At 50.0% G+C, this 115,343-nt stretch carries 105 protein-coding genes and 1 tRNA gene (1 of these 106 running past the window's edge); 44 read left to right on the top strand and 62 right to left on the bottom strand.

Annotated elements, in window-relative coordinates:
• A protein-coding gene (locus tag K355_RS23230; RefSeq protein ID WP_022731209.1) for a methyltransferase domain-containing protein crosses the window boundary here: on the bottom strand, nucleotides 1-666 show its 5' portion. 174 nt of this gene lie to the left of the window's left edge; only the first 666 of its 840 coding nucleotides appear in the window; the start codon lies at nucleotides 664-666; the stop codon falls past the left edge of the window.
• Between the two features lie 157 nt (nucleotides 667-823).
• On the opposite strand from K355_RS23230, the gene gloB reads away from it, so the two are divergent.
• Nucleotides 824-1,594 carry a hydroxyacylglutathione hydrolase gene (gene gloB, locus K355_RS0105980; RefSeq protein ID WP_022731208.1) on the top strand — a complete coding sequence of 257 codons (771 nt, stop codon included), beginning with the start codon at nucleotides 824-826 and terminating at the stop codon, nucleotides 1,592-1,594.
• A gap of 12 nt (nucleotides 1,595-1,606) precedes the next feature.
• Here the strand turns inward: gloB and K355_RS0105975 are convergent, their stop codons facing one another.
• On the bottom strand, nucleotides 1,607-2,854 hold the full coding sequence (locus K355_RS0105975; RefSeq protein WP_022731207.1) for an ROK family transcriptional regulator: 1,248 nt from the start codon (nucleotides 2,852-2,854) through the stop codon (nucleotides 1,607-1,609).
• A gap of 227 nt (nucleotides 2,855-3,081) precedes the next feature.
• On the opposite strand from K355_RS0105975, the gene K355_RS0105970 reads away from it, so the two are divergent.
• From K355_RS0105970 to K355_RS0105955, 4 genes are all read left to right on the top strand, one after another.
• Nucleotides 3,082-4,110, top strand: a complete 1,029-nt coding sequence (locus K355_RS0105970) for a sugar ABC transporter substrate-binding protein (RefSeq protein WP_022731206.1) — start codon at nucleotides 3,082-3,084, stop codon at nucleotides 4,108-4,110.
• Between the two features lie 175 nt (nucleotides 4,111-4,285).
• Entirely contained in the window at nucleotides 4,286-5,368 is a 1,083-nt protein-coding gene (locus K355_RS0105965; protein WP_022731205.1) for an ABC transporter permease, read from the top strand.
• A complete protein-coding gene (locus tag K355_RS0105960; protein ID WP_022731204.1) occupies nucleotides 5,365-6,153 on the top strand; it encodes an ATP-binding cassette domain-containing protein in 789 nt (262 codons plus the stop codon). Before K355_RS0105965 ends, K355_RS0105960 begins: the two co-directional genes overlap by 4 nt.
• 51 nt (nucleotides 6,154-6,204) lie before the next feature.
• Nucleotides 6,205-6,834, top strand: coding sequence for a nucleoside triphosphate hydrolase (locus tag K355_RS0105955; RefSeq protein ID WP_028791375.1), 630 nt, complete (start codon nucleotides 6,205-6,207; stop codon nucleotides 6,832-6,834).
• Between the two features lie 25 nt (nucleotides 6,835-6,859).
• On the opposite strand, the gene K355_RS0105950 is transcribed toward K355_RS0105955, so the two are convergent.
• Nucleotides 6,860-7,753 (bottom strand): GntR family transcriptional regulator, encoded by an 894-nt coding sequence (locus K355_RS0105950; RefSeq protein ID WP_022731202.1) that lies wholly within the window; start codon nucleotides 7,751-7,753, stop codon nucleotides 6,860-6,862.
• Nucleotides 7,754-8,042: 289 nt separating this feature from the next.
• Here K355_RS0105950 and K355_RS0105945 point away from each other — a divergent pair, with 289 nt between their 5' ends.
• From K355_RS0105945 to K355_RS23225, 5 genes are all read left to right on the top strand, one after another.
• Nucleotides 8,043-9,101: an ABC transporter permease gene (locus tag K355_RS0105945; RefSeq protein ID WP_022731201.1), complete on the top strand. Its 1,059-nt coding sequence runs from the start codon at nucleotides 8,043-8,045 to the stop codon at nucleotides 9,099-9,101.
• A gap of 52 nt (nucleotides 9,102-9,153) precedes the next feature.
• Nucleotides 9,154-10,101 (top strand): ABC transporter substrate-binding protein, encoded by a 948-nt coding sequence (locus K355_RS0105940; protein WP_028791373.1) that lies wholly within the window; start codon nucleotides 9,154-9,156, stop codon nucleotides 10,099-10,101.
• A 73-nt stretch (nucleotides 10,102-10,174) separates the two neighbouring features.
• Nucleotides 10,175-10,951 carry an ATP-binding cassette domain-containing protein gene (locus K355_RS0105935; protein ID WP_022731199.1) on the top strand — a complete coding sequence of 259 codons (777 nt, stop codon included), beginning with the start codon at nucleotides 10,175-10,177 and terminating at the stop codon, nucleotides 10,949-10,951.
• A 51-nt stretch (nucleotides 10,952-11,002) separates the two neighbouring features.
• Nucleotides 11,003-12,010 carry a zinc-binding alcohol dehydrogenase family protein gene (locus tag K355_RS0105930; protein ID WP_022731198.1) on the top strand — a complete coding sequence of 336 codons (1,008 nt, stop codon included), beginning with the start codon at nucleotides 11,003-11,005 and terminating at the stop codon, nucleotides 12,008-12,010.
• Nucleotide 12,011: 1 nt separating this feature from the next.
• Nucleotides 12,012-13,136 carry a mannitol dehydrogenase family protein gene (locus tag K355_RS23225; RefSeq protein WP_022731197.1) on the top strand — a complete coding sequence of 375 codons (1,125 nt, stop codon included), beginning with the start codon at nucleotides 12,012-12,014 and terminating at the stop codon, nucleotides 13,134-13,136.
• Between the two features lie 41 nt (nucleotides 13,137-13,177).
• Here the strand turns inward: K355_RS23225 and K355_RS0105920 are convergent, their stop codons facing one another.
• Complete coding sequence (locus K355_RS0105920; RefSeq protein WP_022731196.1) at nucleotides 13,178-14,053, bottom strand: LysR family transcriptional regulator; 876 nt, start codon at nucleotides 14,051-14,053, stop codon at nucleotides 13,178-13,180.
• 120 nt (nucleotides 14,054-14,173) lie between these two features.
• Between K355_RS0105920 and K355_RS0105915 the strand changes: the two genes are divergently transcribed.
• The gene (locus K355_RS0105915; RefSeq protein ID WP_028791370.1) at nucleotides 14,174-14,767 is read left to right on the top strand and encodes a cysteine hydrolase family protein; all 594 of its coding nucleotides are present in this window, start codon (nucleotides 14,174-14,176) and stop codon (nucleotides 14,765-14,767) included.
• Between the two features lie 103 nt (nucleotides 14,768-14,870).
• Here the strand turns inward: K355_RS0105915 and K355_RS0105910 are convergent, their stop codons facing one another.
• The 4 genes from K355_RS0105910 to K355_RS0105895 all read right to left on the bottom strand — a co-directional run bounded on the left by K355_RS0105910 (nucleotide 14,871) and on the right by K355_RS0105895 (nucleotide 19,640).
• Nucleotides 14,871-15,830, bottom strand: coding sequence for a GDP-L-fucose synthase family protein (locus K355_RS0105910; RefSeq protein WP_022731194.1), 960 nt, complete (start codon nucleotides 15,828-15,830; stop codon nucleotides 14,871-14,873).
• The gene (locus tag K355_RS0105905) at nucleotides 15,831-17,270 is read right to left on the bottom strand and encodes a mannose-1-phosphate guanylyltransferase/mannose-6-phosphate isomerase (protein WP_022731193.1); all 1,440 of its coding nucleotides are present in this window, start codon (nucleotides 17,268-17,270) and stop codon (nucleotides 15,831-15,833) included.
• Between the two features lie 225 nt (nucleotides 17,271-17,495).
• Complete coding sequence (phbB, locus tag K355_RS0105900; RefSeq protein ID WP_022731192.1) at nucleotides 17,496-18,218, bottom strand: acetoacetyl-CoA reductase; 723 nt, start codon at nucleotides 18,216-18,218, stop codon at nucleotides 17,496-17,498.
• A gap of 249 nt (nucleotides 18,219-18,467) precedes the next feature.
• A complete protein-coding gene (locus K355_RS0105895; RefSeq protein ID WP_022731191.1) occupies nucleotides 18,468-19,640 on the bottom strand; it encodes an acetyl-CoA C-acetyltransferase in 1,173 nt (390 codons plus the stop codon).
• A 631-nt stretch (nucleotides 19,641-20,271) separates the two neighbouring features.
• On the opposite strand from K355_RS0105895, the gene K355_RS0105890 reads away from it, so the two are divergent.
• The 4 genes from K355_RS0105890 (at nucleotide 20,272) to K355_RS0105875 (ending at nucleotide 25,431) form a co-directional block, all read left to right on the top strand.
• The gene (locus K355_RS0105890) at nucleotides 20,272-21,423 is read left to right on the top strand and encodes an EAL domain-containing response regulator (protein WP_022731190.1); all 1,152 of its coding nucleotides are present in this window, start codon (nucleotides 20,272-20,274) and stop codon (nucleotides 21,421-21,423) included.
• A gap of 126 nt (nucleotides 21,424-21,549) precedes the next feature.
• Nucleotides 21,550-22,764: a response regulator gene (locus K355_RS0105885; protein WP_022731189.1), complete on the top strand. Its 1,215-nt coding sequence runs from the start codon at nucleotides 21,550-21,552 to the stop codon at nucleotides 22,762-22,764.
• Nucleotides 22,765-22,791: 27 nt separating this feature from the next.
• A complete protein-coding gene (locus K355_RS0105880) occupies nucleotides 22,792-23,970 on the top strand; it encodes an HD domain-containing phosphohydrolase (protein ID WP_022731188.1) in 1,179 nt (392 codons plus the stop codon).
• Between the two features lie 33 nt (nucleotides 23,971-24,003).
• Complete coding sequence (locus K355_RS0105875; RefSeq protein ID WP_022731187.1) at nucleotides 24,004-25,431, top strand: two-component system sensor histidine kinase NtrB; 1,428 nt, start codon at nucleotides 24,004-24,006, stop codon at nucleotides 25,429-25,431.
• 15 nt (nucleotides 25,432-25,446) lie between these two features.
• On the opposite strand, the gene K355_RS0105870 is transcribed toward K355_RS0105875, so the two are convergent.
• Nucleotides 25,447-25,908: an Lrp/AsnC family transcriptional regulator gene (locus tag K355_RS0105870; protein WP_022731186.1), complete on the bottom strand. Its 462-nt coding sequence runs from the start codon at nucleotides 25,906-25,908 to the stop codon at nucleotides 25,447-25,449.
• 383 nt (nucleotides 25,909-26,291) lie between these two features.
• Between K355_RS0105870 and galE the strand changes: the two genes are divergently transcribed.
• Both galE and pseC read left to right on the top strand, forming a co-directional pair.
• Nucleotides 26,292-27,278 carry a UDP-glucose 4-epimerase GalE gene (galE, locus tag K355_RS0105865; RefSeq protein ID WP_022731185.1) on the top strand — a complete coding sequence of 329 codons (987 nt, stop codon included), beginning with the start codon at nucleotides 26,292-26,294 and terminating at the stop codon, nucleotides 27,276-27,278.
• Entirely contained in the window at nucleotides 27,275-28,474 is a 1,200-nt protein-coding gene (gene pseC / locus K355_RS0105860; protein ID WP_022731184.1) for a UDP-4-amino-4,6-dideoxy-N-acetyl-beta-L-altrosamine transaminase, read from the top strand. Before galE ends, pseC begins: the two co-directional genes overlap by 4 nt.
• Before the next feature lie 36 nt (nucleotides 28,475-28,510).
• Here pseC and K355_RS23220 read toward each other — a convergent pair whose 3' ends face one another.
• Both K355_RS23220 and K355_RS25015 read right to left on the bottom strand, forming a co-directional pair.
• Complete coding sequence (locus tag K355_RS23220) at nucleotides 28,511-29,362, bottom strand: glycosyltransferase family 2 protein (RefSeq protein ID WP_022731183.1); 852 nt, start codon at nucleotides 29,360-29,362, stop codon at nucleotides 28,511-28,513.
• A 3-nt stretch (nucleotides 29,363-29,365) separates the two neighbouring features.
• On the bottom strand, nucleotides 29,366-30,136 hold the full coding sequence (locus tag K355_RS25015; RefSeq protein WP_051145942.1) for a class I SAM-dependent methyltransferase: 771 nt from the start codon (nucleotides 30,134-30,136) through the stop codon (nucleotides 29,366-29,368).
• A 331-nt stretch (nucleotides 30,137-30,467) separates the two neighbouring features.
• On the opposite strand from K355_RS25015, the gene K355_RS0105845 reads away from it, so the two are divergent.
• Nucleotides 30,468-31,670, top strand: a complete 1,203-nt coding sequence (locus tag K355_RS0105845; RefSeq protein WP_147250354.1) for a glycosyltransferase — start codon at nucleotides 30,468-30,470, stop codon at nucleotides 31,668-31,670.
• Entirely contained in the window at nucleotides 31,663-32,835 is a 1,173-nt protein-coding gene (gene wecB, locus K355_RS23210; protein ID WP_022731180.1) for a non-hydrolyzing UDP-N-acetylglucosamine 2-epimerase, read from the top strand. Before K355_RS0105845 ends, wecB begins: the two co-directional genes overlap by 8 nt.
• Here wecB and K355_RS0105835 read toward each other — a convergent pair.
• The 7 genes from K355_RS0105835 to K355_RS0105805 form a co-directional block, all read right to left on the bottom strand.
• Nucleotides 32,768-34,249 (bottom strand): lipopolysaccharide biosynthesis protein, encoded by a 1,482-nt coding sequence (locus K355_RS0105835; RefSeq protein WP_022731179.1) that lies wholly within the window; start codon nucleotides 34,247-34,249, stop codon nucleotides 32,768-32,770. The two genes, wecB and K355_RS0105835, sit on opposite strands and share 68 nt — an antisense overlap.
• Nucleotides 34,250-34,999 (bottom strand): class I SAM-dependent methyltransferase, encoded by a 750-nt coding sequence (locus K355_RS0105830; RefSeq protein ID WP_022731178.1) that lies wholly within the window; start codon nucleotides 34,997-34,999, stop codon nucleotides 34,250-34,252.
• Nucleotides 34,996-35,775: a GNAT family N-acetyltransferase gene (locus tag K355_RS25340; RefSeq protein ID WP_162142283.1), complete on the bottom strand. Its 780-nt coding sequence runs from the start codon at nucleotides 35,773-35,775 to the stop codon at nucleotides 34,996-34,998. The genes K355_RS0105830 and K355_RS25340 overlap by 4 nt, the downstream gene beginning before the upstream one ends.
• A gap of 290 nt (nucleotides 35,776-36,065) precedes the next feature.
• A complete protein-coding gene (locus K355_RS0105820) occupies nucleotides 36,066-37,400 on the bottom strand; it encodes an O-antigen ligase family protein (protein ID WP_022731176.1) in 1,335 nt (444 codons plus the stop codon).
• Nucleotides 37,378-38,595: a glycosyltransferase gene (locus tag K355_RS25525; protein ID WP_162142282.1), complete on the bottom strand. Its 1,218-nt coding sequence runs from the start codon at nucleotides 38,593-38,595 to the stop codon at nucleotides 37,378-37,380. Before K355_RS25525 ends, K355_RS0105820 begins: the two co-directional genes overlap by 23 nt.
• Before the next feature lie 23 nt (nucleotides 38,596-38,618).
• Entirely contained in the window at nucleotides 38,619-39,425 is an 807-nt protein-coding gene (locus tag K355_RS0105810; RefSeq protein ID WP_162142281.1) for a polysaccharide deacetylase family protein, read from the bottom strand.
• Nucleotides 39,426-39,554: 129 nt separating this feature from the next.
• Nucleotides 39,555-40,733, bottom strand: coding sequence for a glycosyltransferase (locus K355_RS0105805; protein ID WP_022731173.1), 1,179 nt, complete (start codon nucleotides 40,731-40,733; stop codon nucleotides 39,555-39,557).
• 419 nt (nucleotides 40,734-41,152) lie between these two features.
• Here K355_RS0105805 and K355_RS0105800 point away from each other — a divergent pair, with 419 nt between their 5' ends.
• A complete protein-coding gene (locus K355_RS0105800) occupies nucleotides 41,153-42,007 on the top strand; it encodes a class I SAM-dependent methyltransferase (RefSeq protein WP_162142280.1) in 855 nt (284 codons plus the stop codon).
• A 12-nt stretch (nucleotides 42,008-42,019) separates the two neighbouring features.
• Complete coding sequence (locus K355_RS25010; RefSeq protein WP_022731171.1) at nucleotides 42,020-42,796, top strand: class I SAM-dependent methyltransferase; 777 nt, start codon at nucleotides 42,020-42,022, stop codon at nucleotides 42,794-42,796.
• Between the two features lie 7 nt (nucleotides 42,797-42,803).
• Here the strand turns inward: K355_RS25010 and K355_RS26160 are convergent, their stop codons facing one another.
• From K355_RS26160 to K355_RS0105780, 3 genes are all read right to left on the bottom strand, one after another.
• Nucleotides 42,804-43,133: an AsnC family protein gene (locus tag K355_RS26160; protein ID WP_022731170.1), complete on the bottom strand. Its 330-nt coding sequence runs from the start codon at nucleotides 43,131-43,133 to the stop codon at nucleotides 42,804-42,806.
• A gap of 136 nt (nucleotides 43,134-43,269) precedes the next feature.
• Nucleotides 43,270-44,337 (bottom strand): FAD-binding oxidoreductase, encoded by a 1,068-nt coding sequence (locus tag K355_RS0105785; protein WP_022731169.1) that lies wholly within the window; start codon nucleotides 44,335-44,337, stop codon nucleotides 43,270-43,272.
• Nucleotides 44,338-44,341: 4 nt separating this feature from the next.
• Entirely contained in the window at nucleotides 44,342-45,523 is a 1,182-nt protein-coding gene (locus tag K355_RS0105780) for an aromatic ring-hydroxylating oxygenase subunit alpha (protein WP_245562915.1), read from the bottom strand.
• 217 nt (nucleotides 45,524-45,740) lie between these two features.
• Here K355_RS0105780 and K355_RS0105775 point away from each other — a divergent pair, with 217 nt between their 5' ends.
• On the top strand, nucleotides 45,741-46,619 hold the full coding sequence (locus tag K355_RS0105775; protein ID WP_022731167.1) for a LysR substrate-binding domain-containing protein: 879 nt from the start codon (nucleotides 45,741-45,743) through the stop codon (nucleotides 46,617-46,619).
• 340 nt (nucleotides 46,620-46,959) lie between these two features.
• Nucleotides 46,960-47,940, top strand: coding sequence for a nucleoside recognition domain-containing protein (locus K355_RS0105770; protein WP_022731166.1), 981 nt, complete (start codon nucleotides 46,960-46,962; stop codon nucleotides 47,938-47,940).
• 12 nt (nucleotides 47,941-47,952) lie between these two features.
• Here K355_RS0105770 and K355_RS0105765 read toward each other — a convergent pair whose 3' ends face one another.
• Together K355_RS0105765 and K355_RS25005 are read right to left on the bottom strand one after the other, a co-directional pair.
• On the bottom strand, nucleotides 47,953-49,128 hold the full coding sequence (locus tag K355_RS0105765; RefSeq protein WP_245562914.1) for an alpha/beta fold hydrolase: 1,176 nt from the start codon (nucleotides 49,126-49,128) through the stop codon (nucleotides 47,953-47,955).
• Nucleotides 49,019-49,957 carry a hypothetical protein gene (locus K355_RS25005; protein ID WP_022731164.1) on the bottom strand — a complete coding sequence of 313 codons (939 nt, stop codon included), beginning with the start codon at nucleotides 49,955-49,957 and terminating at the stop codon, nucleotides 49,019-49,021. Before K355_RS25005 ends, K355_RS0105765 begins: the two co-directional genes overlap by 110 nt.
• Before the next feature lie 306 nt (nucleotides 49,958-50,263).
• On the opposite strand from K355_RS25005, the gene phaR reads away from it, so the two are divergent.
• The 4 genes from phaR to K355_RS0105740 all read left to right on the top strand — a co-directional run bounded on the left by phaR (nucleotide 50,264) and on the right by K355_RS0105740 (nucleotide 53,824).
• A complete protein-coding gene (phaR, locus tag K355_RS0105755) occupies nucleotides 50,264-50,893 on the top strand; it encodes a polyhydroxyalkanoate synthesis repressor PhaR (protein ID WP_022731163.1) in 630 nt (209 codons plus the stop codon).
• A 401-nt stretch (nucleotides 50,894-51,294) separates the two neighbouring features.
• A complete protein-coding gene (locus tag K355_RS0105750; protein WP_022731162.1) occupies nucleotides 51,295-51,651 on the top strand; it encodes a hypothetical protein in 357 nt (118 codons plus the stop codon).
• A 167-nt stretch (nucleotides 51,652-51,818) separates the two neighbouring features.
• The gene (locus K355_RS0105745; protein ID WP_022731161.1) at nucleotides 51,819-52,214 is read left to right on the top strand and encodes a helix-turn-helix domain-containing protein; all 396 of its coding nucleotides are present in this window, start codon (nucleotides 51,819-51,821) and stop codon (nucleotides 52,212-52,214) included.
• A gap of 227 nt (nucleotides 52,215-52,441) precedes the next feature.
• Complete coding sequence (locus tag K355_RS0105740; RefSeq protein ID WP_022731160.1) at nucleotides 52,442-53,824, top strand: NAD(P)/FAD-dependent oxidoreductase; 1,383 nt, start codon at nucleotides 52,442-52,444, stop codon at nucleotides 53,822-53,824.
• A 240-nt stretch (nucleotides 53,825-54,064) separates the two neighbouring features.
• Here K355_RS0105740 and proB read toward each other — a convergent pair whose 3' ends face one another.
• From proB to rplU, 4 genes are all read right to left on the bottom strand, one after another.
• Nucleotides 54,065-55,186 carry a glutamate 5-kinase gene (proB, locus tag K355_RS0105730; RefSeq protein WP_022731158.1) on the bottom strand — a complete coding sequence of 374 codons (1,122 nt, stop codon included), beginning with the start codon at nucleotides 55,184-55,186 and terminating at the stop codon, nucleotides 54,065-54,067.
• Nucleotides 55,187-55,202: 16 nt separating this feature from the next.
• Entirely contained in the window at nucleotides 55,203-56,240 is a 1,038-nt protein-coding gene (gene obgE, locus K355_RS0105725) for a GTPase ObgE (RefSeq protein ID WP_028791363.1), read from the bottom strand.
• 157 nt (nucleotides 56,241-56,397) lie between these two features.
• Entirely contained in the window at nucleotides 56,398-56,658 is a 261-nt protein-coding gene (gene rpmA / locus K355_RS0105720) for a 50S ribosomal protein L27 (RefSeq protein ID WP_022731156.1), read from the bottom strand.
• Nucleotides 56,659-56,693: 35 nt separating this feature from the next.
• On the bottom strand, nucleotides 56,694-57,005 hold the full coding sequence (gene rplU, locus K355_RS0105715; protein ID WP_022731155.1) for a 50S ribosomal protein L21: 312 nt from the start codon (nucleotides 57,003-57,005) through the stop codon (nucleotides 56,694-56,696).
• A 407-nt stretch (nucleotides 57,006-57,412) separates the two neighbouring features.
• Here rplU and K355_RS0105710 point away from each other — a divergent pair.
• Nucleotides 57,413-57,502: transfer RNA gene (locus K355_RS0105710), tRNA-Ser, on the top strand.
• A 118-nt stretch (nucleotides 57,503-57,620) separates the two neighbouring features.
• Here K355_RS0105710 and pseI read toward each other — a convergent pair.
• The 13 genes from pseI to K355_RS24995 are packed head-to-tail and all read right to left on the bottom strand — an operon-like array spanning nucleotide 57,621 to nucleotide 71,650.
• On the bottom strand, nucleotides 57,621-58,634 hold the full coding sequence (pseI, locus tag K355_RS0105705) for a pseudaminic acid synthase (protein ID WP_022731154.1): 1,014 nt from the start codon (nucleotides 58,632-58,634) through the stop codon (nucleotides 57,621-57,623).
• Nucleotides 58,635-58,664: 30 nt separating this feature from the next.
• Nucleotides 58,665-59,681: a GNAT family N-acetyltransferase gene (locus K355_RS25000; RefSeq protein ID WP_022731153.1), complete on the bottom strand. Its 1,017-nt coding sequence runs from the start codon at nucleotides 59,679-59,681 to the stop codon at nucleotides 58,665-58,667.
• Nucleotides 59,674-60,363: a formyl transferase gene (locus tag K355_RS0105695; protein WP_022731152.1), complete on the bottom strand. Its 690-nt coding sequence runs from the start codon at nucleotides 60,361-60,363 to the stop codon at nucleotides 59,674-59,676. The genes K355_RS25000 and K355_RS0105695 overlap by 8 nt, the downstream gene beginning before the upstream one ends.
• Nucleotides 60,360-61,043 (bottom strand): PIG-L deacetylase family protein, encoded by a 684-nt coding sequence (locus K355_RS0105690; protein ID WP_022731151.1) that lies wholly within the window; start codon nucleotides 61,041-61,043, stop codon nucleotides 60,360-60,362. The genes K355_RS0105695 and K355_RS0105690 overlap by 4 nt, the downstream gene beginning before the upstream one ends.
• A 57-nt stretch (nucleotides 61,044-61,100) precedes the next feature.
• Nucleotides 61,101-62,105, bottom strand: a complete 1,005-nt coding sequence (locus tag K355_RS0105685; RefSeq protein WP_022731150.1) for a glycosyltransferase family 9 protein — start codon at nucleotides 62,103-62,105, stop codon at nucleotides 61,101-61,103.
• On the bottom strand, nucleotides 62,105-63,277 hold the full coding sequence (locus K355_RS0105680) for a glycosyltransferase family 4 protein (RefSeq protein WP_147250356.1): 1,173 nt from the start codon (nucleotides 63,275-63,277) through the stop codon (nucleotides 62,105-62,107). Before K355_RS0105680 ends, K355_RS0105685 begins: the two co-directional genes overlap by 1 nt.
• 10 nt (nucleotides 63,278-63,287) lie before the next feature.
• The gene (locus K355_RS0105675) at nucleotides 63,288-64,250 is read right to left on the bottom strand and encodes an NAD-dependent epimerase/dehydratase family protein (protein ID WP_022731148.1); all 963 of its coding nucleotides are present in this window, start codon (nucleotides 64,248-64,250) and stop codon (nucleotides 63,288-63,290) included.
• Nucleotides 64,251-64,259: 9 nt separating this feature from the next.
• Nucleotides 64,260-65,666: a hypothetical protein gene (locus K355_RS0105670; RefSeq protein WP_022731147.1), complete on the bottom strand. Its 1,407-nt coding sequence runs from the start codon at nucleotides 65,664-65,666 to the stop codon at nucleotides 64,260-64,262.
• Between the two features lie 32 nt (nucleotides 65,667-65,698).
• Nucleotides 65,699-66,853 carry an NAD-dependent epimerase/dehydratase family protein gene (locus K355_RS0105665; RefSeq protein ID WP_022731146.1) on the bottom strand — a complete coding sequence of 385 codons (1,155 nt, stop codon included), beginning with the start codon at nucleotides 66,851-66,853 and terminating at the stop codon, nucleotides 65,699-65,701.
• A gap of 47 nt (nucleotides 66,854-66,900) precedes the next feature.
• The gene (locus K355_RS0105660; RefSeq protein ID WP_022731145.1) at nucleotides 66,901-67,599 is read right to left on the bottom strand and encodes an acylneuraminate cytidylyltransferase family protein; all 699 of its coding nucleotides are present in this window, start codon (nucleotides 67,597-67,599) and stop codon (nucleotides 66,901-66,903) included.
• Nucleotides 67,600-67,614: 15 nt separating this feature from the next.
• Nucleotides 67,615-68,766, bottom strand: coding sequence for a UDP-N-acetylglucosamine 2-epimerase (gene neuC / locus K355_RS23195; RefSeq protein ID WP_051145940.1), 1,152 nt, complete (start codon nucleotides 68,764-68,766; stop codon nucleotides 67,615-67,617).
• Nucleotides 68,767-68,775: 9 nt separating this feature from the next.
• Nucleotides 68,776-69,792, bottom strand: coding sequence for an N-acetylneuraminate synthase family protein (locus K355_RS0105650; RefSeq protein WP_022731143.1), 1,017 nt, complete (start codon nucleotides 69,790-69,792; stop codon nucleotides 68,776-68,778).
• A 19-nt stretch (nucleotides 69,793-69,811) separates the two neighbouring features.
• The gene (locus tag K355_RS24995) at nucleotides 69,812-71,650 is read right to left on the bottom strand and encodes an ABC transporter ATP-binding protein (protein ID WP_022731142.1); all 1,839 of its coding nucleotides are present in this window, start codon (nucleotides 71,648-71,650) and stop codon (nucleotides 69,812-69,814) included.
• A 265-nt stretch (nucleotides 71,651-71,915) separates the two neighbouring features.
• Between K355_RS24995 and K355_RS0105640 the strand changes: the two genes are divergently transcribed.
• Entirely contained in the window at nucleotides 71,916-73,985 is a 2,070-nt protein-coding gene (locus tag K355_RS0105640; RefSeq protein ID WP_022731141.1) for a B12-binding domain-containing radical SAM protein, read from the top strand.
• 39 nt (nucleotides 73,986-74,024) lie between these two features.
• Nucleotides 74,025-75,401 (top strand): SGNH/GDSL hydrolase family protein, encoded by a 1,377-nt coding sequence (locus K355_RS0105635; protein WP_022731140.1) that lies wholly within the window; start codon nucleotides 74,025-74,027, stop codon nucleotides 75,399-75,401.
• Between the two features lie 16 nt (nucleotides 75,402-75,417).
• Here K355_RS0105635 and K355_RS0105630 read toward each other — a convergent pair whose 3' ends face one another.
• The 7 genes from K355_RS0105630 to K355_RS0105600 form a co-directional block, all read right to left on the bottom strand.
• The gene (locus tag K355_RS0105630; protein WP_162142278.1) at nucleotides 75,418-76,245 is read right to left on the bottom strand and encodes a methyltransferase domain-containing protein; all 828 of its coding nucleotides are present in this window, start codon (nucleotides 76,243-76,245) and stop codon (nucleotides 75,418-75,420) included.
• Nucleotides 76,246-76,342: 97 nt separating this feature from the next.
• Entirely contained in the window at nucleotides 76,343-77,260 is a 918-nt protein-coding gene (locus K355_RS0105625; protein ID WP_022731138.1) for a hypothetical protein, read from the bottom strand.
• Nucleotides 77,261-77,340: 80 nt separating this feature from the next.
• Nucleotides 77,341-78,369 carry a UDP-N-acetylglucosamine 4,6-dehydratase (inverting) gene (gene pseB, locus K355_RS0105620; protein ID WP_022731137.1) on the bottom strand — a complete coding sequence of 343 codons (1,029 nt, stop codon included), beginning with the start codon at nucleotides 78,367-78,369 and terminating at the stop codon, nucleotides 77,341-77,343.
• A 95-nt stretch (nucleotides 78,370-78,464) separates the two neighbouring features.
• The gene (locus K355_RS0105615; protein WP_022731136.1) at nucleotides 78,465-79,466 is read right to left on the bottom strand and encodes a hypothetical protein; all 1,002 of its coding nucleotides are present in this window, start codon (nucleotides 79,464-79,466) and stop codon (nucleotides 78,465-78,467) included.
• Complete coding sequence (locus tag K355_RS0105610) at nucleotides 79,447-80,754, bottom strand: DegT/DnrJ/EryC1/StrS family aminotransferase (protein WP_022731135.1); 1,308 nt, start codon at nucleotides 80,752-80,754, stop codon at nucleotides 79,447-79,449. The genes K355_RS0105615 and K355_RS0105610 overlap by 20 nt, the downstream gene beginning before the upstream one ends.
• Nucleotides 80,755-81,789 (bottom strand): Gfo/Idh/MocA family protein, encoded by a 1,035-nt coding sequence (locus tag K355_RS0105605; protein WP_081649462.1) that lies wholly within the window; start codon nucleotides 81,787-81,789, stop codon nucleotides 80,755-80,757.
• Nucleotides 81,774-82,514, bottom strand: coding sequence for a cytidylyltransferase domain-containing protein (locus tag K355_RS0105600; protein ID WP_022731133.1), 741 nt, complete (start codon nucleotides 82,512-82,514; stop codon nucleotides 81,774-81,776). Before K355_RS0105600 ends, K355_RS0105605 begins: the two co-directional genes overlap by 16 nt.
• 107 nt (nucleotides 82,515-82,621) lie before the next feature.
• On the opposite strand from K355_RS0105600, the gene K355_RS0105595 reads away from it, so the two are divergent.
• Together K355_RS0105595 and K355_RS0105590 are read left to right on the top strand one after the other, a co-directional pair.
• On the top strand, nucleotides 82,622-83,101 hold the full coding sequence (locus K355_RS0105595; RefSeq protein ID WP_022731132.1) for a GNAT family N-acetyltransferase: 480 nt from the start codon (nucleotides 82,622-82,624) through the stop codon (nucleotides 83,099-83,101).
• A 26-nt stretch (nucleotides 83,102-83,127) separates the two neighbouring features.
• Nucleotides 83,128-84,777, top strand: coding sequence for a hypothetical protein (locus K355_RS0105590; RefSeq protein WP_022731131.1), 1,650 nt, complete (start codon nucleotides 83,128-83,130; stop codon nucleotides 84,775-84,777).
• A 183-nt stretch (nucleotides 84,778-84,960) separates the two neighbouring features.
• On the opposite strand, the gene K355_RS23185 is transcribed toward K355_RS0105590, so the two are convergent.
• From K355_RS23185 to gmd, 5 genes are read right to left on the bottom strand one after another with little or no spacing between them, the layout of a single operon-like run.
• A complete protein-coding gene (locus K355_RS23185) occupies nucleotides 84,961-86,097 on the bottom strand; it encodes an N-acetyl sugar amidotransferase (protein ID WP_240626313.1) in 1,137 nt (378 codons plus the stop codon).
• A gap of 17 nt (nucleotides 86,098-86,114) precedes the next feature.
• Nucleotides 86,115-87,455 (bottom strand): N-acetyl sugar amidotransferase, encoded by a 1,341-nt coding sequence (locus K355_RS23180; protein ID WP_022731129.1) that lies wholly within the window; start codon nucleotides 87,453-87,455, stop codon nucleotides 86,115-86,117.
• Nucleotides 87,452-88,309, bottom strand: coding sequence for a HisA/HisF-related TIM barrel protein (locus K355_RS0105575; protein WP_022731128.1), 858 nt, complete (start codon nucleotides 88,307-88,309; stop codon nucleotides 87,452-87,454). The genes K355_RS23180 and K355_RS0105575 overlap by 4 nt, the downstream gene beginning before the upstream one ends.
• Nucleotides 88,300-88,962 (bottom strand): imidazole glycerol phosphate synthase subunit HisH, encoded by a 663-nt coding sequence (gene hisH, locus K355_RS0105570; protein ID WP_022731127.1) that lies wholly within the window; start codon nucleotides 88,960-88,962, stop codon nucleotides 88,300-88,302. The genes K355_RS0105575 and hisH overlap by 10 nt, the downstream gene beginning before the upstream one ends.
• A 5-nt stretch (nucleotides 88,963-88,967) precedes the next feature.
• A complete protein-coding gene (gene gmd / locus K355_RS0105565) occupies nucleotides 88,968-90,011 on the bottom strand; it encodes a GDP-mannose 4,6-dehydratase (protein WP_022731126.1) in 1,044 nt (347 codons plus the stop codon).
• A gap of 458 nt (nucleotides 90,012-90,469) precedes the next feature.
• On the opposite strand from gmd, the gene K355_RS0105560 reads away from it, so the two are divergent.
• Genes K355_RS0105560 through K355_RS0105550 form a run of 3 tightly spaced genes read left to right on the top strand, consistent with a single transcriptional unit; the run spans nucleotide 90,470 to nucleotide 93,186 of the window.
• Nucleotides 90,470-91,033: a class I SAM-dependent methyltransferase gene (locus K355_RS0105560; RefSeq protein ID WP_162142277.1), complete on the top strand. Its 564-nt coding sequence runs from the start codon at nucleotides 90,470-90,472 to the stop codon at nucleotides 91,031-91,033.
• A 15-nt stretch (nucleotides 91,034-91,048) separates the two neighbouring features.
• Nucleotides 91,049-92,089 (top strand): glycosyltransferase family protein, encoded by a 1,041-nt coding sequence (locus K355_RS0105555; RefSeq protein ID WP_033368555.1) that lies wholly within the window; start codon nucleotides 91,049-91,051, stop codon nucleotides 92,087-92,089.
• Nucleotides 92,089-93,186 (top strand): glycosyltransferase family 4 protein, encoded by a 1,098-nt coding sequence (locus tag K355_RS0105550; RefSeq protein ID WP_022731123.1) that lies wholly within the window; start codon nucleotides 92,089-92,091, stop codon nucleotides 93,184-93,186. The genes K355_RS0105555 and K355_RS0105550 overlap by 1 nt, the downstream gene beginning before the upstream one ends.
• Before the next feature lie 45 nt (nucleotides 93,187-93,231).
• Here the strand turns inward: K355_RS0105550 and mntR are convergent, their stop codons facing one another.
• Nucleotides 93,232-93,660 carry a manganese-binding transcriptional regulator MntR gene (gene mntR, locus K355_RS0105545; protein ID WP_022731122.1) on the bottom strand — a complete coding sequence of 143 codons (429 nt, stop codon included), beginning with the start codon at nucleotides 93,658-93,660 and terminating at the stop codon, nucleotides 93,232-93,234.
• A 141-nt stretch (nucleotides 93,661-93,801) separates the two neighbouring features.
• Between mntR and K355_RS0105540 the strand changes: the two genes are divergently transcribed.
• The 5 genes from K355_RS0105540 to K355_RS0105520 all read left to right on the top strand — a co-directional run bounded on the left by K355_RS0105540 (nucleotide 93,802) and on the right by K355_RS0105520 (nucleotide 98,880).
• A complete protein-coding gene (locus tag K355_RS0105540; RefSeq protein WP_022731121.1) occupies nucleotides 93,802-94,785 on the top strand; it encodes a metal ABC transporter solute-binding protein, Zn/Mn family in 984 nt (327 codons plus the stop codon).
• Nucleotides 94,786-94,882: 97 nt separating this feature from the next.
• Complete coding sequence (locus tag K355_RS0105535) at nucleotides 94,883-95,683, top strand: metal ABC transporter ATP-binding protein (RefSeq protein ID WP_022731120.1); 801 nt, start codon at nucleotides 94,883-94,885, stop codon at nucleotides 95,681-95,683.
• Between the two features lie 48 nt (nucleotides 95,684-95,731).
• Nucleotides 95,732-96,952: a metal ABC transporter permease gene (locus tag K355_RS0105530; RefSeq protein ID WP_022731119.1), complete on the top strand. Its 1,221-nt coding sequence runs from the start codon at nucleotides 95,732-95,734 to the stop codon at nucleotides 96,950-96,952.
• On the top strand, nucleotides 96,949-97,899 hold the full coding sequence (locus tag K355_RS0105525) for a metal ABC transporter permease (RefSeq protein WP_022731118.1): 951 nt from the start codon (nucleotides 96,949-96,951) through the stop codon (nucleotides 97,897-97,899). Before K355_RS0105530 ends, K355_RS0105525 begins: the two co-directional genes overlap by 4 nt.
• A 93-nt stretch (nucleotides 97,900-97,992) precedes the next feature.
• The gene (locus K355_RS0105520; protein ID WP_147250358.1) at nucleotides 97,993-98,880 is read left to right on the top strand and encodes a hypothetical protein; all 888 of its coding nucleotides are present in this window, start codon (nucleotides 97,993-97,995) and stop codon (nucleotides 98,878-98,880) included.
• Nucleotides 98,881-98,887: 7 nt separating this feature from the next.
• Here the strand turns inward: K355_RS0105520 and K355_RS0105515 are convergent, their stop codons facing one another.
• Complete coding sequence (locus tag K355_RS0105515) at nucleotides 98,888-99,958, bottom strand: siderophore-interacting protein (RefSeq protein ID WP_022731116.1); 1,071 nt, start codon at nucleotides 99,956-99,958, stop codon at nucleotides 98,888-98,890.
• A gap of 189 nt (nucleotides 99,959-100,147) precedes the next feature.
• Between K355_RS0105515 and K355_RS0105510 the strand changes: the two genes are divergently transcribed.
• The 4 genes from K355_RS0105510 to K355_RS24990 all read left to right on the top strand — a co-directional run bounded on the left by K355_RS0105510 (nucleotide 100,148) and on the right by K355_RS24990 (nucleotide 104,668).
• On the top strand, nucleotides 100,148-100,999 hold the full coding sequence (locus K355_RS0105510) for a GNAT family N-acetyltransferase (protein WP_022731115.1): 852 nt from the start codon (nucleotides 100,148-100,150) through the stop codon (nucleotides 100,997-100,999).
• A 360-nt stretch (nucleotides 101,000-101,359) separates the two neighbouring features.
• Nucleotides 101,360-102,130, top strand: coding sequence for a MotA/TolQ/ExbB proton channel family protein (locus tag K355_RS0105505; protein ID WP_022731114.1), 771 nt, complete (start codon nucleotides 101,360-101,362; stop codon nucleotides 102,128-102,130).
• Between the two features lie 39 nt (nucleotides 102,131-102,169).
• Nucleotides 102,170-103,102 carry an OmpA family protein gene (locus K355_RS0105500; protein WP_022731113.1) on the top strand — a complete coding sequence of 311 codons (933 nt, stop codon included), beginning with the start codon at nucleotides 102,170-102,172 and terminating at the stop codon, nucleotides 103,100-103,102.
• A gap of 93 nt (nucleotides 103,103-103,195) precedes the next feature.
• Nucleotides 103,196-104,668 carry a pentapeptide repeat-containing protein gene (locus K355_RS24990; protein ID WP_022731112.1) on the top strand — a complete coding sequence of 491 codons (1,473 nt, stop codon included), beginning with the start codon at nucleotides 103,196-103,198 and terminating at the stop codon, nucleotides 104,666-104,668.
• A 4-nt stretch (nucleotides 104,669-104,672) separates the two neighbouring features.
• Here K355_RS24990 and K355_RS23170 read toward each other — a convergent pair whose 3' ends face one another.
• The 8 genes from K355_RS23170 to K355_RS0105455 all read right to left on the bottom strand — a co-directional run bounded on the left by K355_RS23170 (nucleotide 104,673) and on the right by K355_RS0105455 (nucleotide 115,309).
• Nucleotides 104,673-105,188: a GNAT family N-acetyltransferase gene (locus K355_RS23170; RefSeq protein WP_022731111.1), complete on the bottom strand. Its 516-nt coding sequence runs from the start codon at nucleotides 105,186-105,188 to the stop codon at nucleotides 104,673-104,675.
• Between the two features lie 12 nt (nucleotides 105,189-105,200).
• Nucleotides 105,201-107,123: a DNA mismatch repair endonuclease MutL gene (mutL, locus tag K355_RS0105485; RefSeq protein WP_022731110.1), complete on the bottom strand. Its 1,923-nt coding sequence runs from the start codon at nucleotides 107,121-107,123 to the stop codon at nucleotides 105,201-105,203.
• A gap of 131 nt (nucleotides 107,124-107,254) precedes the next feature.
• Entirely contained in the window at nucleotides 107,255-108,586 is a 1,332-nt protein-coding gene (locus K355_RS0105480; protein ID WP_022731109.1) for a M16 family metallopeptidase, read from the bottom strand.
• 1 nt (nucleotide 108,587) lies between these two features.
• Complete coding sequence (locus tag K355_RS0105475; protein ID WP_028791358.1) at nucleotides 108,588-110,012, bottom strand: M16 family metallopeptidase; 1,425 nt, start codon at nucleotides 110,010-110,012, stop codon at nucleotides 108,588-108,590.
• Nucleotides 110,013-110,202: 190 nt separating this feature from the next.
• Nucleotides 110,203-110,784: a DUF3035 domain-containing protein gene (locus K355_RS0105470; protein ID WP_022731107.1), complete on the bottom strand. Its 582-nt coding sequence runs from the start codon at nucleotides 110,782-110,784 to the stop codon at nucleotides 110,203-110,205.
• Nucleotides 110,785-110,834: 50 nt separating this feature from the next.
• Entirely contained in the window at nucleotides 110,835-111,308 is a 474-nt protein-coding gene (lspA, locus tag K355_RS0105465) for a signal peptidase II (protein ID WP_022731106.1), read from the bottom strand.
• Between the two features lie 100 nt (nucleotides 111,309-111,408).
• Nucleotides 111,409-114,249 carry an isoleucine--tRNA ligase gene (gene ileS, locus K355_RS0105460; RefSeq protein ID WP_022731105.1) on the bottom strand — a complete coding sequence of 947 codons (2,841 nt, stop codon included), beginning with the start codon at nucleotides 114,247-114,249 and terminating at the stop codon, nucleotides 111,409-111,411.
• A gap of 103 nt (nucleotides 114,250-114,352) precedes the next feature.
• Nucleotides 114,353-115,309 carry a bifunctional riboflavin kinase/FAD synthetase gene (locus tag K355_RS0105455; RefSeq protein WP_022731104.1) on the bottom strand — a complete coding sequence of 319 codons (957 nt, stop codon included), beginning with the start codon at nucleotides 115,307-115,309 and terminating at the stop codon, nucleotides 114,353-114,355.
• Nucleotides 115,310-115,343 lie beyond the last annotated feature (34 nt).

Genomic DNA, 115,343 nt, shown 5'->3' with positions numbered 1-115,343 from the left:
GGTGCCGGTGCTGGCGTACAACTGTTTCCCGGCTTCGACGATGGAAACCCCGGCGAAGGCCTTGAACAGTCGCGATCCGATGTTTTCAAACGCCTGCGACCAGCGCAGCAAAAAGCGCCGCCGGGTCGGGGGGATGAAAAGGGCGCGGCTGTGCTGAACCGGCAGGAACATGTTTTCGCGCATCAGGTTTTGCAATTGCGTCACACTGTGCGGATGCCCAAAGCCAAACGGGGTGCTTTCCGACCAACTCCAGAGCGAGCTTCGGTTGGGTGTCACCACAATAATCCGGCCATTGGGGGTTAAAACCCGCCAGCATTCGCGCATCAGGCGACGCATGGAATCGGTATGTTCGACCAGATGCACCACCAAAATACGATCCACCGAACTGTCGGGCAGTGGCAACATGGTTTCTTCGGTCAGGGCAACATGGTTGTCTTCGCCCGCGGGCCAATGCACACAGCCCTGCTGGGCGGGCATGAAGGCCATGACGCGTTCGGCCTCGCCAATGAACGGGCGCAAATAGGGTGTCGGATAGCCAAAGCCAAGCACGCGCAATCCACGCACATCCGACCACATCAGGCGCAGACGCCTGCGGATCAGACGCCGGGCGGCCTGCCCGAGAGTGCTGGCATAAAAACGGTGAAGATCAACGACATCCTGACGCATGGCTGGACTTTAGCACCCTATCGGTCCTCACGGAAACAGCTTTGAAACGACCCTGTTCATAGAATGTCAGAAAGTTTGATCGTTGGGTGATTGTTTCAAGACAGTTGATGCTGATACTGTGGAGCACATCACATCATCATCAGGTCGAGGTCCCCTTATGGCTGCGGGCGAAGTTATCGTTATTCCGTGTCTTTCAGACAATTACACCTATCTCGTGCGCTGCCACCGCAGCGAAATGACCGCGATCATTGATCCGGGCGAAGCAGCCCCTGTGATCAAGGAACTTCAAGACCGCGACTGGCAACTTGATCTGGTGATCAACACGCACCACCACCACGACCATATTGGCGGCAATGCGGAATTGATGGAGAAATACGGTGCGAAGCTTCTCGGCCCAACGGCGGAAAAAGCCCGCATCCCGAACATGGATGAAATGGTTGCCGAGGGCGATCAGGTTTTAATCGGGGAGCTTGAAGGTCGGGTGTTTGACGTGCCGGGCCATACATCCGGGCATATCGCGTTTTACTTCCCGGCGATTACTGCCCTGTTTTCGGGCGATAGCCTGTTTGCGCTGGGCTGCGGGCGGTTGTTTGAAGGAACGCCCGAACAGATGTGGCAGTCATTGCAAAAGTTCCGCAATCTGCCCAACAGCACGCAGGTTTACTGCGGGCATGAATACACCCAATCCAATGCCAAATTTGCCAAAACGATTGAGCCCGATAACGCGATCCTTGCCGCGCGCTGTCAGGATATTGACGGATTGCGCGCACGCAATATCCCGACCGTTCCATCGCGGATTGATGTTGAGCTTGCGACCAATCCGTTCCTGCGCGCAGATCACCCGGATGTTGCCAGGGCACTGGGCATGGAGAATGCCAGCCCAACGGAAATCTTTACCGAAATCCGCAAGCGCAAAGACAATTTCTAGAACGTTCTTTGGTTATTGCATCTGTTTGAACAGCACATTCTGATCAAGCAGATAGCGCGAAAACAACGGCAGACTTGCCGCCCCGATGGCGCGCGCGGCACTGCCGACCTGCCCCTGTTCGATGTGCGGGCGGGCGATGCCCTGAAGATCAAGGTCGGAGATCGCAGCCCGGGTTGCCGCGACAATGCGTGCACAGACATCGGGCGGAAAACCGCCATCGACAATCACGGCTTCGAAATCAATCACCGAGCAGACCGAGGTGATGGCAAGGGCAAGGCTGCGCGCGGTATGGCTGATCCAGATATCAAGCGTCTTGCCGAGTTCCGCCCAGTACGCCGGATCGCGCCACAGCATCGCCGGATCACGGCCATCGCGGGTCAGCATTTCTTCGAGCACAAAGATAGATGCCTGATCAATCAGCTGGCTGGCGTGGCCGCTGCGTGACGAAACCGGCATGGAGCCAAAGGCCCCGGCATTGCCCGTGCGGCCGGTATAAAGTGCCTGATTGAGCACAACGCCGCCGCCAATGAACGAGCCAATGAAGAAATAGGCGAAATCGGTATAGTTCGGGCCAAGACCAAACACCAGTTCGGCCCCGCAGGCCGCCGTGGCATCATTTTGCTGAAACACGGGGAACGGGACGATGGCGCCGATGGTGTCGATCAAATCGACTTCGCGCCAGGCATTTAAGTCCTCAATCGGGGCGCCGACTTCTTCGCCCCAGTTCCAGAGTTCAAAGGGTGCGGCAATGCCAATACCAGCGATCCGGGCCTGTTGGGGGGCACTCAGGGTCGCGGTGATTTTGCCAACCGAGTCGCGGACAAATTGGCGAATGCTATCGGGTGTGGGGTATTTGTAGGCTTCTTTGAGCGATCCACGCACGGTGCCGACAAAATCAAGCAGGATCAGTTCCGCACTGCGCCGCCCGATCTTAAGACCAAAGGAATAAACCCCGTCAGGATTAAGCGCCATCGGGACTTTGGGTTTGCCGACCTTGCCACGCACAGGCTCGCCACGCATCAGAAGGCCGTCTTTTTCAAGGCCGCGCATGATGACCGATACGGTCTGGGCCGACAGACCCGAAAGCCGGGCGATTTCGGCCTTGGACAATCCGGCGTTCCGACGCACCAACGACAGCACCAGCCGTTCATTATAGGCGCGCACGCGCAACTGATTTGCCCCGCCGCCCGGATGCAGCGGACGTGCAGCCTGATCTTCCGTCCCTGTCGGATCAGGATTGGTCGATAGTGACGCAGTCATAGAGTTCCTCCCACTCGAGGCTTTTCATGCCTCATTGAGTAAAAGAGTGACAGGATTAATTAATAAATCAATCGGATTTATTAATTGACAGCTTCGCGCAATTGGTGTGTCCTGTAGTCCGAACAGGTTGAAGGCCCACTCAAACAATGCGCGCTACGACCTGTTGAAGAACAACCAACGTCGGCCTCATCAGTCGACAATTCAGGTAAAATCCTGGGAGGAAACACATGAAAAAAGCACTTCTTGGCGCAACCCTTGGTGCGCTTGCACTTGGTCTTTCTGCGGCACCAAACATGGCAAAGGCAGATGAGATCGGTGCGTGCCTGATCACCAAAACCGACATCAACCCGTTCTTTGTCAAGATGAAGGAAGGCGCAACCGCTGCGTCAGTCGCCCTTGGCATTGATTTGTCGACCTATGCCGGTAAGGTTGATGGCGACCACGAAACACAGGTGCAGGCAATTGAGTCCTGCATCGCGTCGGGTGCCAAAGGCATCCTTCTGACCGCATCCGATACCAAGTCGATTGTGTCTGTCGTTAAGAAAGCACAGGATGCCGGTTTGATTGTCATCGCACTTGATACGCCGCTTGAACCGATTGGTGCGGCTGATGCGACATTCGCCACCGATAACTTCAAGGCCGGTGAGTTGATCGGTCAGTGGGCCGCTGCCAAACTTGGCGACAAGGCCGCCGATGCGAAGATTGCCATGCTTGACCTGACACCAAGCGCACCGTCGGTGGATGTTCTGCGCGATCAAGGCTTCATGAAAGGATTCGGGATCGACATCAAGGACCCCAACAAGATTGGGGACGAGGATGACGACCGCATCGTTGGTCATGATGTCACCAACGGCAACGAAGAAGGTGGTCGCGAAGCGATGGAAAACCTGATGCAGCAGGATCCGGAAATCAACGTGGTTTACACCATCAATGAACCGGCTGCTGCGGGTGCATATGAAGCCCTTAAGGCGTTTGGCATGGAAAAAGATGTGCTGATCGTTTCGGTCGATGGCGGTTGCCCCGGCGTTCTGAACGTGCGTGATGGTGTGATTGGTGCAACGTCGCAGCAATATCCGCTCGACATGGCTTACAAAGGTATGGAAGCCATCAAGGCATGGGCCGACACCGGCAAAAAACCGGCCAACACCGAAGGTTTGAACTTCTATGACACCGGGGTAAACCTTGTGACCGATCAGGCTGCTGATGGCGTACCGTCAATCGATGTCGAAGAAGGCATGAATCGCTGCTGGGGTTAAGTACCCGGCCCAATTCGAAGGAGGGCGGCGATAAATCCGCCCTCCTTGTCCCACATCAGGTTACACTTGGCATGGCATCTACAACTGAACCGGCCAATAGAGCCAGGCAGATGTCTGTTGAACTTTTCAGGTATTTTGATCCTGAACCCGTTCACAACCAAGTCGGGAGGAAGCGATGAGCGATCACGCTCAAACGTCACGCCAGAAACAGGATTTCGAGCAAACGCTTGAGTCCAGCGACAGCTCTGTCGCGCAATTCGAACATAAGCAACGCAACCTGTTTGATTCCGTTCAGCACTTCCTGCACGGCAATCCGACCATGGTGCCGATTATTGTTCTGGTCTTTTCAATTGTCATTTTCGGGTTTGTTGCCGGCGCCAAGTTCTTTTCGCCGTTCAACCTGTCGCTGATCATGCAGCAGGTATCGGTGATCGGTATTCTTGCCGCCGCCCAGAGCCTTGTGATCCTGACGGCCGGTATTGATCTGTCGGTTGGTGCGATCATGGTTCTGATGTCCGTGATCATGGGCCAGCTTGCCATCACGCTGGGTGTTCCGGCCCCGCTTGCGATTGCAATCGGTTGTGTCGGCGGCATTGCCGCCGGGGCCATGAACGGGTTTCTGGTCACGCGCATCAAGCTGCCGCCGTTTATTGTGACCCTTGGCACCTGGAACATCTTTTTTGCGCTCAACCTGTGGCTTTCGGGTGCACAATCGATCCGCAGCCAGACCTTGGATGAAATCGCACCGCTTTTGAAATTCTTTGGTGAAAGCATCGCATTTGGCGGGGCACGAATCACCTATGGCTCGATCCTGATGCTCGTGGTTTTCGGGGTGCTTTGGTACATCCTTAATCACACCAGTTGGGGCCGCCATGTTTACGCCATTGGCGATGACAAGGAAGCCGCGGAACTTTCGGGAATTCGCACCAACCGCACCTTGATCATGGTCTATGGGCTTGCCGGACTTGTGTGTGGCATCGCCGCATGGGCCTCCATCGGGCGGGTCGGCTCTGTGTCGCCGCAAAGTTTTCAGGAAGCCAACCTGCAATCGATCACCGCAGTTGTCATTGGCGGCATATCGCTGTTTGGCGGACGCGGATCAATCATTGGCCCGTTGATCGGGGCGTTGATTGTTGGCGTGTTTAATTCAGGTTTGCGACTGGCGGGGGTTGATGTGCTGTGGCAGGTGTTTGCCATTGGCTGGCTGACCATCATTGCCGTTGCAATCGACCAGTGGATCAGAAAGGTGTCAGCATGAGCAACGATCAAAAACCTGTTCTCAAGGCGCGTGGCATCGTCAAACGCTATGGCCGGGTAACGGCCCTTGATCATGCGGATTTCGACCTTTACCCCGGCGAGGTTCTGGCCGTAATCGGGGACAATGGCGCGGGAAAATCATCCCTGATCAAAGCGTTATCGGGTGCGATTTCCGTTGATGAAGGCACCATTGAACTTGATGGCAAACCCATCGGATTTACATCCCCGATGGAAGCCCGCGAAGCCGGGATCGAGACGGTGTATCAAAACCTTGCGCTGTCCCCGGCCCTGTCGATTGCCGATAATATGTTCATGGGCCGTGAGCTTCGGCGCAAAGGGTTCATGGGCAAATATTTCGGCGCCCTTGATCATGCCGAAATGCAACGTCTTGCCCGTAAAAAGCTGTCTGATCTTGGCTTGATGACCATTCAGAACATCAATCAGGCGGTTGAGACGCTTTCGGGTGGGCAGCGCCAGGGGGTTGCGGTTGCCCGTGCGGCAGCGTTCGGATCACGCGTGGTGATCATGGATGAGCCGACCGCTGCCCTTGGGGTTAAGGAAAGCCGCCGTGTGCTTGACCTGATTGCCGATGTCAAATCACGCGGCATGCCAATTGTGCTGATTTCGCACAATATGCCGCATGTGTTTGAGGTTGCAGACCGCATTCATGTGCATCGTCTTGGCAAACGTCTTTGCACCATCAACCCGGATGATTACAGCATGTCGGATGCGGTTGCCTTTATGACCGGGGCCAAGGAAGCGCCGGGCATGGATGATGCGGCGTAACGAACATGCACCGCCATGGTCAAACCCCAGAAGACAGGTAGCCTTGCATTCATGACACCTGACCTTGATGCATTGGCTGCACGTATCATGGCCACCCAATCGGACGATTGTCGCATCCTTGTGGCAATCGCCGGGGCGCCAGCATCGGGCAAGTCAACCTTGTCCGACCGGCTTTGTCACCATCTGGGGGGTGACGAAGCCGGTGCTGCTGTCGTGCCGATGGATGGATTTCATTTTGACGATGCCATCCTTAAACAGCGTGGTCTTTTAAACCGCAAAGGGGCACCCAACACGTTTGATGTTGGCGGATTACAGCGCATTCTTGCAGCCCTTAAGACCGAGACTGACCAAGACGTTTATGTGCCGTTGTTTGACCGTGGCCTTGAATTGTCACGCGGATCAGCACGCTGCATATCACCGCGGCACAAGATTATCCTGGTGGAGGGCAATTACCTTTTGCTGGGTCAGGCGCCGTGGGATCGGTTGGCACCCATGTTTGATCTTTCGATTTATCTTGATGTGGCCGAAGAGGTTTTACGCGCGCGGCTGATTGATCGTTGGCGGGGGTTTGGCTTTGACGATGCGAACGCCTTGGAAAAGGCGCTTGGCAATGACCTTCCCAATGCACAAATCGTCGCGACCATGACCGGTCCTTCTGATATCCGCGTCACAGCCGGGTGATAGCCAACCTCTTGAAAGATCACATCTAGTTCTCTAGCAGGGAGCGCAGCAAGGTCTGCCTTGCCGTGCTGAGATGTTTGACGGCTTCGGTCTGGATTTGCGCCCCGTCGCGGCTGCGCAGAGCGGCGATATAAGTCAAATGTTCGCGGATCGCGGCTTCGTTTCTTTCTTTTTCATCCTTCTTGTTCCACTGATAATGGAAGTGAAAGATCAGAGAGATAATATCTTGAAACTCAGTCACAAATCGGTTTTTCGATACACTTGTCAAGGTCGCATGAAAACGGGCATCGAGCTCCGAAAAACGCGAAAACCGCGTTTCAATATGATCTAGAAGGCTACGATGTTCTTCTTCCAGCCGGTCGAGTTTTTCCCACGCAGGATGATCATCCGGGAAGTCGACAAAATTTCGCACCGCGTCCAATTCAAACATTTCCCGAACGTACGAAAGTTCAAGTGCATATTCCTTGGTAAATCCGCGCAGCACCCAACGATGGTTTAGCTTTTTCTCAATCAGGCCGAACCGGCTGAAGCTGATCAAAAATTCCCGAACCGTCGATGTGCCGACATCGAACTGCCGTGCCAGTTCGAGCTCGTTAAGCTGCGTATTGGGGGGGATGTCACCTTGAAGGATCCACTCCAGAAACTTGCCTTCGATTTTTTCTGAAACCGGGCTGGTTTCACGGTCCGAGAAACGCTCCGCCTTTTTGCTGTGACGCAGGATCGTTTTGACACGCCCCTGCCAGTCGATAATCCCCAAATCATTTAGTGATGACAAAATGTTGCGCACCGTCGTGCGACTGATGTTGAGCATTTCCGCGATATTGACTTCGCCCGGAAGCTCCGTACCAACATCCTGACCATCAATCAGATCAAGGCACTGATTGAAGCCTTCCTTAAAGCGCGTGTTGGATTTGGTCATTTTGGCGGTTCCAATCGTCTTGCATTGTCTTTGTTCGTGAGTAGGAGATCAAATGATTTTTATCAATAAAAAACATTTGACAGTTTTGATGTGTTATGAAAAATGTACATTAATGATAAAAAACATTGTGAGCTGATCCCATCGCAAAGCAGCTTTGGGGAGGTAATGGTCGAACATATCGGTAGGCGTTGGCGACGTGTAATCGCGGTCAGCAGTCATGTCGCAGGACATGGGGCCTCCTTGAAAGTTCAAAGTCGTTGCCACAGCTTCAGAATTCAGGGAGATCGCTGTGAGTGGCGAAAGAATTTCCACCTGTTCGGATGCTGAGGTCAAGGGGCGTTTTGCACGTCTTTGGAGCCATATGAATGGCGACGAGCGCAAGGACGTTGTCCAGAAATTCGCGGCCGTGTTTAGCTTAATGGCGCTTATCGTCGTCTTTTCGGTGACAAGCGATGCCTTCTTTAGTGTCGGCAATGCCATGACCGTGTCACTTCAAACAACCTCCATTGCGTTGCTTGGCATTGGTGTCACCGTCGTTATTTTGACCGGCGGGATTGATTTGAGTGTCGGGTCGGTTCTTGCACTTTCCGGGACGGTTGCGGGACTTTTGGTCAAGGATGGCTGGCCGATCTGGGCGGCCATGTCGATGGGTGTTCTGACCGGCATGGTGTGCGGCTGCATTAACGGTTTTGTTGTCACAAGACTGCGTCTTGCACCGTTTATCGCCACCCTTGGCATGATGTTAATCGCCCGTGGCCTTGCCCTGCAATTGACCGGTGCCGCCCCTGTTTCACAGCTTGGCGAGGCCTTTGGCGTCCTTGGCAACGGGTCGTTGTTCCGGACACTTTCGGTTGGGGCCAATGGCCTGCCAAAAGTTATCTTTCCCGGCATCCCCTATCCGGTTTTGATCATGATTGTCATGGCGATTATCGTCGCATTTATCTTACGCCGTCTGGCGATTGGTCGGCACATCTATGCGGTCGGGTCCAACGAACAGGCGTCGCGCCTGGCCGGGGTGAATGTCAATTCCACCAAAATGTTTGCCTATGCCACATCGGGTTTTATGGCCGGGATCTGCGGGATTGTTTTGATGTCGCGTCTGGTCACAGCCCAACCCAACGAAGGCATTATGTATGAACTTGATGCCATTGCCGCAGCCGTGATTGGCGGGACATCCCTTATGGGGGGTGTTGGGACCATTTCCGGCACCATGATCGGTGCATTTGTGATCAGCATTTTGCGCAACGGCCTGAATATGAACGGCGTTTCAAGCTTCATCCAGCAAATCATCATCGGCTGCGTCATTATCGGCGCAGTCTATATCGATCATCTGCGGAACCGCCGGTGATCTGCCTAAGCCGTTAAAATCAATAATAATTCAATATCAACCGGAGGAACCTATGAGAAAGATCGTATCAGGGATACTTGGCATGGTTGCATCTGTCGCGCTTGTGACCGGTGCCGCCGCCGCCGACAAGGAAATTGCCGTCATCGTGAAAACGACCAACTCCAATTTCTGGCAGAACGTCAATAAGGGGGCGAGCAGTGCGGTCGCCAAGGCCGAGGGCTATGACATCACGTTCCAAGGCCCGGAATCAGACACAGCAATCGCCGAACAGGTCAACCTTGTTCAGAACGCGATTAACCGGAACGTCGCTGGCATTGTGCTGGCACCGTCGGATACAGAAGCACTGGTTCCTGTTGTGAAATCCGCAAACGAGAACGGTATTCCGGTGGTGATTATCGACAGCCTGCTGTCGGAATCAGCGGAAAGCTACTATCAGGCCTTCCTTGCCACCGACAACCGCAAAGCCGGTGAACTTGTCGCCCAGATGATGATCGACAAGGTCGGAAAAACCGGAAAAGTCGCGGTAATGTCATTCGTTGCCGGTGTCGGTTCGGAAATTGGCCGCGTTGGCGGTTTCATCGAATATATCAAAGCCAATTCCGACATTGAAATTGTCGGACCGTTCTATTCGCAATCGCAGATGGCACTGGCTTTGAACCAAACCACGGATGTTCTGTCCGCCAATGGCGACCTTAAGGGCATTTATGGTGCGAGTGAACCAACCGCCATTGGCATGGCACGCGCCATTGTGCAGTCAGGCAAAGCGGGCAAACTTGTTGCCATCGGTTTTGACGGCAACAAAGACCTTCAGGATTTTGTCCGCGACGGAACACTTGATGCCATTGCGGTTCAAAGCTCGTTCCAGATGGGGCAGCTTGGCGTCAATGCGGTCATCGACGTTGCCGAGGGCAAAACGGTTGAGAAATTCATCAACACCGGTTTGGTCATGGTGACCAAAGAAAACATCGACAGTGCAGAAGCCCAAAACGTTCTTTACTGAGCGCGGCGCAGACAGGCCGGAGGGGGAACACCCCTCCTCCGGTCTTGATTGGAAGTCACGGGGAGTGAGTAAAATGGTAGCGCCCGCACCAATTGTTGAAATGAAAAATATTGGCAAGCGTTTTGGCGGCATTCACGCCGTCGAGAATGTTTCGGTGGAACTGCGTCCGGGCGAGGTTGTTGGCGTTCTGGGCCATAACGGTGCTGGTAAATCCTGTTTGATGAAAATTTTGTCGGGTGCCATGAACCGCACCGATGGCACAATTATGGTCAATGGGGAAGAAGTGGCGCTTGCAAACCCGATTGAGGCGCGTCACTGCGGGATTGAGACGATCTACCAATCGCTCGCCCTTGCAGACCACCTTGATGCGCCGGCAAACCTGTTTCTGGGGCGCGAGCTTAAGACACGGTTTGGCACACTTGATGACAAGCGCATGGAGATGGAAGCCCGACAGGCCCTTCGGCAGCTTAATCCGAATTTCAAGAACATTACCGACACGGTGCTGAATATGTCAGGTGGGCAGCGTCAGGTGATCGCCATTGCGCGCGCGATATATTTCAATGCCCGCGTTGTGATTATGGATGAACCGACCGCGGCCCTTGGCCCGTCGGAGACGGCAATGGTTGCCGAACTGATCGAGAAATTGCGCGAACAGGGGATCGGCATCTTTTTAATCAGTCATGACCTAAACGATGTGTTTGATCTTTGTGATCGGGTCATGGTCATGAAAAACGGTCAGAATGTCGGCACGCATGCGATTGATGAAGTGACAAAGGACGACCTTCTCAATCTGATCATCCTTGGAAAATTGCCCGACAACTGGTCACCGCGGAACCTTGTCGCGTCGTAACGTACGCCGTCCAAAGATAAATATCCGAATTTCGAAAGCAGGAAATCAAAGATGATGAAATCACTGGTATGCCGAAAACCTGGCGTTCTGGAACTTGAGATGCGCCAGATGCCCAAAGAGGCCCAAGCTGGTGATGTGTTGGTCGATATCAAGCATATCGGCGTGTGCGGCACTGATTTTCACATTTATGAAGGTCTTCACCCCTATCTGGAATACCCGCGCGTTATGGGACATGAGTTGGGCGGCGTTGTTGCCAAGACGGCCAATGGCCTGAATGCGGGCGATGTGGTGATTATTAACCCCTATTTGTCCTGCGGCACATGTCATGCCTGCAAGCGTGGCAAACCAAATTGCTGCTATCAGATCAAGGTGCTTGGCGTGCATTGTGACGGTGGCATGTGCGAACGGATCAGCGTTCCGGCAGAAAACCTTTATCCTGCCGGTGATTTGCCTGTGCGCCATGCCGCAATGGTCGAGTTCATGGCGATCGGTGCCCATGCGGTGCGCCGTTCTGAAGTCCATAAAGATGACCGCGTTTTGGTGGTTGGGGTGGGTCCTATCGGGCTTGGTACCGCGCTGTTTGCCAAGGCCAGTGGCGCAGAAGTACATCTGCTTGATTCCAGTCAGGGGCGCCTTGATATGGCCAAAGAACGGTTTGGCTTTAAACATCTGCATAATGCCGCCCAACCGGCGACAGAGGTTCTTGCTGCGACCTCAGGCGACGGGTTTGACGTCGTCTTTGATGCCACCGGCAACCAAAAGGCAATGGAAGCCGGTTTTCAATATGTTGCGCATGGCGGCAGCTTTGTGTTGGTCAGTGTTGTTCATGGCAACATTTCCTTTGCCGACCCCGAGTTTCACAAGCGCGAAATGCGTTTGATTGGCAGCCGAAATGCTACGTCAGAAGATTTTGAGCGCGTTCTGACCGCGTTTAGAAGTGGCGAGATTGATGCCGATGCCCTTAACACGCATGACTGTTCCATTGATGCGTTTCCAGAGCAGATCACGCACTGGGTGCATGATCGGGACACGATGATCAAAGCGATTATTTCGGTGTAATATGAAGACTTCCGTTATCCAGTTTGGCACCAGCCGTTTCCTTCAGGCCCATGCAGATTTGATGGTGTTTCAAGGAAGCGACCATCTCATCACCGTTGTCGAAACAACCGGCTCAACCGCCAGCCGGGACCGCATTGAGGCGATCAATAAAACCGCATCGTTCCCGGTTATTTTGCGCGGTCTGAGCAGCGGGCAACAGATCGACACACGTGTTGATGTGTCCTCCGTCACGCGGGGTCTTTCCGCACGCGAACAATATGCCGAACTGCGGCGTATTTTCATCGATGAGGCTGACTATGTCATTAGCAACACCGGTGATCGGGGATTTGAGCTCCCCACCGAGACAGACATCTCGCCGACGGGCTGGACGTGCTATCCCGAGTTGCTCACGCTGCTTTTGCACGAACGGTTTCGTAAACATGGCCGTCCGCTGACCCTTCTGCCAAGCGAGTTGGTGTCGCGCAACGGTTCGGTGTTGCGTGATATTGTCGTGGGTCTTGCCACTGATCACGGTTTGGGCACCTTGTTTTCGCAATGGTTGAAAACGGAATGTTTGTGGATGAATTCGCTTGTCGACCGCATTGTTTCCGAACCGATTGAGCCAATCGGTGCTGTTGCAGAACCCTATGCATTGTGGGCGATTGAAAAGCAGTCGGGATTTGTGCCGCCAGCCAGACACCCAGACCTTGTCATTGTTGACGACCTTGCGGCGGTTGAACGCAAGAAATTGTTCATTCTCAATCTTGCCCATACGTTGCTGGCGGAGAAATGGCAGGCGGAAAATCGGCCCGCAACGGAAACGGTGCGTGAAATTCTGAACGATCAACACGTTCTTGATTGGGTATCAGAGATTATGGAGACGGAAGTTATTCCAGCCTTTGGGGCGGACAAAGACGCCGCACATGACTATTGGAAAACCTGCCTTGAGCGGTTTGGCAATCCGTTTCTGGCCCATCGTTTGGCCGATATTGCCCAAAATCATGCAGCAAAGGTTGAACGCCGGATCGGCGGCCTTATCGATTGGAAAAAAGAGTGCGGTTTTGAACGATTGCGCGCGGCCGTTCCCCTGGTATCGAGCAGAGAGAGAAACCGCATGACAACCTGTATGCGTCACGTAAAGACCTGATCAAGATTGCCGTGCTTGGATCCGAGTGACCGATATCGCTGTCACAACCGGATGATGCCCCGCCCATCCACCAGCACATCCGCCAGCCAGTCGGCAACCACACGCACCTGTGGCAGGTGCCTTTTGTCCTGATGGGTGAGAAGCCAGACTTCGCGGCCATCAGGATGATAGTCCTCCAGCCGTTTTAAATCCTGATGGGCTTGGCCCACACAAACCGGCAGCACGGCACAGCATGGCTGACCGCGCATCATAGCCACCATGATGGATCCCCGGTTGGCATAACCGATTGTTGTCCTGTCGGGAAAGTTTGCCGCCAGCCATTTCTGTTCGGGTTTATCGGCAAAGAAGTCATCAAGATCGATCCAGGGCACGTCATACGGATTAACCGGCGGGTGATTGCCGCTGTAATAAACCCCGGAGCCAAGCATGCCCAGACGGCGAATATGAAAGGCGCCGGTTTCCGGGCGCGCAAGGCGAATGGCAATGTCTGTTTCACGTTGCGGTAGGCTGAGGTTGCGGTTGGCACCGATCAGCTCAAGTGCGAGCGCCGGATGTTTTTGATGCAGGGATGCAAGATGCGGCGCGACGCAATGTTCCAAAATGGCATCAACACCGGTGACACGCACAATCCCCGTCACCGCATGGCGATCATTATCGGATGCAGGTTGATTTTCAAGCAAGGTTGAAACGGTTGTTTGCATGGTTTGGGCGGTCTCAAGCAGGGACCGTGCACGCGGTGTTGCGCGCAACAGACGCCCATCGCGGTGCAGGACCGGATAGCCCAGCCATTCTTCAAGCCGGGCAATGCGGCGCGCGATGGTGGTTTGATTAACCCCCAATTCGCGGGCGGCGGCAGTCATATTCCCGGTCTGACAGACGTGGGCAAAGGTGCGCAGTCCTTCCCAATCAAGCGACATGGCGGGTGGCTTTCCTTAATCTGCGAATTTGCAGATACTAACCGAATTATTGCCGCTGGATAATGCAAATTTGCAGGGTCAAACTGCGCACATCATTTGAGTATGCAAAAGGACCAGACCATGACAGCCAAGACCATCTTTGACATTGCCGGTGCAACTTTGCCAACCGGGACGCCAAAAGAATCCGCTCTTATCGTGATTGATGCACAGGAAGAATACCGCAGCGGTCAGTTGAAACTGGTCGGGCTTGATGATGCGCTGGGTAATATTGGACGGTTGCTGAACCATTGGCGCGACAAGGGTGGCACGGTCATTCATGTCCAGCATCAGGCGACAGGCCTGTTTGACCCATCCGGTCCCTATGCTGCGATCATCGGAGACGTCGCCCCGACAAAGGATGAGGCGATTGTGACAAAGTCGGTGCCAAGTTCGTTTGGCAATACCAACCTTGATGAACTGCTTACAGAAGCCGGGATCAAGCATGTCGTACTGGCCGGTTTCATGACCCATGTCTGCGTTTCGACCACCGCGCGGGTGGCCAATGAAAAGCAATATGCCGTCACCGTGATCGCCGATGCCTCCGGCACGCGCGACCTTCCCGATGCGCTGAGTGGATCAGTGATTGCGGCAGCAGATTTGCACCGGGGCGAATTGGCGATGCTGGCCGATACATTCGCCAAGGTTGTCACGACCCAGGATGTGCTTGAGGCGTAAAGATACTCTAATGATCCTTATCATGACACATCTATCAAGATCAGAGCCCTGCACTAAGGGCAGCCGTTTTTATAAGTACAAGTCCGCACAGTTAGTTTGAAGTTTACACCTCACGAAGAGGGCTGTTCAAAAAGTCCTCATAAGCAATAACAAGCCCCTCTTCTAGGTCAGTAGAGGGGCTCCAACCCATAGAGAACAATCGCTCACTACTCATGAGCTTCCTCATTGTTCCGTCGGGCCGAGAGCTATCAAAGATAATTGATCCCGAATATTTAACTGTCTTGGCTATAGCAAAAGCCAGTTCGCCGATTGTGACATCAGAACCATACCCAACGTTGATATGGCTGCACATGTCTTGAGTATTCGCTTCGTACACGCTCCTCTCCAAGCTCATAACGTGTATGCAGGCAGATGCCATATCCTCGACAAACAAGAACTCACGGCGCGGCTTTCCACTGCCCCATACGACAACTTCGGGCGCCTCTAGATTTTTAGCCTCATGAAAACGCCGAAGCAACGCAGGAATAACGTGACTATTCTCCGGGTGATAGTTATCCCCCGGCCCATACAGGTTTGTCGGCATCACACTGCGATAGTCGCGTTCGAATTGACGATTAAAAGATTCGCACAGCTTGATTCCTGCGATTTTTGCTATTGCATAGGGCTCATTGGTCGCTTCAAGAACACCTGTTAGCAAAGCACTTTCACGCATGGGCTGTTCGACAGAGCGTGGGTAGATACAACTTGATCCCAGAAAAAGAAGTTTCTGGACACCAACGGCGTGCGCAGCTCCGATCACGTTCGTTTCGATTAATAAATTTTGGTAAATAAAATCTGCGGGATACGTATTGTTGGCATGTATCCCACCTACCTTCGCTGCGGCAAGATAGACATCATCAATTGTATGTTCAGCAAAAAATTCATGTACATCTTTTTGGCTTGTGAGATCTAATTCCGAATGAGCAGCCGTAATCAATTCGATATTTTTGTCTTTGGCCAGTAAACGGGAAATTGCACTTCCCACCATTCCTCTATGCCCAGCAACGAAAACCTTTCTGGTCATTTAGAGGTCCCCCTTTTGGTCGTTCGTTTTCCGTCCATACTCATCGTCGAAACGCTCAATATCATCTTCACCCAAATAGCTGCCAGACTGCACTTCGATCAGCTCCAGAGGTATCATCCCCGGATTCTCCATACGGTGAACAGCTCCGACTGGAATGTATGTGGACTGGTTTTCTGTCAGAAGAAATGTCTCGTCGTCACGCGTCACAAGTGCGGAACCTTTGACTACAATCCAATGTTCAGCACGATGATGGTGTTTTTGCAAAGACAGTCGAGCTCCTGGCTTAACAGTGATCCGCTTAACCTGAAACCGATCACTATGATCAATACTATCATAAGAACCCCACGGGCGCGCCACTCGACGATGTTCCAGTACTTCCGCTCTTCCTGCGTCAGCCATTTCTGAAACAACTTTCTTGATCGTTTCGACCTGATCGATTGCACTGACCATCAGCGCGTCAGGCGTATCGACAATGACCAGATCTTTTGTACCGATGGTCAAGATAAAGCGTCGATCAGATGCATGAACCAATGTGTTAGTAGAGTCTGCAAGATGGATATTTTCTATCACACCCAACTTGCCACAGTTATCTGCATCAGTATCGCTTAGCGCAAACATCGCATCCCAACTTCCAACATCACTCCAAGTTCCGGAAAATGGAACTACCGCAATATTTGAGGCTTGCTCCATAACAGCATAGTCAATACTTTTCGCGGTTGCATGATTGAACTCTTCGCCTGGGCGCCAAAATTTTCCATCTTGCTTTGCATTCGCAATGGCAGAAACACAAGGCGTATAAATACCTGGTTCAAACTGCTTTAAAGCATCAAGAAGGACACATCGCTTGATCAGAAAAATGCCCGAGTTCCACAAAAACTTCCCTGATGAGAGAAATTCAAGAGCTTTGGCAAGATCAGGTTTCTCATGGAAACGGACCGATTTATTGGCGTCACCTCGAACTTGATCACCAGTTTCGATATAGCCATATGCTGTACTCGGTCCATTTGGCTGAACACCAAAGGTAACGATCCATCCGTCGACAGCCAAGTCGGCAGCCTTTGATACCATCGTGCCAAATTTGTCCCCATCAGGAATAAAATGGTCCGCAGGACAAAACAACAGTAGGTCGTCATCATTCCCCGGGAATGCTGCAGCCAAAGTCATTGCCGGCGCAGTATCTCTTCCACTTGGCTCCAGAATCTGGGTGACATCCACCCCGGATTTTTCTGAGATTTCCTGAACGAAGAAACGATAGTCATCTCCGCTGACAGCCAAAACTTCGCCAAAACCTGAGATACGCTCTATCGTAAGTTCGAACAGGGATTTGCCCTGATACAAGGGTATAAATTGCTTTGGAAATGCTTTTCTGGAAAGCGGCCACAGTCTAGTACCAGAACCGCCGCACATCACGACTGGCTTGATTGCAGTATTTTTTGGCATGATTATGATGCTTTCCCAAAAGATAGCCCTCTGTTCCCAACCGCTTATAGAACAGATTATCGTACCGTTCCAATATCTCTATCCAGTTAATTTCTCAACGTACTGTTGTTGCAAAATCCCTGCCGACCAGATCTTAAGTCTGGTAACCTAAATCCCTATAACTCAAACCAAAAACGCCCCGCAGCAATCTGCGGGGCGTTTTCGCATAACCGTCGTTATAGCCGCTCAGAACATATGCTGTCCGCCGTTGATCGACAGGCACGATCCGGTGATAAAGCCGGAATTGGGGCCGCAGAGATAGAGGACCGCCTGGGCGATTTCGTCGGCTTCGCCGAGGCGGCCGACCGGGATTTTGGCGATGATGCTGTCGCGGACCTTTTCAGGGACGGCTGCCACCATGTCGGTGTTGATGTAACCCGGTGCGACGGTATTGACCGTGACCCCTTTGCGCGCGACTTCCTGTGCCAGTGCCTTGGTAAAACCATGCACACCGGCCTTGGCGGCGGAATAGTTGGTCTGGCCCAATTGACCGGCCTGCCCGTTGATCGAGGAAATATTCACCACCCGGCCAAAGCCGCGTGCGCGCATGCCTTCAAGAACCGGTTTGGTCATGTAAAACAGGGAACTCAAATTGGTGTCGATCACAGCGGTCCAGGCTTCGACATCCATCTTGTGCATGAAACCATCGCGCGTGATTCCGGCATTGTTGATCAGGATGTCAATCGGCCCGACGTCGGCTTCGATCTTTGCGATGCCCTCGGCACAGGCATCAGCATCCGCAACACTCCATTTAAAGGCCGGAATTCCGGTTTCTTCGGTGAAGGCGCGGGCGGCCTCGTCGTTGCCTGCATAGTTGGCGGCAACGGTGTAGCCCGCATCCTTCAATGCCAGACTGATTGATTTGCCAATTCCACGTGTGCCACCGGTTACCAGTGCTGTTTTTTTCATGGTCGCCTCCCTAAACTTCGTTCATCAAGCGTATCGGTATGTTGATTTTCGTCGTTTGCCCTTCTACGACATACGAAACTTTAATCCATAAATATAGTCATATACGTAATTTTATTTCCTCTCCATGATCTATGTCATTCAAGGGTGTAGTCTTTGGTCGAAGCTGATACTGGGTATCTTAAAAGCAAACAGGGCATCCCCGTTAAGAGGACACCCCGCGTGCTTAGAAATTCAGATGAAAATTGCGACTTAGCGTTCGACGCAAAGCGCAACCCCCATGCCACCACCAATGCAAAGCGTCGCGAGGCCTTTTTTCGCATCGCGTTTCTGCATTTCATGGAGCAGGGTGGTAAAGACACGCGCACCCGAGGCACCGATCGGATGGCCAAGGGCAATCGCCCCGCCATTGACGTTGACCTTATCGGTATCCCAGCCCATGTCGCGGTTAACCGCGATCGCCTGTGCGGCAAAGGCTTCGTTGGCTTCGATCAGGTCAAGATCACCGGCCGACCAGCCAGCCTTTTCAAGCGCCTTTTTCGATGCCGGGATTGGGCCCGTGCCCATGATCGCCGGATCAACACCCGCCGTGGCCCAGCTTTTGATCGTCGCAAGCGGGGTCAGGCCACGTTTGGAGGCTTCGGCAGCCGACATGACAACCAAGGCAGCCGCCCCGTCATTGATGCCCGATGCGTTGCCGGCCGTCACCGTGCCTTCTTTGTCAAAGGCCGGGCGGAGTTTTGCCATGCCTTCGACGTTTGCGCCGTGACGTGGATATTCGTCGGCATCAAACACGGTTTCGCCTTTGCGGTGTGCAATGGTGACAGCGGCAATTTCATCGGCAAACCGACCGGATTTCTGGGCGGCTTCGGCCTTGTTTTGAGAGGCGACAGCAAAGGCATCCTGCTCTTCGCGTGAAATGCCCCATTTTTTGGCGATGTTTTCCGCCGTGTTGCCCATGTGATAGCCGTTAAACGCACACCACAGACCGTCCTTGATCATGGTGTCGATGAAGCTGACATCACCCATTTTGTGACCGGCACGCAGGTACGCGACATGGCCCGAAAGCGACATATTTTCCTGACCACCGGCAACGACGATGTTGGCATCCCCGGTCATGATTTGCTGGGCGGCAAGGGCAACGGTGCGCAAACCCGACCCACAGACCTGATTGATCAGAAAGGCAGTTGCGCGATCAGAAATGCCCGCACCAATGGCCGCCTGACGTGCGGGGTTTTGCCCCTGCCCGCCGGTCAGAACCTGCCCCAGGATGACTTCGTCAACCGCGTCGCCTTCGACACCGGCACGTTCAAGTGCCGCCTTGATCGCAATAGCGCCCAGATCATGGGCCGGGGTGTTGGTTAGCGTACCGCTAAATGCGCCAATTGGCGTTCTTGCGGCACCTACAATTACGACGTCGGTCATGAAACTCTCCGATATTTATCTTGATTACGTTTTCCCTGAGCCCCTCAGCGATGTCTTTTCCACATGCTGTTATGGCCCTTGAACGACTTTATCGCACCGCAACAAAAAACCAAGCATTGATACATACCACTTTTGGACAGTCGCGCATGCCGCGCCCTCAAAAGTAGAACCATCCCTTGGCGTTTTATCGATTATGGTTCTGTTCATCCTGTAGACAGAGTGTGTGCTTATTAGGGCTATATCGCAACCCCACTTATGCCATTTAGATGTATTATCCCTGAGAACGTCGAAAGAAAATCGTGCGCGGCGAACAGAGCAACTTTGACATGATGCCGACAGCACACTTTCGGTCGCCACAGCAACCAAAAGTGTTTAATCTCATCTGGAACACTGCGAAATTTCCGCGTGGAAACGTCTGGAAAATATGATGTCACACGCTTTCTTTTTTCGGCGAACCACTTACATACGAGACAGGCACTAAACCAATGGTAGATGTTCACAAATCACCGTGCAGACAGATTTTGGCCGCATTATGAGTGCTAAGTTCAGGTGGTGTTGTTTCGTACGGGACTGACAGAGGGATTCAAAGAGCCGCCCAAATGACCCGCGGCGAACTGGAGAACATTTTCTCATGGAAGAGCAAAATCATATTCTTCCACAGGAAACGCGCAATCTGACGGTGATGCTGGTCGATGATGAGGACGCGCTGCTGGCCTCTGCACGACGCATGCTGCACAAACAATGTATCTTGAAAACATACAATAATGCGGCGGCTGCGCTCGACTTTCTCCGGCAGTCGCCGGGTCAAATCGATGTGGTGGTTTCTGATTTAATGATGCCGCACATGGATGGCGTCGAGTTTTTGACAGAGGCCAGATCGGTTTCACCTGCCACGCCAAGGGTTCTTTTATCCGGGAGTTTGTCCGAAAGCGCCTTGCAGGGAGCGATCAATAAAGCCGGTATATCCCGGGTTATCGTCAAACCGGTTACCGCAAGCACGATCCTGAGCATTGTTTGGGACTTGGTGTCGGCCGGCAATGATAACACCAAGCCAGCCAACCCGATGATCCGGCGTATGCGCTCCTCGCTTTCCACCGACCATAGCGTTTCATTTCAGCCGCGGGTCAATGCCAAAAACTTTAATGTTTCCGGTCTGGAAGCGTTAAGCCGTTTTCCCGAACTTCAAAAAACATTTACGGTCGAGGACATCATAACCGGCGCAGAAGATCATCCGGTTATTGGCGAACTTACATTCCAAGTCATTGACTTCATTCACACCCACAGAGATGCGATTGCCAGTTCGTTTGGCAACGTCCCAATCGGCGTCAACATATCCCCGCATTCGGTTGCCGATAGCAAATTCATGACATCGCTTACAGCCTTTCTTGCCGAGCGTCCCACGCTGCCAATGCTGGAATTTGAGGTAACAGAGCAAAGTAACATGGCATTTACAGCCGCCTTTCAGGAAAATCTTCCAAAGTTGCGCGATGCTGGTTACCCCATTTTCCTCGACGATTTTGGCTCAGGAAATAACTCGATTTCTCTTTTGCGGCGTGGCCAGTTTTCGGGGCTGAAGCTTGACAAATCCTTGATCATGCGACTGGACGACGACAATCCGGTCGATAGCTCGTTTGTTGAGTGGGCGACCACGATATCGCACCAGATGAATATGACCGTCATTGCCGAAGGGGTCGAAACACTCGATACGGCGACATATCTACAAAACATTGGCGTAGACGAGTTGCAGGGTTTCTATTTTGGCCTGCCCGCATCGGTCACATGACCAGAACATTACAAAAGCACCTCTGTTTAAGAGGGTTCTGACGACAACAACGAAGGATAAGTGCCCTTAAGATCAGACAACAATCAGGATTGTTTCAGACACAGCAAGACCAAAGGCAGTCATTTGATGAACGATATTCTTTTTGTCGATGATGACATCAATATTCTGAGCGGATTACGCCGCCGTGCACGTGGCCAGCACCCTGAATGGAATATTTCTTTTGCAACGAGTGGTGCAGAAGCCTTGTCGCTGTGCGATCAAAAAACCTTCGATGTCGTTGTTTCGGACATGAGAATGCCCGGCATGGACGGTGCGGAGCTTCTTCATCAGCTTCAGGAAAAGAGCCCCGACACCGCGCGTATTATTTTATCTGGCTATTCAGAAGACGAGGCCATTCTTCGAACAGTGGGCCCGGCCCAAAGATATCTTGCGAAACCTTGTGATGACGAGGTTCTGTTCGAGGCAATCGCACAAATGTTCAAGATGCGCACACTCCTTCTTAAACCCGACATTCGAAGCATTATTGGTGGCATAGATGCTTTGGCGTCCCCACCCGACACCTATACGCGACTTGTAAATGCGCTTGAGGACCCAAAAGCCGGGAATGACAAGGTAACAGCCATCGTTTCCTCAGATATCGCGTTAACTGCGGAAATATTGAAAGTGACAAACTCGGCCTATTTCGCCTTGCCCAGTAAAATCACTTCGATCTCGCACGCTGTTCGCATGATTGGTACTGATACGCTTAAGTCTCTGGCGATTTTTGTTGGTCTGTTCAAAAGTTTTGATGGGCCGCCTGTTGTTACGCGACGCATTAAAACCCTGTGTGAACGGTCACAGCAAATTGGCGTGGCAGCGGCCTTGATTGGCGAGCACGAAAAACTGAGCAAGGCGACATGCCAGTTACTCCCGAGCATCGGCATGATGAGCCATATCGGCAGCCTGATCCTTTATCTTTACTATCACGAGAGAATGGAAACGGTCATCGCACGCGTTGAACAGGAAGACATATCGATTGTCGAGGCCGAACGAGATGAGTTTGGTGCGGCTCATCCAGAAATTGGTGCGTATCTTCTGGGGCTTTGGGGTTTCCCTGAACAAGTGATTCAAGCTGTTGCCTGCCATCACAACCCTGCCGATTTTGCGCAGACTGAAATGACCGAGTTAACAGCACTTTATGCCGCCCAACACATCACGCGCGAGATGGGCGGGAGTGCGTCAGCACAGGAAAGCGAAGAGCAAAGCACGATTGACATGTCATATCTCGAACAGATCGGGAAAGCCGACAGCGTTCCAGCCTGGCACAAAATTGTTGCCGCTGTCCTTGAGAGTTACACGTAATTTCCACTAAACGGGGAAGCTTCCTGAATGGCCGAGTATCATATTCTCTTCGTTGACGATGACTCTAACCTGCTCATGGCGCTGCGCCGTCAACTGCGCGGAAAATTTGAGATTTTGACCGCGGCAGGCGGAACCAGTGCGCTTAAAATGTTTGAGGAACATGACACAATCGCGGTCTGCGTTGCCGACATGCAAATGCCAAACATGAATGGCCTTGAGTTCCTTGAGAAAATCAAAAAAATAAGCCCTGACACCGTGCGTATCATGCTGACAGGGAATGCCGATCAGGCAACGGCGGTTGATGCGATAAACAAAGGTCATATTTTCCGGTTTTTCTCCAAACCATATGAGACAGCCGATCTCGAAAGAGCGCTGTCTGATGGCTTACGACAGCATCAACTGATTACCGCCGAAAAAACCCTCATACAGGAGACTCTTGCCGGGAGTGTCAAACTTCTGATCGATGTCATGGCACAGCTTAATCCCACGGTTTTCGGACGGTCGATGAAAATGAAGGGCTGGTGTGACATCATCGCCAAAGAACTTGAATACCCACGCCCATGGGAACTTGGAATTGCGGCACTGCTTTGCCCGATCGGTATTGTGGCTTTGCCACCCGATATTCTAGCGCGTCTGGCACTCGGCAAACCTCTTCAACCGCTTGAGAAAGACTTGTTAAGAAGAACCCCGGAGGTTGGGCATAAGCTGATTAGCAATATCCCACGCCTTGAAGCGGTTGCAGATATGGTCCTTTTGCAAAACCGCAACTTTGATGGCAGTGGCTTCCCGGAAAGCGGGCCTTCTGGTAAGAATATTCCACTCGGGGCAAGAATATTGCGTATTGCCAGAGACCTTGCCGATGTTGGAGACGGGCCAGAGCCGACCGATATTGATTTCGAAGTGATTGGTGGCAAACCACATCGCTATGATCCTGTCCTACTTTCCAAAATTCGCACATTATTGGCCGTCATTGATGGCGAACAGGAGTTCCCCCCCGAAGGACTCGAAATGCGTGTCCGTATTGATAATCTGCGAGAGGGTGATCTTCTGATGACGGATCTTGAAACGATGGAAGATCATGTCGTCCTGACGCATGGAAACTTTATTTCCCAAGTACAGCTTGCGCGGATCAGAGTGTTTCAGAAAGCACATGACTTCCGTGAACCCGTTGAAGTCAAACGCGGGATCAAGAGAAAGCGCACGTGATCTGTCTGAAGGGCGGCAAACTGGATCTATGTCATGAGTGAGAAGCAAAACGAACAAGAAGAAACAAAAATTCTTAGTTCCGATTCTGTAAGTGTGGAAACCAACGACCTTTTGCTATCAGTCGACGAAATAGACGGCGATGATGAAGTTAAGAAGCAATTCCGCGCGCTTTTGGAAGAACAACAAAAACGACAGCAGGAAACGACACAGCGTCTTAAAACCATTCTGGACAGCGTGGTCGAAGGCATACTTGTTGTGAACAACGGTGGTGTTATTGAGGATTTCAATAAATCAGCCGCCGAAATCCTGCGTGCCGAAGATAACCCGCTGATTGGCAGCAGCATCGACATAATGTTCATCGATAAGAAGGCAACCATCCGGCACCGGCTACTCAACAAATGCATCAGCATCCGAAGCGGGACATTGAAATACGACTACACCGAAACGATGGCACAAAGGCGTGATGGCGACAGCTTTCCGATGGAAATCACCATAAGCCCGGCCAATCTCACGGGTGAGATGAACTATTTGTATATTTTCCGCGACATCACCCGCAGGAAACAGGCTGAAGAATCCCACAACAAACTTGAAGGTGAACTGCGCGAAGCCTTAAAGCTTGAGGCGATAGGTCATTTGGCGGGCGGCATTGCGCATGAAATTAATACGCCGAGCCAGTATATCCGCGACAACCTGAAATTCCTGAATGACGGATATGGCGCGATCTCACGTATGCTAGGACTTGCGCTGCAAGTCTTGTGGGAACATCGCAACGAATTGTCCAATAACGCATTTTCGCGTTTCGCAAAACAGATGCGCGATGCCGATCTTGAATTTCTGCTTGATGAGATTCCCCACGCGACCCAACAGTCTCTTGATGGCATCAATCAGGTCGCCAAGATTGTTTTGTCGATGAAAGAGTTTTCCCACCCAAGTGGCACGGAAAAAACCGCAACAGATATCAACCGTGTGCTTCAGAACGTCTTGGTGATTTCCAGGAATGAATGGAAGCATTACGCCAACCTGGTTGAAGACCTGGATCCTGAGCTTCCGCATATCCCTTCTCATGTCAATGAAATCAATCAGGTTTTCCTCAATCTGATTGTCAATGCGGCGCAGGCCATCAACAGCGCAGGCCGCTCACCTGACGACGGCCAAATTACGGTCAAAACAACATCCCTTGATGACAGCATTCTGATTAGCATTGCAGATAACGGCGCAGGAATTCCCCCGGAAAACCGGTCAAAAGTCTTCAACCCGTTCTTTACCACAAAGGGTGTTGGCAAAGGGACGGGTCAGGGACTTGCGATTACGCATGACATTGTCCAAATCCGTCATGGTGGACGCATCTGGTTTGAAACAGAGGTCAATAAAGGCACGACATTTCATGTTCTTTTGCCCGCAGAAGACCGGACGGGCTTACAAACCGACGCAAAAAAGAAACTACCAACCAAAAAACCATGAAAGTGCATCACGCCCCTAAAAAGCAACCCCTGTGTCATCTTTTAGAATTTCTGTCACGATATAAGTCCGGTACCAGACGATGTTGTCATCGGCATCAAACAATGTGTCGCAGAGGGCTGTATATTCGGCCATATCGCGCATGTGCAAAACCAGAACGCCGGTGACTTCCCCGGTGACCAGAAAGCATTGCCGGACAGCGGCAAGTTCGCGGGTTTTGCGAATGAAGTCCTGACGATAGCGATTGCCGTGCCGGTGAAATTCAAGATTGATCACCGCCGTGAGCGGCCGTCCGATCAAGGCCGGGTCGACCACCGCAACGGTTTTCAAAATCACGCCGGTTTCGCGCAGCTTGGCGACGCGCCGCAAACAGGCCGATGGCGACAGGCCGATCTTTCCGGCCAGATCCGCATTGGGAATATCGGCGTTTTCCTGTAACAAACGCAGGATTTTGGTATCGATCTGATCCAGTTCGGCCATTTAAACCCTTTGCATAAATCTGATCCATTTTGAAGTAGGTCGCTTTCTGCGCAGCAAGAAATAGAACAGCGCGCCGCGGGGCTAAGGGCGTTCACACCTAGGGCAGAAGAACTCTATCCGAAGGGCTTTTTTTGGCAGCGTTACAGCGTTTAATCGAAACGCCACACCGCTCTTCACGCTACTCGTTGCCAAAGGAAAACTCAAAAAAAGAAAAATGAACTGGATGTAATGTAATAGGACTTATTGGCGGCCCCAAGGCGCACACTATTTAAACAATATAAGATTTTGCTCTGTACCTTATGCGCTTAGAAAGCTAGTTATTCAGCCTACTGCATAAATTTATGTGTCTCGACTAAAATTACAAAAGTGGGCACCATACTCCAATGAAAAACATACTTGTTACCGGTGGCGCAGGTTACATAGGTTCACATATTTGCTTGAGATTACTGGAACATGGATATTGCCCGGTCGTTCTCGACAATCTTACAAATGGTCATAGGGACTCGGTCCCGATCGAAGCTTCATTTGTTCGTGGAGACATACGTGATCGCGCAACGTTAGATCATATTTTTAAAGATTATAAACCGATTGCCGTAATTCATTTAGCTGGGCTAATCGAAGCAGGTTTGTCGATGAAGACACCTGAGGACTTTTACAATGTTAATGTAACAGGATCACAAGTTCTGTTTGCGTCAATGCGCGCCAACGAATGCTATAGTATAGTATTTTCTTCAACCGCAGCCGTTTATGGAAATTGCTCCCAACAATTGATAGACGAGGAGCAACAGATAAGACCAACCAATCCTTATGGACGCTCCAAAGCTATCGTAGAAACAATCTTGCAAGACTACAGCGAAATATATGGCTTCAAAGCACTTGCACTTCGTTATTTCAACGCTGCGGGTGCCGACCCAAATGCACGTGCGGGGGAAAGACACACTCCAGAAACGCATCTGATTCCTCTAGCGCTTCAAGCTGCCTCTGGCATTACTTCTGGGATGCAAGTGTTTGGAACGGATTACAACACCTTGGACGGAACCTGTATCCGGGACTATATTCATGTCGATGACCTTGCTAAAGCACATATTGATGCTCTCAGTTTTGTTACCAACCAGCATCAACCAAATTTTGACTACATAAACATTGGCACGGAGTCAGGTGCATCCGTGTTGCAAGTTTTAGAACTATGCCAACAGATAACTGGGAAAAGTTTCGAGATTAACTATCAAAAACGTCGAGACGGGGATCCTGAACGCTTGGTTGCAAGCGCCCAAAAAGCTAAAAGGTTACTTAACTGGACGGCAAGGTTCCGAAACCTCGAAGAAATCATTTCCCATGCTTGGAGCTTTTTCGAAAGCCAATCAAAATGACGCAAAAATTTATCCCATATGGCCGACAATCAATTGATCAGGATGATATAGAAGCCATCGTAAAGGTGCTTAAATCCGATTATCTTACAACCGGCCCAGCTGTGAATGAGTTTGAAGGTCTGCTCGCAGATAAAACGAACTCCAATTACGCAATTGTATGCAACTCTGGTACGGCCGCACTACATATGGCAGCTCATGCAATCGGTCTTTCTGAGAACGATGCTGCCATTGTCCCATCAGTAACATTTCTCGCCTCTGCCAACGCAATGACATTTACTGGAGCTAAAGTCATTTTCGCAGACTGCGATCCAGCAACAGGCTTAATGACCAAAGATCACCTAGAAGACGCCATTCTTCGCGCAAAGAAAGCTGGCCTGTCCCCCAAAGTTGTAGTGCCCGTGCATTTAGCGGGGCAACTCTGTGACATGGAAGCAATAAGCAAAGTTGCGCGGCGCGAAGGCATGTTTGTCATCGAAGATGCATGTCACGCGATAGGCACAACTTATGGCCCCAACCTCGAACACGTCGCAGGTGACTGTAAGTGGTCAGACCTGACAGCCTTTTCTTTTCATCCTGTGAAGACCATTGCGATGGGTGAAGGTGGAGCGGTTACGACCAATTCGAGTGACTTTGCAAAAAAGCTTGAGCTTTTTCGGAATCATGGGATCACCCGTAAACCAGAAGAGTTTGTCTCAGAAGATACAGGCAAGGACCGCTCGGGCGAATGGGGTAGTTGGTACTATGAAATGTCTCAACCAGGCTACAACTACAGGGCATCTGACATTCAGTGCGCTCTTGGCAGCAGCCAACTTAAAAAGCTCGATATGTTCGCAGCCAAGAGAAGAGAATTACGGGAAAAATACTACTCTCTGGAGAACAGCCTGCCGGAAGGGATTAGGCTAGCTAATCGCGTTCCCAATTGCTCGCCATGCCCTCACTTAATGATTGCACTCTTTGACAACGATTTTCTAGGTAAAGGGCGTAATCACGTGATGGAAAAACTGAAAAATGATGGAATTGGTACTCAAGTTCACTACATCCCTGTTCATCTTCAGCCTTACTATCGCACACAAACAGTCGGAGTTGATTTTTCAGGCACACTAAGCTTCTACAACTCCTGCCTTTCACTTCCGATCTATACTTCAATGTCCCCGAGAGACATTGAAGCCGTAGTCTCGTCTTTAAAAAGCCTGTAACTCCCGATTTGTCTGGATACGGGCAAAAAAGATAAACTATTTCTTCTTAAAACGGGCAGAATGCGCACGAGAGAATAACGTAGAAACCAAAAACCTGAACAGGGCTTTGGGCAGAAGACGATACAGAGCTTCCCAACCGAAATATAAGAACAACGGTCTAGTTGAGCCAGAGTGACGCCATATTTTCCACATAGCGAACAACTCCTTGCCGGAGTAGAGACCTGCATGTTTTTCACGAATAAACATCCACAAGTCGACATGTTTCCGTCGAGATATACTGGCTAGCATTGCCGTTGATTGCACTCGGTAGTGGAATAGCGGGCGCTTAATGACCCCCCCCTTATAACCAGCCTTGCCTAACCGGATATTCCACTCCCAGTCTTCATAACCTTTGCGCATCAACTCATCATACCCCCCCAAATCCTCCCAAATTCTTTTGGGTTGAAGAATGCAGTAGGGAAGTTGATTTAAGAACAACTGTTCAAAAAAGTTATAGTGCTTTTCCAAAATTCCAGATGACTCTGCCTCCAGAGACATCCAAGAAAACATGAAGTCGATACCATCATTCTCAGTAATCAACTTCAAACCCATCTCTAAGAATTCAGGTTCCAGCCAATCATCGCAGTCAAGGGGAAGAATGTATTCTCCTTTAGCAGCAGCGAACCCTACATTGCGAGCACGCGGCAAACCTTTGTTTTCCTGCCTTATGAGAAGCACTCTACTTGAAATTTCGTCCAGGAACTTGATGGTTTCAGGATTATCCGAACCATCATCTACAATGATGATTTCCAGAGGTTTGACTGTCTGATTGAGCACAGACTGAACAACCTGATCCAAGAACGCGTGCCCATTATAGCAAGGAATAACTACAGAAACTGAAGGCAACATCCCTCATTGTCCCGTTGGTTTGGCTGGATGACAAACGGCCCATATCTCGCCCCAAATTGTTCTTAAACTATCAATTTGTATGTTGGCACGGTGTAACTCGTCCTCAAATTCGGAAACAGTATGTTCAATAAAATGCGTCTGATCATTAAAATACGTTATCTCAAGTTCCTTTCTGAGGGGAACATGCCATTCGCGCTGAAACGCGGGAACTCGGATGAGAATTTTTCCTGGTGACAACACATTCACAATCCGCCTCAAGAATGCCTGTCTATCCTCAATGTGCTCCAATACATTTGAGAGAACAACTACATCGGCAACTCCATCTGGCAGCACCTGAAATGCATCACCAAATATAAATTTAAGATTTTGTGGATTATCGGCGGCTATTGCCTGATTAAAACGTTGCTCGTCCATCTCGACACCGAAGACCTGACTCTGCGATACGTTCAAGGCTATAGATCGTGCGACGGCACCATATCCACAACCAATGTCAACAACACGATTACCCTGGCTGATATTTTCGACAAAAAAATCATGGTATCGCATTAAACGATGCTTTGGATGCTCCCCTCCTTCATATGCCATGGCCCGCTCAGACAGCAATCGCTCCAAGTTATCCTTTATGAGGTACAATCGTCTTAACGCTGCCGCTGGCTGCCCGATACGAGACTCGATCATAAGGAGTCCAAAGATCAGCCCGCCTCTCGCCTTTCCTGGAATTAACCGAAATATACAAGAGATCGCACCGACAACCCACAAGACAAATGAACGCATTATAAAATCCAAAACTTGGTGTTTATATAAATCAAGTCGAAATTAAGAGCCTAAACTGAACGTTAGCACTATCCCAGAAATAAGATTACACTCTTACTAATGAAAATCTTCCAATCAACATCAAACTGTCCACATAGATAAATTGCGGCCCAGTTGACGGAATATCGAAAAAATCACTATGTTTTATGCTCCCCCAAACAAGACAAGCACGCTAATTTTCAAAAACCGTGAGCGACACAATAAGTATGAATATGGCATATTGCCAATATGATACCTCAAGAAGCCAGACCGATAGCCACATAAATTTACACCCATTAACTGGTGATGACTATTGTCGAATTTGTTAATCGTTGTTGTTGCTGCACGCATATCAGAGTGGATCACGAAAGGTGAAACACCCTATTCATATCTCAACCCTGGTGGAAAGTTTTCAAGAATAGCAATAATATCTCTTTGCCCAGATGAACCTGAGGCGGAAGAAATAAAAAAACTATGCGGAAATGCGTATGCCGAATTCTATACTACTAATCTTATGACTTTCCAAGGAATGCTGACAACATTATTCATCCCGCAACTTATTAAAAAGTATATCAACAAGCAATTGAACCTAAGCTTTCATGATGTAAAATCAGTATCAGTCAGAGCTTACGGAGATACGTTTGCGGGAACTGTAGCTGCAATCATTGGAAAACAATACGGATACAGAAGTGTTGCCAGCATTCACACCTGCCATTTAACCGCGCCAAAAACTGAAGCCATATCCATAAAGCATCGTTTGATCCGATTTTTTGAGTATTTCCTCAGGCGGTACACTCATAAAAACATTGATTTTCTGGCGCCAGTTTACAGCCCAGCTGTGGACACCATCCCAATAAAGTACAGAAAAAAAACTGTTCTTATCCCTAATTCGGTTGGCGTTCGGGGCTGCGATACAAAGCGTTCCTATGTTCGGAAATCTTCTTTTCGATTAATTACTGTTGGTAGACTTATTGATGGAAAATCAATATTTCCAATTTTGAACGCAATCAAGAATTGTGAGAATCTTCATCTCACGGTAGTGGGTGATGGTCCGAATAGGTTTCAAGTGGAGCAATGGATAGAAAAACATAACATGTCACAAAGGGTGACTCTAATTCCACGAATGCAGAACATTATGCTTATTGAACAATTAAAAAATTTTGACGCCTTCATCGCCTTTACTCTTTTCGCAGAAGTCCCAAAAACAGTAATTGAAGCTGGCTTGGTAGGCCTGCCTATTGTACTGAACGAACCGCGGCAAGGACGTCCAGTCGAGTACAAGGACGCCTCTATAGTGTGGTGTTCAGGCACCCCGCAAAGCTTCCGGTCTACTCTCATTGAACTGGCTAGTGATGAACAAAAATCAGCACTATATGGGCAAAGAACAAAGGACGCTTTTAAACGGATTTTTGACCCTGCGACTTGCAACGAAAAGATATATCACTTGCTGACAAATGAGATGGAAAAGACAAAAACAGCCATCCCCGACATAAAGAGGCCAAGACAAGATGAGTAAAATTGCGATTATCGCAGGAACACGCCCAGAATTGATAAAACTAGCTCCAGTTTCTCGGGCTCTCGATATCTTATTCGGCAAAGAAAATGTCACATTTTACTGTACTGGACAGCACCGGAAACTTCTCGATCAAGCGGTTGATAGCCTGAATATACACGTAGATGTCGATTTTAAATTGATGACAAATACGCAATCATCGGCCGATATTCATAAAAGAGTTTTAACTGTACTTGAAAAGGAGTTCGCGCAGAATCGTCCAGAAATTCTAATAGTTCAGGGAGATACCGCATCGGCGTTTGCAGGGGCGATGTCCGGTTTTCTGCTAAACATTCCCGTGGTTCACGTTGAAGCCGGATTACGAACTCATGACTTGACTAACCCCTGGCCCGAAGAGGGGTTAAGGCAAATGATCGCACGCATAACATCCCTGCATCTAGCACCGACAGATCAAGCCAAGGATAACTTAGTCAAAGAGGGCATTCATTCCGACACAATTCATGTTGTTGGCAACCCCGGCATCGACAGCCTTGTGCTTGCGAGACAAGAACCAAATGCTCAACTTCTCTTAAAGCCAGTTAAGGGCGGCACTAAGGAAAAGCTTATACTTATAACTATGCATCGCCGAGAAGCTTTGGATGGTGATCTGGACCAGTTTTGCGTGGAATTGGCTAAAACCATAAAGCAACACAGCGACAATAGATTTGTATGGCCACTACATCCAAATCCTAAAGTGCGTGAAACGGTTAGAAGACATTTTCCTGAAGGGAGCAAGCATTTAAATTTACAACTTGTAGAGCCCTTACCATATCAAGAAATGATCACCATGCTCGACTATGCAGATTTAGTGATCAGCGATTCTGGTGGAATGCAGGAGGAAGCACCATATTGCGGTGTTCCGATCATCGTGGTCCGAGACGTCACGGAACGCCCCGAAATCATAGACCTTGGACTAGGGTGCCTCATAGGGTCACAAGCTAAAAACCTGAGTGAAGCCGTAACAAATCACCTGAGCGTTCGCCCACAATCGAGCGCCACAGAAAAATGGCAAAAAATACAGGGGCATGGGAAGGCCGCGGACCGCGTAGCAGAGCATATCGTCAACTTTGTAAACCAGAATCAGACAAATGCTTATAAACACAATAAACACCGCCATAAAACAGCATAAACAAACATGCTGATCCGAATAAAATTTCGTTATTTCCGCTTAATTTAAGAATTTGGACCAAATATTTAACTAAGCCGAATACAACAACGTTGACGACAATAATGATGAAGGACGGTAGTGTCTCCCATACTGCACCTGGGAATCCATTTCGATTTGCCAACACACAGTAAGTAAAGGCCAAAATCACCTTCCCTGAGAGAACGCCCAGCGCAATTCCTGCTATGCCCATACTCGGGCCGAGATAAATCGCTATTGCAAACCCCAACAATGAACTGATCAGGGTTGAAAACATCAATCTTTTGCCTGAAGAAACGGATACAATGAAGTACTCCCAACCTGTCGCAAGTTGATTTACAAATACTGAAGCACCAAGCAGAAAAACGACGCCTGACATATCCGTTGCATTGCTGTTCACCAACAGGGAAATAGCGGGGTCTGCGATTAAAGCGAGCAAAAAAAGTGTAGGTAACCCAAGTTCAACAAACGTCATGGTGCGCTGCTGAACAATTTCACGACAACGTTGGTAATTCGAATGATGTGTTTGCTGAACTATCTCTGGAAACAACAACCACCATAATGGGGCACCGAGCGCGACAATTACAGAAAGAAGCATTACGGCCGCTGTATACTGCGCAACCACCTCCGCCCCCAAGTAATTCCCCACGATCAAGCGGTCCCCTAAGTTTCCAGCCCATTCAGCAAACCCTGCGAGCATAAAAGGGACACCTGAAATCAATACTCGCCAATTTGGATTCTGACAGCGTGCGTTGCCCGATTTTGAGTACAGCAGGAACATTACGATCAGTACCACTGCGATCACGCAGAGCTTTGTGAGCACTAAAACTGCAAGTGCAGACCATAATGAAAGACTACCCGCAAGAAAAACAAGAGCTAGAACACATAGATGCAAGGCTAAAGCGCTTAGCTGCACAATCAACGAATAACGCACCCATCTCATCGCCCTAAAGTACTCTTGAACAAGAGCTTCTATTGCGACGACCCATGCTAAAGCTGACACTGCGAGAACAACGGAAGAGGATTTAAAAGCCATACTTAGGGAAATCAGTGAATTGATTTCTCCAGAAAACACTAACATTACGCCAGCAAGTAACACGCAAAGAAAAGAAACAAAACTGATCGAAAAAACTAGTAAGCCCCACCCCTGTTGCGGCTTTGGTCCGGCAGCAACTTGTCGAATAACCGTATAGCCGAGGCCGGCAGAAATGATTGGCACGAAAGCAAAAGAAAGACTGAGAATTTGAGTGTAACCACCGAACACTGCTGCCCCTAGCGTCCAAGACAGCAACGGTGTAACAACAAAACCGCTACCACGTGCTGCAGCCTCTGCCATAAATCTTAAACCAAGATCACTTTTGCAGAACCGCAATAATCGTCTTGCGCTGGGCGTCTTCACTTAGCCGCCTTTCTTTCTCAAAACCAGATAGTAGCGATTTGCAAATATTGGGAGCAATTTACTGCATCGTCCATCCAAGTCGGGGTATGCGCCTTTCTTATGTATCCTGTCACGCAATCTTGTGACTTTATCAATATAAGGAAGTAGCAATAACTGACTGAGGATACCCGTTGGTATATCCTCTAAGGTCTGACACCCAAGCGCATGAACCAATTTACCAATTTGGCGCCGCGACATGGGGAAAATGCCAGAAAAACCACGTTTTAGATAAAACCGTCGCCAGTATAACCAACCAAGATTCCAAACATTGCCAATATCAAGGATTACAATCCCACCCGGCTTAACAATCCTGACCATTTCTGAAATTGCAGTTTGCTGATCAGGCATCAACAATAGCGTTGCGTAACTCCAGGCAAGGTCGACAGATTCATCTTGAATCGGCAACTCCAGGGCAGATGCTACGACAGGACTTGGGCGACTTTCTACTTCAGCCAAAAGATAGTCGGGCCGCTGTTTCAGCTGTTTAAGCATGCCCTCACTAATATCCACGCAAATTGTTTCACAGGCGACTTTCAGAGCAGCGTCAAGAGCATGACGACCGTTTGCTCCACCTATATCAACCACCCGGTCACCATGCTTCGCGTATTTCTCTATGAGATGCCATTTGAGCCACTGCGGATATTCTTCACCAATTTCGGTCTCATATACACTGGCACAGGCATCAAAGTGCTGTTGCTCAACCTTATTCATGTTGCAGCGCCCCCCGATCGAAACTGCCGAAGTATTTCGAGCACGCCCTCGAGGACTGGTTGATAGACGATTTTCCCACGATAGTAGGGATACAGCTCTCCTCCGAATGACTTCTTAAAGTCGTTCAGACCTTTCAGCTTCCCATTGGGCGCTGAAGGAAAGGCCTCCCCGCATTCTAGGTATTCCAAACCAGCCTCACTAAAATGCTGTATTGACTTCCACATTCCATAGTCGTTCGCGCACAACTTAAGAGCGTCCTCGTGACTGGCAACGGTCCAGTAAAGTGCCGTATTTTTATAGATCAAAAAATTTTGGATCGTGAGAGGATTACCATGGTCGCAAACAACACAACTCTTACATAGCCCTGCATCAGCGACTTCTGAAAAAAGAGACTGAAAGTATGCCTTCGGATGCGGAGAGATAGAGTTGCGCATGCAAGTTCTGATATGAAGGTCATAATACTGATCGCAAATATTTGAGTTTGGAACAACAATATCTGCCGTAAGACCATTGCGTCCGGCCTTTTTAATTTGCTTCCTGCTTCGATGCTCAAGACCATTCCATAGTTCTTCTAGCGCCCTCTCCCTAATCGATAACACCCAAGACTGTGTCGATGTATCCTTGACACCAAAATAGCACATTGGATTTGGGAATGGACGATCAATGGACAGTAACTGAGGAACAAGCGGAGCACTTGAAAAATCACATCTACGAACCTTCAGAGAAATTGCGAGAGAGCGAATGGTAGCTTGGATTATTTCCTGTACCTTTTTCAAAGAACGTCTTGGTAGCTCCGAAGATAATGCAGGCCCACCTGTACTCTCAAAGTGCCCCCCGACGCATGTGTTAAGAAACCTCGGCCTTACAACAACTAACGGCACTATTGCGACAATCTGATCCGAACGGGATCTATCCCGCACACAAAAACTGTGATCCTCCGTCCGCAACCAGTGACTTCTTGCGTTTAACAATTCTGATCGGTGCCACGCCCAGGCAGACGTGAATGTATCAGCGGCTGTGTCCCAACATGCCCTGTCACAATCAGAACGTAAGACGACCTCATACATCAGGTTTCAATCCTTTTGCGACCTCGACGCTGAAAAGCAGAACTCAGCCCCAGAAGGAAAAAGAGAACTAAATGGATATAATGAAACCTCGTAACGCTCAGATCGAACAACTCAGCAACCAACAGGCCGAACACGACTGCATTCAAACATAACGTTTGCAAATCCTTTGAATGTTCAGCGGTAGTTACCTTATGTTCAGAAATAAGCGGCCTTACCCATAGAGCAGAAATTAAAATCGCACCTAAAAAACCTGTCTCAACTATTGCATTCAGAATGACCGAATGAATTGCCATTACATCTGCTTGTTTTCCAAATACCACCTCAGCACCCAGACCGAAACCACTTCCTATGAACCAGTTTTGCGAGGCTACCTCAATTGCTTTAAGAAAACCATTTCCTCTCTCACCCAAGCTTAGAAATTCTTGTCTACTTCCATCAAACATGTTTGAGATTTCTTGTGAAAATTCAGCCCAAACAAAAATAAGAACAATTAAAAATAAAAAGACTAATATAGCAGAAGGCACGTTGAATATTTTTGTTCTTAAACGTGGAGAAAGAATAAAGTATGCGCATGATGAAATTACGAGTAACAACGACATTCTGGACCCAGAAAGCAATAGTCCTAAAACCATCATAACCAAAAGAAACACATAAGTTCTAGGCATATCTTTTTTAATTAAAGTCAAAAAAATCAAACAAATTGCAGACACTATTCCAATTCCATTTGGGTTCGGATAGAAACCAGAAAATCTCTGCAATTCAATCAACTCGTTGTTAAATAAAATGTGTCTCTGACCAAGAGACTGAGAGAATTCGAGCCCAAACAAAAAAAATGTGCCATGTCTTACGTTGGGATCAGTATTCGTAATTTCTGCGATCCAACCGGCCAAAGCGTAAAAAATAGAAACTAGTGTGATCAAACACATCCCAAGAACAAAACCTTTTAATATTTTTCTTGGATCCGCACACGAATAAGCCGTGAAGTAAACCAAGCAAGCTGGAACAAGCGCCAGTGTTGCTCTTTTTAGAGAAAGTATAGGGTCCTGCCCCACAAAACTGGAAATTACAGCAACAGCACACCATAAAAGGAAAAGAAGGCAACTTTGGTTTAATGAGAGATATTTAAACTCAGAAAATAATTCAGAAAACCTGAAATTGGCAAAGGCTATCAGCCCCACAAAAAGCCCTACAAACACAATGAATTGCAGTGCACCAGATAACTCAATGTATTCGTAGTTAACGCGAACACGCATAAACGGTAGTAGAGTAATAACCCCAATGAAAGCTCCCAAAAAAATTGGGGGAGCACTATTATTTTTCAGTAACTTTCTCATCTAGCAAACATCCAACCAAGTCCCGAAATTTTCGCCCGACACAACGAGCTTCATAGTTAGATAGAGTTAATGCGGATGGTGAATATTTACGCTCTCTGGCATTTAACCAATTTCGGATCGCTTCAGAGATACCATATACGTCGGAGGGATCCGCAACTATCCCGCCCGCCTTTCGAGTAATGTCGCACACCACTCCGGGGCGGCAAAGAGATAGGATAGGCGTACCGCTGCCTAAATAATCAACAAGCTTCGAAGGAAGATAAAAACTACTCCCTTTCCCAGGAGCATCCACAACCACGAGTAAATCTGCATCCTGCATCTCGCGCAAAGCATCCAGATGAGGAACTTGGCCCATGTACCTGACGTGCTTTTTTTTACATCCACCATTCTGATCTTCAAACTCGGCATAGGATGGATGCCAAGCACCAAACACTTCAAGAGTGATGTTAATTTGACTTTCGAGGTTCAGTCGATTTATCGCCGAAAATAATGCGTCGGGCGTCCTCGCTCCGTAGAACGACCCAAACAGCCGAAGCGTGACAGATGAACCAAAACTTTTCCCTGGGGACTTTTTCCTCGCATAAAGGGAGGCATCGAACGAGTGAGGTAAGATCGCGGACTTCGCATTCAGCGCAAAGTCACCATTTGTAAAGTGATCTCGCAAACCTTCCGTCGGGAAAACAAGGCAATCAGCACACTCTAATACTTTTCGCTCCTGCATGTCGCTCCAATTTGAAAACACCGGAACGCTCACTTGATGATCTGCATTCGACCAAGGATCTGAAAAGCACGCAATCCAAGGAATCTCCGGATTTCTTCGTTTAAGCTTTAATCCAACAAGATGTGAGGAGTGATACTGTGAGCGCGTCACGAAACAATCATATCTCTCCCGAAGCAAAAGCTTTCGCACCTTGGAGGAAACGATATGATTAAGTACAATCCAGCGGTCAGGCCGAAACGGCAAGCGCGGAAAATTGCTTATTTTTCGAATTAATGTTGATGCACCAACTCTAATCACTCGGCCGGGTATTTTCTCGGCATAATTTCCCATTTCACTGTCAAGAAATGGGCCTACCAAACCATTATCGAGCGTTAAAACATCAATCTTACAATCAGGTACATTTCGCAACAGTTTTGCAGTTACAAAGCCTTCCGGACTGACCGTAGGGGGATAACAATACCCGAGGATAAGCAAACGGGGTATCTTAGTAGTGGACATCATTTCGCCGTATGAGCCAAAGACAAAAATTCGCAGTCATCTAGAGTTATGCAGCTAAACCCTGAAAAACACGACAATGCATGCAGCACATCGGGTTCATTCACAATATCTGCCGGATCAAAGTAGAGGTTTAAGACTATAGGTAATTTGGCTTCAAACAGCTTCCTGTAACTTTCCAACTCTCTGAGCAGCTTTTTCTTTCCGAGCGCATCCGGTGCCGACAAAAACCCCCAACTATCCATCAACTGTGCAGGTTTACTTAGGCAACCATTCAATGGCAGCTCAACGAGACCTTCTCCACAGTTGTAAACGCTACCGTTCAACATTCCGAACACAGGCTTGGTGGAACTTGAAACACGATACCCCAATGAAGCAACAAAAGAGTACATCTTAGAAAGTTGCTCTTTCTTGTTAAACTCTCCAAAATGTGGCGTTCTAAAGACTGTGGGTGGAGTGCCTGTCAACTTCGTTAGCACGTCATGCCCAAGCAAAATGTCTTCTTTCCAAACATCATCGGGTACGTTGCAATAAGTAAATGTTGAAAACGGCTTTCCTGTCATCTCGTTAATATCTGCATGACGTCTATAGCCATGATTTACGAACTGAGCCCCCAAGTCGAGGAGCTTACAGTATTCCCCCCAATACGTTTCAAGCAGTTCTCCTGGCACAGCATAGAATGCTGTCATGCCAAATTTCTGAAGATACTCTTGAACTCGCACCGCCGCCTCAGCATCACGATCAGTGTCACAGTCAAAAGAAAGTAAGATTACAGGCTCAGCCAGGCCGGCACGCCGCGCCCAACTCAAGAGCTTTATCTTATAAAACATCGGCCAAACACGGTTTACCGCTCTCAATGCAAGCGTATGTGAGTGGCATATCATTTCAGAAAAACCCCAGAAGAACCAAGCGGACGGCACACAAAAATACGTTAACAATCACATCATTTTAGAATGACCCAGCGAACGATAAACTGAACGATATCCTTCTGCCGATTGCTCAATAGAAAAACATTCTCGGACACGCTTTTTACCCGCAAGCCCCATTTCCTTAGCAACGCTGGGGTTTTGAAGTAAGTAAGCTATCGCCTTTGCAAGTTCTTTTGGTGCTTTCGCGGGGACCACCAAACCTGTTTCTCCATGTACAACAGCTTCTGGATTCCCTCCTACATCAGAAACAATCATAGGCAGGCCTGCCGACATTTCTTCGATTACTGCGTTTGAAAAACCTTCCTCATGAGATACCAGCACTCCAATATCTACAGCCGCAAGGTAATGATTGACGTCAGTTCTCTTGCCAACAAAATGCAACCTTTGACTGACCCCCAACCTCACGGCCAGATTTTCTAACTCTTTCTTCATACCAACGCTGTCGTTACCAATTACAATCAAGTGCCAATCCGGTAGCGTCGGGAAACTCTTAGACAGGAAGCCGCATGCCTCAATGAGGTCTTGATAACCCTTGTATGGAAGCAGGTTAGCAACAGTTGCAAGCACGACAGCATCCAATTTTATTCCAAGATCGGCTCTTACGGCAAAATCTCGCCTACTGACATTTTCTGTCTCGTCAATACCGTTATATACGAGCCGCAGTTTTTCAGCAGGCACATTTTCCATGTATTCTAACTGTTTAAGGACTGCTCTTGAATTAGCAAGAACGACAGACATTTTTTTGTGCAGAAAGAATTCTACTTTGCGAACCCATTTTGGATACTTTTCGAGATATTTGTTCATACTGCGACGACTCATAATCTTTTTAGAGCGCACATGCAGTAACGAAATAGGGGCCAACATCAGGTATGAGGCTGGTAAGAAAAAATGGACAACGTCGGGGCTACGACGAAACAGATGCAAAAAGAAGAAAACGCACGTCCATATTGTTGTAAACGGCTTAAGCATAAGAGGAACATGCGTAAACCAACCGCTAATTGGAGGAGTAACAACCTTAATTCCACATCTTCGCATTTCCTCAGATAGTTCTCCGGGACGTTCAAAGCAGAATATACTCATAAGAAAGTCATTACTCGCAACTATGGGCAACGTTCTCAGGAGGTGAGTTTCGGTCCCTCCCCGCTCCAAAGACCTGATTACAATAGTAATTTTAATAGGTTCCGCCATATGGGCTATTCCGAAAAATACATATCTACATACCAAATAACCCGACCTACATTCAGGCAATCCACATTGCGTCAATGGAAACCAAACAGTAGGGAAACACAATTTCACCAGCCTAGCATTATTGGTCATGCCGCAGCCTTAATACTTCAAGCTATGACTTCGTTTTATGCGCGACATGCTATCACTTTATACAATTTACTTGCTCCTCGCCAAACTCTGATTTTGTCAATCAGGTAAATAGATAGCTTAGATTTTAAATTTTCTGACCGTTTTGGACATGCTTCTGTTGTGAATATACATTATGACCAATCAGCGAATAGCAGAGCTGTGCGTGATAATAGTTACGCTAGAAGATTGTCAATCTTAGAGTGCTCTGGCAGATTCGGTCTGTAACCAAGCAAAAACTCAAGGAAATGCAGTTGTCTAATCACAAGGAAATAAACGGCGACCACATTCGGGGGGGTAAATCGCGTCTAACTTACCTTTGGTTGAACTTTTTACGGAACCTAAGGTGTTCTCAAAAACTGAAATCCAAAAAAATTAATTTTGGGAATGCTTTTGAGACAGCCGACGACTTGGGCAGTTGGTCTCCTGGCCGTGGATTAGCCGAACATTTTCTGATCTCTGAGCTTCCCAAATTGCTTAATAATTCAGGATATACTGACATAAACAACGTTAACATTCTGGATATTGGCTGCGGGTCAGGAAGATCTGTTGAACTATTCGAGACTGCGGAGCTCGGCGGAGCATGGACAGGATTAGACATCGATGATCGATTTGTAGAACGTAAGAGTTCTCGTTTTAGCCTATCATTCAACCAATGTGACGTTCTATCGAAAGATCACTCTCCTGAGTTTGACTTGATTTACACAAATTCTGCGCTTGAGCACATTCAGGCAGACCTTGACTTTCCTAAGAAAACTGTCACCTGGCTGAAGCCTAAAGGTATACAATTACATTTTTTACCTGCTCCAGCATCATTACCTCTTTATCTATGGCACGGTTGGAGACAGTACAGTTTGCGCAGAATTGAACAGACGTTTCCTAACAGCGCGATCGAAGTCTACGCTATCGGTGGGCTAGCAAGTACAATTCTTCACTTTTTTTTTATTACTCCTTGGGAAAATTTTTTCCGCATTTCTCTTCGAAAGAAATTCACTCGAGTCTATAAATGGCTACTATACTACTCAATCAAAGCTGACGATTACGTCCCCATATTCCCTGTATTCTATGCAGTAGTCGTATCGAAACGCTCCCTAAATAACTCAAACTGATCGAGCATCAAAATGCGTGCTGACTACACAATCAAGGACGACGGCGCCCTAAGTGAAGAACAACGACTAGATCATCACTGGACTGAAAACTGGAAGAAAATAGGAAACAGGCGTCGCTCTCAGTGGAGGATCAAAGTTCGACCAGAGTATAAGGTTGTCCGTAAATTTGCTCCACCAGCGGGGAGAGATGTCCGCGTCCTGGACGGTGGTTCTGGCCTTGGGGAATGGTGCATCTTGCTTCGTGACTTGGGATACGAACCATATGGGCTAGACCTAAGTACCCCTACGATAGAATCATTGCGTAGCGAATTCCCAGCAATGAATTTTGTTCGAGAAGATATCCGGGCAACATCTTTCGAAGACAACTTCTTCGACCTTTATATTTCGTGGGGAACTTTTGAGCACTTTGAAAACGGACTCACAGATTGCTTTAAAGAAGCGTACCGCGTCCTAAAACCCGGCGGAACACTGATAATCAGCGTTCCATTTTACAATCAGCGACTGAAAGAAATCGATGCTAAACAAGGTAAACCAGAAAAAAGCGGAGACAACGAATTTTATCAGTGGCGCCTAGAACCTCATGAACTAAGCGAAGATTTCAAAATTAATGGCTTTGACTGTAAACATGTAGAACCGATTTATACTAGAGAGGGTATAGGGCGCCATCTACATCATAAGTATGGTATCCCGTACGGTAACTTTACGCGATTTACGTCTATGGCGCTCAATCCATTTGCTAATCCAAATAAATTTGCTCATATGCTTATAGGCGTAGCGGTCAAAACATAAATCGGCGCTAAAAGAACGAGCTTCGCGTGCTCTTCAATATCTCTGTTAAGATGTAGGCGTGATACCAGACGACATTTTCGTCAGCCTCAAACAGCGTGTCACACAGGGCTGTGTGTTTGTCCATGTATTGCATGTGCAGCATAAGAACGCCGGTGACCAGACAGTATTGCTGGGCGGCGGCGAGTTCGCCGGGTTTTGCGGATGATAGCGGCGTGATGCGCCGCAAACAGGCCGATGGCGACAGGCCGATCTTTCCGGCCAGATCGGCATTGGAAATATCGGCGTTTTCCTGTAACAAACGCAGGATTTTGGTATCGATCTGATCCAGTTCAGCCATTTAAACGCAACTCCAAAGCACAAAATAATTAAACAACGCTGTCACATTGTGGAGAATTGCGCAAATTCGGCGTGAATGCCCGCAGGCCAAGCCCTACTACACCATGCTGCCCCATCACTGGCTGTGCAGGGCTCCGTCAGGCATCGATCTTGATTTGGCCGATCGGGTTGGAGCAGCAGGCAAGGATGTAGCCGTCTTCGATGTCTTCGTCCGTGATCCCACCATTATGGACCATATGCACCTGCCCCTCTGTCTTGCGCACTTTGCATGTGCCGCAAATTCCCATCGAACAGCCCGATGGGATGACCAGCCCGGCACTGCGCGCCGCGGCAAGAACCGTATCGGTTTGTGTGCAGTTTGCGGTGATACCTGATGCCAGAAACTCGATAACCGCATCGGTTTTCTCGTCTGGAATCACATCATCGGGGGTTTCTTCTGCGTTGATTTTCGGCGCCTGGAAGCTTTCCTGATGATAGCGATCCATATCGAACCCAAGGCCGATCAACACTTCGCGCACAGCCTGCATAAAGGGTTCCGGCCCACAGCAGAACACTTCACGTTCCAGATAATCCTGCGCCATCAAGCCCAGCATCAGCTGATTGAAGGTCCCGAGATAGCCGGTCCACGGCTTGAAAGGATCGGTTTCCTCGACAACCCATTTCAAGTCGATGCCATTAATTCGCGACGCCATATGTTCAAGCGCTTCGCGGAAGATGATATCGGAAGGTCGCCGCCCGCAATTGACAAACACAATGTCAGGATCGCGCCCGGAGTCATACAGATGCGTGGTCATCGACATCATGGGCGTAATGCCAGACCCCGCAGAAATAAACAGGTATTTTGGCGCCGAATGATGCACCAACGAGAAGTTCCCGGCCGGGCCCTTGGCGCGCAGGCGCATCCCCGAACGCAGGTTATCAAGCATCCAGCGTGTGCCAACCGATCCGGCCTGTGCCTTGACCGTCACAGTCAGTGATGTCGGCCGGGAGGGCGAGGAGGAAATCGTGTATGTCCGATAAAGCGGCCCCCCAGGCACCGGAAGTTCCAGTGTAATGAACTGCCCCGGATCATAGCTGAACAACGCGCCAGAAACCGACTGGAAACAGAACGTCATCACGTTGGGGGCTTCTGGCAGGAAGGAAACACATTCGAGTTCTTCGGTGTCAGACCAGAATGCAAGTTTTGGTTTGTCCATTACCGACATCAGATTACTCCGCTGCGATCTGTTCGGCAGCGCCGAGCTTGTCTGTCAAAGTTTTGAGGTACCAGTCAACGAACTGAATAACCCCGCCTTCCTGTGCAACGGAGTAAGGACCGACCTGATACGCCGGTGTCAGGATTCCACGCTGGTTATTCTCGACAACTTCCTGATCCTCGGCATTTGTTGCCAGCCATACTTCGGTCAAGCGTTTCAGATCGTAATCACGCCCTTCCTCGGCATCCTTATGGACCAGCCATTTGGTGCAGATCTCGGTTTGTGTCGGGCTGATCGGGGTGACCCGGAAGACAATCGCATGATCGGCCAAAAAATGATTCCATGTCGTCGGATACAGGTATTTCAGAAGCGACCCGGCATTCTTGAACGGAATGGACGAATTCGGGCGGGCCACCGCGGCCTTGGTATCAAGCGTATAGCTTTCAGCCGCCCCGACCAGCGGCACGCGGACAAAACGCCATTCGCCGCCGTCTGCCTCCTTAAAGGCCGACGGCACACCGACGGCCTCGCACCGAGTGACGTGGTCATCAAGCTCGGATGCCAGTTCGCCGTCGCCGCTATTGCCGATTTTACGCGCATCCTCGGGGAAAGAGCGGCACAAAGACGGATGGTTGCCCCCGCAGTGATAGCATTCGCGATTGTTTTCCCAGACGAGCTTCCAGTTCCCATTTTCAACAATGGTGCTTTCGAACGCGACCTTTGAGTTTTCCAGATCATGGGGTGCCAAGTATTGTCTGGCCATGGTTTCAAATTCCGTCAGGTCCGGTGCCCGGTCTGCCAGACAAATATAGACCAGCCCATGGATCGTCCGACAGTGGACCGGCATCAACCCGAACTTGCCAGCATCAAAATCCGGCCCCATTTCGCGCGCCCATAGCAACGTTCCGTCAAGATCATATGTCCATTGATGATACGGACAGACCAGTTTGGGGTTCCGTCCCTTTTTGGCCTTGCACAGAATGGATCCACGGTGACGACAGGAATTGTGGAAAGCGCGGATGACGCCATCATTGCCGCGCACGATCACAACCGCATAGGAGCCGACCTCATAGGTCACATAATCGCCAGCCCGGGGAACCTCGCAGCTTGGAATGGCAAACAGCCACTCCTTGTAGTGGATATGTTCCAGGTCGAGATCAAAGACCGAACGGGACGTGTAAAAAGATTGTTCCATGGAATATCCGGGGACATGACGCGCCAAGATATCTTGAATCGAATGCGGGAAAGACAGCATGGCAAACATCCGTCTGCTAAGGGTTCAAATCAACCAAAAGTGTGGACTTCATGGGTGTTTTTTCAATAGTATTAATTTTCATGCTGGTTTAGCTGAACTAATCTGAAATGCATTTCGGCACGACGTGATGTCATGTGCCCGATTTTGGGAGCCACACGTGCAACGGCCCTATGATCTTTCATCAATCAATGCCTTGATCTGTTTTGAAGCTGCGGCACGCAACCTGAGCTTCAAAACAGCCGCACAGGAAATGAATGTCACGCCTGCGGCCATCAGCCATCAGATCAAGGCCCTTGAAACGGATCTTGGCATCAGTCTGTTCACCCGACGCAATCGCGGCGTTGAGTTGACGGAAAAGGGGGCATATTTACTGTTCGCCCTGCAACGCGGGTTTGAAACGATATCAGACACAATCACGCAGTTGCGCGATCAACCCGAAACCGTTGACGTCACCATCCGCACCACAACAGCGGTCAGCTCATTGTGGTTAACGCCAAAGATTTCGGCGTTCTGGCGGTTTTACCCCAACATCACCGTTTCACAGATTGTCAGTGACGTCCCGGGCATGACGGGCCGATGCGATTTAAGCATTCATTACAGCAATCCATATGACGGCAGCGAGGGTTATCACAAACTGTTTCAGGACAACATCATTGCGGTCGGAACCCCGACCTTGCAGGCCGAACACAACATTCAGACCATCGAAGACCTGCTGCACGCGCCGCTTATTCATGTGCACAATGATGAGTCGGGCTGGACAAGCTGGTCAGACTGGTTTGCGCAATTGGGATACCACGCACCAAAAGGGCGCAGCTTTCATCTCAACAATTACATGATCGCCCTGCAAGCCGCCCAGGAAGATGTCGGTGCGATGCTAGGGTGGGACGGGCTTATCGGTCCTTTTTTGGAAGACGGACGGCTTGTCCGGCTTGTTACGCAAAACATGCCATCCCCAATGGAATTTTACTTGCAGGTCCATCCCCGCGCATCGGAAAAAGCCCGTATCTTTGTTGACTGGCTGGTTGAAACTGCGTGATGTCACACATGCCGGGCATCACTGGTCGCACCAGATTTCTGCTCCATCAGATCAATATAATTAATGTCAACATCGCGGCCCTTAACCCGCGTCTGTGGCCACTGCCATCCCCTTTAAGTTGAAGCCTTTCATTTTGGGATGCTCCCCGTTTGCGCAATTTCAAGGCGCTATATGCTTAAATAACGCTTCGATATTGTGGAAATTTGCGCAAAATCGCTGCCCCGGAGGCACGCCCGTATGGCATCATCTGCGCAGTTAAACCGCCCTCGCCTGCCTACGAAAAAACCGATATACACAGCCCCACACACAATCGATAGCCCCACCTGCGAAAGCCCCACGCATGACACGTACCCTGCAACGTTATATTTTTGATCTGATCAACCGCAGCCAAAAGCTGTTTGTCACCCTGATGAAGGTGATGTTGCCGGTTATGGTGATTGTCCGTATTGCGCAGGAATTTGGCGCGATTGATGTCGCATCTGAACTGCTGACCCCGGTGATGGCGTTAATTGGCTTGCCGCCCGAGGCCGGTTTGATCTGGGCGACCTGTGCGCTGGTTAGCATGTATGGCGCGGTCGGGGCGTTTATCGGATTGGCCGGAACCCTTGATATGACGGCCGCACAGCTTAGTGCCTTGTGTGCGATGATGCTGTTTGCCCATGGGTTGCCGGTCGAACAGGCGATTGTCAAACGCGCCGGGGCCAGCCTGATTGCGACCACGGCCCTTCGTGTCGGGGCGGCAATTGGCTATGGCGCGCTGGTGACATGGGTCAGCAATGCCACCGGTTGGCTGTCCGAACCTGTTGATTTTTCATGGATGGCCGGGGGGGACATTGCCAGTGCGGCAACCGGGCTTGCCGGTTGGGGTGAATGGCTTATTCAGACACTTAAATCACTTGTCGTCAGTTTTGCGGTGATTACCGGGCTTCTGGTGATTTTGGATGCCATGAAGGTCACTGGCCTGACCGATAAATTCACCCTTGCGATGTTGCCCATCCTGCGGGTATCGGGCCTGTCGCGCGATGTTGCGCCGGTGACAACGATTGGGGTGTTGCTGGGCCTGACCTTTGGTGGGGCGCTGATCATTGATGAGGCCCGCCGGAACAACTATCCGCCGCGTACTCTTTTCCTGTCGTTAAGCTGGTTGTCGCTGTCGCATTCACTGATTGAGGATACCGCGATCATGCTGGCCCTTGGTGCCGACATCTGGGTCATTCTGGTCGGGCGGGTGATATTAACCCTGATCATCATTGCCCTTCTGGCACGATTGACCCTGCGCTGGGACCGCAAACCCGATCAGTTGGCAACCGATACCGCCTGAGCCGCATCTAGTTTATTGCGCCAGCCATTCGACCAGCGGCAGCCATGTTGATTTTTCGGCCCGTGATCCGACCATCATGCCGATGTGCCCGGCGGAGGGATGCAGTTCGGAGCGGATGTCTGCGGGCAATGCATCAAACAGTGCCTTGGCACTTTCGGGTGGAACAATCCGGTCACTTTCGGGGATGACGGCAAGCGTTGGGCAGCAGATGTCGGCCGGATTGATATCAATGCCGTCAATCTGCCATTGGCCGCTGGCCGGTTTGTTTTCGACATACCAGCCGATCAGACAATCAACCGCTACCCGGCGCGTCAGCGGCACGCCATCATTGAGCCAGTCTTCCAACCCAACGAAATCACGTGCTTTGGCCGATTTGGCGGGCATTTGTTCGAACCGGCGGAATTTTTCCCCGATCATGAACGGATCAAGGCTGGCGAACAGGCTTTGCAGCACATCAACCGGCAAGATGTCGTGAATGGCCAGCATATGGGGCAAGGAGGGTGCGAAGGCTGCGGCAATTCGTGATTGCGCCGGACCGGCGGCCATAAAATCCCACGGGGTGGCCAAAAGGGCGAGTTTTTTGACCTGTGCCGGATCGAGCAAGGTTGCGGCCAAGGCCAAAACACCGCCCATGCAGTAGCCGATCATTGGCACCGGGCCACCATTCATGTCAGCAACGTCTTGCAGAGCCATGACCAGACGCCCGGCGATATAATCATCGAGCCCGAAATTCACCTCATCCTCGCCGGGATATCCCCATTCGACCAGAAGCGGTCGATAGCCCGATTTGGCCAAGAAGCGCGCGAAGCTGCGTTTTTCATTCAGATCAAGAATATAGCCGCGATTAACCAAGGACGGCACGAGCAAGACAATCCCGTTGGGATGCTTGCTGTTTTTCGGGGCAGTGACGCCGTAATCAAATATCTGCGTTGAGCCGTCTTCCCAGATCACCGGCACATCATCGGCATTACGCCGATAGTCATGACGTTGATAGGCGCGCACCCCGTCATGAAAGGCCGCATGGCGGTCAAAGGCGACACGGTCGAGCGCCTGTGCCACATCATCAGGGTGATAGGCTTCAATCTCGCTCAGAAGGGTCTTTGCCTGTTCCCGAAGGTCGGCCTTCCAGGGCAGCAATTGTTTCTGAAAGATCGGTAATGCGGCGCGCGAGCTGAGCCAGCTCGTCATCTCGACTGCCATGTGCATCGGAAGCGGCCTTGGCCCTGCCCGTCTTTGATTTTCCCGTTTGGGTGGCAGTTTCTTTTGCCGTTGCGGGTTGATCATTTTTTCCCTGCCCCTTTGCCGGTGTTGTGCGGCCTGCTTTTGCTGTTGGTATGGCGTCTGATGTCACATCATCCTGGCTGTCGGTGCCTGACGACGTCTTGGTTGTATTGTCAGTCGTGTCTTTTTCTGGCGTTTTCGGCCCTGTCGCGCCCGGCGTGCCCGGCGATCGGGAACCGGACATGCCGGTCATGTTGGGCGAAAATGGCATTCCCGGAAACGGGACACCGGGAAATGAACCACCGGCAAACGGCGGCATAGGAAGATCGCGCGCGGCCTTGGCCATCTGGTCCATCATCGCCTGCAACGGATTGTCCACCGGCAGTCCCGCCATCGGGTTTGCGGACATGCCGGGCAATGGCCCACCGGGTTGCTGGCCCATTGCCATCTGACCGATCAGATTGCCCCATGCCTCAAATCCTTCGCCCATGCGCGAGGTATCGGCCCCAAGGGATGCATAAAGACGCCCAATCGCACTGGCGGCCTGCGTGCCATCGACAGTTGTTGCGACCTGTTGACGCCATAGATCAAGAAAACGCTGTGCCAGCTGATCAAGGTGATCGTCACCGTCAAGCTTTTGATCTGGTGATCCGGCAAGCTTTTGATCCGGTGCCGGGTCCGTGTTTGTGCCCGACCGTTCTTTGCGGGTCGCGGTGCTTGTCTGTTTGCTGGTGCTCGCACTTGCTGTGGTACTGACCTTGGTACTGGCGTCGGTACTGGTTGTCTTGTTTGACACCCTTGCCGCCTCCTGATGCTGTGTGGCAGATCTGCTCTACTATAGAAGGATGCGACGCACGGGAAAATGAAATCCCTTGCTGTGCCGCAACAAACTGTATTCGGGGTTGTTTTTCGCAGCGCACTCCACGTTGAAGACTGGACACATTGAAAAAATCACGTCACTGTCATAGTTGCCTGAGCAAATGCAAAATTGAAAATGCTGCGCAACATCGCGATGTGTGCATACGCAAACCGGGGCAGAAACATGCCCCTAATGAAAATGCCAGGCAGATGTCCGGGAAACAGGGAAGCAGGAATCCTCGCCATGACCAACAAAAAATCAGACGATCAAGACCGCATCGTCATCAAGAAATATGCGAACCGCCGCCTCTATAACACGGCGACGAGTTCCTATGTCACGCTTGATCATCTGTCGCAGATGGTCAAGGAAAACACCGACTTTGTCGTTTACGATGCCAAAACGGGCGATGACATCACGCGCCCGGTCCTGACCCAGATCATTGTCGAAGAAGAAAACAAGGGGCAGAACCTTCTGCCGATCAGTTTCCTGCGTCAATTGATCGGATTTTATGGCGACAGCTTGCAAGGGTTGGTTCCGACCTATCTTGAACAGTCGATGCAGGCCTTTGCCCATAATCAGGAACAGATGCGCGAATATATGCAAGGCACGATGCATGGCATTTTCCCGTTTGGCCAGTTAGACGAAATGAACAAGCAAAACATGGCCTTGTTTGAACAGACGATGAAAATGTTCTCGCCATTTGCCAAAGACGGTGAAAACGGACATTCCGGTGGTACGGGCGGCACTGGCGCGGCATCCCCGTCAGCCGCAGCAAGCGGCAAAGCAGACGCATCACTTGATGATCTTAAAAGCCAGCTTGAAGCCATGCAGGCCCAGCTCAATACGCTGGCAAGCGGCAAGACCGACAAGTAAGACCTTCACAGGTTACGACCCCAAATTCCAAAAGGCGGAGCATCGCGATAGGCGGCTCCGCCTTTTTTGTCTTTCCAAACAGCTCTAACCGATATGCCCCGCCCCAGTGTCACATCCCAATTATCAGGGTTGCCGGGAAAACAATGCCGTCCCCGCACCGCCTAGCGGGTCATCACGGCCATCTGATCTTCGCGCCATATCCGGCGAGTGTCCGGTGTGCCCCGACTCGCGCGGGTTTACCTCGGCACGGCATCAATCCTGCATAAACTTTTTATTAACTCTTTCGAACCGCCCGACAGTGCTGTCAGGCGGCAATTTTTGCCGGGTGCATCACCCAAACATACCAAAAGCACGGAGTCTGCGCGCAAACAGTCAAATTTAGTCAAACAACACCAGAAAACATGACAGCCATTACACCGATTTCCATGCTCCCGGCCCGCAGGACGGATTCTGCGAGCAGCGGAACGGATGGTCCTGCCGGGATCGGAACAGTTTCAACTGCGCGTATTTCGCCTGTACGGGAAATTGCGCAGAACGGTGGCGCATGGCTGCAACCCCATGATCTTGTGGGCAGCGCAGCATTCTGGACCCAGCTTTTAGGGCAGCTCTTACCTCAGGAAAACCTTTTACAACCGCCGGTCATTCAGGAAATGCATGCCAGCTATGCACAGCATTCCACACCTTACAGCATAGAAACCCACGACTTTTTTTCGCCTTCTGCACTAGACAAAGACAGCTCAATTGACCTATATAGCTAGCTTCTGGCGGATTGCTGTAACGATTACCTGACCAATGTTCAGATACATTTCAACACATCGCAGGTCAAAAATGATCCTGCGACAAGTTGTTAATTGGGCAAAAACAAATAAGCCCAACAGCGTCCAAAGTGGGGTTAAATAACTGGCGGTTGATAACGGATTATATCATGACTGAGATTATCTCAAAAGAAGAACCAAAACGCGCAAACCGCGCAACTGACACTGACCGTTATGTTGGTCAGCGTATTCGCGAACGTCGCATCATGCTGGGTTTCTCCCAGCAGCAGATGGCTGACCTTATCGGCGTTACCTACCAGCAGGCACATAAGTATGAGCGCGGTATCAACCGTATCTCTGCTGGTCGTCTTTACGAAATCTCCCAGGTCCTGGGTGTTCCTGTCAGCTACTTCTACGAAGGCCTCGACGGCAACCAGGCTTCCGAGCTTAATGCACGTCAGCGCATGTGCCTTGAACTGGCCCGTAACTTTGCCAGCATCAAGCATGAAAAGCATCAGGAAGCTCTGAGCCAGATGGCCCGTGCTCTTGCTGATCAGGCTGCGTAAGTCCGGTTTCCGGATTTAGCGCCACCGAAAAAAAGGCTGCCCCCATCATAGGGGCAGCCTTTTTTTGTGCCTTGTGAATTATGCATGTCTCTGTGAAGCTTGGGGTTCAGACCCTAGCCACACGTCTTTGAAATGATGGATCGTGACCAAGCGGCCCCCATTCCGGTAAAGCACATGAGCTTGTCGGCAATGCCAAGACGGCGGCAACTGATGAAGACAAAGATGACATGACCCGTAACGGCGATATTTCTTTCTGGCACACGGATATGGGTGGACTGCCGCCCTGTCGTCCTGCCTTGCCGGGCGACCGCGCTGTAGATGTTTGCATCATCGGGGCCGGTTACACCGGTCTGTGGACGGCGTGGTACTTGAAAAAAGCAGCCCCCGATCTGTCAATCGCTATCGTCGAGCGCGATTTCGCGGGCTTCGGTGCGTCAGGCAGAAATGGCGGTTGGCTGACCGGTGCGTTTTACTGGAACCGGGATCGGTATGCCAAGTCGGGCTCGCGCGAAGGCGTGATAGCGCTTGAGCGGGCCTTACGCGGCACCGTGGATGAGATCATTCGAGTCACAGAATCCGAAGGCATCGACGCTGATATTCACCGCACAGACGAGCTTATCGCGGCCTGCACTTCGGCACAGATGGCCCGGTTGCGCGACGACTACGCGACCGCGATGGACTGGGAGGTACCACAGGAGCGTATGCACCTGATCGGCGCCAGTGACATGACGGATCGGATCCGAGTTCAAAACGCCGTTGGGGCGCTTGTTTTGCATGGCGTGGCGCGGGTTCAACCGGCCAAGCTGGTGCGCGGGTTAGCACAGATCGTGGAACGGGCGGGCGTTTCCATTTACGAACAGACAACAGTGACGGGGATGTCCAAAGGGCAGGTCACGACGGATCGCGGCACCATCCGCGCCGAAAAAATTATTCGTGCGACAGAAGGTTATACCGCCAGCCTGCCGGGACAGGGCCGCGATATGCTGGCAATGAACAGCTCCATAGTCGTGACGGAACCTTTGCCCGATCTGATCTGGGACCAGATCGGCTGGCAGGGCGGCGAATTGCTGGGAGATGCTGTGCACGGCTATTGCTATGCGCAGCGTACAGCAGGCAATCGGATTGCGATGGGTGGCAGAGGCGTGCCTTATCGGTTTGGCAACGGGCTTGATAATCGCGGTCAAACCCAGCAAAAAACCATCGCGATGTTACAGGCGATCATACATCGCTTGTTACCGCAGGTGGCAGATATAAAGCTGGATCATGCGTGGTGCGGGGTTTTGGGCGTGCCGCGTGATTGGTGTGCACGTGTCGATTATGACCCGACCTCTGGCATCGGTGCCGCGGGCGGGTATGTCGGCCTGGGGGTGTCCACGTCGAACTTAGCCGGCCAGACGCTTGCCGACCTGGTGCTGGAGCGCGACACAGAACTGACCAAACTGCCTTGGGTAAACCGGCCTAAACGCACATGGGAACCAGAACCCCTGCGGTGGTTGGGCGTACATGGCATGTATCATCTTTATCACATGGCCGACCGTCGTGAAGCCCAGCGTGATACGCCACAGACCTCACGTCTGGCGCGCATCGCCAACTATTTGTCAGGGCGATGAACAAAGAGAATGACTATGATCGACTGATCTACATTTTTAACCTTGGCGGATATTCCGGAACCCTATTGCAGATGAACGTGGCGCCGTCTTAATGGGACATGGGCGTGCCGCAGACATCCGGCTTGAAACCGGACAGGTGATGTCCGGGAACGGCAGCTTTGCGCTGTCAGACATGCGCATGCAGTCGCATTACCATCCGGACGCCAAATAACCCCAAAACGCCTTTGGCCTTAGAGGGTTTTACCCCTCTGCGACCACCAAATCGTCCGAATGGATCACAGCATTTCCGCGGGTAAAGCCAAGGGTGGCTTCGATGTCGGCGGAGGCATGGCCCATCAATAGGCGGGTTTCTTCGGCACTGTAGGACGTGATGCCGCGTGCGACCTCATGACCCTTGTCATCGAGCACGCGCACAGCGTCGCCATGCTTAAAACCGCCATCTACGCCACTGATCCCTGCTGCCAGAAGGTTTTTGCCTGCCCGCATCGCATTGGCCGCCCCGTCATCGACAATGATCGCACCGGGAGCCGATAGCGACGTTGCTATCCAGTGGCGGCGTGCGGCAAGCGGGCTTTCGCTGGGCAAAAAGACGGTATTGGGCGCACCTTCAAGCTGGGCCTTGAGCGGATGATAGATCGTGCCGCGCGCGATGATCATGCGACAGCCCGATTTCATGGCGATTTCGGCAGCTTGCAACTTGGTCACCATGCCGCCCGAGCTATACATGGTCGGGGCCGCACCGGCCATTGCCATGATTTCCGGGGTCAGTTCGCGGACTTCGGGGATCAGTTTTGCGTCCGGGTTCTTGCGCGGGTCGGCGGTATAAAGACCATCGATGTCGGACAACAACACAAGCGTATCGGCCGAGATCATGTGCGCGACCTTTGCCCCGAGACGATCATTATCGCCAAAACGGATTTCTTCGGTCGCGACGGTATCGTTTTCATTGATCAACGGCACCGCCCCATGGGCAAGCAGCGCATTTAAGGTGCCGCGCGCATTCAGATAGCGACGGCGGCCTTCCATATCCTCCAAGGTCACCAGCACCTGCGCCATGGTCAGGCCATTGCGGCCAAGGGCCTCTTGCCAGACTTGCGACAGGCTGATTTGACCGGTGGCTGCGGCGGCCTGTTTATCGGCCAAGCTGATGGTGCGGTGATCAAGCCCCAGCAGGCGTCGGCCCATGGCAATGGCACCACTGGAGACGACAATGACCTCGACCCCGCGTTCGCGCAAAAGGGCGATGTCATCGGCCAGTGCTTCAAGCCAGGCACGGCGAAGCTTGCCAGTGGTTTCATCGACCAGAAGGGCCGAGCCGACCTTAATGATCAGACGTTTTGCGTCCGCGAGTGCAGCCTGCATTTTTGAGACCCCGATCTTACGGTTGGTAGACGTTATCCCCGCGGCCTTCCATGGCGCGGCGTTCGCGCTCGCCATCGATATAGGCGCGGACTTCGCGGTGGATGTCCGTAACCCCTTGCTGTGTCACACCTGAAACGACATAGACCTTCTTGCCAATGCCTTTTTCAAGGATCTCGCGCTGTTCTTCGACCATTTCGGGCAGAAGCTGATCGGCCTTGGACAACACGACAATTTCGGGCTTGTCGATCAGGATATCAGCGTAGCCTTCGAGCTCTTCACGCACGGTCTGATAGGTTGCGACCGGGTCTTCCTCGGCACAGTCGATCAGGTGCAACAGAACTTCGCAGCGTTCGATATGCCCCAAGAACCGTGTGCCGATCCCCTTGCCTTCGGATGCACCTTCGATCAGACCGGGAATATCGGCCAGAACGAATTCAGTGTCATCCACACTGACCACGCCAAGCTGCGGATGCAGGGTGGTAAACGGGTAATCGGCGATTTTCGGACGCGCCTGCGATGATGCCGCCAGGAAAGTTGATTTACCCGCATTGGGCAGACCAACCAGACCGGCATCGGCGATCAGTTTCAGGCGCATCCATATCCACATTTCCTCGGCTGGGAAGCCTTCTTCGGAACGGCGCGGGGCCTGATTGGTGGAGGATTTAAAACGTGCGTTGCCGCGCCCGCCGTCACCGCCCCGACACAGCAGGTGGGTTTGGCCGGCTTTGAGCATATCGACAATCAAGGTTTCGCGGTCTTCGGCGAGGATCTGGGTGCCGACCGGGACCTTGATGGTGATGGAATTGCCCGAACGACCGGTGCGGTCACGGCCCATGCCATGCATGCCGACTTCGGCCTTGAAATGCTGCTGATAGCGGAAATCAATCAGGGTATTGAGGTTTTCGACCGCCTCAAGAATGACATCGCCGCCACGCCCGCCGTCACCACCATCGGGACCGCCAAACTCGATATATTTTTCACGCCTAAAGCTTACCGCGCCAGCACCGCCGCGGCCACTGCGCACATAAATCTTGGCTTGGTCGAGAAACTTCATAACCGGTCCTTTGGGCAGCGCCCGTTTTGTCTTTGCGATCCCGGCGCGCATGGGGCTGCGCATCGACGGGAAATCTATATTACATAAAACAAGGGAGGAATGATTGCTCATTCCTCCCTCGAAAATCTTGCTACGTATCGCGCAGCCGACGGGAGGCTTACGCCTCTGCCGGAACGATCGTTACGTAAGTACGACCCTTGTAGCCCGACTTGAACAGGACGGAACCGTTCACAGTCGCAAACAGGGTGTGGTCTTTGGCGAGGCCGACATTGTCACCGGCATGGAACTTGGTGCCACGCTGACGAACGAGGATGTTGCCTGCTACAACTGCCTGACCACCGAATTTTTTCACGCCGAGACGGCGACCTTCGGAGTCGCGACCGTTGCGCGAACTACCACCAGCTTTCTTATGAGCCATGAAACTCTCCTAAAACTGCATCTCAACCTGATAAATCAGGCGTTGATGTCCTTGATGCGCAGAACAGTCAGGTTCTGGCGATGACCATTTTTACGACGGTAGTTATGCCGACGCTTTTTCTTGAAAACGATCACCTTGTCGCCCTTGGCCTGTTCGAGAACTTCTGCGGTAACAGAAGCACCTTTGAGCAACGGAGCACCGACTTTTGGCGCGCCGTCGCCAGCAACCATGAGAACTTCTTCAAGTTTCACAGTGTCACCGGCCTGGGCAGCGATCTTTTCGACTTTGATAACGTCGTTGGCAGCAACTTTATACTGTTTGCCGCCAGTTTTGATGATTGCGTACATCTAAAACTTCCTGAAAAATCATTCTGGAATCAAAACGCGCGCTTCGGTGTCGCTGCTAACTGATACCGAACCGCTGCGAAGAACGGGTGAATTACCGTTTTTGGCCCCAAGAGTCAACTCCAAAGCGTGATGCCGCGCGGGTTTTGCATGGCCTTAGTGCGCATGGCTGCCCGGCGAACCGTGCAGCCATAATCTCGCCGGGGAAATCCACCGCGCACTCAACCCGGCATTTGAGGCGCAAGCCGCCCCGCTTCAGTTAACCGGCGGCATAAGGACTGGATTGAGAGAGCATGCACCTGCACGAGCTGAACGACGATCCAAAAGAGTTGACCCAAAATGCGTTTTCTCTCTTGCATTCTGGCGCGAGGATGGGTAAACACCGCCTCGAACGCCAAGACCACACATGCGGAGAGGTGCCGGAGTGGTCGAACGGGGCGGTCTCGAAAACCGTTGTACTAGCAATAGTACCGTGGGTTCGAATCCCACCCTCTCCGCCATTTTCTATTAAATATATTTTTTGATGGTATATCCCTTCTGCGGCCAACAGAAGGGATTGTTAAGTTGTACATCAATGGATCAAGCTCGCCCCCGAGCAACCAAACTAGGCGTTGTCAACTACAAGTCTGCTTTTGTTAGCGGATCTCCAGCAGAAAAATCACGAAGCGCTAGTTTTCCAAGAACAAGATCGAAGTATTTCGGCTCCAAACCAAATCCAGGGCGTATCCGACGAATATTGTCCTGTGAGAACGCTTCACCTGCCTTTATGCTCTTCACAGCATAGATAGAACGACGGAACTTTACGTTTTCCTGCTCGGCAGCGACTAAATCAAAGGCACCGTTACCCAACGCGTCATAGACCGTTTTGCAGTCGCGGACTAAAGCTGCAAGCTCTTCAGGCTCCATAGAAAATGCTGCATCAGGGCCACCATCAGCTCGGCGTAGAGTAAAGTGTTTTTCAATGACCTCCGCACCTAATGCAACAGCGGCAATGGCCGCCTGATTTCCCAATGTATGATCAGACAGACCGACAGAACAGCCAAATTCTGACTTCAAGACACCAATAGCATTCAGGTTCATCTGCTCAGCCGGTGTTGGATAACCACTTACACAATGCAGAAGCATAACCTCACCGTTGCCATACTTGTGAAGCAGCTCCAAAGCATCGGAAATTTCCTGCTTATTCGCCATACCAGTTGACATGATCACAGGCTTCTTCGTTTCGGCAATATACTTAATAAGAGGAAGGTCCGTTACTTCGAACGAAGCTATCTTAATTTTAGGACATCCAATGTCTACAAGCAGATCAACAGCAGTCTCGTCAAATGGCGTACTAATACATTCAATACCCAAACTCCGCGCGTGATCGAACAGCGGCTTTTGCCACTCATAAGGAGTTTGCGCCCACTCGTATAACTCATACAGGTTTCTACCATCCCACAAACCGCCCTTGATTTGAAAATCCGGTTTGTCAGATCGAATGGTCATCGTGTCGGCAGTATAGGTCTGCAACTTCACACAGCTGGCGCCATTTGTTGCCGCAGATGAAATAATTTCCTTCGCCCGTTCAATAGAACCATTATGGTTTCCTGAGACTTCGGCAATGATGAATGGTCTTTTTAATGTGCTCATTGTGCCTGACTTTTAGCTATTGGTATCGATCTACATATACAAAGGATGTTGCGACATCATTTTAGCGAAGAAGCCACTGACATCTCCGGAAGTTATACCGTGTACCATCTGGTCAAATTTCATTCTTGAACTATTTTGTGCCTCTGACTCCCAATACGCTGGCTCACTGGTTACCGGAAACCAGTCAATACTGCAAAGGTCTCCAAAGACCCGAGAGAACACGTGTCGTGCGCGTGCGACATGCCAGTCTCCGGTCACAACAGCTACTTTTTTCCACGCGAAGACCGGAAGTGCATCTTTTGCAAGGTATATCGCTTCGCCCACTGTATCTCTTGGTCGTTCATCTCTATAGATCATGTCCGCCTCAAGCCCGCAAACACCAACGGCCCTCGTGGCCATTGCATTTGCGAGACTGACACGCGAACTTAAAGCTCCGGACCACCCGGTGGTGACCAACCTGGGCACTTCATACGACTTAACAATGCATACGGCGGCATCGAGCCTCAGCTTGGACTCTTTGTTGAGTTCACCATCACTATCAAAGTCGTTGGCCAAACAAATAACCGCATCGAATTGCGGCCATTTATAAATCAGCTCAATCATTTCATCGCATTTTGAACTGCTTTTCAGCTCATAGCCCACGTTTCTAAATGACTTAATACTCGCGATGTTTGACGGCAAAATTGCTGCATGCAACTCAAAGCGGTCATAATTCAATCGCTGTGCCAATGGAGGAAGAGTGTCTTTTAGGAGCATCTTTCCCAGCCCCACTCCGCGCCAAGTCGGATTCAAATTTATGCTAACATCATAACCCTTTTCATCTGTCCTGAGCTGATACCGAACCACCCCAACAGCCTCCCCTGCAATCTCTGCAATAAAAAGATGAGCATTCGTATCGGCAAGGCAAGCAGTAAACCATTTATTATGGCTTTCTTCGTCAACAACAGAACTGTCCCGAAAAAAAGAGCGCGCAACAGGATCATTTCGCCATGAACGTATATTTTCTGAGTCAGAAAACACAGCAGTCCGATAAGTCACATCACTCATGATTGCCATCAGATCTTCGAATATTGACAGTTGCACTTACTCTGTCACCGTTTAGCACAGCGTCTCTAAATTCCAATACCCAGTCGCCATACCGCAGCCAAGCGGAAGGATAAGCATCTGCATCAGTCATTCTAATATGGTCATAGAGTGAGTTTATTGATCCAAACGTTGGCAACTCGTTGTCAGCGCCACTCAGTCGCTTGAATTGTGTTACGCTCCCTTGCTGCTCAATTGGCTCGAGGTCGTGGGTCAGCATTTCAATCATCATTCCAGCTATCTTTTTATAGATACTCGAAAATATCTTATGGGCGGGCCCATTCAATGACTGACTAAGGCGCAAATAAACCGGACCTGCATCAAGTTTTTCGGTCATCCGAAGAGCGCAAATCTCGGTTTGTTCGAAGCCTCGTAGGATCATGTTCTGAACGGGTGATCCCCCTCTACCATAGGGCAGCGGCGTAGAATGGAAGCAAACGCACTCGATCTGTTCGTAAATCTTTTCTGGAACAATGTGTGACCAGTGTGGGAAAAACAGATAGTCCACGTTAAGTTTGGGACCATCAAAAATGGCTATTAATTCATCAGGCGTTCTGACAACAAATGACGCATTAGAAACAAGTCCTTTTGTTTCCAATGCCTCTTCAACCAAGGCATTTTGAATAGCCAGACCATATTTTTTCATCGTTCGATTTTCCGTAGAACCTCAAACGCTTCTGCCATTGGAATGCCGTTCTGAAAGCCTCGTAACTTTGCGAGAATTTCCAATCCTTCGATGGATCTAGAATGTGGAACTTCGCGCATTTCGAGATGATACGCCTCTAAAGCCGCAACTTTTTTCATCCAAAACGGTTCAATATTTATAAACAGATTCGGGGAAAATGCGCAGGCTCCCGAATTTTGCCCATAGTCAGTTGCAGACACAGTCTCAAAACACCGAATTTCCTGACAAACTTCAGCCGGCTGAGGGCGGAATGCGGTCAAGACCGCTTGGCACACCCGACGGTGATCTATGTTCAAATCCGCAAAGGAATGCGTATAAACCAATGATGGTTGTCGTTCTTTCTTTACCGCTTCGATGAACTTAATAAGGTCAATTAGAGGCACTGTGTCTAATGCATTGTCAGGAAAGTTACCTTGAGCCGCCCACGCGAAACCAAGGACTTGCGATGACTTTTCTGCGGCTTCCCGGCGCGAAAGGATTCCTGAATCTCCAGAATCTCTGGCACCAACGCCATCTGTCATCGAAATAACAGAAACATTGTCTCCATGGGCCACGTGGCGTGCAATTGTTGCCCCACAGCCCAACGCCTCATCATCACTATGGGCGGCAACGACTAGAATATTTTGAGAGTTATTTCCCATTCACGACCTCAGTATTCCCTCGTTAAAGGTTGCTGACGAAAGGTTCTAGTTTACAAATCAATTTAACTCAGAGCGCACAGCTTCTACAACTTCGCCAACTTCTATCGAGTTCATGCACTTACGATCATAGTCACACCAACCTAAATTTCCACAAGGAGCGCAGTCTACGTAGTGGCAAATAATATGGTGTTGATCCGGATAACCTGCGAACTCAGGAAGCGTGATTCCCCCCCAAAGTATTACCGATGGCGTCCCCATAGAAGCAGCTAAATGCATGAGGCCGCCCTCTGTACCGATAAACAGGCGAGAACGGGCAATCAGTGATGCTGCTTCCCTGAAAGAAGTCCTCCCTGTGAGATCTGTCACGCCCGTCAGCACTTCTCGATCACCGACCCCAAGTTGAACAATATCCAGATTTGGGTATAGAAGCTTGATCTGATAAACAAGAGCCTGCCAGCGGTCAATTTTCCACGCCCGAAGATCGCCAAACCAGTCCCTGTTGGTTTCCGGCTCGATTGCGACAAACTGCTCGGAAACACAATGCGCCGCGAGAATCCTTTTAATCTTCAGGTTCTCGCTGTCGGTCGGGAAAAATTTACACTTTGGAACTTTTACAGATACACCAAAGGTTCTAGCAATAACATGAGCTGCGCAGCCGCCCGACTTCCAATAGGTTTTCTTCTTAGTCTGAGCTCTCGCGTATGAGTGGTTCCGCATATCGATATGGACAAAAAGTGGCGCCCCTGCATTTTTCCAATGACTGATTGTACGCGATGTAACGAAGCTCTCCCAACGACGCCGTAAGCTATTTCGTGAAATCAGTTTTTCGAAAGCAACATCCAATAAATGGCAAATCTTTCCCTTGGGAACGACATCAACATGACCAATATCCGGATTGCTCAGGAATATTGGATCATTTTGATAGCTTCGGCCGCGGCGGTACCAATACCCTGACAAAACATCAGTTATCATCGGCGTATCACATGCTATCGCGACTTGCCCCATTTGATCATGGATAGCATCAAACACGCCGGTCCATATAAGATTGCCGCCCAGTCCCATTAGGCCGCCCTGTTTTCTTTGGGGTACACCGACCGCAGATCTTCAACCATTGAAAGCAATGCATTATCCATCCGCTCAAGGCCGAAGTGATTGACAGCAGTTTCTCGCGCAGCTCGGCCCAAGTCATTCCTCAACATATCGTCTTTGTCCAAAAGCTCGATTGCATCGCGTAAGGCCGCTGTGTCTCCCGGTGTCACAAGGATACAATTCTCTCTATGCTTAAGAATCTTCCGATCCCACAAGCCATCAATACTTGAGATAATAACTGGTTTCCCGCAAGCCATGGCCTGCAGAGAGACACTGTACCCTGACGGCTGGATAACATTCCTTACGGGAACAACAACCATTTTCGACCGCCAATACAAATCACGCAAGACAAGGTCCGTAATTTGTGAGCCATGCAGCGAACCGGAAACCAGCTCTACGTTCGAACTGATGCTGCTAGGATCAATCCGCAGTCGGGTTATAATGCGCGCTTTATGTCTATCACCAAGGGCCTCAATTAGACACGGGTAATCTCGCTTTGGATCTGAACCAACAGAGAAAATGAGACCATCTTTTCCTTTGTCACTTTCCAAACCTGGACGCCAAAAAGCTAAATCCACACCGAATGGAAAAACACGGCTGCGCGACGGATCAACACCGTAGAGCTTGATCGCTTCTTCTCTGTCTTTCTCACCAAAGAAAAAACAATAATCCAATCCGGACAAACTCTTACGAATTTCTCGTCTTGCCCAACCACGCGCCCAAGGACTGACTTCTGCTGCGATATCACACAAACCATGGAAGCCGCCGATCAGAACAGGGTTTCCCGACAAACTCTCCCGGTAGCGGCCAATTGACAAACTGCCGGAATCCGTAAACGAGATAACCATCTCATCACGCGGAATATCCTCGGAGAAAGCAACAACCCTTTGCTTACTTAACCCAAAATTTGCCCATCGATTACGCAAACGTTCAAAGAACAACAAACCACGCTGAACGAACTGGACAGGGTCCTTGCGCAAATCGACATAACCAAGTGCGCCATTCTCCCTCTCGAATGCCAGACCCCCGTAGAAAAATTCAGAAGGCGCTTGCCCAGAAGAAATCTGCTCAATTCTGGCGTTTCGCCCCGAAAGGGGGAAAAGAAAACTTACGTTCCTAAAACTATTTTCGGAATTCCCAGACACAGGGTTTAGCCTATTCAATGAATGTTTTCCGATACCAGCCAACCATTAAAGCCATCCCCTCTTGAATGGAAACGGATGGCTCGAAATCTGGCAATAAAGACCTCAGAAGGGTTTCGTCAGAACTTTTGACAAAACGTCCTTCTGGCTTGGTCAGGTCATGTTCCAATGCAGGTGAAACGCCCGCGGCACGGCAAATAGCTTCGACGAGCCCATTCATCGTGATTGTCTCTCGAAGACCGATATTGACTGGTCCCGAGGTATAACCGACTTCCAGAAAATGTCTCATTAACGTTGCACAATCCCTTGCGTGCAAGTAGTTACGCCGCTGATTTCCTGAACCCCAAATAACAACAGGGTCATTACCGTCAAGAACCCTCTTCACCAGCATTGGGATCGCCTGGCTCTTGCTACCGACCCAGTTATAGCGTTCACCGTAAATATTGAACGGGCGTACAATCGTTAATTTGACACCGGTTTCCCGCGCATACATTAGCGCCTTTTGTTCAAGAAACCTCTTCGCCCAGCCATAACCCCAGTTAACCATCTCGGGCTCTCCGTCAAATAACGGAAGTTCGGCGACGGTATCTGACGTATCGTCGCGGTGAACACATGAAGAAGACGTCACCAATAGCTTGCCGATCTGATTCTTCCTTACGGCCCTTAAAACATTGTTCGTAATGCGCTCATTGTGTTCAAGCATATCAAGATGATTGGCTACCGAATACCCTATGCCATACGCCCGGCTTGCCAAGTGATAGACGGTATCTAAGCCTGACAAGGCTTTCTCGGCAAAACCTTCATCCTCAAGATCACCTTCAACAACTTCACATCTTCCGATAACGTGAGAGAGATTTTCTTTTTTGCCCTTGCTGAAATCGTCGACGACGACAACCTGTTCACCTGCATCTACAAGCTGATCAACCAAATAGGAGCCAATCAGCCCTGCTCCGCCCGTCACTGCGATTTTGCTCATTTCAGAACCTTAATTCTTCTTGTTTTTCTCAGAGGTCATGCTTGCGGCAAGACGACGTAGCGCTTGGCCATATCTAGGCCCGGACATGTCGACAAAAAACGCCGCAGTCTCTCGCAGTGACTGCTTTATGTCCTGTCGGTCTTTGATACTTAGAAGTTTTGCCACACCTGCAACCATCTGATCCGTTGTATCACTGACGAGAATACCATCACCCTTCAAATCTACGAAATGCACCAACCTAGGGCCAAGCTCTGAAACAAGCTTTGCCATATCACCGGCGACTTCCTTGGGATGCAAAATCTGAACCGGTTTTTCATGCATCACCGCTTCGAGGAGAATTGTAGACAAAGGGGAAACAACCGCATCAATCAATTTCATCAAACGAGCAGTGACTTTGTAATCAGCAAGATCAAAGGCAGAGTACTTTGTCTGATTTAGAACCTGACTATCGTAGTAATCTTTCATGAATGGGTCGAGAGACACGTGCGATAGACCCAGATCATAAAAGCTTTTCTCACCTGGCAGAAGCGGACCTCTCCATGGGTGAGGACGATAAAGAATATGACATTCTGGGAGTATCCCTGAGGCAATTGCTTTATCGAGCGCCTCCAAATGCACCGACTCAATAACACTTTTGCTTGTCCCGCCATAAAGGACAATTGGCACTCCCTTTGGAACACCGAACATTTCGCGCAAAAGATCATCGTCTTCCTGAACAGGATCCCGATAAACGTCAAACTGCGCTGCGCCCAGTATTTCCAGACGATCTTCAGGTATACCCATATAATCACGCGCATGGTTATATGTCTGGCGTCCCCAAACCGCCAGCTTATCAGGAAACCCTGTTACAGCCGCCTTTTGAGATGGATTGTCCCAACTATTCATCAGCAGCAAAGAAGGGATTGCTTTTTGTCGCGCCGCCAAAAGAAGGTCATTAATGAACATACCTTGCAAAATGGTGGGATGAATAATCAAGTCAGGTTTTTCTTCATCAAGAAAGTCAATCATGGGCTTGTAAACGCCCATGCACGCTTTAAAGACAAGACTATAAAGCGGATACAATTTCGACTTCACGAGGAAGTTGTATCTATCAACCCATTTTGGTTGACGTGTCAAATACGCCAGTTCGAGCCGGTCTTTAAAGTAGTCTGATTTCCGGAGATTCCACAGAGTGCCTGGTGTGTATAAGTGATCCCAACTGCCGCCTCGTGTGCGAGGCAAATCGAACCAACACCAGTCCTTTAATCCCAGAACAGAAGGATCTGTGTATACGGATTTTTTTTCCGACGAAGAATCACGATGAAAGACATACTTGACGTCAAAGTCTTCTTCCAAATCGTTTAGTACGCCACTTTTGATAAAGTGACGTACTAACATGTCAAGATCCACGAAGATCAGTATTTTTTTGCGTTTCATCAAGATGACCCTGGAAACAGCTTCAGCTAGGCTTAGCTTTGCTTCCACTTCACCCGAGGAATGAAGACATCGGTGTCTACTGCGTCTTTCTGTGCGCAAACGTTTGCCAACATAGCGTCTACGACGTCATCTGTCAGCAGCGTCGGCTGCAGTCCGAGTTCGACCAGTCCAGTATGAACCGCATTATAATAATGGTTTTCTTGTTCGACACGTGGATTGGCCAAATAATCCACCTTACAGTCCAAGCCTGCGCGTAGCGCTGATGCCTGAACCTTTGTTGCCAAATCAAGAACAGAGAACTGTTCAGTAAACTGGTTGAAAATTCTAAATTCACCCTGCTCAGGCGAATTATCAGCAGCCAAAGCAACACAAGCGATCGTGTCCTTGATGTTCAGGAAACCGCGTGTTTGTGTACCATTTCCATAGACAGTCAGATTACGGCCAACGGCTGCCTGTGATAAGAAGCGGTTAAGAACCGTTCCGAAGATATCGTCATAATGGAAAGATGTTCTCAAATCATCGTGCAGAACGGTCTGATCTGTGTCCACGCCATAAACGACCCCTTGGTTCAAGTCGGTAGCTTTCATACCCCAAATACGACAAGCAAATTCAAGATTTGCAGAATCATGTACTTTTGAAAGGTGATAATAGCTTCCCGGCTTCTTTGGATAGAGCACGCGGTCCTTACGACCTTTATGTTCTATTTCGAGCCAACCTTCTTCAATATCAATGTTAGGCGTGCCATACTCACCCATTGTACCGAGCTTAATGAGGTGCGCGTTAGGAACAAACTTCTGCATGGCAAACATGACATTCAAGTTGCCAACGACGTTGTTGTGCTGGGTATAAACTGCGGTTTCACGGCTTTGCATTGAGTAAGGCGCTGACGGTTGCTCCCCGTAATGAACAATCGCATCAGGTTTAAAAGCTTCGAAAACAGCGTAAACAAATCGATGATTGCAAAGATCTCCGATCTTCACCTCAATCTTTTTGCCTGAGACATTTTCCCATGTTCTCACCCGGCGGTGTAGAGTAGATACGCTCCAGAGTGGCTCGATGCCCTCTTCCATCTCCCATTGACGCTTGGCAAAGTTGTCGACGATGCAAACCTCATCCCCTCGCTGAGAGAAGTGCATCGCTGTCGGCCACCCTAGGTAGCCATCACCACCAAGAACCAAAATGCGCATACCTAAAAACCTTTCTAATGAAACACGGGAAATCGCAAAAAAACAGACTACCCCCCATAACGAAGACTTACTTGCTCTGCAAGGAAATAATCCAACTCTTCGTCTATGGTAATTGCCTCTATGTTCGAAACTTCAACATAACCAATTGGACCACTTACAAGCGATAAATTCTCAAGAAAATTTTCCACTGAGGTCACATATACAGCATTGGCTAAACGACACAGGTTCCGCATATCTTGACGGCGTATAAACTCATACCCCTCCCCCTTTAACAAGCGATCCAGGGTTCCGTCTTTTCTTTTTGTAAAGATGTTGTTTGGTTTCCTCTCCAGAGGACAGACAGAAATGATCGAACCATAGCTGCCTGTTTCAAACTGGTGAACAGCACGCCTGATTGTATCAGCTGTTCGAAACGGAGTTGTTGGGTCCGTGAACAGCAAACGTTCAAAATTGCGTCCTGTTTCCTGTTCTGCCTCTGCGAGAGCATGCTGTATAACGGGTATAATGTCTGCATGATCGTCAGAAAGCTCCTTGGGGCGCAAATTGCGAACTTTGACTCCCATATCAAATGCTAATTCTGCGATCTCAGCATCATCCGTCGAGACGAATATCTGATCCACCACGCCACTATCAAGGCACGCCCTAATTGCACGCTGAATCAAGGGCACTCCTCCGATGGGAAGTTTGTTCTTCCCAGGAACCCCCTTAGATCCACCTCTTGCAGGGATTATCGCCAGACAAGACATACCAACTCCGCGCTATCAATAGACAATAGTTTTGTTTAATGGGGGTAAGTTGCCAACAAGAACATTTGCGATGCTTTCACCGGCAAAGCCATTTCCATAGAGTTCGTCGGGTTTCAACTTGCCCTTCTCGGCCTGCTCAGCGATCGCCGCTATGAGCGTTTCAAGTTCAAAACCGACATCAAGAACATTTGCGCCCCGCTTGCGATTGAATTGACGCGTGCCGACATTTACGACCGGAACCCCCAACCAAGACGCTTCCCTAATTCCCGAGGAAGAATTCCCCACCAAACACACTGCCATATTCAAGAGCGTTGCATAAAGGTTAAGAGGCAACCCACCTGTTGCAATCACAGGAAACGCATTTGATTTTATCAAAACATCTAAGTGCTCATCCAACTCAGCAGCGCCCGCATCGTCGTTGGGCTTAACCCAAACGGTGGGCAGCCCCACCTGCCGAACCGCGTCAACCAATATTTCATACTGAGAAGCTGCATCGCCATACTCAGTCACCACAGGATGGTGTGACACAACAATAAAGCGGCTCTTCAAGTCCGGAGTGGTTCCTACGGCATGCGTAGCCAAATAACAGCGAACCGCATCGGAATCGTTTAAATCATATTCGCGTATTACGTCCAGACTTGGTGTTCCAAATGCGTAAATGGTCTCGGGGGCTTCCCCCATTTTAACTAACCGTTCTGCCGCATCTGTATTTGCAGGAAAGTGTAAATGAGATAGCTTGGAAACAGCGTGCCGAATTCTTTCATCGATTGACCCCGATATCTCTCCTCCTTCGAGATGAGCAATCGGAATATTCAGGCACAAAGCCGACTGAGCGAAGGCTAGTATCTCATATCGATCCGCCACGAGAAAAACCAATCCCGGTTTCAATTTCTCGAAAAGTTCCGTGGCAAGCATTGACGCTTTCGCAGCCGACAATGCCACACTTTCTAGCGATTTCTGACCGACAATATAGTCCAAAGTTCCTGCTATTGAGAAACCGTCATCAATAATCTGTTGTCCGACGCCACCATATTCAGCATTCAAAAGCTCTCCACCCAGAACGACCTGTAATTCCACATTAGTTTTCTGCTTCAACGCCAGTAGAATAGAACGGGTCTTGCCATAGTTTCCTCTGGTGGTGAGGATAAAACATATCTTTCGTTGCATCTGAGGCACCTACTCAATACCCGTCAGGTCTATTTTTTCATCTTTTGCGAAACAGCGAGACGTAACGCGACCGAGAAGTTTTTCCATTTGGTCTGCCGGGATACCACCCGCCGGCCGCTTCGTTGTAATATCAGCTTCTGCCAAAACGTGGCCCGCGGGAAGCTGCCTGACAGCAACAACCGATTTGAGTGCCCAAGACATCCCGCCAGCCTCGCATTCCGCAGGCTTCTTAACACCCGACCCGATCATTGTTTCCATTTTTCGAATGTCATCGACCAGTTGAGCGAGGTCCTCCGGTCCAGCCGAAACCTTCCAATCCTGCGCATTCGGAATGTCTCTTAGAATGGTTATGTGTTTTTCAACTATCTTAGCGCCGCGCGCTACAGCTCCGAGAACCGCTAAGTGATCTTCGGTATGGTCGGAATACCCGACAGGTCCACTAAAAACCCTTGCAAGACTATCCATCGCGGCGATGTTAACGTCGCCTGCTGGGGTTGGGTAACTTGTCACACAATGAAGCAATGCCAGTTCATCATTACCAGTGCTTTCTATTGCTTCAAGAAGCTCGACGACATCCTGCTCGGCATACATCCCGGTCGAAACGATCATTGGCTTTCCAAGCTTGGCCAGTTTCTTGAGAAACCAGTGATTGCCAAGCTCTCCCGATCCAACTTTAATGGCAGGCAGGTCTAGTTCTTCTAACCAAGACAATCTTGATTGATCGTGTGCAGTCGCCATGAAAAGCATACCCTTTGACTCAACGAACTCCTTGAGTTCAAAGACCTGATCTAGGGTTAGATTTCTCGGACGCAGCCTGTCCTTCCATTCTTCAGCTTCGGCGGACAACAAAGTATCGACATCAAAGATCTGAATCTTGAAGACATCGGAATTGCCCTCTGCCGCCAGATCAACGAGATCACGGGCCATACCCATGTCACCAAAATGCGCGACACCTGCTTCTGCAATGAACAGGCATGGCGCGTCACCGCCAACGACACGGTGAGCAATCTTAAATGTTTTCTTCATTCAATTTTATCCTGTGGCTTCAGAGAGTCTCGCTTCGAACTGAGATAAGTCCAGAAAAGACGCCCTGTTTTGTTAGAAGCTGAGAGTAAGTTCCCTGCTCAACCACTTCACCATGATCCAAAACAAAAATCTTTTTTGCGTTCTCTAAAACACTGTACCGATGGGAAATCATCAGAACGATCATGTCTCTTGACAGTCCCTCAAACAAGGCACGCATCGTATTTTCCATTTGCCCGTCTAAAGCACTCGTCGCTTCGTCCAACAGCAGCATTTTTGGTTTTTTATACAAGGCACGCGCAATCGCAATTCGTTGGCGCTGACCTCCGGAAAAACGACCACCATAATCACCGACACTTGTCTGCACGCCGTCCGGTAAACTCGCCACGAGAGAGGATAAACCTGCCTTGCAAAGGCAATCGTTTACGAGATTGAGATCGATATCCTTGTAGCGAACCCCAAACGCAACGTTCTGCAAAATGCTCCCATCCACCAGAAAAGGAGATTGCGGCACATATGAGATGCATTCTCGATAACTAGAGGTATTAAGCTCAGAAAGCGGCCTCTTATCAAGCCACACCGTGTCTGGCGAAGCGTTACTCAACCCCATCAAAACATCTATTAATGAAGTTTTTCCGCCGCCTGAGGGACCAACCAAACCATAGAGCCCACCTTTTTCCAGCTCTATACTAATGTTCCGTAAACTAGCCCGGTCCGTCCCACCGATTGAGAGACGCTCCAATTCCAAAGAAACCTTTTGCCAAGCCATTTCCCGACAAGAGCCCCCTTCTATACCAGAATTTTTGATTTGGTAATTGGTCAAGTCATCCTGAAGCTCAGCTAAACCAAGCAAGAATGGGTGAACTTGCCAGTATTTGCCAAGGTTAACCGCAAGCCGGTTTGCGACAGGCAGCGCTCGAGAGGCGACAATCCCAAGAATGGCAACATTCGCTGCAATTTCAGCCAAAGGCATTCCTGCCCCGTACATGATGAGCACAATCATCAACAGACTGAACTGGCTCAGAAAGTTAATAAACTGTGGAGGCACCTTTGCCCACAGATTGAGCTTCATATGGGTGCGACTTGCCGTCAAAACAGTCAAATCAATACTTTGATCAAACCATTTAGGCTCAAGAGAATAGCGAATATCTTTGTATCCCCGCAGCAACTCACCATATTTGACATTCATTTCGTTTGCTTTTTCACGACTGATTTCTGCGTAAGAAGTCAGTCTAGGTCGTGAGATAAAAACAATAGAAATAATAGCGCTACCGATCACGGCGAAAAAGACGATCCCCTGCCATGGAATAGTGAAACACAAAATAAAGACAAGAAATAAAATGACAACAATATCTGACAATGAAGTCATCGTAAAAATAACGAAATCTCTAGCAAAATACTGTGTATCTTGAAAACATACCCTCACGACTTCGCTTGAATTTACTTTAGAATGCCAACCAACATCTACATTTTGAATAAGATAGACAATGTGCCTGGAAATTCTTTGCCAACGCCCAATACCAAATTTTAGAACGAGCCAAGACATAAGTACGCTTGAGAGAAAAGAAAATAAAAGAAGTACTGCGGGTATGCCCGCATAAATCCAAATCAGCAGCTCTTGATCAACATTCTTTAATAATCTATCGAGGATTTCTGGCATGCTCCCCATATCCCCACCAGAGAGGATAAATTTAAAAAAAGGAGCAATTGAGTACACAGCAATCATCTCGAGACAGCCCGCGGCCAGCACAACAAAGAAAAGCGCAAACATCAACTTCCGCTCTCTTGGTGTCATTAAACCAACACCGAGCCGCCAACTATTTACAAAATTATTTTTGCGATAGTCTTTAATAGTCTTCATCTCAACACTCAATGATGCACCACACAGCAGTGCAACGAACAATTCACATCGCGAAAATCATTGCTATGACGATGTATCGGCTACGATTAAATTATCATCGAAACTCAACAGATCATTCGGCACATTTAACCTGTATAACGAAACTCATCTTAAACTGATAAAAAAGCCAAAGTCCTCTAACAATTCTTTATGTTAACTGGTATAAACCGCTAGGTTGCATAAACAATCAACTATTTGACGACACCAAATTGGGGCTAATCAAAGCATGAAGCATCCTTTTGTGATTTTCATTGTCGATTTTACGTACACGCAACAAGGTCTTCAGTCTGAAATTGCCCCATCGGCGATAGGAGGAATTGCGACCTACGCAAAGAAAATGCACGGCGAGGCCATCGAATGTCACGTCTTCAAACAACCGGAAAAGTTTTCTAAGGCGTTTGACGACAGAAAACCAGACCTGATTGGTTTTTCGAACTATTCTTGGAACGCGCGCCTTTCATGGGCCTTTGCACAGCGCATCAAGTCTCAGCACCCGGAAGTTAAGATTGTCTATGGCGGGCCACATTATCCACTCCCTCGCTCCGAACAGGAACAATATCTGCGCGAACATGATGAAATGGATTATTTCATCATCAAAGAAGGTGAAGTCGGTTTTGCAAGCCTAATCGGACATCTGCTTGAAGATCCAGACAACCGTCCGACTGAACTGATTGAATCAGTGCACTGGCTTGACAGAGAGACCGGGAAATTTTATCTCGCCCCGCCAAGTGCAAGGCTCAAAGACCTTGACGAAATTCCATCTCCGTACCTGAATGGCGATATGGACGAGTTCATTGATGATGGTTTTATGCCTATCATTCAAACAAACCGAGGATGTCCGTTTTCTTGTACTTTTTGTGTAGAAGGCACCCTCTACTACAACAAAGTTCGCAACAAAGGGCACGAGCGCATATTTGCCGAGCTTGACTACATCGGGAGGCAAATGGCGCCGCGTGTGGCCGAGGGAAAACGAGCTGACCTGTTTATCGCGGATTCGAATTTCGGGATGTATAATGGCGATTTGGAGATTTGTGATGAAATCGCTAAATGCCAAGACCAGTACAACTGGCCACAACATGTAAGTGTCGCCACGGGCAAAAACCAAAAGCACCGAATCATTGAGGCTGCAAGACGACTGCGGGGTGCCATGCGCCTTTCCGGCTCGGTTCAGTCGCTGGATGGAGACGTCCTGGCCAACATTAAGCGTAAGAACGTCTCTGCTGACGATATTATGCAAGTTGCAATTGAAGGCGGAAAAGCAGGTGCCTTGACCTACAGTGAAGTCATTCTCGGGCTTCCAGGCGATACAGTTGAAAAGTTCAAGAACACGGTTTCACGATTACTTGATGCCGGCTTTACCAAGGTAGAAGTATATACCTTGATGCTACTGCCTGGCTCAGAGCTAGACGACGCAGAAACCCGTGAAAAATTTGGCCTTGTTACAAAGTATCGTGCTATTCCACGCTGTTTTGGTATTTTTGACATCGCTGGTAACAGCTTTGCTGAAGGCGAAATTGAAGAAGTCGTTGTAGAAACCAACACCATGTCGTTTGACGAATATGTTGAATGCCGCGTGTACAGCCTCTTAATCGTGCTTATTAACAACGACGGATACTTTGCGCTTGCCCGGAAACTATTGAATGACAATGGCGTTGGAATGTTCGAAGTCATTGAACATATATACAATCGTCAATCGACCATTCCCGCGAAGCTAAAAACCATCATTGATAGCTTCCGAGCTGAGACCCGCTCTGAACTGTGGGAGAATCAGGACAATCTAGCTGAAGCTCTTAATTCACCAACGGACGTTCAGAAGTATATTGATGGTGAAGTCGGTAACAACGTTCTTTATCGTCATAAATCGATGGCCATAATTCAAGCTTTCAAAGAAATTGGCATGATTATGGGCGACGCCGTCGAGACCCTTTTGTCCGACAAGCTAGGTTCCTTGAACAGCCCTCAGAAACAGTTCATCGATGAGCTAATGGTTTGGTGCACCAACTACGCCATTGATGTACTTGATGGAGCTGCGGCAACGCCGGCACATGATTTCCATTATGACTTCGAACAGGTTATCGAGAACAACCAGTTTGGGTCCATCATCGCCCCGGGCCCGCGCCGAACTGTCCGATTTGTTCAAGACGAGAAGCAAAAGCAGATGGCTCAGTGGTATTTGAACACGTATGGTACGGAGCTTACCGGGTTGACCCGCCTACTGACACGGGTAAACCTAAAACGCCTTTTGCGCAACCCTGAGCTTGTCGAGGAAAAACAGGCCACAGTTGCAGCGCAATAATCACACCGTTCAAGCTTTCTGACCTTAGTTGGTATAAGTATGTACTTCATAATTAATCTTGCTGGCCTGCTGCTTTCCTTGGCAGCCGTGGTCTTTCTGTGCGTCTCAAGTGAGACATATCTTGTAAGCCCTAAATACATTTCAATTTATTTGGGATTTCCCATCATATTGCTAGCTATATCCGCTCTCGGATGCCTTATAAAGCGGCTCAGGGATTATGCAGCGATCACGCTTGTCACAATGGGTATTTTCCTAATTGGATTTGAGTTATTTCTTTATTCACAAACAGATCCTTACAATAAAATCCAAGCTAGATCGGCTAATATATCAAGTCATGCCGCGCAAGCAGGTAGACAGTTTGACGAAAGAACTACATCTCAGGTTATTGATGATTTACGAAAAGACGGTTTGGATGCTTGGCCGACTTTCAGCCCGACCACCTTTTTGCTGAATGGCCTGCCTGACGGTATCTCTATTGACGGGACACCAACCCTGCCTCTGACAAATGTAGCAAACAGCAAGTCGGTTTACTGCAATGAAAGTGGGAAGTGGCTTGTCTTCCAAAGTGACAACTTTGGCTTTAATAATACTTCATACTATCCCAATGAAGATGAACCACTTGATGTAGCACTTCTGGGAGATTCATTTGCCCAAGGCGCGTGTGTGCAACCTGAATCTTCCGCACAGGCTCAGCTGAACAATAAAAGTATTCCCACACAAAGTTTCGGGGTCGGTGGCACAGGTCCACTTATTCAACTCGCTCTGCTGAAAGAGTATGTTGCAGCAAAGACGCCGAAGCACGTGTTCTGGTTTTTCTATGAAGGCAATGACATGCACACGAACATGATCATTGAAGAACAGAACAGCAAACTTCTTGCATACCTAAAACCCGGTTTCTCCAACAAGCTTGCCTCAAAACAGTCACAGATAGACCAAGCTCTTCGTGTATTTATCGCAGAGCAATTTGATCAATTGAAGGAGTCGGAGTTAGACATGAAGACACCTTCTTTCTCGGCCAAGGATACTCTCAAACTGATACGTCTGAGGACAGCTTTAGGCCTCGTGTCATGCCCCAAAACAAATCAAAACTTCTCGCTTCTGAACGACATTTTCGTTGAAGCAGACCGTGAAGTTTCTTCTTGGGGCGGTCAATTGCATGTGGTTTACCTGCCTGCATGGGATACAAGCTGCGACCTTTTTGACCCATCCGCGCCTGCCGAAGACAGTTGGATGCATAACATAGTTACCGATCTAGCGCAGGCAGCGGGAATCAACATCATCGATGTGAAAACGAGACAATTTGAACTTGGAGGCCCAGAAGCATTTTACTGGTATCCGGGCTCCCACTTCAACGATGCAGGCTATTCCCTTGTGGCTGAAATGATCGCCAATGTCACACAATCGGACAATAAGTGACATTGGCTATTGTTGATCAAAACGGAGGATCGAGTAAGGCGGCCTGTTTTATAAAGCCAAGGCGATGATTTGCCTGCATCAGGCCAACTGAATTTTCCTTGGAAATTTCGTCATGCCAAAATAGTTTCATTCCGATATCATGCAAGTACTTCACGTGCTTGGCAACTGGATAGTAATGAGGTTCATCGACAAACTCTTCACCCGACGCAGGAGAAACAACAGCCTTTTCTTCCATATGCCTTCCATAAGTAAAAACAAACCGACCACCCGGACGAAGTATTCTATTTACCTCATCGAACACTTGCGTTGGTTTAAGGCTGTATTCAAGAGTGTTGACCATCGTCACGACGTCAAATGAAGCGTCATTAATTCCGTTCATGTCTTCCATATTCATCGACATGATCTTCGGATTAATGGAAAACAGATCAAGTCCAGAAATATTGTCCCAGTTGAAGCCTGCGAACTTCGCTTGATGTAATTCAAGGACGTTCCGACAACCAATGATCAGAAGCTTTTCATCCTTTAAATCGCGCCATGGCGTTGTTGCAATTTGATAAATCGGTTCAACACGCCGAGATGTCGTAACAAACTTATTCAAAATCTGCGTGACGTTATGCCGTATGGCGCGAGCAGCAGCAGACTGATCGCTAGCATCAGGTAGCGGAGTACTTTTGATTCTCTGCCGGTCACATGACTGGACAATTAAACCGTAGATGCCAAAAATACGGGGCTTCATCATCAGCCGCGCAAACAATCTGTGGTCTGAAGGGCTCTTCGCGGGATGCCGCAAGGCACGATACAAAGCAGAAGCGAATTGACGTAAGAAACTCTGACGGCGGAACAATACCGACCTCCCTTGAATAAGTATTATCGCCATACTGGCATGTATTGATTTCTGACCAAGCGATCCGTCAATCAAGCACCTAGAACTCAAAATAACTTCAGAAAGCTGGATCTTTTGGATAAGGAACCTTTTTGGGACGACCTACATTGAAATAGTCTTCGATATCTGGGCTCGTGATGCTGGGATACATATGGAAAATATACGCATATCTTTCGTGCCCAGCAGCCGGATATCCGCCGCGATGTATGCAATTGTTCCGGAAAAGTACAAGCATCCCGCCTTCACCTTCCGGCTGCGAAACTTCACCTCTAAAGTCAGCAGCAATTCGTTTTTCGTAATACTCACACTTCAGACGGCGAATCGCAGCAGGTTCAGTAACGCCACCAGGTTTTCTAACATGTTCGCGTTGATATTTTCTCGCGCCACGAAGTAAAGTTTTGGTGCGTCCCCAGTGTACAGCTTGAAGTGCACCGCTCTCTTTCGTTACACCATGAGGCAAAAACATCACATTGATGCATGATCCAGGCCCAGCATCGCTATGCCAAAGCTGGGAAGCGACCGCACTTTCTTGCTGTCGGTGACTATACATCATCACCGCATACAGCAATTTATAGTGGCTGCTGTAGATAGCCTCCAGAGCGTGCTTTAGGGTGCCTTCGAACAAGGGGCGCAACTCTGGAAAATCCAACAGAATGTTTCCGTTGTAGTTTTCAATGTTGGCCGTACTACCGCTGCTCCATTTTTCTGTCACTTCACGGTACTTCTCCAGCGCCTGCATGATGACTTTGCCTACTGCAATCGTCTCATCGTTCTGGATTGATACTATACCTTTGTCACGGAACTCCAATGCAAGCTCTGACCATTCTGGTGAGCTCGAATGTTGGTAAGCTGCCTTGCATTTCTGATGGTATTCATCATACACAGCAGCATTTTGCCAACCAATTGCAGTCCCGTATTTATCGAAGCTGCGGTTCTCAAGGAAATCGTGAATAAAGTCTTTCGCCAGCCTTAACATGTTATTGCCCTGCGTTTATTCGAAACCCCAACAATGACAGCGTATTTCCGCCCGAAAGCGACCATGATGGTTCGAGTTTATTAACCGATCATACTCATCAAACCTTTGGGATCTAGCCATTCCGTATTTCTATCGCTTGAATAATTGAAGTCGTCGCCCACTTTTCGATACCCTTCAGGCAAGCCAGAAGCAGAACTTTCACGCCACATATCCATGTCAGGAAGAACCGCATAACGGTCGTCGCTTTCAACTGTATGTCGGGCATCGTCTTCAGTTACCATAACTTCATGCAGTTTCTCTCCAGGCCTAATTCCTATAATGCTGATCGGCATTTCGGGAGCAAGAGCCTTTGCTAGGTCGACCATCTTCATACTTGCGATTTTCGGAACGAATATTTCCCCACCGTTCATTTGCCCTAAACAGGACAGAACAAAATTCACGCCTTGTTCAAGCGTGATCCAGAACCGTGTCATCTCAGGATGAGTAATAGGCAAAGTCTTGGCATTGTTCTCAATCAAACTTTTGAAGAGTGGAACAACACTACCTCTTGAACCGACAACATTTCCGTAACGTACCACACTAAAAATAGGGCCGCTTTCTCCTGCAAGGTTGTTTGCAGCCACAAATATCTTATCTGATGCAAGCTTGCTCGCACCGTAAAGGTTCGCAGGGCTTGCGGCCTTGTCGGTAGAGAGAGCAATCACTTGCTTGACCCCAGCATCTATACTTGCCTTGACGACATTCTCCGCACCAATGACATTCGTATGTATGCACTCAAACGGATTGTACTCTGCGGCAGTGACATGCTTCATCGCTGCTGCGTGGATTACGATGTCGACCCCCCGCATAGCCATGCGCAAGCGCTCACAGTCCCTTACGTCACCGATAAAGTACCTCATGCATGGATAGGTGCTATTAGGAAAGACCCGCGCCATTTCATATTGCTTCAGCTCATCGCGTGAAAACACAATGAGTCTTCTCAAGCTAAAACGATCCAGCAGTTCTTTCACAAAACGTGTTCCGAACGACCCCGTACCACCAGTAATCAAGACAGTTTGGTTGTCTAGGCAGGGAATATCTTTATCAAATTTTCTAAGCTCATAGGTCATGCAAAAGGTACCCTGAAGAATTTGCCTATTAATTATTGGGTGTTCTATGATAATCGCAATGCTGAGTCCACTTCTATCAGACAAAGCATCCAAGCCTAATCGCCCAGGAGGTATACTTGGGCCTCCCGCAATATTGCTTCATCAACTACGCCACTTTTTCTGCCAACGACCCAGTCTGAAGAATAGATTGCATCTTTGGGACTCCCTTGACTGCTAACGATGACCGGGAACGTAAACTCGGCAGATTTCATCCATTCAAATTTGGAAATATTCTCTCTCGGGTGCGGCCTAACAACCAAAAACGGCTTCGACACATGAGGTCCGGCTGGAAGAGAAAGGCGTTTTTTTTCAAGCGACGCGAGCAAATCATACAGCATTTGAGTCTCATCAAACGGCGGTTTTCTACCTTTCTCAATCATTTCCGCGCCAACTAGCGAAACAAACAGAACCAATGTTTGATCGGTTGTTGCACCCCACTCAGATCGAAGATCATTAAAACCCTCTCCATCGGCTTTTATCCGCTCATGAGCCAAATTAGGCAACACATGAACATTTTTCATGGGGAAGTTTTCGAGTTCGAACCCCTCGCGCACTCGTTCATTGGAGACCACAATTATGTCTGGCTCAAATCGACGGCGGTCAAGGTCAAAACATCTTTCTAACAAATAAGTATCGTTATCTGCCAAAACGACAACCCGCACACCTTGTTGCGTTGCAGCCATCCACAATGCACGCGTACGGATCGCGTCCACATCATCTAGTCCCGTCACTAGAACGGATGGCGCGCAAACTGCGACCAACTGACAAGCCCAAGCAAACTCTTGGTCCTGATCTGTTTCGACCTCACCGACATCATGAGCCGCCCAGCCATAATGCTCCCATACCTTGACGGCAGGTCCCCACGCATTTATTCGCAGTATGGCATTCTGGTCAACATTCAAGATTTGCAAGAATTTTTCTCGCAGGGTCCCATTCTGGCTTTTGTGCAACAACCAATGCAATCCGACAAGCATGTTCGCCGAACCAGGATCTCGACTTGCCATTAGAATAGGGCCCATACCGGCGTTCATCGGATTTTTAATCCCCATAGAGGTCATCAATATTTTCCATGACCTTCTCAAACGCGAAGACCACATCGTCCAAATCGTCTTTGGAGAAGCCCGGCCTCATAAGTTCATGGATGATTAGGCTCTCCCCAAACGCTTTCTCGCAGTTTGGCGCACTACCTGGTTGATAGCTTTCAGTCGCCACTTGAGATGCATTTTTAAAAACGGGATGCGTACGTTTCTGATAAAATGACTGCATATAGAGGGGGCGAACATATCCACCACTGCACAAAACACCCTCTGCTTCTCTAAGACGACAGGGAGCTAGTTCCGCGCGTATTGCAGCGACAAAAGTGTTTCTGTGGACACCTGATAATTCAGAATTATATGTAATTGGATGCACATAGTAGCAATGGCGGTTATCTGAATCCACCTTGAGGAAGGAAAGGCAATCTGAACCAGAAAGCTTACTCTCTAGATATTGTACATTCTCAATACGACTGCAAATCAGATCGTCGATCCTTTGTATCAAGCTATTGCCAATAGCGGCTTCAATTTCGCCTAAACGATAGTTAAACCCAACCAAATCTCCATTGTATTCTATGTTTTGATCTTTTGACTTGGCGTCGACAACTGCTTCTGCATGGTTCCGGATCAGCATCAAACGATCAGCAAAGCGGTCGTCCTGAGTAACGACAATGGCCCCCTCTCCTGTATGGATGTGTTTGTGATAATTTAGGCTGAATATTCCGATGTCTCCCAAAGTACCAAGCTTTTTGCCTTTGTATTCACCCATAGGTGACTGAGCACAATCCTCGATCACAACAAGACCACGAGACTTGGCAAGCTTCATGATAGGTTCCATATTGGCCGGGCCACCGAAGATATGAACAACTATGATGCCTTTTGTTCTATCTGTCAGCCGAGCTTCGATTGTATCAGCTGATATACAGAAAGTTTCCGGATCAACATCTGCAAATACCGGGTTCGCACCACATACAACCGGGGCCATCGCAGAGGCAGACATTGTATAAGGTGAAACAATCACCTCATCCCCTGAGCTAAACCCCGCGGCAGCACAAGCTGCATACAAACCGCTCGTCGCCGAGTTCATGGAAATCGAATATTTGCTGTCAAAAAGCTTCGACCAATTGGCTTCAAATTCTTGAACCTTTGGCCCCCCGAAGAAATCTTTGTGCCAAGTCCCCAGATAACGCGACAAAATCCCGCTCTTCATAACGTCGGTAACTGCTGAAATCTCGCTATCACCGATGACGTTGTATGAGGGAAAAAGATTGGTTCGTACCGGATTTCCACCTTTAATCGCGAGCTTGGACATTCAAGAAATTCCTTTGGTTAAAGCATCATCACCATTCTTCTCAACCATCATCGCTTTAATTTGATGGCAAATCATTTCCTGACTTAGCATCCAATTTATGTCACGTCGCATCAGAGTTCCATGTTCAAAAAATGCCTGCCATTCACGCCAAGCATTTGCAAGAGCCATTCTCTGATTGCCGTTGAACACTGATATATCCTCCGGATAGAGGAGCTTGGTATATTCGGGATGAGGAACGGGTTTTCTTAATACAATTCGCCTGCAGCCATCCTCTAGGCGCAGTACCACCTTTTCAAAATGCAATTCAATCTCAAAGAAATTGTACAGCTCGTGGTCAAGTTTGTTCAAAGTAACGTTGGCGCCAGCAACTGAAAGGCTAGCACAAGCTCCCTGGTTTCCTTCGCCATTCAATCGGGTAAACGCACAGGTGACCTCTTCATTAATCACCACGGGCCCAAGAAGGTCCGAAAGGAGCGCAATCATGTGGGGTCCGTTGTGCGTAATGTCTTTGACAAAAACACCTGTCCCGGCCTGAAGTTCTCCAAATTCGCCTGACATAATCCTAGAACGCAGCTCAGCCATACTATCATCCCAAAGCCGCAGAAAATTAACCGAAATGGTTATGCCTTCTGCCGTTGCTTTATCAACAAGTCTTGTACTTGCTTGCGGATCGTCAGTTATTGGTTTCTCACAAAAAACTGCATGGATATGTTGAGAGATAGCAAGTTCAAGCGCTTCTTCGTGATACTCGGTTGGACTGGAAATGACCAACATGTCTACTTCAACCTTGGCATCTCTGAAATCTTGCAAAGTTCTATAAAGGCATGCCATTGGAAAAACTGTTTTCGCGCATGCCAATTTCTCGGAGGATGGATCAACGCAAGCGACAACGTCGAACCCTCCTACTTCTCGAATTGCGCTGGCATGATCCAAAGATCCTATACTCGGACCAAAATCAGGTTGGTTAGGATTACCGTAACCAAACGCTATCTCACCACAACCAACAATTCCGACAGATATCAATACTTCACCCACTTATGTTGAACGTCGTTGTTGATATCTCGAAGCCATTGATTTTTGCTCAGATAGTTCAGTACATCATCCAAAGTGAATTCAGGGTGATGCGGATACAAACTCTCGAAAATACGACTGATCACCTGATAGTCTTCTGGTGTATCAAGCGTTAATCGCAATTTTGGGTCAAACTGATGCTCTGGCGCTTCAATCCACCGAAGATCATAGAGTTCAGGGTGACGATAGATGAACAGACTAACATGTTCGCGTTCTTCTGGATCGTTAGTACGAGAGAAGGCATCAGCCAAGATTTTCGTTGAGAAAATCTGAACATCCATTCCGATGGGGTAGCAACGTTTATAAACGTTTGAGCAATAATCCGCCCCATCTGAGATGTATTCTTCATATACTTGGTTGCAGATTTCTGGATCTATCAGTGGGCAGTCGCTTGTCGTCTCAATGATGGTTTCAACGTCGTAGTGCTCGGCGGCACCAAGAACCCGCGACATGACGTCATTCTCGCTTCCTCTATAACAAAGGATCCCCCACTGTTCTGCATACTCCACCAAAACATCGTCTGTGTCGTTATGCGTCGTACACAAGATAATCTCGTCGGAAGCACTTATTCGACGCAGCCTCTCAACCATGAACTCTAGCAACGGACGCCCCATCGCAGGTTTCAGAATTTTCCCTGGCAATCGCGTTGACGTCATCCTTGCCTGTATGGTCACTGCTGTTTTAATCATGGTATGTGTATTGACCTAAACTTAACTCAAACTCATCGCAATCTAACGATCTGAATTATTACTAACCAAAAAGCCCCTAAGCAAGCATCTACTATGTTGGTAAACTGATGGAAACTATCGACCAGATTCGGCTAAAACCCGCGACGATGAGTTTACTCAGTCAAAAATGGGTAGATTGGTTAAATGACATTGAAGTCGTCCGGTTTTCAAATCAAAGAAATCAGATGCACACCTTAGACAGTCAACGCGAGTTTCTAACCCGAAAACTGAACGACCCCAGTTCAAAACTGTTCGGAATTTTTTTTGCCCGTGCTCACATTGGCATGGTGGAACTTGGCAACATCAATCCAGAACGGGATTCTGCAGAAGTAAGATACCTGATCGGGGAGAAGACACTTTGGGGTAAAGGAATTGCTAGCTTCGTCGTCAAAAAAATGGTTGAGATGTCGCGAGAACTGCAAACCATCAAACTGCTGGAAGCCGGTGCCGACACACGGAACACAGGATCAATTAAGGTTTTGCTCAAGAACGGCTTTCAACCAGCCCACGAAAAAGACGATATTCAGTGGTTTCGAAAAGTAATTTAAAAACTTTAAGTTAGAAAATAGTAGTAATGAAATTGTTAAATAATCTCAAGAAGACTGTTGGAAAATTTCAATCCGAACTACAGCGTAAAAGAATAATGAAGGATCGAATACAGTTCGATTCGGCGCTGCTAGATCTCATTGACGAGACGAGGCCGAACTCAAAACCGAATATATCTGCATTCATTGATTGCACTTGGGAAAACCCACATTTCTGGTACAGGACATCACTTCTTGTTTCCGCCTTAAATATCGAGCTCACGTCATCTGTTGGTTACATTGGATATTTTAGACACCGCGAGATTTCCAGTACGTTAAAAGCATTCGGGATCTCAAACAAAAAGCATCACAAGCAGTTGATGCCTCCTGTGAAAGACGTGACCGAACTGGCGAACGATCTGATCGCAAAGACGACCTCTCCAAACGATATTGTAGAATGGAAATTACCATTCGATTTCCCCGGAACCGTGTTCTACGATACTTTGCTCAAAGCGCAAAAAACCGGCTTCGTTGATCATCGACGACATGGCTTCAAAGAGCTTTTGATCACCTGTCTACAATCATTGATTGCAACCCGTAAAGCGCTTGAATCCAGCGATTCTGACATTGTGATATGTAGCCATAATATCGGGGAGATTGCGGCGCCTCTCGCATGGCATGGTCTGCAACTCAATAAACAAGTGTATATATTGTATGGTGACTTCGGTGGACAACGTTTTCAGAAAGTGAACTCAGTTGAGACGTTTTTGCGCTGCATTGCTCCGCCAACACGGTCAGAACTCGATAACAGCAGTACACAACAAAAAACGAATCTTATCCGAAATGGAACCGAATATCTCGCAGAACGATTTGCCGGGCAAGCGGGAGATATAGCTTCCGCGCTTGCTTATACTGGTGAGAACAGTGATCTGCAGTACGAAGAAATGTTGAGCGCTTGCAACTGGACAAGCGACAAACCGCTTATCTCGATTTATATGCAGAACTGGTTTGATTTTCCACACAGTCTTGGCCTGGAAAGATTCAGAGACTTTTACGACTGGATAGAAGCAACCTTTACCGTCATCCGCGAACAGAAAAACGTAAATTGGTTGATACGAGCGCATCCCCTTGACGAACGGTATGGCGTAACTGAAAACGAGTCTGTCCGTTCAATGGTTAAGGCGCTTGACCTAGTTCACATAAAAAGTTGCCCACCCCATATCAACAGCATGACTGTTATAAAGAAATCAACCGGGATCATTACTGCGTGCGGATCAATAGGACTTGAGGCCACCTGCCACGGAACACCGGTTTTAGTTGCAGAGAAGGCTTGGTACGGGGAACATGGCTTTGTTATCGAACCAGGCTCGCGCAGCGGTTACCTGACAACACTAACGAGAGCTTGGTGGACTGAAGTCGATACAAAGAAAGCTAAGGAGTATGCAGCACGCTACTCCGGTTTCTATTTCGGGTATCCTGATTGGCAGAAAGGACTCATCCATCAGGATGACTCGCAACAGTTCGGGCTTTATCCGGGATTAATGCGCCTAATGAACGAGACCAGAGGTCAGATTAGAACTGAAATCCTAACCTTGCGTGCATGGTCACAATCAAGCAGCACGCAGTACCACACTTACAAGAACCTCCGCGCAAACGATTATGTGCATGCTTCAATGTCAAACAGCTTGCTGTCAAACTAGAGGTTAGGCCCAATTTTCGCAGCGCCTAGTTTCGAAAACCTAACCATATAGGGGGAAATTTTCGGCACATCTTGATCGCCAAGATTAAACCAAGTTAGCTGGTAACTCTGTTTTCGACTGGGTTTACCAAGTTTCAACGATCAATTACACGTATTCTAACTGGGTTAAACTCCAAGCTACCTGCTATGCAGAGTCAAGTCTCTGAGCCATCTCCCAAGACGTCTCCAACTTTTCCTTTAAATGCCAATTATTATCGCGAATCTCCCAGATATCTCTATTTCGAAAACCTTCAACCAAGTCCCAAAACTCCTCCTCTGGCATATCAACGAATTTGCAGAACCTTCGAATATAATCGATGTCACACTTGCCGTCGAACTTACGACAAAGTTCAATGCCCTCATCACGGGTAAGACGTCCCGCACGGATATCAAGTGCAACCTGCTGAGCCGTTTGCCCAAAGCCTAATTTGAGATACTTTACAAACTGGTTGACGATAACAAAATCCTCATCAAGCATTGTGTGGTTGTGAAGGAACCCCGTCCGCGCAGGATCTGCATCTTTCCCTTCGCGCACTTTCATGCCACGTTCGACAGCAAAACGAGCATTGTTTTCCTGATCATAATCTTCGATGTAGTAGCCCAGATAAATTAGTTTCAGATCATTTTTTAGAATGCGTTCTTTTTCAGGAAACCTGAACAAGAACATTTTTTCTTCCGTATTATAGTCATCCAAATACGGCGAAATATCACCACCGCGCAGAGTGTTCATAGAGACAACGTTTGTTGCATCTCCATCACGCGATCCACTTCCACTACCGACGGTGACAAATGGGTTCTCTCCTGCACAGGCCAATGGAATGTTATTTTGCAGTGCAGTGCGTGGAATACTTGCGTAAAGAGCCAAATCCGAAGGATTTACCCAGTTCCCAAGTTTGACGAATGAATGCTTGATCGCCCGGCGAAAGACCTCCGGTGAGGGCTGAACCGTTATGACGTCAAACCCTTTGTGGATGAGATTAGTCAGATTGCATGCACCCAAATCTGTTTGCTGCATTGGCGGATAGACGAATGAAACCAACAACGGGTTCATTCCAACCTCGCGCGCAAAGTATGCAAGCCGAGTGCTATCCTTTCCGCCACTCACCCCCACAATACAATCATATCCCATTGGAGATCGTCTACTCTTTGCCCACTCAACGATCTTGGCAAGCTCGGCCCGGCGTCGGTCCCACTCCGCAGCGTCATACGAGAGAGAATATGCGCAAGGCGTGCAGAGACCATCTTCTGTGAAGACCTGTCCCGGACGCGTATCGGGCTCCACACAGTTTTTGCAATACTTCACTGAATGTCCTCCAGTGCGGATATGCTTGGCTTATGACTTCCAAAACAGCTGTCTGGCAGTACAGAACTTGCCACAGGAGACTCTGGCCCGAAACCTTCGACATATCCTTTGCCGATCAAAACATAACTATTCGGGTTATTGTCTGGTTTCCGTGAACCGATCTTGACAAAATCGGTCCAACTCTCAAGCTGTGAAAGCTGGGCACGTTGATCAAATTCGGCGTCCAGTACTGAGCTTTTCAAAGACCATTTTCCGTCCTCGAACGCCCAAGCCTTAGGGTCTCGAAGCGCATTCACATGCTCGAAAAGTTCAGCTTCCGGCATCCCCAACCAATCACAGAAGATTGATGTGTCTTCAGGCACCTCATCTGATTGATGCTGACGCACCAATTCCAGCCCCTGTTCTCTGGTCATCCTGCGCAATCTGATTTCACGGCTAGCGTGGTCAGTCACCTTGCCGTAGCCAAACTTCCGGTATTTGATAAGATCGTGTAGCCCAGAGTAGTGGTATGAGTCGGTGTCGCTATAAGTATCGAATGTCCTTTTCTGGGGCGCGGTCTCATAGCCAAATATCTTGATCATCAACTCATTCTGCGACTTGGTATCCCAACGCAAGAAGTTATTGAGATATATTCCCCGCACCCCAATTGCTTCGAGCTCCTCATCATCCGGATATGTGAAAGGGCGGGTGTTGTAGTTCAAAAGGTCAGACGTGTCAGCGGCGAGATCAGAAATTTCGACCCCCATCAAATCATGATCTTTTCGATATTTGCGCGTCATCTCTACCTTTTGCAGATGAGAGAACATACCAACCTGATCAATCCCTTGATGCGCCCCCCAAATAATCAAAGGCACACGATATTGTACGGCGGCCCTTACCGGCCATACTGTCTGCCCCGCCAACACATGCCAGTAAATACTACCCAACTTTTGGATACTTGCTCTGGTCACGGCTTTCACTGTCTCTGATGACACGTTCAAGCCGGTCAAGTCGCAATCAAATGCTTGGCGCATATACGCCAAATTTCGGGTGGCCAGTTCTGTATTATAATGCCCGTTGTAGTAAACAAGCAAAGGCCTCAATCCGAGCACATGTTTTACAACATGCACGACAAACCAAGAGTCTCTGGCACCTGATACAGGAACGATGCAATCATAACTCATTCCTGATCGGCTTTTAAACGGCTGAACCAGTCGCTTCAATTCTTCAAATCTGCCCCCCCAGTCCAGAAGATCTTTCTCTTCATGCACCCTACAACCACTGCAAATCCCATCATCATCAATAATAAGATTTAGTGGATGGTTCTCCGGATATAGGCAGCGGTGGCAGTATCTCATATTACTTCCCGGTCAACTTTGATGAATCCAAGGTCGTCCAGATAACTCTCCGAACGTTTCAGAAGTCGGTCCTCTGTGGATATTGGCACCAACTCATACCTACACTGGCCACTAGATCGAAGATCGTGCCCCATTCTCTGAAGCTGTTTTTTGATCAGCATTACGCTATGTTCACAGTGATTGAGTATGTTCCCAACAACAACAGCTGATGCCTCAGTCATATTCAGGCACTCTGCGATATGCTCAGAACGCCCGACCCCGCCCATTGCGATAACGGGGATTTGAACACGGCGACTAACTTCCGCTATCAAATCGCAATCCAGACCACAAGCCAAACCATCCCTGTCGGTTGACTGTATCAGTAATTCTCCGACCCCAAATTTCTCTGCCCTTAACGCATAGTCCAAGACCTCGTCTCGGGAGATTATCGAACCATCCCGAGATGCAATGTCACTCTTTTTTGAAGAGTAATCGATACATGCGACGAGAGCCTGAGCACCAAAACTATCAACAACCTCGTGAAAGAGGCTTTCTATAAATTTGCTCCGGATCAGAACCTTGTCTGCACCTGCAGCAATAATCTGGCGCACCTGATCAAGAGATGTTACGCCGCCGCCGTAGCATAATGGAACAAATGCCTTTGCTGCGACACGCCTGATCATTTCGATATCTGGACCTCTTTGCATCCGATTACCCGAAATATCCAAAAGGCATATTTCATCAATACCCCAACGATTCAGAAACTCGGATGAAACCTCTGGGCTTCCAACAGGTAAATGCCGGCGGAACCCGAAACTTTGCACCGCAATACCGTCTCGAACGAGGATACTTCCGCCCAATCGTTTCAACAGCATTGTTCAACACCAGCAGACTTGGAAGACAAGACGATGTTCGTGAAATTTCGTAGCATAACGAGACCGGTTCTTTGGCTTTTCTCAGGATGAAACTGGGCGCCGAAAATATTGTCTTTTGCCAGCATAGAGGTGAATGAACCGAAATAGTTTGTCTGTGCCAATGCATCCGGGCAAGAAGCAGGCAAGGCAAAGCTATGATCAAAATACACCATCTCTCCGTCTTCTATTCGGCTGAGCATCCCATGCTCCGGTACGAGGCGCGAAATCGTATTCCAACCAACCTGAGGACGGCGAACCGGATGCTCTCCACGCCATCCGTCGGCAACAGGCACAACACACGAATTGATCCACCCCAACCCCTCGATACCGTCGCTTTCGCTTGAGCCGCGAGCAAGCAGATGCATTCCAAGACAGATCGCAAAAAGTGGCTTTTTCTTTTCTATGACCTCAAGCTGCAAGGCCTCAACAAAACCACCAGCTCTTAAATTATCCATGGCCTTGCCGAAACTACCCACCCCAGGAAGTATCAGACCATCAAATTCACGCAATTCTTCCGGAGTCCCGGTAACTACCGATTCAACGTTTAGAAAATTTAACGCGGATTGAACCGATCCAAGGTTGCCCATCCCGTAATTGACAATACCAATTCGCATTGAAATCACTCTCCGGAGCAAACGATTTTCAAATCACTTTCGACCATTTCTTTAACCAAGTCTTCGAAACACGTGGTCGCCGACCAACCCAGCTCGGCATTTGCCTTAGAGCAATCACCAAGTAAGAAATCAACCTCCGTCGGCCTAAAATAACGCGGGTCCACTTCAACCAAGCATCTGCCACTGGCTCTATCAAGGCCCTTTTCGTCAACGCCTTTCCCAACCCACTCTATTTCGAAGTTAATATGTCGAAACGCCAGTTCTACAAATTCACGCACGGAATGTGCTTCCCCGGTCGCTAGCACAAAGTCATCTGGCTTCTTATAATGCAAGATGCGCCACATACCCTCAACATAGTCTCGGGCATGTCCCCAATCACGTTTTGCATCAAGGTTGCCTAGATACAATTTGTCCTGTTTGCCAAACTTGATCGCAGCAACAGCTCTTGTAATTTTCCGAGTCACAAAGGTTTCGCCGCGGATAGGGCTTTCGTGATTAAACAAGATACCGTTGGAAGCGAAAATTCCGTATGCTTCCCTGTAATTCCTCACAATCCAGTAAGCATATAACTTTGCTGCCGCATATGGGCTTCTCGGCTGGAAAGGTGTCCCCTCACTTTGGGGCGCCTGAGCATCCCCATAAAGCTCGGAAGTCGAGGCCTGATAAAACTTGGTCGTTTTCTCTAGTCCTAGAATCCTTATAGCCTCAAGCAGACGAAGTGTGCCAAGGGCATCTGCATTCGCTGTATATTCAGGAGTTTCGAAACTGACATGCACGTGACTTTGGGCGGCCAAATTGTAGATCTCGTCAGGTTGAGTATCCTTGATAATTCGGATTAAATTTGTTGCGTCAACCATGTCCCCATAATGCATGGTAAACGTACGATTTTCTTCGTGCAAATCCTGATATATGTGTTCAACACGGCCAGTGTTGAATGATGAAGACCTTCTTCGGATACCGTGGACGTTGTACCCCTTATCCAGCAATAACTCGGCCAGATAGGCACCATCCTGACCTGTCACTCCCGTTATGAGCGCAGTTTTACCCATAGAGAAAATCCCCATTTTTCGCAAAAATTATTCAGACTGGTGTTGTGGCTATCTTTACGCAGTTTCTCAAGTATTATTTCATAAAGTCATGGTCTGTATATCGTGTGGATATACCATGCTGAACCATGGATTAAGCCAATTGAACCAAAAAAGGCGAGGCATCTTCCAAAAGCTAGAAAGTGCTAACTTCAAACTTTGGTCACCGTAGCCCCTCATACGTCAACGTCTCCAAGCCAGCCTGCTATCAAGCCCTCAAAAAGTTTGTAGTTATCGCTAACAAATTGTAAAACCCAGTAATCTCGCGCGACCAATACTATTGAGGGACCAAAATGAGTTTTCCTAAACTAGTTCTTCGTAAAATATTATTCCAATTTCCGTCATGGTTAGAAAAGTGTTCTCACATAAACAGAAGCCTTCGTTTTCAGAATTTTGAGAACCGGTTCCTCGGAAAACTCGATTTGTCCAATAATCGTCAAGATCTTCATAGCACCATTCGAAGAAAACTGGGGAGCATACCAATTGATTACTTTGAATTTGGTGTATATTCTGGAAAATCTTTCCTTCCATGGCTTGAGGAAAATAAAAATCCTTCCAGCAAGTTTTACGGATTTGATACATTCACAGGCCTACCAGAAGATTGGGACAAGAACAGACCAAAAGGGACGTTCGATACAAATGATACGGTTCCTGACACCAAAGGGGATCACAGGGCTACTTTCATCAAAGGAACATTTCAAGAAACATTGTATAAATTTCTTGATAACTATGTTCGCGCGGAAGACATACATCTAATAATTCATATTGATTGTGATATTTTTACTGGTGCTATTTATTCGTTGTTTGGTATCGAGCCTTATCTAAAATCTGGCGATATCATAATATTCGACGAATTCAAGGATCATAATAACGAGTTTCGTGCATTTGAGATTTTCACTTCAAGCACCAATATTGAGCTACAGCCCTTCTTGAAATCAAAATCAAATAATCAATGGGCATTTGCTGTGCATAGAACAGTCGATTGACTTCTGGAGCATTAATTGGTGAAGATCTGCATAGGATACAAGGTCGTCTCCGGTCCATGGGGTGGAGGAAACAGTTTTTTCTCTTCTCTCACCCGAGAACTATCAAAGGCCGGCCATATCGTCGTCAACAACTTAAATGATAACGATATTGACGTAATTGTTATCACCGACCCCAGATACGGTCGCCGCAACAAGTCCATCCCCTTCAGCTACAGAGCTGCTTGGCTCTACACCCGAGAAATCAATCGCAATTGCCTTATTGTTCACCGTATCAACGAGTGTGACGAGCGGAAAAACACGAGGCACATGAATCAGTTGCTGAAAAAATGCAACCAAGCTGCCGACTACACGGTATTCGTAGGTTCTTGGTTGAAGTCCCTTGACCTTTGGCAAGGTCCGAAGCGAATGCCGAACTCGGTCATACTAAATGGCTCAGATCAGGACGTCTTCAATCGCAAGGGATTTATACCATGGAATGGCTCGGGTCCTCTAAAGCTTGTCACCCACCACTGGGGAGGCAACTGGATGAAGGGCTTTGATATTTACGACCATATTGATCAGATGCTTGCCCAGCCAAAGTGGAAAGGAAAAATTGAATTTTCCTATATTGGCAACACGCCAGATGGTTATAAGTTTAAAAATGCTAGACTTGTTGAACCTTTGTCAGGAGAGGCACTGGCGGATGCACTACGAGAAAACCATGCCTATGTAACCGGGTCTTTAAATGAGCCCGGGGGCAACCATCAAAACGAAGGCGCGCAGTGTGGCTTACCTGTACTGTATCTTCGAAGCGGCTGCATGCCCGAATACCTCAGTGGTCACGGACTGGAATTTACTGACAAGACTGATTTTGAGTCAAAACTTCTGGAATTGATTGAGAATTACGAGCTATGGGAACAAAAAACCAAAAGTTATCCTCATAATTCTTACAAATCTTGCCAACAATGGATTTCTCTTCTTGAGAATATAATCAAAAAGAAAGAGAGCTTTCTGCTCGATAGAGATGAATACAAAATTGGTATCTGGCGGAAAATCAGAAATATCTGGCGTAAATAATGTCTAAAATCGACAGCAATTATAAGCAATCGCTCCGATGGGCGTGGAGAGCCATTCAAACGGTGATTTCATTCTTACCCAAAAGCAGGAATGGCATTTCGGTTTGGTACGGAGGAGCGCGCGCTGGCGATATTGGCGGCCCCTTGGTGAAAGTCAAACGCCTTAAAGAACATTTCCCTGAACAAAGATACAGACACTCCATTGTCTATACGCTTTCAAATACTCCTTATTTGACAAAACTTGCATTTAAATCACTCAAATCAAAGAACATACCGATTGTGCTGAATCAAAACGGCGTTTTTTACGGGGCCTGGTTTGACGGCGATTGGCAAGAAAAGAACAAGGAAATGTCGATTGCGTGGATTAATGCCGACCATGTTTTTTGCCAAAGTGAATTTTGCCTTCGATGTGCTGAAACTTTTTTGGGTAACCGAACAGGCGAGACAGAAATTTTATATAATGCTATAGATCTGGAACATTTTTCTCCAGGCACTAGCGTTTCTCAAGACAGAGAACCAACATTTCTTGTTACAGGAAAGTTCGATAGTCACATGTTCTATCGGATTGAAGCCTCTTTGAGAGGCTTCGAAATAGTGCGCAATTCGGGCCTAAATGCCAAAATAGTAATTGCCGGCTGGATGTCAAATGACTGCCTTAAGAAGTGCAATCAACTAATAGACGCCCTGGGAGTAGAGGAGCACACCTCCTTATTAGGAAGCTACACGCAAGAAAATGCACCCGATATCTATCGTTCGGCCGATGTTTATCTGATGCTAAAACACAATGACCCTTGCCCAAACACCGTTTTAGAATCGCTCGGGTGTGGATTGCCCGTCCTGTACTCAAATTCTGGCGGCGTGCCCGAACTTGCTCCCGGTCTTAGCGGGCACCCACTTGAAGTCGATCAAAGCTTTGAGAAGACGTACACTCCTAGCCCCGAAGTGATCGCAATGGGTATGGAAGCGATACTCCAGAACCTACCTGAAAGAAAAATCGCTGCACGTAGGCGGGCAAAAGAGGCCTTTGACATCAACAAATGGGTTCATCGCCACAGGAAAGTTTTTGATACTCTTCTAGCGAAAAACCGGACCCGATAGTCAACAATACAGCCTACTCTTCCGCAGACTGATTACCGTTCATCTTTAGGAGGAAATTGCACTTTCAAACACCCGCAAAGTCTCTTCACTCACATGATGCTCGATCCCTTCGGCATCAAACTCTGCCGTATCGGGATCAACGCCAATTGAGACGAGGAAATTATAGACGATCTGGTGGCGGTCGCGACATTTTTTGGCGAGCGTTTCACCTTTTTCTGTCAGAAAAATCGAGCGGTATGGGCGGGAGGTGACAAAACCGTCGCGCTCAAGGCGTTTGATGGTGTTATTGACCGTTGCGGCCGTGACGCCGAAGCGTTCGGCGAGCGCGACAGAGCGTGCCTCGCCTTCCTCATTGATCAAATCGCCAATCATTTCAACGTAATCTTCGGTGACCTCGCGGGCATGTGCGTCGCGCAGGCGGGCAAAGACTTCGGCCTTGTTATGGCGCGGGTTTAACGTCGGCTTATCGCCCATCGGTCTCTCCAAACAGTATCTCCGAAATCTTCATAACAACTAAGTGTTCAAAAAGCAATTTAGCCTTGACTAACTTTAAAAGTCCGCACATAGATAGTGGGTATTCTATTGAATGATTTTAACTTGCTGTCGGGACCCGTCATGACCCTTCGAAATGTTGCACGCCGTCTTTGCCTGATCGCCATCCTTGGTGTGTCTGCCCTTGCTGGCCTCGGCGCCACCGCTGGCATGGCCTTTGCCAAGCCGTTGAATGTTGTCGCAACCACATCCATGATCGCCGATGCGGCCCGTCAGGTTGCGGGCGATCGGGCGGAGGTCACCGCCTTAATGGGCCCCGGGGTTGATCCGCATTCGTATCGTCAGACACGCAGCGACATTGCCGCCATGGCGCGCGCCGATCTTGTTTTGTGGCATGGTCTTTATCTTGAAGCGCAACTCGAAGAGTTTTTCCTTGATCTGGAAAAGCGCCGGAATGTGGTCGCAGTTGGCGAAGCCATCGACAAGAGCAAGCTTTTGAGTCATGCGGATTACGATGGCCGATACGATCCGCATGTCTGGATGGACCCGCAGCTATGGGAAACCGTGGTTGGGGCTGTACGTGATGCACTGATCAAAACCGATCCCGATGGCAAAGCGATCTATACCGCCAATGCCGACAAACACATTGCGGATATTGAAAAGCTGATTGGCTATATGAACTCGGTCACCACCTCTGTTCCGGAAAAAAGCCGTGTGCTGTTGACCGCACATGATGCCTTTAGTTATTTCGGGCGCGGGTATGATTTTGAGGTTCTGGGCATTCAAGGCATTTCAACCGAATCCGAGGCCGGGCTGCGCCGGGTCGAAGAGCTGGTTAACATCATTGTTGATCGCAATATTTCGGCCGTGTTTGTCGAAAGCTCGGTGCCTGAACGCAATGTCCGTGCCCTGATCGAAGGGGCCGAGGCCCGTGGGCAAAATGTCATCATCGGTGGTACACTGTTTTCCGATGCCATGGGGGAACCGGGCACCTATGAAGGCACCTATATCGGTATGATCGATCATAACACCACCCTGATCACCCGTGCGCTGGGTGGTGATGCGCCTGAAACCGGAATGCAAGGTGAACTTGCACCAAGCTCATAACGTAAAGACCGCAAGTGCCAAGCAGGTGAAACATTGATAAAATCAATGATTAAATGCACACAGCGTCGGACCACGGACAAAGCAACAGGAAAATTTCATGCGTAACGCCGAACTGATTGCCGAGGCTGGAAAGATTGTTGATGTCGCAGGCAAGGACGCACCACTGACGGTGCGCGGCCTGACGGTATCCTATGGCAACAAACCGGCTGTATTTTCGGTTGATGCCTCCATCCCCGCCGGATCCATGACCGCCATCATCGGCCCGAATGGGGCGGGTAAATCAACCTTCCTGAAAGGTGCACTTGGTGTGGTGCCGCGCCTGTCGGGTGAAGTGCGCATTTTTGGCAAACCGTTTCACGAGGCGCGCGACCGGGTCGCCTATGTCCCACAGCGCGCCAGTGTTGATTGGGATTTCCCGGCCCGGGTGATTGATGTCGTTCTGATGGGGCTTTATGGATCGGTCGGGTTGTTCCGCCTATGGCGGGCACGCCACCGTGAACAGGCGATGGCCTGTCTTGACCGGGTCGGTATGGCCGATTTCGCCGACCGGCAGATCGGTCAGCTTTCGGGTGGGCAGCAGCAACGCGTGTTTCTGGCCCGTGCATTGGCGCAGAACGCAGAATTTTACTTGCTTGATGAGCCGTTTGCCGGGGTTGATGCCGCAACCGAACGCGCCATTGTCTCGGTTCTTAAAGACCTTAAATCCGAAGGCCGCACGGTTGTCTGTGTGCATCATGATCTTTCAACCGTGCCGGAATATTTTGACCGCGTGTTGCTGATCAATGTCCGGCGCATCGCCGAAGGCCCGGTAGAGACGACCTTTACCGCCGAGAACCTTCAGGAAACCTATGGCGGGCGTCTTGCCGCCACCCATATCGACGAGTTGCGCCTCGCCTGATTGAGGCAGCCTGAGATAAGCACAGCACGGTAACGCAAAGATCGCACCATGAGTTTTCTCGATTATTTCATAAGCGCCCTGTTGTTGCAGGCCGGATATAACAGCGCCCTTGTCGCAGTTGGTGCCGGGTTGCTTGGCCTATCAGCGGGCAGTGCCGGGGCGTTTATTTTCCTGCGCAAACGCGCATTGGTGTCCGATGCGATCAGTCACGCCACCCTGCCCGGTGTTGGCTTGGCCTTCATGATCATGGTGGCATTTGGGTCTGATGGCCGCTGGTTGCCGGGATTGATCATTGGATCGGCGATTTCATCGGCCATCGGATTGATTCTTGTTGAATGGATCACCCGCAAAACCCGTCTGACCGAGGATGCAGCGATTGGAGCGGTGCTGTCGGTGTTTTTCGGGTTTGGCATTGTCCTTTTGACCATTATCCAGACCATGTCGTCTGGTCGTCAGGCCGGACTTGAAAACTTCCTGCTGGGGTCGACGGCCGGCATGTTGATATCCGAGGCGACGACCATTGCGGTTGCCGGGGCCCTTGCCGCTGCATTCGTCTTTTTGCTGCGCCGTCCGATGACGCTTGTGGCGTTTGATCCGGAATATGCCGCGACCACCGGGGTCAATGTGCGCAATATCGACCTTGCCATGATGGGCTTGGCCCTGATTGTTACCGTGATCGGGCTTAAGATCGTCGGATTGATCCTGATTGTTGCGCTTTTGATCATCCCACCAGTCACCGCCCGCTTCTGGACCAATCAGGTCGGCCCGATGATCGGCATTTCAGCCCTGGTTGGCGGGATATCGGGCTACATCGGTGCGGTTCTGTCCGCCGCCGAGGCATCGATACCGACCGGGCCAATCATTGTGCTCGTGGCGTTTGGCTTTTTCATGATCTCTGCATTATTTTCCCCGTTACGTGGCGCACTGGCATCAGCGTTACGCCATCAACGGTTTCAGCGCCGCGTCCATCGCCGTCAGGGGCTTTTGGCCCTGTCGCGGCGTGAACCGATCTATGACGGATTGACCCTGCGCATCCTGCGCCGGTCCGGCATGATCCGACGCGACGGGGTCGCGACATTGCGCGGACGCACCGCATCGGAAAAGGCGTCGCGCGATGAAGCACGCTGGGCCATGGCGCGCCGTATCCTGCCCGATGATTCAGCGATTGAACGCTATGACGGGCTGACCCCGATTGAACGAATGATGACATCCGACCAGATTGCCGAGATCGACCGCATGCTTGCCGAGAAGCAAGGAGCATCCGCATGATCGACAATCTGATGACCGCCCTTGGGGCCGAGTTTGTCCAACTGAGTTTAACACCGATCCTGATTGGTATTCTGGCCGCTGTTGCTTGCGCGTTGCCGGGGAATTTCCTGTTGCTGCGTCGTCAGGCCCTGATCGGGGATGCGATTAGCCATGTTGTCCTGCCGGGTATCGTTGCGGCATTTCTTGTCACCGGCACGATCACGGCGGTGCCGATGATGCTCGGTGCCGGGGCGGCCGCGATTGTCGCCGTTGTCATGATCGAGATTGTCAAACGTCTGGGTCGGGTTGAACCCGGGGCGGCCATGGGATTGGTGTTTACCACCTTGTTTGCCGCCGGTGTGCTGTTCCTAGAAATAACCGATACCAGCTCGGTGCATATTGATGTGCAGCATGCGCTTTTGGGTAATCTTGAAAGCCTGATATGGTTTGATGCAGAAGGCTGGCAATCGCTTGTTGATCCAGCCGCCTTGGCGACCCTGCCACCGCAATTGCCGCGTCTGGCGCTTGTTCTGGTCGGGATCGGGTTGTTTATTGTTCTGTTCTGGAAAGAACTTAAAATTTCCACCTTTGACGCCGCCTTTGCCGGGGCGATTGGTATTCGCACCGGTGTTCTCGGCTTTGCGCTGGTGGTGGCCACCGCGATTGCCGCCGTGGCGGCCTTTGACGCGGTCGGGTCGATCATTGTGATTGCTATGTTTGTCTGCCCACCGGCAAGTGCGCGGTTGATGACCAACCAGTTGGGCCGACAGGTCGGCTGGTCGGTGGTCTTTGCGACGATTTCGGCCATTCTGGGCTATGTCTTTGCCGGATATGGACCGGGATGGTTCGGGTCCCCCTATGCGGTCAGTGCGGCGGGCATGATTGCCACGATTTCCGGAATCATCATGCTGTTGGCCTGCCTGTTTGGACCGCAACGCAAGCGGGTCGGCCAGCAGGCAGAAGCCTAAGGTAATTTTCTCCTCGCCCAACCAAAGCCCATCGCACATACTCATACGATGCAAATTGTTCGGGTTTTCAATCACCTTGTGATGATGATGTGCATGCTGATGTCTGTCACGACATTGGCACAGGCACAAACGGATGGCACGCCCGAGCCCGCCATTACAAAGATCAAAAACGACCTGAAATCATATGGCGATATCGATCTTTATGTTTTCAAAGACCGTGCGGCGTTTCTAGCCATCATGGATGACACCCTTGGTCTGGACAATATCGCCAGTCCGGAAAAGGCATTTGCCAAACTGCCCCGATCGCCCTTTACCATCACCGGACGAAAGAGTGGCAAGCAAATACCGTCCTGCCAGATTTTCGTACCCGCCAATATCGCACCACAAAGTGGCAACGAGATTTTCGCCCAGTTGATGCGCGGATGGTTTGGACAATCTTTGACCTATCAAAGCAGTGCCGAGCAAACGTTTGAGTGGCTGATCCATCATGAAGCGCGTCACTGTATGCCGGAACATTTCGGGGACGGAGATGCCAAAAGCCATGCCGATGAAGTTGCTGCCGATATTTTCGCGTTTAACGCCTTATCCAAAACGATCAAAAACCCAAACGGACTTGCTGCCGATATCATCGCCTTTCGCATGATCACGGCGGCCATGTTTGCCGATGCCAGCCATATGACCGGCCTTTCAGTCAAATACGGGCTTACGGCCATGGACCCGCAAGAGACGCTGACGGCAGATCAGGAAATCGTGGCGTTCAGGTCGGTACGGAAACTGGTTTTTGCCCGCGCACGGGCTCTGGCAACCGGGGTTAATCCGACAAATCGCGAACTGACACGCGCGGTAACCGAACTGCGCGAAGAAATAGACCAGGGTGGACTTACCCCCCCATCGCCTTTGGTTTCGGAAATCCTGATGGATATCGATGATGCGATTGCACATCTCGCACCAAAGCTTCATCAGTCGGTTGCCACCCGTTAATCGTTAATCATCCGCGACCGGCCTTGCGCCAGAACGTCATGGCCAGACATTGATCACGCGTTAATCCGATGTCCTTACGCCAGAAATTGTGGATCGGTTTATAGTCATCCTGTTCGACCCCGGCCCAGCAATAGACGCTGTGTGCGTCCTTCGGGATGGAGATGACACGCACAGCATCCTGAATGAGACTGTGTTCGACATCATCACCACAGTCGCGTAACAGCCAGCGGACTTCAATCGCACTGTCGGTGGCGATGTCGATGATGTCATCCTTGCTACCGACCTCGATCACGGCATGGCCTTTGACGTGGGGCGGCATGGCATTAAGGTAGCGCCCGATTGCCGGAAGGGCAGTTTCATCCCCGGCGAACAACATCCAGTCCGCATCAGGCAATTCGTTGCCAAGCGGCCCGGTCATGGCGACCAGATCGCCTGTGCAAGCATGTATGGCAAAGGATGATCCCGGCCCATTATCGCCATGCACGACAAAATCAACATCCATCCAGCCCGCCGCGGCATCAATATCGCGGATGGTATAGATGCGCTGTTCGATGGTGTCTTCGCCATGAGGCCAGACCGGCATGCCGTTATCGGCAAGCGTTGGCCATTTTGGGGCCACCTGCCCGCGCGGCGGGATCAAAAGACGAATATGGATGCTGTCGGTGTCATAGGCGGCAAGATCCGCCCCATGCAGCCTGATCCGGCGCATATGGGGCGACAGGTCGGTCATTTTGCCAACAGTAAGTTCGCGGAAATTGGGCAGCTTGCCGTTGCTTTTTCCGGCCCCCTTCCAGCGGCAATCAAGGTTTGCCTCAGGCAAGGCCCCCTGAAGCAGCGAAATGATCGCTGATTTCATCTGGATAACGCCGACGTCGCTGGTTGCGCCGACCTCGATATCCAAACCAGCATCGTTGCAGGCAAGGTGAACATGGCCGATGGATACCGAAACCCTGATGGCGTTCGCATCACCCTGCACATCGCAGTCATGGCTTTTGTAATAGTCTGATGCACGCGCGATGATCGCAGCACTGTCAGGAAGGGTTATGCGGGTTTTGGCGGTTAAAACAGGTGATGGCATGGGGCTCTCGGCAGGATGCAGGTGTATTGATGAATATCAGTGTTATTGAGAATAACACTGATATTCATTCTTAAAAAAATTTCTCATGAAATAGCAACTGCCATGTTAGACATTTAGACAAATTCATAGACCCACGCTGGCGCGCATGTGTATCGCCTGGCAAGCTCCTGAAAGTATAAAGACCCGACCATGATCGATAAAATCCGCCGTCTCAAACCGTCTGAATTCACATTGGCCGTTGAATGGGCTGCCAAAGAAGGCTGGAATCCCGGCCATGCTGACGCCGAGGTATTTTTCAATACTGATCCTGAAGGCTTCTGGGGCGCGTTCGATAAAAAGGGGATGGCAGCGGTGATATCCGCCGTGCAGTACAGTTCCGATTTCGGGTTTGTCGGATTTTATATCTGCCGCGAAGACCGCCGTGGATCGGGCCTTGGATACAAGTTGTGGCAAACGGTTTTAAAAGACAACGCGCTTAAAACCATCGGTCTTGATGGCGTAATCGATCAACAAGACAATTATCGCAAATCCGGTTTTGAATTTGCCCACCGCAATGTCCGATATGGCGGGGTCGTGAAGGCCCAAAGTCCGGAAAATGACGATCTGTTTGATCTGTTGAATGATGATATCGCCGTCATCAATGCGTTTGAGCAAACCTGCAAGCTGTTTGCCGAAAGCCGGATTGAATTCCTGCGCGGCTGGATCGGCACTGAAAACCACACGGCGATTGCGCTAAAGGGCCCGATGGGATTGCGCGGATACGGCGTTATTCGCCCCTGTGAAGAGGGTCACAAGATCGGTCCGCTTTTTGCCCCAACCCCCAAAGATGCCAAGGTACTATTTGATGCCCTTTTGGCACGTCGCGCCAATCAGGATGGCAAAGTATTTCTTGATGTGCCTGAACCTAATGAGGCGGCAACTGAGCTTGCCAGCAGCCACGGCATGCAACCTGAATTTGAGACGGCACGGATGTATAAAGGCACAGTACCCGCACTGGACCTTGATATGACCTTTGGCATTTCATCGTTTGAATTAGGGTAATTATCCTTACGATGGGGTTGAGGCTTGGCTAAAAGTCTGGCAACAAACATTTAACGCCAAACGTATAGATCGACCTAACCCAATGCCATAGCTTTACAGGCAGTTTGTAGAGTTCCCGGGTCGATCACGGTTACTGGCGTGAAAAGTTGTCAGATTTTTTATGGAAAAAGGACGCCACAGCCCCCAACTCTTTGAAAGGGGGACTAATCGACATTCAGGCCACAATCATAAACCTATGAAGACTTTTCGCCCTACATCTGTGACGCGACGCACCGCCCCCTCATCCGGGGCACGGATTTATCTACTGCGTTTGATCAGGTGATACAAAAACAGTCATAACGCTGGACACCAGAAACCGATATGGATATTGCGACACTCATTGGGATCCTTGCCGGATCGGGCGTTATTGTTGGCGCTATTTTGATCGGTGGTAATCTTGGTGCCTTTGTTGATGTGCCGTCTATCATGGTTGTGTTTGGCGGCACGGCGGCGGCAACCCTGATCAAGTTTCCGATGCGCGATGTGATCAAGTCACTCAAGATCGGCATCGGCATCGCCTTTAAAAACCCCAAGGAAGACCCGCTTTCGATCTATGAGAAAGCCATCGAACTTGCCGGTCTTGTACGTAAAAACGGGTTGCTTGGCCTTGAAACCGCAGAAGTCGACAACGAGATCATGGCGCGTGGCATTCGCATGTGTGTGGATGGCCACAGCGGCGAAGTGATCCGAAGCTCGATCTCAAGCGAAGTTGAAAAATCCATTCAAAATGATGAGCTCGGGGAACTGATGTTCCGCGGGATTGGCGATACCGCGCCAGCATTTGGCATGATCGGCACACTGGTTGGTCTGGTGCAGATGCTGGCCAACCTGTCTGATCCTGATGCGATTGGTCCGGCGATGGCCATTGCCATGCTGACAACATTCTATGGTGCAGTACTTGCCAACCTGATTGCCCTTCCGATTGCTGACAAGCTGGCGCTTAAGGTGGATCGTCTGAAAAACACCAAACAATTGATCATTGAGTCTGTCGTTCAAATTCAGGGCAGCCAGAGCCCGATGGTGATGAAGGAAATTCTGGGTCCCTATTTACCCGGTGGCGTCCCCAAAGATGCAGAAGGCGACGGGGAATAATCATGGCACCTTCTTTCATCCGGAACATGGTGTAAGGCCATGGCAAAGAAACCCGCAGCAGGCGCCCCCGCATGGATGGCGACATTCGCCGATTTGATGTCGTTGCTGCTTGTTTTGTTTGTGCTGTTGCTGACCTTTGCGGAGATGGATGTCATCCGTTACAAGCAAATCGCAGGGTCGATCAAAGGTGCCTTTGGTTTTTCCAAGGAAGATCAGCTTGCCGGTGTAATTGAAATGGACGGGTCGATTGTTGGTAAGGCCTTAAAGGCGCCAACACCTGACACCCCACGGGTTGTTGCAGAAATTCCAAAGGCCGAAACGCCGAAAGTCGAAATCGACCAAACCGACAGCAAAGAAGAAAAAGCCGAGGCGCTTGAAGAAACACTCAGTACCGTTCTTGAAAACATGGGGCTGAGCGATCAAGTCGGGCTGGAACGCATTGATGGCGATGTGATCGTCAGCTTTCCAAATGAGCTGGCCTTTCCGTCGGGTTCTTCGGGCATGACAGAAGAATTCGCCGCCGTCCTGAACCGCGTCACGCCCGTGATCAATCAGACTGACGGTGAAGTTCATATTGCAGGTCACACCGATAATATTCCGGTTTCGTCTTCGTCTCCCTATATATCAAACTGGGACCTTTCGGCGGCACGGGCGACGTCTGTTTTGCATCACATGATTGACCAGAACGGCACAGAGCCGTCGCGAATGGTCATTCAGGGATATGGCGACAGCCGTCCGATTGCGACAAATGACACCCCAGAAGGGCGATCACAAAACCGTCGGGTTGCGATCACCATCGAAATGGTCGAAAGCAACAAACCAGATGAGGCGGCAAATGGCAGTGCCGCCCCCACAGGTCAGAATGGAGAAGATGCTGCCCAAAGTGAAAGCTCGACCCAAGACGGCCCAACAACGCCCGAAGAAGCCTCGACAACAAGGCGTCGAACCTTCAGCATTCCGGGGAACCAGTGATCGGTATATTTAACCAACTGCGCAGTGAACCGCGTGGCAGGGACGAAATCCGCGCTGCTTAACGCGTTTGGCAACAATAGGAATTCACGCATCATGACGATGCAAGAAAACAACAATAAAACGATCCTGTATGCCGACTACAGCGAACGCAACATTCGTTCCGCCAAGGAAGCGATTGATCCTCTTGGATTTGGCGACTTCATTCGCTGCGATGACCGTGAAAAGACCGTTGAACTTGTGAGTTCCTTAAAGCCCGACATCGTTCTGGTTGGTCTGTACCTTGATGGCATGCGCGGCATTTCGACCATCCGTTCGATCCGCGAAAGCATCACGGCTACCAACCGCCACGGCAAGGATGTCACCATCCTGCTTGGCGCGCCAAAATTGGACCGACGCGCGATGCGTGAAGCCGTTGATGCCGGTATAGAAGGCATCTTCCGCCAGCCGGTTGATCCGGCACGATTGCGCAAGATCATTACATCCGTGATGAAAAAGCCGCGCCGGTTTGTTCTTCAAAATGATTACTTCGGTCCCGCACGGCCACAGGACTTGGCCAAAGACGACACCGTACCGTCACCCGAAGACGAAAGTGTTTCAGAAACCAAGCAGCGTCGGCACAGCGACAAGGCCCGCGCACCGGCATCTGCGTCCGTCACGATTAAACCAAATGGCCGACGCCGCAGCGATACTGCTGTGAAACCTGAGCCAACATCCCTGCCAGACAGCACGAACAAACAAACCTTTGATGATGGCGAACTTGCCGGAGTTGCCAATCAAGACAAGGAATCTCTTGATGCCCGCAACATCAAAGCGGCAATTGCCGCGCGCGCGCTTTTAAAACCAGATCCTGTGCCCCAAAAGCCAAAGCCGAAATCAAAACCACAGAAGGTCGTGGCGGAAACCACAGAAACCGAAGAAGACACAGTCCCCGTTGCAGCAAGTCCAAAAGAACCCGCCAAAGAAGAACCGATCCCTGCATCCGTTTCAAAAGAGGCAGACGTTTCCGGTGAGCCTGAGAGTGAGGTTGACGCCGAGCCCGAAATTGATGAAGAGGAGCTTGTTGAAATTGATCTGCAAGAGGCCCTGGTCGATCACAAGCTTTGGGTCGATACCGGCGGCAAGGAAGGATCGGTCATGGCAATTGAACATGCCGATTTGCGCGATGCTGATCTTGAAGGCATTGATCTTAGCCGATGCGGCCTGCGCTTTGCGTCTTTCAGAAACGCCAATTGCAAGAATGCGGTTCTTCGACGGTGTGACCTGACCGCGGCTGACTTTGTTGAAAGTAACCTTGAAAGTGCCAATCTTGCCGCCAGCCGTTTATCCGGCGCACGGTTTAACGAGGCGACGCTGCGTAATACCGTGTTTCTGGGGTCCGACTTGTCCAATGCCTGCTTTAAGGGCATGCATCTGATCAATTGTGATCTCAGCGGCACGAACCTTGCCGGGGCGGATTTCAGGGATGCGGATTTAAGCGGTGCCAATGGCTTGTTTGCCGAACAAATTCAGCGCGCGCGCGTCAACACCAACACCCGCCTGCCCCGCAATTTGAAACTGCGCAGTTAATCGCTTAAAGCTCGCAGACCATATGTAAACTTGGAAAAGTAAAGTCGGATGCAAAGGGGGCTTCAAACGTCCCGATGACTTCAAAGCCAAGCTTTTCGTAGAACCTCCGTGCAGACAGGGTTGAATAGCATTCAAACCGGGTTGCCGCATGGGCCACCTTCGCATCATGTACGCAGCGATCAAAGAGCAACTTTCCCAACAACCCCTGACGGGTAAACTCCGGATCAACGGCAAAATGGCGTACATGCACCAATCCCGGCTGCACGGGCTTTTCCGAAGCTCCGGGGCGTACGGCGGTCCATCCACCTGCCGCGATCACGCGTTTGCCTGTTTCCTTCACCAGATAATAGCTGCCCGACGACATTAATTCTGGCTTGGCAAAAGACAGGAATGGCATGGCGCGGGCGAGAACGTCCGGCGGGTAGTCGTCTTTAAGAAGCTCTGAATAAGACCGGGTAAACAATGCACTAATCGCATCTGCATCTGAAAGGGATGCAATTTCCACAATGCGTTCTGCCATTGGTTTTAATCCCTATCTGCGACCAAACATCTTTTCGATGTCATGGAGTTTCAGTTCGACATAGGTCGGGCGGCCATGATTGCACTGCCCGGAATGCGGGGTGGCTTCCATCTGACGCAGCAATGCATTCATTTCATCGGCATTCAGCTTACGCCCCGACCGCACCGAGCCATGACAGGCCATGGTCGCGCAGACATACATCAGCCGGTCTTTAAGCAACATGCCCTGTCCCAGTTCGGCAATTTCATCGGCCATATCACGTACAAGCGATGCCACATCCACCTTGCCCAGCATCGCTGGCACTTCGCGGACCACAATCGCACCGGGACCAAACGGCTCGATCACCAAACCAAGTTCGGCAAATTCGTCGGCCCGGTCGCCAATGCGATCTGCCGATGCCTCGTCAAGTTCGACCACCTCGGGCAGCAACAATCCCTGTCGCTTGACCCCGCTTTCGGCCAGGTCGGCCTTCATCCGTTCATAGACAATGCGTTCATGGGCGGCATGCTGATCGACAATCACCAAACCGTCGCGGGTTTGCGCAATGATATAATTCGCATGCACCTGCCCGCGCGCCGCCCCCAAGGGATGATCGACAAACTTGGTGTCATCGGTCATGTCAACGCGCGCGGATGGTCCCACACCATCATGGCCCCCCGCAAGGGCCGCCGCCGCAGCGGCAAAGCCACCATTTGCATCCGGTGTGCCGCCAAAATCGCGTCCACGATCAAACAACCCGCCATAGCCCGGCGATTGGGCGGCATAGTTGCGTTCTATTGCCGCGTGGCTGGGGGTATTGGCCTGATATTGGCCAATGTTAAAGCCACCGCCGCCAGATGATCGCGCCCCGCCGCCATAGGGCAGACTTGGTCCTTCACCTTCGCGGCGAGCGGCCCCCAGCGCCATATCAGCCACCGTGGTGGATGCCCGGTGACCGGCCCCCGCCAGCGCATGTTTAAGTGCGCCGACAATCAGGCCGCGCACCATGCCCGGATCGCGAAAACGCACTTCGGTCTTGCCCGGATGGACGTTAACGTCAACATCACGTGGAGACAGTTCAAAAAACAGGGCGAGTAACGGATGTCGATCCCGTGCCAGGAAATCCTGATAGGCGCCGCGTACCGCCCCTTGCAACAGCCTGTCCTTGACCGGGCGGCCATTGACGAACAAAAACTGCATCTGCGCATTGCCACGGTTTAAGGTCGGCACCCCGGCATAGCCGGTCAGTTTGATGCCTTCGCGTTCGGCATTGATCTGAAGCGCGTTGTCCTGAAATTCGCGCCCCATCACCGCACCAAGACGTTTAAGTCGCGCATCAAACAAATCACCTTCGCAGGCCGGGTAATTCAGGATCGATTTGTTGTTATCGCCCGACAGGGTAAAGCCGACATCGGGCCGCGCCATCGCCAAACGGTCCATGATTTCACGGGCATACATTTGCTCGGTCCGCGCGGTTTTTAAAAACTTCAGCCGTGCCGGGGTGGCGTAAAACAGATCGCGCACCTCAACCCGCGTACCATGCGGATGTGCGGCGGGTTCAGGCTCTCCCTTGGCCCCGCCTTCAATCAAAAGCGTCCATGCGTTTTCCGCACCGCGCACCCGACTGGTCAGGCGCATTCGCGACACCGATCCGATCGATGGTAACGCTTCACCGCGAAACCCCATAAAACCGATATTGAACAAATCATCATCGGGAAGCTTTGACGTCGCATGGCGTTCAACCGACAAGCTAAGTTCCTCGGGTGTCATGCCCTTACCGTCATCGGTGATCGACAACAATGTCCGACCGCCATCCCGCAGATTGACATCCACCCGCGTCGCCCCGGCATCCAACGCATTTTCCACCAGTTCCTTCAGCGCAGCCGCAGGGCGCTCAACCACCTCACCGGCGGCAATCTGGTTGATCAGGTTCTGGGGCAGGACGCGCAAAGTCATATAGCTGGGTGCTCGTGATGTTGAGGGGTCAGGGCCCTAGAATTTTGATCTTGGTTGCGATGAACCTATCAAAGCACAAAGCGCGGCGAAATCCCTTTCACCGCGCGTTGATCATTTAGATTGTTCTCGCCTTAGAAAGCCAGATCGCCTTCGGGCTTGCCAACCACCGTCACCGTGACATTGTCCGGGTCCATCAGCTCGGCGGCCACCCGATTGACGTCATCAAGCGTGACCGCATCAACAAGGCTGTTACGGCGATCCAGGAAGTCCATGCCAAGGTCTTCTTTTTGCATACCGACCAGCATGCCCGACAGATTGCCAAGGCTGGTAAAGCGCAGCGGGAAGGCGCCAGTCAGATAGGATTTGGCGTTATCGAGTTCTTCCTGTGACACACCGCTGTCCTTCATCTTGGTCCATTCGGTGCTGATCAGTGACAGGCTTTGCCCAATCGCATCATTGCGCGTCGCAACCCCGCCCATCATCATTTCCGCATGATCCAGATCGGCCAAGTAGCTGTAAACGCCATAGGCAAGCCCGCGCTTCTCGCGGACTTCCTCGGTCAGGCGTGACGAGAAGCCACCACCGCCAAGAATGTAATTCATCACATAGGCGGCATAGAAATCCGGATCGGTACGTTTGATGCCCTTTTGTCCCCAGATCGCCTGACTTTGCGGGATGTCTTGCTCCACCACATCCACCGCACCGAATGTCGGTGTGACGTCAGCAATCGCCGGAAGATCGGCATGATCGGGCAAACTGCCAAATGCCTCATCCAGCAACGGGCCCAATTCATCCGCCGTGATATCCCCGGCCACCCCAATGATCAGGTTGTCCTTGGCAAAGCCATGACGGACAAAACCCCGGAAGTCATTGGCGTTAAGCGATGCCACGGTGTCAAAATTTCCTGATACCGGTCGGGCATAGGGATGATCGCCAAAGATCGATTTAAAGAAGGTTCGGCTGGCAATGTCGCGCGGATCATTTTCCGCACTTTTCAAGCCCGAAACGATTTGCGCACGAATGCGTTCAATTGCCTCATCGTCAAAACGCGGTTCGGACAGTGCCAGACGCAACAGATCAATCGCGGTATCGCGTTCACGGCTCAGCGTGACCAACGATCCGGAAAAATCATCCCGCCCCGCATCAAAGGACAGACTGATCGAGCGGTTTTCCATTTCACCGCGGAAGGTCTGGCTGTCCATTTCGCCCGCCCCTTCGTCAATCAGCCCCGACACCATGTTGGCCAAACCAAGCTTACCATCAGCATCGGTTGCAGCCCCAGCACCGGTAAAGGCAATGTCCATGGTCATCAGCGGATTGAGATGATCCTCGATCAACCAGGCCCGAATGCCGCCGTCAGAAACAACTTCTTGTACTTCGACAGCTTTGGCCTGACTTGCCAGACCAAAGGTCGCAAAGGCGGCAACGGTCAGTCCGGCTATGTGTTTTGTAAAATGGTTCATATCAATGTACTCCCCCGCCGGAATCCAGTGGAATAGCGGGACCACTGCCCGATACAGGGCCGCCTTCGGGTGGCATCAACCAGCCGGTGACAGATTGTTTGTCATTAAAGACGTGCTTGGCAGCTTCGTTGACCTGATCAACCGTGACGGCCGAAATCCGATCTGGCCAGCTTTCGACCTGATCGACGGTTAAACCAACCGCAAGCGACTGCCCCAGCACACGCGCGCCAGCAGATAAGGAATCACGGGCAAAAACCGCACTATCCAGAAGCTTCTGCTTGGCCCGATCAAGTTCATCCTTGGTCACGCCATCGGCAATCAGTTTGGCGATCTGTTCATCAACCGCCTTTTCAAGGTCGGCCAACTCGCCATCACCGCGTGGCACGGCATAAAGCCCAAAGCTTGCCAGATCGACAGCCACCGGGTCATAGAACGTCCCGACACTGGAAGCAATCGCCTGATCGACAACCAATGCCTTGAAGAAACGGCTGGTCGTGCCCGATCCAATGATCTCGCTTAAAAGTTCAAGCGGAGCCGCGTCCGCCGCGTTTTCAGAGTTATAAGATGGTGCGAGGTAATAGCGCGACATGGAGGCCTGACCAACGCGCGGATCACGCATGGTGACCTTGCGCGGGGCATGCTGGACCGGTTCCTTGACCCGGTGACGGGTGGAAACGTCGCCGCGCGGAATGACGCCATAGTATTTTTTGGCCATCGGCAGCAATTCATCCATCGTGATGTCGCCTGCCACCACCAGAATGGCGTTATTGGGGGCGTACCATTCGTGGTAGAAATCAAGCGCGTCCTTGGTCGACAGCTGCTCCATTTCATTCATCCAGCCAATGATCGACCGACCATAGGGATGCGCCATATAAAGGGCTGCGCGCATCTGCTCGCCCAGAAGGGCGCCCGGATTGTTATCGATCCGCGACCGGCGTTCTTCGATGATGACATCGCGTTCCGGTAGGACAACATCATCAGACAACTGTAAATTCGCCATCCGGTCGGCTTCCATCTTCATTACCAGATCAAGACGGTCACGTGCGATATTCTGGAAATAGCCGGTGTAGTCCCACGAGGTAAATGCATTGTCATTGCCGCCATTGCGCGCAACGATCTTGGAAAAGTCACCCGGTGCAATGTCATTCGTGCCCTTGAACATCAAGTGTTCAAGAAAATGCGCAATGCCCGAAATCCCGGTCTGTTCGTCAGCGGAGCCAACCTTATACCAGACCATCTGGGTGACGACGGGGGCACGGTGGTTTTCCACCAGCACCACCTGCATACCGTTATCAAGGGTTACGGTTTGCGGATTGAAAACCGCCGCCTGTGACAGATGCGGCATTATAACCATCATCACAGCGGCCAGCATCGACGCCGTCACAGGCGTGCGTGCAAACATTACGGATAGTGTCGGAATTTTCATTATGTCATCCCATTCCATCAGGCATGGTGGTGCAAACTGGTTGCTTTGCGATCCCGGCACTTTTGGGCTCAGGGGTATCGCGACAGGAAGTTCTTAAAAACCGAATATGACAGAACAAGGGCGCGGAAATTCCGCGCCCCTGATGAAATCTCAAAACTGTGGCTTAGTGCGCCCAGATGGCAAGATCGGCTTAGAAGATATCTTCAAGCCAGCCCTTTTGTTTGCGTTCGATCACCGGGGTGTCGCCACCGCTAGCAGCAGAGTCGCCAAGCGCCTGCTGATCGCGGATGCGTTTTGCCTCAGCCGCCGGATCAACCGTGGTGCCATATTCTGGCTTGTCCTGCCAGAAGATCAGGTCATCAACAACGCTGTCGCTTTCCGAAATAAAGATCGAGGTTTCCCGATCCACGGTGTTGCGGATATCAGGCGATGCATATTGCGCCCCCGATTGCGACAGAAGTGCGACCTGTCCCTTGCTGCGCGTGCCATCAGAAATGTCACGTTTAACGCCGTTGGGATCTTCGCCAGTCAAAATGCGACGGGCCTGATCGGTGGTGGTCCCGGTCTGCGGACGTGCTGCACCCGGTTCAGGAACACGCAAGGTAAAATCAGGCGGCAGGCTGAGCGGTGCGCGCGAGACAACCTGAAACTCGTCAGGCGCCTGTTTGTTCAGGCCAAAGGTTTCGCGCGTTGACTCGCAACCGGCAACACCAAGGGCGAGCCCACCCAAAAGCGCAATTTTAAACAGATTGGTCGTCAGTTTCCGGGCCATTCCTGCCTCTTATACACATCGTGACCGGGTGGAATTACACCGGTCTTAAATTATCTAGCTGATTTTTTACCGCCAAAAAGGGAATCGATCAACAGTAGCGCTGCACCAATTGTAATCGAACTGTCGGCAATATTGAAAACCGGCCAGTGATATCCGGCCACATGCAGGTCGATAAAATCGGTTACCGCACCATGACGCAGACGATCCACAAGGTTGCCAATCGCCCCGCCCACAACCAGCGCAAGTGCCAAACGTAGCATACGATCGCGCGTGCGCCACATCCAGATGCAAAAGCCAATCGTGATCGCCGCTGTCGCAGCGATCATCACCCATGGTGCCTGCCCCTGAAACAGGCCAAACGACACACCCGGGTTCCACGCCAGCACAAAGTTCATGAACGGTGTGACTTCAATCACGCGGAACGGGTTGGACAACCCGTCAATCGCAAGCTGCTTGGTCCATTGGTCCAGCGCAAAAACCACCGCAATGACAATCAGACCAAACACAAAGGCGCGACGCTTCATCAATACTCTTTCAAACTTGCCGGTCTGCAGACTTACCGGCCTTCAAACTTGCCCGTCGTGGCCCGCCCAAGGACAAGCCCGCACCAGAAAACCACATGCCTTATTCGGCGGCGGTAATTCCCATTTCATCGACAGCATCCGCACAACGGTTGCAGATGGTTTTATGTTCGGCGTGGCTGCCCACTTCCGGCAGAGTCTGCCAGCAGCGTTCACATTTATCCCCATCGGCCAATCCCGGCACAACGCCAACACCCGCAACATCGTCAAGGGTATAGGCACCTTCCGGTGCATCACCCGTGACTAATTCGATGTCAGATGTGATGGCAATTTCGGCAAGATTAAGGCCGCTGAGTGCTTCGACATAATCCGCCGTCGCGTAAACCGTTGGTGCGGCATCAAGGCTGGCCCCAATGCGTTTTTCCGCGCGTTCAAGTTCAAGCGCACCGGTGACAACACGGCGCAATTTACGAATTTTTGCCCATTTGGTCGCAAGAGCATCATCTTTCCAGCCATCTGAAACCGTATTGAAGGTTTCAGAATGGACAGAGCTGTCCGCGCCATAGCGTGCGCGCCATGCCTCATCGGCGGTAAAGCACAGAACCGGTGCCAACCAGCGCACCAGACTGTCAAACACGCGGTCCATCACCGTCCGTGCGGCACGGCGGCGCGCACTGCTTGGCGCGTCGCAATACAGCGCGTCTTTGCGGATATCAAGATAGAAGGCCGACATGTCGAGCGCACAGAAGTTGTGCAGTTCGATGAACATGCTATGGAAATCGTAATCCGCCGTTGTCTTGCGCACCATATCGTCAAGGTGGCTCAGACGATGCAGGACCCAGCGTTCGAGTTCCGGCAATTCATTGTCGGGAACTTTTTCAGCCTCGGTAAAGCCATCAAGATTGCCAAGTAAGAAGCGCAGCGTATTGCGCAAACGCCGATAGACATCCGAATGGCGCTGGATGATTTCATGGCTGATGCGCAGATCGTCATGATAGTCCGAGCTTACCACCCACAAACGCAGGATATCGGCACCAAGCTTGTCGATGATGTCATTTGGCGCAATAACGTTGCCGAGCGATTTCGACATCTTGCGGCCATTGCCATCAAGCACAAAACCATGGGTCAGAACCGCTTCATACGGCGCGCGACCGCGCGTTCCGCACGACTCAAGAAGCGAGCTGTGGAACCAGCCACGATGCTGATCAGACCCTTCAAGATAAAGATCGGCCGGCCATTTCAGGTCCTGACGTTCTTCAAGCACAAAGGCATGGGTCGAACCGGAATCAAACCAGACGTCAAGAACGTCGGTGACCTGTTCGAAATCATTGGCGTCGTATTTGTCACCAAGGAAATACTGCGCGTCGCGGATGAACCACGCGTCGGCACCTTCGGCACAAAACGCTTCATACACACGATCAAGGACTTCCTGATCACGCAACGGCTGACGGGTGTTTTTATCAATGAACACCGTGATCGGCACACCCCACGCACGTTGGCGCGATACGCACCAATCGGGACGGTTGGCAATCATGGCATGCAAACGGTTACGACCGCCTTCGGGCACAAAGCGGGTTTCATCAATCGCTTTGAGCGCCTTTTCACGCAGGTCGTTGTCCTGCATGGAAATGAACCACTGCGGGGTCGTGCGATAGATCACCGGTGCCTTGGAGCGCCACGAGCACGGATAGGAGTGCTTCAAACGGCCACGCGACAGCAAGGCACCAACTTCGATCAGTTTGGTGATGACGGCTTCGTTGGCGTCTGCTTCCTTGCCGTTTTCATCATAGATGCGCTTGCCAGCAAACAGCGGCACGGTCGGATAATAAGCACCGTCGCCATCGACCATTTCCGGGATTTCGAGACCATATTTCAAACCGGTCTGGTAATCGTCCGGGCCGTGGGTCGGTGCGGTATGAACAAAGCCGGTACCGGTATCGGTCGTGACATAGTCCGCTGCCAGAAGTGGCACATCAAACTCATAGCCCTGTCCGCGGAACGGATGGACCGCAACCGTGCCTTCAAGCTCGGAACCGGTGAAAGTACCGACAACCTTATGACCGGTCACGCGACCGTTTTTGCACATGTCTTCAAGAAGATCGGTACAAACCGCCATCTTCTCACCAACCGTCGCCCAGGCTTCTTCAGCGGTTTCGGTAACTTCGATCACCGAATATTCGATATCGTCGCCATAGGAAATCGCACGGTTGCCCGGAATGGTCCATGGCGTCGTGGTCCAGATGACAATCGCGGTGTCTTTAAGCAGATCGACCTTGGTCTCACGCACCGGGAAACGGACATAGATCGTTTTGCTGGTATGGTCGTGATATTCAACCTCGGCCTCGGCCAGTGCTGTTTTTTCAACCACCGACCACATGACCGGTTTAGAGCCCATATAGAGCGACCCGTTCATCAGGAACTTGCCAAGCTCACGCGCGATGGAGGCTTCGGCTTTGAAGTCCATGGTGACATAGGGGTTATCCCAGTCGCCCATCACGCCAAGACGTTTGAATTCTTCGCGCTGAACATCGAGCCATTTCTCGGCAAACTCGCGGCATTCCTTGCGGAATTCGGCGATTGGCACATCGTCCTTGTTTTTGCCTTTGGCACGGTATTGCTCTTCGATTTTCCATTCAATCGGAAGACCGTGGCAATCCCAGCCCGGAACATAAACCGCGTTCTTGCCCAGCATTTGCTGTGAACGGGTGATCACGTCTTTTAGGATTTTGTTCAGCGCATGACCAATGTGCAGATGACCGTTGGCATAGGGCGGGCCATCATGGAGGACAAACATTTCACGATCTGCCGAAATACCGCGAATTTTGCCATAGAGGTCCTCATCCTTCCACTGCGCGAGCAGGGTGGGCTCCATCTTTGGCAAACCCGCCCGCATCGGGAAATCGGTTTTGGGCAGGATAACGGTTTTCTTGTATTCGACACTCATCGTGACGGTCCTGTGGTCTTGAACAAATTAAAAAGGGCGAACCCCCGGTGATTACGGCTACCCCTTAAAAGGCGCGCGGATCATAGCGGGTTCGTCGATAAATTCAAATCTTGCCGAGAATCTCTTTGGCAGCAACGACATCGGATGCGATTTGGGCCTTTAGCGCATCCAACCCGTCGAACTTCTTTTCGCCCCGGATAAAGCCGTGTAACCGCACGCGAACGGGGCGATCATAGATGTCCTGATCGAAATCAAACAGGTGTGCTTCAAGCCCGGCATCATTATCGCCACCAAAGCTTGGACGTACACCGATGTTTGCGACTCCGCGCACCCAGCTTTCAACCGTTTGACCGTTATCTTGCGAAATCAGGCCAAGTTCGATGGCATAAACACCAAATTTGGGGCGCAAATGATTGCCCAAGGCAACATTGGCCGTCGGAAACCCGATGGTGCGGCCACGTGCATCCCCATGCGCAACAATTCCGGCAATTTCCCACGGACGCCCCAACAGATGGGTGGCATCCTGTGGACGGCCATCGCGCAGGGCCTGACGAATTGCGGTTGATGAATAAACAATCCCGTTATCATGGGTCACGGCCTCAACCGCCGTCACACCAAACCCGGATGTTTCGCCAATGGAACGCAGCAAATCAACATCACCTGCCCGTCCTTTACCAAAACAAAAGTCCCAGCCAACCACGACATGTTTGGCACCAAGCCCTTTGACCAGAACCCGTTCGATGAATTCTTCTGCGCTCATGGCGGCAAAATCGCGGTTAAATTCCGCCTCATAGAAAAGATCGATATCAATCGTGCTGGCTGCGGTTTCGCGATCATCTGCCGATGTCAGGCGAAAGGGCGGATCATCGGCACGGAACAGCATGCGGGGATGGGGCTCAAATGTCAGGATTGCCAGCGGCACGCCAAGGTCGCGCGCAATCTCGCGCGCCTGATCAAGAAGCGATTGATGCCCCAGATGCAAACCATCGAAATTACCAATCGCAACAACAGCGCCGCGCGCCTCATCGGTCAGGTTTTCAAAAGATCGAAAAACGCGCATTCGCGCTGGTCTCTCTTGCTGCTTGGGTCCATGT

Origin of the sequence: Thalassospira lucentensis MCCC 1A00383 = DSM 14000, assembly GCF_000421265.1 — a bacterium.
GTDB classification, from domain to species: domain Bacteria; phylum Pseudomonadota; class Alphaproteobacteria; order Rhodospirillales; family Thalassospiraceae; genus Thalassospira; species Thalassospira lucentensis.
The sequence above is the reverse complement of the archived record's forward strand: the minus strand, read 5'-3'. Positions and strand labels throughout refer to the sequence as shown.

Coding starts and splice junctions, on each gene's coding strand:
- K355_RS0105785 (WP_022731169.1), bottom strand. CDS start 44,337: ATGTCGGTAATGGACAAACCAAAACTTGCATTCTGGTCTGACACCGAA.
- K355_RS25010 (WP_022731171.1), top strand. CDS start 42,020: ATGCGTGCTGACTACACAATCAAGGACGACGGCGCCCTAAGTGAAGAA.
- pseB (WP_022731137.1), bottom strand. CDS start 78,369: ATGACCTATGAGCTTAGAAAATTTGATAAAGATATTCCCTGCCTAGAC.
- K355_RS0105915 (WP_028791370.1), top strand. CDS start 14,174: ATGACAGCCAAGACCATCTTTGACATTGCCGGTGCAACTTTGCCAACC.
- galE (WP_022731185.1), top strand. CDS start 26,292: ATGAAAAACATACTTGTTACCGGTGGCGCAGGTTACATAGGTTCACAT.
- K355_RS23220 (WP_022731183.1), bottom strand. CDS start 29,362: ATGTTGCCTTCAGTTTCTGTAGTTATTCCTTGCTATAATGGGCACGCG.
- K355_RS0105660 (WP_022731145.1), bottom strand. CDS start 67,599: ATGTCTTGTCTGGCGATAATCCCTGCAAGAGGTGGATCTAAGGGGGTT.
- K355_RS0105540 (WP_022731121.1), top strand. CDS start 93,802: ATGACCCTTCGAAATGTTGCACGCCGTCTTTGCCTGATCGCCATCCTT.
- K355_RS0105600 (WP_022731133.1), bottom strand. CDS start 82,514: ATGATTAAAACAGCAGTGACCATACAGGCAAGGATGACGTCAACGCGA.
- K355_RS0105475 (WP_028791358.1), bottom strand. CDS start 110,012: ATGAAAATTCCGACACTATCCGTAATGTTTGCACGCACGCCTGTGACG.
- K355_RS26160 (WP_022731170.1), bottom strand. CDS start 43,133: ATGGCTGAACTGGATCAGATCGATACCAAAATCCTGCGTTTGTTACAG.
- K355_RS0105955 (WP_028791375.1), top strand. CDS start 6,205: ATGACACCTGACCTTGATGCATTGGCTGCACGTATCATGGCCACCCAA.
- hisH (WP_022731127.1), bottom strand. CDS start 88,962: ATGCGAATTGGTATTGTCAATTACGGGATGGGCAACCTTGGATCGGTT.
- phaR (WP_022731163.1), top strand. CDS start 50,264: ATGACCAACAAAAAATCAGACGATCAAGACCGCATCGTCATCAAGAAA.
- K355_RS0105950 (WP_022731202.1), bottom strand. CDS start 7,753: ATGACCAAATCCAACACGCGCTTTAAGGAAGGCTTCAATCAGTGCCTT.
- K355_RS0105690 (WP_022731151.1), bottom strand. CDS start 61,043: ATGGGAAATAACTCTCAAAATATTCTAGTCGTTGCCGCCCATAGTGAT.
- K355_RS0105910 (WP_022731194.1), bottom strand. CDS start 15,830: ATGACCAGAAAGGTTTTCGTTGCTGGGCATAGAGGAATGGTGGGAAGT.
- K355_RS0105455 (WP_022731104.1), bottom strand. CDS start 115,309: ATGCGCGTTTTTCGATCTTTTGAAAACCTGACCGATGAGGCGCGCGGC.
- ileS (WP_022731105.1), bottom strand. CDS start 114,249: ATGAGTGTCGAATACAAGAAAACCGTTATCCTGCCCAAAACCGATTTC.
- phbB (WP_022731192.1), bottom strand. CDS start 18,218: ATGAAAAAAACAGCACTGGTAACCGGTGGCACACGTGGAATTGGCAAA.
- wecB (WP_022731180.1), top strand. CDS start 31,663: ATGAGTAAAATTGCGATTATCGCAGGAACACGCCCAGAATTGATAAAA.
- K355_RS0105515 (WP_022731116.1), bottom strand. CDS start 99,958: ATGCCATCACCTGTTTTAACCGCCAAAACCCGCATAACCCTTCCTGAC.
- rpmA (WP_022731156.1), bottom strand. CDS start 56,658: ATGGCTCATAAGAAAGCTGGTGGTAGTTCGCGCAACGGTCGCGACTCC.
- K355_RS25000 (WP_022731153.1), bottom strand. CDS start 59,681: ATGAGTGATGTGACTTATCGGACTGCTGTGTTTTCTGACTCAGAAAAT.
- K355_RS0105975 (WP_022731207.1), bottom strand. CDS start 2,854: ATGACTGCGTCACTATCGACCAATCCTGATCCGACAGGGACGGAAGAT.
- K355_RS0105905 (WP_022731193.1), bottom strand. CDS start 17,270: ATGCCAAAAAATACTGCAATCAAGCCAGTCGTGATGTGCGGCGGTTCT.
- K355_RS0105745 (WP_022731161.1), top strand. CDS start 51,819: ATGACTGAGATTATCTCAAAAGAAGAACCAAAACGCGCAAACCGCGCA.
- K355_RS0105675 (WP_022731148.1), bottom strand. CDS start 64,250: ATGAGCAAAATCGCAGTGACGGGCGGAGCAGGGCTGATTGGCTCCTAT.
- K355_RS23170 (WP_022731111.1), bottom strand. CDS start 105,188: ATGGCAGAACGCATTGTGGAAATTGCATCCCTTTCAGATGCAGATGCG.
- K355_RS0105530 (WP_022731119.1), top strand. CDS start 95,732: ATGAGTTTTCTCGATTATTTCATAAGCGCCCTGTTGTTGCAGGCCGGA.
- K355_RS0105935 (WP_022731199.1), top strand. CDS start 10,175: ATGGTAGCGCCCGCACCAATTGTTGAAATGAAAAATATTGGCAAGCGT.
- K355_RS0105625 (WP_022731138.1), bottom strand. CDS start 77,260: ATGTTAAGGCTGGCGAAAGACTTTATTCACGATTTCCTTGAGAACCGC.
- obgE (WP_028791363.1), bottom strand. CDS start 56,240: ATGAAGTTTCTCGACCAAGCCAAGATTTATGTGCGCAGTGGCCGCGGC.
- K355_RS0105740 (WP_022731160.1), top strand. CDS start 52,442: ATGACCCGTAACGGCGATATTTCTTTCTGGCACACGGATATGGGTGGA.
- K355_RS0105965 (WP_022731205.1), top strand. CDS start 4,286: ATGAGCGATCACGCTCAAACGTCACGCCAGAAACAGGATTTCGAGCAA.
- K355_RS25015 (WP_051145942.1), bottom strand. CDS start 30,136: ATGCGTTCATTTGTCTTGTGGGTTGTCGGTGCGATCTCTTGTATATTT.
- proB (WP_022731158.1), bottom strand. CDS start 55,186: ATGCAGGCTGCACTCGCGGACGCAAAACGTCTGATCATTAAGGTCGGC.
- K355_RS0105640 (WP_022731141.1), top strand. CDS start 71,916: ATGAAGCATCCTTTTGTGATTTTCATTGTCGATTTTACGTACACGCAA.
- K355_RS0105665 (WP_022731146.1), bottom strand. CDS start 66,853: ATGCGCATTTTGGTTCTTGGTGGTGATGGCTACCTAGGGTGGCCGACA.
- K355_RS0105650 (WP_022731143.1), bottom strand. CDS start 69,792: ATGAAGAAAACATTTAAGATTGCTCACCGTGTCGTTGGCGGTGACGCG.
- K355_RS0105470 (WP_022731107.1), bottom strand. CDS start 110,784: ATGGCCCGGAAACTGACGACCAATCTGTTTAAAATTGCGCTTTTGGGT.
- K355_RS0105970 (WP_022731206.1), top strand. CDS start 3,082: ATGAAAAAAGCACTTCTTGGCGCAACCCTTGGTGCGCTTGCACTTGGT.
- K355_RS0105805 (WP_022731173.1), bottom strand. CDS start 40,733: ATGGCGGAACCTATTAAAATTACTATTGTAATCAGGTCTTTGGAGCGG.
- K355_RS0105480 (WP_022731109.1), bottom strand. CDS start 108,586: ATGAACCATTTTACAAAACACATAGCCGGACTGACCGTTGCCGCCTTT.
- K355_RS0105960 (WP_022731204.1), top strand. CDS start 5,365: ATGAGCAACGATCAAAAACCTGTTCTCAAGGCGCGTGGCATCGTCAAA.
- neuC (WP_051145940.1), bottom strand. CDS start 68,766: ATGCAACGAAAGATATGTTTTATCCTCACCACCAGAGGAAACTATGGC.
- K355_RS0105535 (WP_022731120.1), top strand. CDS start 94,883: ATGCGTAACGCCGAACTGATTGCCGAGGCTGGAAAGATTGTTGATGTC.
- K355_RS0105615 (WP_022731136.1), bottom strand. CDS start 79,466: ATGACCTCTATGGGGATTAAAAATCCGATGAACGCCGGTATGGGCCCT.
- gloB (WP_022731208.1), top strand. CDS start 824: ATGGCTGCGGGCGAAGTTATCGTTATTCCGTGTCTTTCAGACAATTAC.
- pseI (WP_022731154.1), bottom strand. CDS start 58,634: ATGAGCACATTAAAAAGACCATTCATCATTGCCGAAGTCTCAGGAAAC.
- rplU (WP_022731155.1), bottom strand. CDS start 57,005: ATGTACGCAATCATCAAAACTGGCGGCAAACAGTATAAAGTTGCTGCC.
- K355_RS0105685 (WP_022731150.1), bottom strand. CDS start 62,105: ATGGGACTGGGCGGCAATCTTATATGGACCGGCGTGTTTGATGCTATC.
- K355_RS0105890 (WP_022731190.1), top strand. CDS start 20,272: ATGGAAGAGCAAAATCATATTCTTCCACAGGAAACGCGCAATCTGACG.
- lspA (WP_022731106.1), bottom strand. CDS start 111,308: ATGAAGCGTCGCGCCTTTGTGTTTGGTCTGATTGTCATTGCGGTGGTT.
- K355_RS0105520 (WP_147250358.1), top strand. CDS start 97,993: ATGCTGATGTCTGTCACGACATTGGCACAGGCACAAACGGATGGCACG.
- K355_RS0105670 (WP_022731147.1), bottom strand. CDS start 65,666: ATGAAACGCAAAAAAATACTGATCTTCGTGGATCTTGACATGTTAGTA.
- K355_RS24995 (WP_022731142.1), bottom strand. CDS start 71,650: ATGAAGACTATTAAAGACTATCGCAAAAATAATTTTGTAAATAGTTGG.
- K355_RS0105875 (WP_022731187.1), top strand. CDS start 24,004: ATGAGTGAGAAGCAAAACGAACAAGAAGAAACAAAAATTCTTAGTTCC.
- K355_RS0105870 (WP_022731186.1), bottom strand. CDS start 25,908: ATGGCCGAACTGGATCAGATCGATACCAAAATCCTGCGTTTGTTACAG.
- K355_RS0105550 (WP_022731123.1), top strand. CDS start 92,089: ATGTCTAAAATCGACAGCAATTATAAGCAATCGCTCCGATGGGCGTGG.
- K355_RS0105525 (WP_022731118.1), top strand. CDS start 96,949: ATGATCGACAATCTGATGACCGCCCTTGGGGCCGAGTTTGTCCAACTG.
- K355_RS0105595 (WP_022731132.1), top strand. CDS start 82,622: ATGGAAACTATCGACCAGATTCGGCTAAAACCCGCGACGATGAGTTTA.
- K355_RS0105695 (WP_022731152.1), bottom strand. CDS start 60,363: ATGAAAAAATATGGTCTGGCTATTCAAAATGCCTTGGTTGAAGAGGCA.
- K355_RS0105510 (WP_022731115.1), top strand. CDS start 100,148: ATGATCGATAAAATCCGCCGTCTCAAACCGTCTGAATTCACATTGGCC.
- K355_RS23180 (WP_022731129.1), bottom strand. CDS start 87,455: ATGAGATACTGCCACCGCTGCCTATATCCGGAGAACCATCCACTAAAT.
- K355_RS0105940 (WP_028791373.1), top strand. CDS start 9,154: ATGAGAAAGATCGTATCAGGGATACTTGGCATGGTTGCATCTGTCGCG.
- K355_RS0105500 (WP_022731113.1), top strand. CDS start 102,170: ATGGCAAAGAAACCCGCAGCAGGCGCCCCCGCATGGATGGCGACATTC.
- K355_RS0105505 (WP_022731114.1), top strand. CDS start 101,360: ATGGATATTGCGACACTCATTGGGATCCTTGCCGGATCGGGCGTTATT.
- K355_RS0105930 (WP_022731198.1), top strand. CDS start 11,003: ATGATGAAATCACTGGTATGCCGAAAACCTGGCGTTCTGGAACTTGAG.
- K355_RS0105770 (WP_022731166.1), top strand. CDS start 46,960: ATGACACGTACCCTGCAACGTTATATTTTTGATCTGATCAACCGCAGC.
- K355_RS0105880 (WP_022731188.1), top strand. CDS start 22,792: ATGGCCGAGTATCATATTCTCTTCGTTGACGATGACTCTAACCTGCTC.
- K355_RS0105920 (WP_022731196.1), bottom strand. CDS start 14,053: ATGTCGCTTGATTGGGAAGGACTGCGCACCTTTGCCCACGTCTGTCAG.
- K355_RS0105885 (WP_022731189.1), top strand. CDS start 21,550: ATGAACGATATTCTTTTTGTCGATGATGACATCAATATTCTGAGCGGA.
- K355_RS24990 (WP_022731112.1), top strand. CDS start 103,196: ATGACGATGCAAGAAAACAACAATAAAACGATCCTGTATGCCGACTAC.
- K355_RS0105635 (WP_022731140.1), top strand. CDS start 74,025: ATGTACTTCATAATTAATCTTGCTGGCCTGCTGCTTTCCTTGGCAGCC.
- K355_RS0105820 (WP_022731176.1), bottom strand. CDS start 37,400: ATGAGAAAGTTACTGAAAAATAATAGTGCTCCCCCAATTTTTTTGGGA.
- K355_RS0105830 (WP_022731178.1), bottom strand. CDS start 34,999: ATGAATAAGGTTGAGCAACAGCACTTTGATGCCTGTGCCAGTGTATAT.
- K355_RS23225 (WP_022731197.1), top strand. CDS start 12,012: ATGAAGACTTCCGTTATCCAGTTTGGCACCAGCCGTTTCCTTCAGGCC.
- K355_RS0105575 (WP_022731128.1), bottom strand. CDS start 88,309: ATGCTGTTGAAACGATTGGGCGGAAGTATCCTCGTTCGAGACGGTATT.
- gmd (WP_022731126.1), bottom strand. CDS start 90,011: ATGGGTAAAACTGCGCTCATAACGGGAGTGACAGGTCAGGATGGTGCC.
- pseC (WP_022731184.1), top strand. CDS start 27,275: ATGACGCAAAAATTTATCCCATATGGCCGACAATCAATTGATCAGGAT.
- mntR (WP_022731122.1), bottom strand. CDS start 93,660: ATGGGCGATAAGCCGACGTTAAACCCGCGCCATAACAAGGCCGAAGTC.
- K355_RS0105780 (WP_245562915.1), bottom strand. CDS start 45,523: ATGGAACAATCTTTTTACACGTCCCGTTCGGTCTTTGATCTCGACCTG.
- K355_RS0105895 (WP_022731191.1), bottom strand. CDS start 19,640: ATGACCGACGTCGTAATTGTAGGTGCCGCAAGAACGCCAATTGGCGCA.
- K355_RS0105590 (WP_022731131.1), top strand. CDS start 83,128: ATGAAATTGTTAAATAATCTCAAGAAGACTGTTGGAAAATTTCAATCC.
- K355_RS0105765 (WP_245562914.1), bottom strand. CDS start 49,128: ATGACGAGCTGGCTCAGCTCGCGCGCCGCATTACCGATCTTTCAGAAA.
- K355_RS0105750 (WP_022731162.1), top strand. CDS start 51,295: ATGACAGCCATTACACCGATTTCCATGCTCCCGGCCCGCAGGACGGAT.
- mutL (WP_022731110.1), bottom strand. CDS start 107,123: ATGACTTTGCGCGTCCTGCCCCAGAACCTGATCAACCAGATTGCCGCC.
- K355_RS0105610 (WP_022731135.1), bottom strand. CDS start 80,754: ATGTCCAAGCTCGCGATTAAAGGTGGAAATCCGGTACGAACCAATCTT.